Genomic DNA, 115,343 nt, shown 5'->3' on the forward strand with positions numbered 1-115,343 from the left:
TCGATGTCCTAATCATGCGCTTGCGCCGAAAGCTGGAGGCTGATGCGGCCAACCCTCGCCTGGTCAAAACATCCCGTGGCGCAGGCTACTTCTTCAACGCTGACGTAGATGTTAGCTACGGAGGCACGTTGGCCGCGTGACAGTGAGCTATGCTGGAGATTGGGGTGACGAGGCTGATCAAGCCTTCCAACAGTACCAGCCTGATCAATTACGGCGAGAGCTACCGGTCCGGAGATCGCATCAGCGCCTCTGTCGTCAAGAGAGCTGTTCTGCTTGACCCCAGCCATGGAGCTCAACGCCCCGCGTCGGAGCGCTCCCTGCTTCTGAAGGAAGCCACTAGGTCCGCTCGGGCTTGATCGGAGGCTTGGCTGATGGACGTCGTGGTTGCTTCGCTCAGTTGCCGCCCCATGGCGCGGCTTTGCGGATTATCAGTCCTCTGCCTCTTCGCCGGTCTCAACAGCGCTGTGGAATGTTCATTGTTTATGATGACGCCCCCGCTGTTCACGAGGTTGCTCCTGTCAAGTGTACTCGTCAGTCCGTCCTGGGCCTCGCGCTTCTTGCCCAAGTGCCGTTCAAACGGCGCTGGCGCGACTTGTTGAGCTCGAGAGATGGGTCCCTGCTCTCCTGCGTGGCCATGAGCTTGTGCCGCGGTCTGCGCAGCGGCGTCCCCAATGGCACGAGCCTCCATGCCGACTGCGTCTTCCGGACGAGCAGCAAGGGCAATTTCGCGCCCGAGTGCGAACTTCCGGACATGAGTTAGTGCACTGATTTCAGCGGTTTTCATATAGCGCTTGGCATCTTCATCCAGCGACCGCTCTTGAAGCCGATCCGCAATCCCCGGCTTTTTGTTTTCAACCAGGCATTGACTGAAACGTCTAAGAGCAGACCCATAGACCTCAACGGTACGGGGTTTCGGCCCGGTCGGCGCTGCCTCGTACGCTTTGATGAGAGCCGCTGTGTACTCTCTGATGAGCACGGCGTCGGCAGGGTGGGGATTCAGGGCAGGGCGGCCCACCACTGGCGCTCCGCCCGCCCACGTCTTGAGACGACCCAGTGACCCAGCCACGGCCGAGGGGCCGCCACCCCAGATCTCGTACTCCTTGCGATCCCGATCCAGCGACGAATCGTGAAGCCGATCCGCAATCCCCGGCTTGTTATTTTCAACGAGCCAATGACCAAAGCCGAAAAGAATATCTACATGGCGCTTGACCGTGATCTCCCCGACCTTACCGGCATAGAGTGCTGACCTCAGCCCTTCGACAAGGGTCGCATCGTTGGAATAAAGAGGACCCTTGTCGGGACCGGAGACCACTTTTGGGCGATCTGGCTGCACCGCCGCCGGCACAGAACGAGCATGGTCACGCAACTCGGACGGTGCGGGGGGATTCAGATCAACCACTGACGAATCCGGCGCATGATGATGGCGCGCCGTTGAGTGACCCGGCTGCAGCACCGAGGCACCCAGCATCGACCCACTGCCTCCGGCGTACGGCGCCGCGGCGTGTTCTTGTCCGCTCCCTTGCATCATGGGCTGCGCTTCCCATGGCAATGCACCCACTTGATGGGTGGGGGCCTGCATCAGCACGCGAGCGCCTGAATTGCCGATCTCGCTCAGCTGCGGCTCAGTGGCAACGTCCTGCAGACGACTGTTCGGGGTCCTTTGCCTCTTCGCTGGTCTCAACTCCGCTGTATCATGCTCACGGTTGATGAGGACCTCCTCGCTTGGTAGCTGGTTGCTCCTGTCCTGTGCTGCGATCCGCTCGTCCGGCGCGCGCTGGTCGCCGTCGCGCCAGCTCAGGGGACGAAAGGACCCTGCGGGATCCGAGGCTTGGTGATGGGGCCCAGTTGGCACGAAAGACGATGCCAGTACAGCGTCGTCTTCATTAGCTTTCCCAGGGGGAAGATACTCTGGCCAACTGTATTCCTCCTGCGGCCCGCTGTGCTGCGCAGCGGCGTCCCCCTTGCTCTCAAGACTTTGAAATTTAAATGGGTCCCCGGGAGCAACGTCTGGCGCTGACTGGCCGAGCCGCTTGATCTGCTGGTGAAACGTCCCAACGGGGCTTTCCTTAACCGCGTCTCGGGCCTGTCGGTCCATGAGTTCAAAGTTCGTGAGATTATTTGCCGTTCCGAATGTATCGTCACCCCTGAGGCGGGTTTGTAGTGCCTGCCGATTGACGACGAGGTTGTTGAGGTTCAGGTCATCTGGCTGCGATTGCAATCGCCCAACCAGCGCCCGCGTGCCGTCCACCACGTAGACTCCGCAATCCACCACGTTGCTCTGCTGGGCGATGCGGGATACGCCCACGCGGGTCTCCAGGCTGGCGCCCAGATTTTCTGCGAGCTCTTTTGCAAGCGGGTCATGCCATCCGTTGTAGGAGTCATAATGATAGGCAACCGGCCGTTCCCGGTCGCTGCGATCAACGAACAGCAGCGACCAATGTTTGCCGCGCTCCTCACGAGTCGTACCGGCATCGCTCACTGGCACGAACAGGAAGTCGGCTGTGTCGTTGCCGTTCTTATGGACGATGCGCTGGAATGCGCTTAGCATGACGCTCTTGGAGCCCAAGCGCAGATGATAATTGGCTACGAGGGGATCCACGAACCGCGTCCGGGCGGCGAGATCTGGATTGTTCCCCTGCAACTCCTGCTCCAGGAGTTGGTAATCCCTCTGGATATGTTCGTCGCCTAGCCATTCCAATGCGCCGAGCACCCGCCCGTCTTTAGCTTTCCCAGGGGGCCTCTCTGGCCGACCCAATGCCTCCTGCGGCCCGCTGCGCTGCGCAGCGGCGTCCCCAATGGCACGAGCCTCCATGCCGACTGCGTCTTCCGGACGAGCAGCAAGGGCAATTTCGCGCCCGGGTGCGAACTTCCGGAGATGAGCTAGTGCACTGATCCTCCGGTTACCACCGGAGTTCACATAGCGCTTGGCATCTTCATCCAGCGACCCCTCGTGAAGCCGATCCGCAATCCCCGGCTTTTTGTTTTCATGCAGGTATTCACTGAAACGTATAAGAGTAGATCCATAGACCTGAATGGTACCGCGATTCGGCCCGGTCGCAGGCGCTTCTTTGTACTCTTTGATGAGAGCCGCTGTGTAATCTCTGATGAGCGCGGCGTCGGCAGGGTAGGGATTCCGGACAGGGCGGTCGACCACTGGCGCTCCGCCCGCCAACGTCTTGAGACGACCCAGTGCTCTAGCCACGATCGAGGGGCCACCCCTGCTCTCGTACTCCGAGGGGCCACCCCTGCTCTCGTACTCCTTGCGATCCTGATCCAGCGACGATTCGTCAAGCCGAGCAGCAAATCCCGGCCTGTTATTGTCAAAGAGCCAACGACCAAAGCCGAGAAGAGAATTTACATGGCGCTTGACCGTGCTCTCCTTGACCTTACCCGCGTAAGCTGACCTCAGCCCTTCGACAACGGTCGCATCGTTGGAATAGAGGGGACCCTTGTCGCGACCGGAGACCCCTATTGGAGGATCTGGCTGCACCGCCGCCGGCACAGAACGAGCATGGTCACGCAACTCGGACGGTGCGGGGGGATTCAGATCAACCACTGACGAATCCGGCGCATGATGATGGCGCGCCGTTGAGTGACCCGGCTGCAGCACCGAGGCACCCAGCATCGACCCACTGCCTCCGGCGTACGGCGCCGCGGCGTGTTCTTGTCCGCTCCCTTGCATCATGGGCTGCGCTTCCCATGGCAATGCACCCACTTGATGGGTGGGGGCCTGCATCAGCACGCGAGCGCCTGAATTGCCGATCTCGCTCAGCTGCGGCTCAGTGGCAACGTCCTGCAGACGACTGTTCGGGGTCCTTTGCCTCTTCGCTGGTCTCAACTCCGCTGTATCATGCTCACGGTTGATGAGGACCTCCTCGCTTGGTAGCTGGTTGCTCCTGTCCTGTGCTGCGATCCGCTCGTCCGGCGCGCGCTGGTCGCCGTCGCGCCAGATCAGGGGACGAAAGGACCCTGCGGGATCCGAGGCTTGGTGATGGGGCCCAGTTGGCACGAAAGGCAATGGCAGAACAGCGTCGTCTTCATTAGCTTTCCCAGGGAGCTCGCGCCCGAGTTCGGACTTCCGGAGATGAGCTAGTGCACTGATCCCACCGGAGTTGTTATAGCGCTTGGCATCTTCATCCAGCGACCCCTCGTGAAGCCGAGCCGCAATCCCCGGCTTTTTGTTTTCAACCAGGTATTCACTGAAACGTCTAGGAGCAGATCCATAGGTCTGAATGGTAGCGGGATTCGGCCCGGTCGGCGCTGCCTTGTACTCTTTGATGGGAGCCGCTGTGTAATCTCTGATGAGCGCGGCGTCGGCAGGGTCGGGATTATTCAGGACAGCGGCGCGGTCCAGCACTGGCGCTCCGCCCGCCCACGTCTTGAGATGACCCACTGCTCTAGCCACGTCCGAGGAGCCACTCTTGCTCTCGTACTCCTTGAGATCCGGATCCAGCGACTCCTCGTGAAGCCGAGCAGCAAATCCCGGCCTGTTATTATCAAAGAGCCAACGACCAAAGCCGAGAAGAGAATTTACATGGCGCTTGACCGTGCTCTCCAATGCTGACCTCAGCCCTTCGACAATGGTCGCATCGTTGGAATAGAGAGGACCCTTGTCGCGACCGGAGACCCCTATTGGAGGATCTGGCTGCACCGCCGGCGGCACAGAACGAGCAGGGTCACGCAACTCGGACGGTGCGGGGGGATTCAGATCAACCACTGACGAATCCGGCGCATCATGATGGCGCGCCGTTGAGTGACCCGGCTGCAGCACCGAGGCACCTAGCCTCGACCCACTGTCTCCGGCGTAGGGCGCCGCGGCGTGTTCTTGTCCGCTCCCTTGCACCATGAGTTGCGCCTCCCATGGCGATGTATCCACTTGAGGGCCGGGATCATGCACTGGTTCGTCCATTTGCTTTTGCAACCGAGCCCACCTTTCGGCCACCGCGGCCTCGCCAACCGCGGAGGGCGTCTCCTCAGCCCTGGCGAACGCTGGCCCGGCAGGCGCCGCCGGCACAGAACGAGCATGGTCACGCAACTCGAACGGTGCGGGGGGATTCAGATCAACCACTGACGAATCGCGCGCCGTTGAGTGACCCGGCTGCAGCACCGAGGCACCCAGCATCGACCCACTGCCTCCGGCGTAGGGCGCCGCGGCGTGTTCTTGTCCGCTCCCTTGCGTCATGAGTTGCGCCTCCCATGGCGATCGTAGAAGGTCCGCGTGCGGAATCGAGTCGAAATATCCCGACAAATCAGCGTCGACCTTCTGCTTTTGCAACCGAGCCCACCTTTCGGCCACCGCGGCCTCGCCAACCGCGGAGGACGTCTCCTCAGCCCTGGCGAACGCTGGCCCGGCAGGCGCCGGCGGCACAGAACGAGCAGGGTCACGCAACTCGGACGGTGAGGGGGGATTCAGATCAACCACTGACGAATCCGGCGCATGATGATGGCGCGCCGTTGAGTGATCCGGCTGCAGCACCGAGGCCCCCAGCATCGACCCACTGCCTCCGGCGTAGGGCGCCGCGGCGTGTTCTTGTCCGCTCCCTTGCACCATGAGTTGCGCCTCCCATGGCGATGTATCCACTTGAGGGCCGGGATCATGCACTGGTTCGTCCATTTGCTTTTGCAACCGAGCCCACCTTTCGGCCACCGCGGCCTCGCCAACCGCGGAGGGCGTCTCCTCAGCCCTGGCGAACGCTGGCCCGGCAGGCGCCGCCGGCACAGAACGAGCATGGTCACGCAACTCGAACGGTGCGGGGGGATTCAGATCAACCACTGACGAATCGCGCGCCGTTGAGTGACCCGGCTGCAGCACCGAGGCACCCAGCATCGACCCACTGCCTCCGGTATGCGGTGCCAGGTGCTCGTCCCCCAGCATCATGGGCTGCGCCTCCCATGCCAATGCACCCACTTGATGGGTGGGGGCCTGCATCAGCACGCGAGCGCCTGAATTGCCGATCTCGCTCAGCTGCTTAGCTTTCCCAGGGGGCTTCTCTGGCCGACCCAATGCCTTCTGCGGCCCGCTGTGCTGCGCAGCGGCGTCCCCAATGGCACGAGCCTCCATGCCGACTGCGTCTTCCGGACGAGCAGCAAGGGCAATTTCGCGCCCGAGTGCGGCGTACGGCGGGAACTTCCGGAGATGAGCTAGTGCACTGATCCACCGGTTACCACTGGAGTCCAAATAACGCCTGGCATCTTCATCCAGCGACCCCTCGTAAAGCCGAGCCGCAATCCCCGGCCTGTTGTTTTCATGCAGGTATTGACTGAAACGTCTAAGAGTAGCCGCATAGTCCTGAGTGGTTTTGGGATTCGGCCCGGTCGCAGGCGCTCCCTTGTACTCTTTGATGAGAGCCGCTTTGTACTCTTTGATGAGCACGGCGTCGGCAGGGTCGGGATTCAGGGCAGCGCGGCCCACCATTGGCGCTCCGCCCGCCGACTCTTTGAGACGACCCAGTGCTCTAGCCACGTTCGAGGAGCCACTCTCGCGCTGGTACTCCTTGAGATCCTGATCCAGCAACGGATCGTCAAGCCGAGTAGCAAATCCCGGCTTGTTATTATCAAAGAGCCAACGACCAAAGCCGAGAAGAGAATTTACATGGTCCGTGACCGTGCGCTCCCCGACCTTACCGGCATAGAGTGCTGACCGCAGCCCTTCGACAACGGTCGCATCGTTGGAATAAAGAGGACGCTTGTCGCGACCGGAGACCACTACTGGAGGATCTGGCTGCACCGCCGCCGGCATAGAACGAGCATGGTCACGCAACTCGAACGGTGCGGGGGGATTCAGATCAACCACTGACGAATCCGGCGCATGATGATGGCGTGTTTCCCCGGGAACAACGTCCCGTACGAACACCGAGTCTGGGTTGCCTTGGTCCGGCGCGACTGGAGCCAGGGCTCTGTCGTGCAACGCTCGCGCTGACTGGCCGAGCCGCTTGATCCGCTGGTGAAACGTCCCAACGGGGCTTTCCTTAACCGCGTCTCGCGCCTGTCGGTCCATGAGTTCAAAGTTCGTGAGATAATTTGCCGTTCCAGATGTATCGTCACCCATGAGTCGGGTTTGTAGTGCCTGCCGATTGACGACGAGGTTGTTGAGGTTCAGGTCTGGCAGGTCTGGCTGCCATCTTTGCAATCGCCCAACCAGCGCCCGCGTGCCGTCCACCACGTAGACTCCGCAATCCCACTCGTTGCTCTGCTGGGCGATGCGGGGTAAGTCCACGCGGGTCTCCAGGCTGGCGCCCAGCCTTTCTGCGAGGTGTTTTGCAAGCTTGTCATGCCATCCGCTGACGGAGTCATAATGATAGGCAACCGGCCGTTCCCGGTCGCTGCGATCAACGAACAGCAGCGACCAATGTTTGCCGCGCTCCGCAAGAGTCTTACCGCCATCGCTCACTGGCACGAACAGGAAGTCGGCTGTGTCGTTACCGTTCTGATTATGGACGATGCGCTGGAATGCGCTTAGCTTGTCGCTCTCGGAGCCCAAGCGCAGATGATAATTGGCTACGAGGGGATCCACGAACCGCGTCCGGGCGGCGAGTTCTGGATTGTTCCCCTGCAACTCCTGCTCCAGGAGCTGGTAATCCCTGTGGATATGTTCGTCGCCTAGCAATTGCAATGCGCCGAGCACCCGCCCGCTGGGGTCGCCGAAAACACCAAAAAACCCTTCGACCGCGGGGGACATCCCCTCAGGAAAGAGCTCTGGCGAGGCGGAATTCCCCGCCCGCAAGCTGGGAGGAGCGAATTCCGGTGGCCTCAGTGGCACCTCCTCGCTTGGTAGCAGGTTGCTCCTGTCCTGTGCAGCGATCCGCTCGTCCGGCGCGCGCTGGTCGCCGTCGCGCCAGATCAGGGGACGAAAGGACTCTGCGGGATCCGAGGCTTGGTGATGGTGCCCAGTTGGTACGAAAGACGATGGCAGAACAGCGGCGTCTTCATTAGCTTCCCCAGGGAGCTTCTCTGGCCGACCCAATGCCTTCTGCGGCCCGCTGTGCTGCGCAGCGGCGTCCCCAATGGCACGAGCCTCCATGCCGAGTGCGTCTTCCGGACGAGCAGCAAGGGCAATTTCGCGCCCGAGTGCGGCGGACGGCAGGAACTTCCGGAGTTGAGCTAGTGCAATGATCCTCCGGTCACCACTGGAGGCCTTATAGCGCTTGGCATCTTCATCCAGCGACTCCTCGTGAAGCCGAGCCGCAATCCCCGGCTTGTTGTTTTCAACCAGGTATTCACTGAAACGTCTAAGAGTAGCTCCATAGTCGTGAATGGTTTGGCGATTCGGCCCGGTCGCAGGCGCTCCCTTGTACTCTTTGATGAGAGCCGCTTTGTACTCTTTGATGAGCACGGCGTCGGCAGGGTCGGGATTCAGGACAGCGCGGCCCACCATTGGCACTCCGCCCGCCGACTCTCTGAGACGACGCAGTGCCACAGCCACAGTCGAGGAGCCACCACTGCTCTCGTACTCCTTGAGATCTTCATCCAGCGACTCCTCGTGAAGCCGAGCAGCAAATCCCGGCTTGTTATTTTTAAAGAGCCAACGACCAAAGCCGTAAAGAGAATTTACATGGCGCTTGACCGTTTCCTCCTTGGCCTTACCCGCGTAGAGTGACCTCAGCCCTTCGACAACGGTCGCATCGTTGGAATAAAGAGGACGCTTGCAGCCGCGACCGTCGGAGACCACTACTGGAGGATCTGGCTGCACCGCCGCCGGCACGGGGGAACGAGCATGGTCACGCAACTCGAACGGTGCGGAAGGATTCAGATCACCCACTGACGAATCCGGCGCATGATGATGGCGCGCCGTTGAGTGACCCGGCTGCAGCACCGAGGCACCTAGCATCGACCCACTGCCTCCGGCGTACGGCGCCGCGGCGTGTTCTTGTCCGCTCCCTTGCATCATGGGCTGCGCTTCCCATGGGGCCGCGCCTTCGATGAGGCTCAGGTCTCCGTGAGACGGATGAGGATGGAACGGGTCTGGCAGAGCCGGAACGCCGGGGGCGGGAATTTGGGCAGCGGCTTGGCGCGCCTCGCCCGAGCGCTGCTCAAAGCCCTCTTGCCCGGCCTGTGCCGCTTGCTCTTGAGATGCCGGGGGCTGCACCTGCCGCCAACCTGTTACATTGGATAGGTCAAATTTGTGCCGGTTCACGTTAGCCTCACGTCCACAGATCAGCTGAGCAACCTACTCGGGCATACTTACGAGAAGCTGACGAGGTCCGCGGTCCCGGAGCGGGTAGGCCTAATTTTCTGCGCGCCGATTGCGCTGGCGCGACGTAGCCCGGCCTTTTGCCAGCTCGGCAGCTACGGCTCGCAAAGAGCGTCGTAAGGCTTGCGGAGCCGCCCCTCAGCTCCCGTCGAGGAGCAATCCACAATTCACATATTTGGAGATGGCTCGCTGGTTTACCGGTCTGCGAGCCCTGCAAGCCCATGCTTCAGATGCCGCCCGTGCAGAGGTATTTCATTTCGAGGTAGTCCTCGAGGCAATGGCGGGAACCCTCCCGCCCGATGCCGGACTGCTTCACTCGGCCGAAAGGCGCGGCTTCCGACGACATGCGTCCCGTGTTCATACCACTATGCCATATTCCAAGGCCTCGGCGACACGCCAAACACGCTTCCGTTTGAGGCACAAATGTGGGGGAAGGCCGTAGATCGTGTCGTTGGCCTCATGCACGACCTATCCGCATCGTCGAAGCAATCACAGGCGCCAGCCGCCCGAATGTCTCTTTCTTGCGCGATGGTCATCTCGCTGGAGACCGGACCGATAGTTCGACGTGCCATTCGCGCGATGCGTTTGCCCCCGCATCGATTCTGCGGCCTTTCGCGACGGCATGGGATTCGATTTTGGCCAGAGCCTGCCTGTCGATCAGCGCACCGATCGCCACTCCGGAGCAAAGCCCTCGCCAACGATAAGTGGCGGACTTTCTCCACGAACTCTCGACAAACACCTTCGTGAACGCCTGACTGGACGGGGGTAGCCATGCCGAACAGGTCGCATAACCACGCCATCGTTCGGCGACTGCAGCCGCGAAGCGTCTCGAACACATCGGCTCGATGCGGTTGCGTCCAGAATGCATCAGCGAGCGGCGGGAGTCTTCGCTATATTCGCCCCCGACATCCCGAAGTCCACCAGCTTGCCTGCCAAAAAGGGGTGTTGCATGAATAAACCCGCTTTCGTCGCCGTCAGCCGCGTGCCCAGGAAGGACGACAGTCTCCATAGCAAGAATGCGAGATGATCATCGTATTCAGCGGCAGCGTGCCGGCGAAATTGGGTGTTCGGCAAGCCAAATAGCGCGATGCAGAAGGATGGTGAGGATTTCGCGTCCGCCACTGCGATGCATAGAGCCACCCTTCGCAACCGACCAGCGCAACAAAGCTCGTTATGCGGCGCGTAGGTTCGTAGACGCTTATCCAGTATCGAGATAACAAGGCCGCTGCGCAGGAACGAACTCTGAGAGCGCACCCTGCGAGAGGTTGCGCTTGCTGACGCGGCTGTGGAAGAAGCAGGGGCTCGCGCCGAAGCGCATGATCACCGACTAGCTTCGCTCGTATGGAGCGGCAAAGCGACAGATGATGCCGGACGTCGAGCACCGGTCGCACAAGGGGTTGAACAACAGAGCGGAGAATTCCCATGTGCCGCCGCGAAAACGGGAGCGGATGATGCAGGGGTCCGATCGCCGGGAGGCCTGCAACGCTTCGTCTCGACCTTGTCAGCCCTCCGCAACCTCTTCGTCCCCCGCCCCAAACGTTCTGCTCTCGCCATACATGTTCATCGCTTGCAAGCCATCGCCGAATGGAAGGCCGTGACTGGAACGCCCGCAACAATGGATTGCTAACGGCGAACTCATGCTGGTCGGCAAGGCGATACTGGCTGGAGCATCAACTCGGCCGACGAGAGTGGCCACACCATCCTAGACAGGATCGGCCGATATGCCCGGCATCGCCGCTCTGCAAAAAGCACAGCGGGCATCCAGACGTTGCCGGGTTGACTATGGGTGTCCGAACCGCGAAAAGAGGCCGCTCTTTATGAGTGGCGTGCGCTGGCAGTCTAACCCCAAGCCCCCCGCCCGGGCTGCCGGCGCGCTTCTAGGAACATCGAGGTAGATGACGAGACTCCGAACTACATTTCCAAAGCTATCGGTGGATTCACATTTCAAGCCCAATCGATTTCCTACAGCCAGGCGCGAACGTTCGATTGGAACATTCAGAATTCACATCAAGGTGCACCGCTATTGCGTCCCGAACAGGTTCGGCTGCTCGATGACGACTACGAGATTGTTCTCATCAAAGGTCTGCCACCATTAAAATTGAGGAAGGTGCGATATTTTTCGGATCGCATTCTGAAACGCATCTTTGAAAGCCAGACAGGCGCCCTCCCGGAGCCGGCGCCCTTGACGGGAGCAGAGGAGGCGCTCTCCGCAGAATCTCAACTCGATGACCCGCTGTGTGAATTGGCGCAGGACTTTGACGATACAGTTTGATGTGAGGCTAGTATGAACCCGCGAAATAGTAATCCATCCCGTGTAACAGCTTTGTCGCAGGTGCAGGACGCCGGCTTGGAAGACGGGCAAGCGGTCCAGGCCCGGCGAGTGGGCTTTGAGCAGCACGTGTCCGAGGCGCTCCGGCCGCTGTTCGATGGTCGAGCTGACGAGCCGCCTACCGGTCCAGAGGAGCTTCTGCGACTGGAAAAGGGGTTTCGCGAGGTGCTTCAGCGAGGGCAGGATCATCAAGCCGCCTCGTCTTTTTTCAGCGATCCAAGAATGCCCGCTGGACGGGATGACCCCAAGGGAAGCGTGTCGGACGCTTTCGCAGCAGCCGGCTCTAGGCACGCCGTAGTTGAGGCCGCCGCCCCGCCAGTGTTAGCTGCCAGCCAACAGCAGATCCGGCCCTCGCCAGTTGCGTTTGACCGGCCGGTATCATCCTCGGCTGCTGCAGGCGTGCGCTTGTATGCCCCTTCGATGATCTCTCGGAAGACCAGTTCCGAAAACTGCGATCAGTTGCCCGCCTTGTGCTGCCGCCTCGCCGTCGAGGTCGAAACGCCCGCGAATCAATGGAAGGTCAGCGGGCCATGGGGGCAGAGTGCAACGGTGTCTACACCGCCTGTTTGAGGGGAGAGGTACACTTGGCTTTCCTGTTCCAGCAGCATCCGGCCGCACACCGACGCGATGGGGAGCTAGAATTCAACTCGGACCTTCGCAAGGCACGCACCGCGGCTCAAACGCCGTTCGTTTGGGAAAAATGGCTCAGTACCGACAAAGCTTCTGTAATGGCCCTAGTGGCCTCGGTTGCGCTCTTGGTCGCGATACAGTGGCAAGACCCCCAGATCAACGAGGCGGTCCTAAGCGAACTGCGGACGATTCAGATCAACTACGCATTGCTCCAGCGAGACGTCGCCCGCGCCGACATGGTATTGGACTTCCGTTCCGTTGCTTCTACCGGGCAAGCATTAAAAAGGAACCTTCAAAACTACCAACGCCTTGTTGAGATTTCGCCCAATGAGAGCTCCGGGGTGCACTCCAGGTTGGTTGCACAGCTCAAAAAGTCCCTCGAAAACACAGAAGCTGCCATCTCGAACTCGGCCGCGCAAAATGAGCTTCTGCAAAGCTCTCTCGTACGCTTTGCTCGCTCGGCTAATCGCCTTTGGGGGGGAGTGTCGAACAGGCCTGAATTTTCCAATCTGATCCTTCAATTTTCGGCCAGACCGGGATTCAGCCTCGCATTACAAATCGATCAGTCTCTCCGCCGACTTCCTCCTAGCCAGGACCAAGTCACGGAGGATGTTGCCCGCGAGGGCCGCGCTATCCTGTCCTCAATGTTGAGGTTGGACCGCGCTGTCAATCGGATCCCATCCTTCGACACGTTCGCCAAGGCTGCCGAATTGGAGCGAGAACATCTGAAAGCCTACAGCTTCGCCAGCGCGCAAGCGCAGCGTACACGGCTTTTCTTTGGCTTGGTGTCCATATGCCTCTGCTTGTTTGCGACCATTCGAGCCTCCACGCTGCATGTGCGGACGAACCGGTTGGAAAGGCGGTTAGAGCTTGAAGCGGCGATGAGTGAGATCGAAGCTTGTTTCATCGACAGTCAAGCAACGAAGGCTTCGCGGCGCTTCTCCACCGAAGCGGCGCTTAGACTCATTCAATGCGTTTTCGATGCGGATCAATGCGCGCTTGCTCTGGTGGATCCGAGTATCAGCAGGAATACCGAGTACTTTGTCGCGAACAAGCGCATGCGCGTCTGGAACGCCACGCTAATCCATGAAGTCGTCTCACTTGTACACCCGGAACAGCCAGTGTTTCGCGTCGTTCCGGCGTCGGAAGTGGTTCGGACTGCCGTAGGCACTACCGGTGTTTGTCAAATTGTTGGTTGCCGGGCCTCCGATCAGCAGGCTGCGGTTTGTATCCTTGTTTTTGAAGGAGATCGCTCACCACCCTCCACAGACGACCTCCTGGTTCTGGCGAGCGCTACTGTGCGTTTAGGCAACCATCTTGAAATGCAACGTGTACACACGGAACGTAACCTTTTTGAGAGTCGATGGGAGCATGCGGAAAGGCTGACGGCTGTCGGCACAATCGCAAGCGGCGTTACACATGAATTCAATAATGTTCTAGGAGCAATAGTCGGCTACGCAGAGATGGCTAAAGGTCTTGTGCGTCGCCCCTCGAGAATTCGGGGCCACATCGGCCAAATTATCTTGGCCAGCAACCGAGCCAAACTGATTATTGATCAAATTTTGTCACTAAGCCGAAATCGGAAGCGCGTGACGATGCCTTTCGACGTCTCGGAGAGTGTAATGGATCTCGCGCCATTGCTGCGGGTTACACTTCGTGCGGATGTTCAGTTGAACTTCAAGATCAACGAGTGGCAAACGGTGATCGAGGGCAGCCCGACCGAGATACAGCAGATCCTTATGAATCTATGCAAGAACGCGTCGGAGGCTCTCTTGAATGAGGGCCGTGTCGAGATTAGCGTTTCTCGCGCTCACGTCTGTCAAACGAAGCCCGTGGCTAAGGGCACCTTGAAACCGGGAGATTACGTTCTCCTCTCCATCAGCGACGATGGCCAAGGAATCGCAAGTTCGGTGCTTCCGCATATCTTTGAGCCCTTTTTTACCACGCGCTCTCGCGTCGGCGGGACCGGACTGGGTCTTGCTGCAGTGGACCGCCATGTGAGCGCGCTCGCAGGATGCCTTGACGTCACCTCGGCTGTTGGCCGAGGTACACGCTTCGATCTCTACTTACCGGCCTGCGCTGAGGAGCAGGTCAGAGCTGATAGCGCTTTCGGCCCATGCGATGGATCACTTGGCAACGGAGAAATCATTGCAGTCGTTGACGCCGATCCAGCAGCGTTGGAGATCTACAAGGATAAGATCGCCGCGCTGGGTTATAAGCCGGTCGGCTTCGCGACCTTCGAGAGTCTTTGCGACTGGATCGAGAGCGGGAAGGCAGCCGACCTCCTAATTTTCGATAAAGCGACTTTCCTCGGGCCAGGACAGCCCGAAGCCGTACGTACCACCCTGATGACGGTGCCCATCATCGTCGTTGGTGGAAGCGACCCCATGCCGATCACATCTGGTAATCAGACCTTCGTCCTTTGGCTAGCCAAACCGGTCTCGTCCAGGACGATGGAGCATGCAATTCGTAGGATGATAATGGCATGATGCCGCCGACGCGCTCAGGATGCCGAGCTACCGAGGCAGTCGGAGGCGGAGCCGGCTGGGATCCAGCAAATACAAGAGCGTCGGACGATCTCTGCGCACCCGGCTCATGGCGAGTTCCCCTCGAACACTGTCGTGGCTCCGCCCAAGGAAGGGCTCCCCGACCACGGCAAACCTGCCGCCGTGCTCGTGACCGTCAAGGACAAGTCGCCGCGCGATGGGGTCTGCGGGCCTCCATCCTTGACAAGTCACTGCGCGCTGGCGGCGACAGGCAACGGGTAATATAAGGTCGGGACGAGGAGATGGTCGCCAATCGGTCACGCAAGATGGTTGACGAAATGACTCGAGAGCAAAGCTTGACAATCATCGCCCCATTCACGCCAGACTTCTCCTGTGCGTTCATCATCGGCTACGGCTCCTCGCTGCCCCGACAAGGCTATCGCCGCCCGGCCGGGCAAGCGATATCCAAGGTTCCGACGTGTTCCTTTCATGCTAGATTGACCTAGGCCCCGGCAGGGCGGGAGCATGAGGCTGGGTTCTCGGTCGCGGATCTGTGAGGCAAGCACGGGGTAAGCGACGGCTCGACCCACCATTGGGAAGGCCGGCTTCGGCACGGAGGTGCGGCCTCGGCGTTGAGAGGCATCGGATCGGGTGTAGCAGGACTTTCGAACTAACTGCCGACAACACACTGGATAGGCTGTTCTCGTCGTTCGGTCCAGTTCACCAACGCCTATGTCGACATTTTACGGCGCTTCACTACTAACCGGGCACCGCACGATGGCAGCTCGTTCTCTCCGGCAAAAGATACCCCCTGTGTTAGCTTCCGTGTGTCTGCTTGCCCTCACCTGCGGGATACGTAAGGCCATCTCTAAAAGCATCGAATGCGGCAGCAACAGCGCGAATCCCAAAGCGATGCTCCCGCCGTACGCGGACAAGACCGTTTTCGAAGTCCACTATTCCGTCCTTGGCCAGCATCGCCAAACGCTCATCTGAACCGCGAAGACGGATCGGATCAGATCCGTGGGCGACACAGATTGCCGGCACGTCAGCCTCGAAATCGCACATTAATCGCTCGATAATTGCGGCTCGCACGCGGTCGTCGTCTGTGAGGCGATGGCCCTTCGATGTAGCCAGTCGGCCAGCTGCGATGTGCTGGATGTAGGAATCCCGTGTAACTTCGTTTTGAACGTATCCCTGGCCGGTGCGGCCGATAGCCGACGCGCCGAAACCGATCAGGGTTCTGCAGGTGTCAGCCGAGTAGCCCAACGAGTTACGTCGCAGGCGACCTGTTTCCTGTGCCAGCGCGAGCTCGTCGTGCGGAAAGGCGAAATGGTCGAGCCCGATCTGTCGGTAGCCGGCGGCAATCAGCCTCACGGCGACAGCCGCATACTGTTCAGCGCGGGCAGCGCTGTCGGGAAGAAATTCCGCCTCGATGAGGCGCTGGTTCTTTATTTGGGATGGGATATGCGAGTAGCCGAACAAGGCAAGCCGGTCGGGGCGCATGGCGACCGCTGCCCTCGCCGTCTCGACCCACGACACCACCGTTTGACGCGGCAGGCGTCCCATGGTGATAACAAACCACCTTGCCGCTGAGCTCGCCTGTGTCTTTGCGTTATGCCAGTCCGTTCCGCTTAGATGTCTTGGCTGTTCCCGCCGAGACCTCACGCGCACCGTTTTATTCCCACCATCCCTCCCCGTCAGCTCCGCCTGGGAAATTCTGCCAGCTTGCCGGATCCGACGAGATAATGCAGCGCTGGGACGGACTTTGCTCGCCAGCTAGCGACCGTGGTGATCTCTGCCAAAAGGACGAGGCCATGAACGCGATCGGCGCAAACGGTGGCGGTTTGTATAAGCCTTGGGGTGGGAACTGGGCCTTCTATGCTGAGCGCCACATACAAGCTCAACGAGACAACTTCGTTCTACCTTCGGCTCTCCCGGTGACCAGCTCTCAGTAGCGTCGCGGCAAACGTTGCCTATGGGCTTCTTTCCGATTTCACAGCTACGGCGACTCCAAACTCAGCAGTCGGCAAGATGGAAGCTTCCAACGGGAACTGCCCAATGCGAACAAGAAGAGCAGTGTCGGCAGTAATCCTGCGCCTCGAACGCTCATCCTAACGCCGTGAAGCGTTGAGCTCCGAGGTTGAGCAGACCAAGCCCGCAACACGCTCCAAGAGAACGGCGCATAGAAGCCATACGAGATTGCAGCCTAGCCTTCGGGGCCGGACGTTGTTTCATATCAGACCGGTGGGGATGAAGCCTGCCATCCAGCACCCGGTCAGTTTCAGGTCAAACTTGAACTCCCAGTCGGGTCAGAACGCGATCAACTGGCAGTCCGACGCACTTAAAAATGACAAATGGATCGCCTGCTTTTGGGCCATCCATGGGGAATTCGGGCGCGAGAGAACAAGCTCACACAGCATAAGCGAAGCTCCAGGCGAATCTTGCGCTGGCCGAGGCAGAACCATGTCTAAAGCTGCCTGTTTTCCACCTCGAACCTGTCTGAGTCCGGCCGATCGTCATAGATCGGCCAAAGCATCGGCCAGATGGCTCCCCCAATTACGGTTTGTGCGTAGTTGTCAGTACGATAGGCCTGCCGAACATCGGCCATGATCATCATCGGCAGCATCGATTTGTGTCCAAGCCTGGCGACGTCGGCTGTTTTGGGCAAAAGCCTGCACTCGCGTACCGCAGCCAACCTCGCCCATCTCGTGCGCATCATGAACACCTACTACAGCAACCTGATCGAAGGCCACGATGCGCGCCCGCGCGACATCGAACGGGCGCTGGTCGGAATTTCGATCGAGACGAGAACCGCCGCAATCTACAGCTCGAGGCGGCCGCGCACGTTCGCGTGCAAGCCGAGATCGACCGCCTGGCTGCCGATGGGCAGTTGCCGGAACCGGCATCGGTAGGTTTTCTTCGATGGCTGCATGCGGAATTCTACCGCGATGCGGAATCGCCCATGCTGACCATCAAGGTTCCGGCCGTGAGTTCGTCATGGCGCCAGGTGAGTGGCGATCGAAGCCAGAGCATGACGTCGCCATCGGCCGGCATGAACCGCCTTCGAGCGATCGCGTCAACGATTTCATGCAATACTTTGCCATGCGTTATCGCTTCGATAAGCTGGGCAAGGCCGGACGCATCCTGACCATTCCTGCCGCGCATCACCGCTTCAACTACATTCACCCGTTTCCGGACGGCAACGGACGCGTCAGCCGATTGATGAGCCACGCCATGGCCCTCAGGCCGGGATCGCCGCGCACGGGCTGTGGTCGATCTCACGAGGCTTGGCACGTGGCGTGAAAAGCCGAACGGATTACAAGAGCATGATGGATCATGCCGATATGCCCCGCCAGGGTGATCTCGACGGACGTGGCAACCTCTCCGAACGCGCACTCGGCGATTTTACCTTATGGTTCCTGCAGGTGTGTATCGATCAGGTGAGCTTCATGACCGGACTGTTCGATCTCGACACGTTGGCCAAGCGGCTGTATCGGCATGTGGAGCGCAGTGGTCTGAAGCCCGAAGCCGGCCGCCTCGTGGAGGAAGCGCTCACGCGCGGTGAGTTTGACCGCGGCGAGGCATCCCGTATTAGCGGACTACCCGAACGTACGGCGCGTCGAGTGTTCAATGACGTAATCGCGCTCGGACTATTGGCGTCGGAAACGCCAAAGGGCCCAGTGTCCCTACGCTTTCCGGCGGACGCTCTGGACGCGCTGTTTCCGGAAGCTTTTTCCGGAAACGTAAGAGCATAGGGCGCTCACGATCTTAGGTCACTTCTCCTCGGAACCGGAAAGATTTTCCACCGGATCACCGGCGGGTTCGTCATTCCGCGTTCTGAGACACGGGAAAAGCCGGCGCACTAGAGCCGAGGCCGCCGATGCAGACATATTTGGTATCGAGGTAATCCTCGATGCCCTGATGTCCGCCTTCCTTGCCGAGGCCGGATTCCTTGACGCCGCCAAACGGTGCCTCCGGCGTGGTGATGAGGCCTTCATTGACCCCGACCATGCCGTATTTCAGTCCTTCCATCACGCGGAAGGCGCGGCCGAGATCACCGGTGTAGAAATAGCAGGCGAGGCCGAACTCAGTGTCGTTGGCGAGCGCGATGGCTTCCTTTTCGGTCTCGAACCTGAACACCGGGGCGATCGGGCCAAAAATCTCTTCCTTCATGAAGCGCATCTTGGGTGTCGCGTTGGCAATGACGGTCGGCTGGAAGAACGAGCCGCCGAGCGCATGGCGTTTGCCGCCGGCGACAACCTTGCCACCCTTGGACGTCGCATCGGCAATCAGCTCTTCGACCTTCTCGACCGCCTTCTCGTCGATCAGCGGCCCCTGCTGCACGCCGTCCTCGAGCCCGGAGCCGACCTTCAGCCCGTTGCTGGCGGCAGCGAGCTTCTCGACGAATTTGTCATAGACGCCAGATTGAACCAGGAAGCGGTTGGTGCAAACGCAGGTCTGACCGGAATTGCGATACTTGGCGGTGATCGCGCCGGCGACGGCACGCTCGAGATCGGCGTCGTCGAAGACGATGAACGGCGCGTTGCCGCCGAGTTCCATCGACACCTTCTTGACGGTGACGGACGACTTCTGAATGAGAAGCTTGCCGACTTCGGTCGATCCGGTGAAGGTGATCTTCGACACCAGCGGATTTGCGCAGATCTCGTCGCCGATCTCGCCGGCGGCGCCGGTCAGGATGTTGACGACGCCCTTGGGAAAGCCGACTTCCTCGGCAAGCGCCCCCCAGGCAAGGCCGGAATACGGCGTCTGCGAGGCCGGCTTGACGACCGCGGTGCAACCGGCGGCAAGTGCGGGACCGAGCTTGCGGGCCAGCATCGAGGACGGGAAATTCCACGGTGTGATCGCGGCGATGACGCCGACCGGCTCCTTGGTCACTAGGATGCGGCGATCCGCCCAGGGTGACGGCACCACGTCGCCATAGGTGCGGCGGCCTTCCTCGGCGAACCAGAGGATATAGGCCGCGGCCGAGCCGATCTCGCCCTTCGATTCGAACAGCGACTTGCCCTGCTCGATGGTGAGCAGTTCGGCCAGCACGTCCTGATTGTCCATCATCGCGTCATGCAGCTTGCGCAGCAGCTTCGAGCGCTCGAGCGCGGTCGTCTTGCGCCAGGTCTTGAAAGCTTCCGCGGCGGCTTCGATGGCGCGGCGGGTTTCGGCTTTGCCCGACTTCGGCACGGTGCCGATCTTGAGGCCGGTGGCCGGGTTGTTGACGTCGACCGTCAGTCCGCTGTCGGCCTGCACCCACTCGCCGTTGATGAGATTGGCCTGGCGCATGAAATGGCTGGTTTTCTGAAGCATGGTCTGGCCTCCGTTCGGATAAGACAATCAGGATCCTGTATGCTGGCTGCGGCTCGCGCTTGCCCAAGCGCCTTTCGCGCGGCCGGCCCCTCCAGCGACGTCTCGCCGCCTCGCCGGGCGGGTTCATGCCGACTGGTCAGTCCGCGCATGGGCCGCCGCGGTATCATCAAGAGCCGCGCGAATGCCATCAACCATGTAATCGATCTCTTTAGGGGCGATGACGTAGGGCGGGCAGATTGCCAGCACGTCGCCCATGTTGCGGATCATGACTCCGTGCTCGCGGCACCGCCGCTCGACATCGGTGCCAATTCGCAGCTCCGGCGCAAAGGCGCGACGGGTGGCGCGATCCTCGACGATCTGGATCCCCGCTATAAAACCGCGGCCGCGGACCTCGCCGACCAGTGTATGGTCGTTGAGCGCGTCCGCGAGCGCTGCATGCAGATAATCGCCGAGACGGCGCGCCTGGCTCACGAGATCGATCTCGCGGTAGATCCTGATCGCCTCGGCGGCGACGGCGGCTGTCACCGGATGGCCGGAATAGGTGAAACCGTGGCCGAACACGCCGACCTTGTGGGCCTCGTCGGCGACGCACTGGTAGACCTTGTCGGAGATAATGACGCCGCCAATGGGCAGATGACCGGATGAAAGCCCCTTGGCGACCGACAGCATGTCCGGTTCCATGCCAAAAGTCTGGCTGCCGAACCAATTTCCGGTGCGTCCGAAACCGCAGACCACCTCGTCGGACAGCATCAGGATGTCGTATTTGCGCAGCACCGCCTGAACCTTTGGAAAATAATTCTCCGGCGGCACCAGCACGCCGCCGGCGCCCATGATCGGCTCGGCGATCATCGCGGCGATCGTCTCTGGCCCCTCCGCCAGGATCAGGGCCTCGAGTTCCTGGGCCAGGCGCGTGGCGTAGTCATGCTCCGCCTCGCCCGGCAGACCGTCGAGATAGTAGAACGGCCGCGCGGCGAATATGACGGGAAGCGGCGGCAGGTTGAAGGACTTGTGCATGTGCGGCAGCCCACTCAGCGCCGCGCCCATGATCGTACTGCCGTGGAAGGCGCCAAACCTGCTGATGATCTTGCGTTTCTCCGGACGCCCCCGCGCGGCCTGGTAATACCAGGCGAGCTTGATCATCGTGTCATTGGCTTCCGAACCGGAGCCGACCAGAAAGACGCGCGCGTGGTCGAACGGCGCCAACGCGGTAAGCTGCTCGACGAGTTCGACGGTGGGCTCGTTCGAGCGGTGGTTGAAGGTGTGGTAGACGGCGAGCTTGCGCATCTGGCGGTCAGCAGCGACAGCCAGCCGGCTGTCGCTGAAGCCAAGCGAGGCGCACCAGAGTCCGCCCATGCCCTCGATATAGCGGTTGCCCGCGTCATCCGTGACGGTCGCGCCTTCGCCGGCGACGATCGTCAACGGACCATGATCCTCATGCAGGCGTGGATCGGTTTGGGAATGAAAGTGCCTGGCCATGTCCAGCACGCGCGATTCGTTGTTCATCAAAATTCTCCTTGCGACCAGATAGGCGGTTGCTTCGGTGAGGAATATCTTATAACTTATAAGTTGTCGAGAAAAAATGACCCCGAGAGTGACGCCCAATGGCCAACCCACCCACTCCTTCAAACAACGCCCTGCCACCCGACGCGGAGCGGATCGCCCTGTTGCGCGACAGGGCAGAGTTCGTACGCCTCGAGACGCTGCGCCTCATCCAGATCGCCAAGGTTGGCCATTATTCGTCGGTGTTCTCCTGCGCGGAGATATTCGCCACGCTTTACTATGACGCGATGCGGCTCAGGCGCGGCGAGCCGCAATGGCCGGATCGCGACCGCTTCCTGATGGGCAAGGGACACGCCGCGGTCGGCCTTTACCCGCTGCTGGTCGACTGGGGCTTCTTCTCCAAGGACGTTCTCGATGGCTACACCCGGCTCGGCAATCCGCTCGGCGATCATCCCGACATGCGCAAGGTGCCCGGCGTCGACTTCAGCTCCGGGTCGATCGGTCATGCCTTGTCCGGCGGTCTCGGTATGGTGCTCGGCGCCCGTGCGGCAGACCGGCGCTTCGACGTCTATGTCCTGCTCGGCGACGGCGAGATGCAGGAGGGCCAGGTCTGGGAAGCGGCGCTATCTGCCGCCCACCATAAGGCCGGCAATCTGATCGCCATCGTCGACCGCAACGGATACCAGCTCGACGGTCAGGTCGACGACATCATCGGCATCGAGCCGTTGGCCGACAAATGGGCGGCGTTCGGCTGGCAGGTGCACGAGGTCGACGGTCATGACGTCGTCGCGCTCGCGACGCTGCTGCGACAGTTGAAGGCCGAGGCTGATCGCACCCGGCCCGTCTGCATCATTGCCAAGACCTCCAAAGGCAAGGGCGTTGGCTACATGGAAACCGAACCCGGCTGGCATCTGGGCTATCTCGCGCCATCGGACGAGGCCCTGGCCGCCGAAGAGATCAAGCGCGGAGGCAAAACACAATGAACGGCCCGATCGATACCAACTCCTGGCAGTACCGCCAGATCAACGCGCGCGCGCCTGGCCTGAGTTACCTGGCCAATGCGCTCATCGATCTGGTCGAAGAGGGTTATCCGGTCATGGTTGGTACGGCCGACCTGCAATATTCCAACGGGCTGGTGCGGTTCGCGCAGCGCTTTCCAGAACGCTTCACGCAATTTGGCATTTCCGAGCAGAACATGGTTTCGGCTGCTGCCGGCATGGCCAGCACCGGCGCCATGCCGTTCGTCGCTACATTCGCTTCTTTCCTCGCACTGCTGTGCTGCGAACAGATCAGAACCGACGTCGCCTATTCGGCTCTGCCGGTACGGCTGATCGGTCATCATGCCGGTATTTCACTCGGCTTCTACGGCACCTCCCACCATGCGACGGAGGATCTTGCCATCATGCGAAGCATCGCCGACCTCACGGTCGTCGCGCCGGCCGACGGCCCGCAACTGGCGGCGGCGGTCAAGGCGTCTGTCAATCATGCGCAGCCAATCTATTTCCGCATTGGCCGCGGCCAGGACCCTGTGGTCTATGAAGACGGCGTCGACTTCCAGTTCGGCAAGGCGATCGTTCACGGCGAAGGATCTGACCTGACCATCATCGCCTGCGGCTCGATGGTCCATCCCTCACGCGAGGCTTACCGCGCGCTGCGCGCGGCGGGCAAATCCGTCGGTCTGATCGACATGCATACGGTGAAGCCACTGGATACCAAGGCTGTGCTCTCGGCCGCGGCCCACTCCCGCTTTATCCTGACGGTCGAGGAACACAATATCCTCGGCGGTCTGGGCGGCGCGGTGGCGGAAATCCTGGCTGAGGCGGGCAGCCCGGCGCGGTTGATACGCCATGGCATCCGCGACGAATACAGCCTGATTGCGCCGCCGACACATCTCTACAAGCACTACCGGCTGGACGCGGCAGGGATCGAGGCCACCGTCCGCGAAGCCCTCGGCTGAGCGGCGGACAACCATAGCCATGCACTGACATTGTGATGATCGATCAGAATAACACCGCCCGACTCATTGAGCGCGCCAGCGCGGTGATGCCCGGCGGATTGCTCAGCCCGAGCCGCAGGCTCGGCGCACCGCATGTCTTTGCCCGGGCGCAGGGTGCGTTTCTCTACGACGTCGAGGGACACCAGTACACCGACTTCCATTGCGGCTTCGGCGCCAATGTGCTTGGCCACTGTCATCCGGCGGTGCGTGAACGCATCGCTGCGGTCTCCCAGGACATCGATCTTGTCGGTGCGGGAACGATGCGGCTGGAGATCGAGGTGGCGGAGGCGCTGGTCGACTGCATCCCTTGCGCGGATCTCGTCGCCTTCTGCAATTCGGGATCGGAGGCGACCTATCACGCCCTGCGCCTTGCCCGCGCCGCAAGCGGTCGCAAGCGCATCATCAAGTTCCAAGGCGGCTATCACGGCTGGCATGACTATGTCGCCATGAACGTGCAGTCGCACGCGCAGGCGATCGGCAAGTACGACCCCATCAGTGCTGGCATCCTCGATGATGCCGCCCGTCACACCATCGTGCTGCCTTACAACGATGCCCAGGCCGTCGAGAATTATCTCAAGGCCAATCCGGGCGAGGTCGCGGCGATCATCATCGAGCCAATTGCTCACAATATGGGGTCGGTGATGGCGACGGATGTTTTCCTGCGCGATCTGCGTCGCCTGACCAGCGAACATGGCGTCGTACTGATCTTCGACGAGGTCATCACCGGCTTTCGCCACGCGCTTGGCGGCTATCAGTCGATCGCCGACGTCACGCCTGATCTGGCGACCTTCGGCAAGGCGGCCTCGTCAGGCTATCCCGTCGGCCTGGTGGCCGGTCGGCGCGATCTCATGGAGCTCGTCGGCCGGACCGGGGAAGGATCCGTGTTCATGGGCGGTACTTTCAACGGCACGCCGTCGACGCTCGCCGCCATGCAGGCGACGATCGACGAGCTGTCGAAACCAGGCTTCTACGACCGCCTGTTTGCCCTCGGCGCTTTCATGCGCACGCAGCTGGATGGAATTATCGATCGCCTCGGCCTGCCCGCGCAGAGCGCCGGGTTTGGCTCGGTCTGGCTGATCTATTTCCTCAGCGGTCCTTACCGCGACTACGAGGACTTGCTGCGCAACGACGATGTCTTCGATCTCGCATTCCGCAAGGAGATGGTGGCGAACCGGCTGATCGGTCAGCCGCTTCCGCTCAAGCGTCTCTACCTGTCAGGGAGCCATGACCGGGCGACGGTTGAGAAGTCACTGGATGTTATCGAGACAATCCTGCGCAAGCTCTCCGCTGGGAAACCCGCCAGCTCCTAGCCATGTTTCGCAACGGACTTATAGGATATAAGAGCGTCTCGCACTATCCGTTGCCGATTCGGTGCGGCCAAGATTGCAGCGGTGGACCATGAGCACGATGCAGCCAATCGAGCAAGGCAGTCTGTCGGCGAGAACTTATATCTCGCTGCGCGAAGCCCTGATCGCCGGCAATTTCCGGCCCGGCGAAAGACTGTTGATGCAGGATCTGGCGCAACGGCTGGGCACCAGCGTCACGCCTGTGCGCGAGGCCTGTTTCAGGCTCGTCAGCGAGCAGGCGCTGGAACTGCGGTCAGGGCGGTTCATCACCGTTCCAGAGCTGACCCGGTCGCGTTACTGGCAGGTCCGGCTCATTCGCATCGCGCTCGAGGGACTAGCGGCCGAACTCGCTGTCGAGCATGTTTCGGAGAAGGACATTGCAAAACTGGTCGAGATCCATCGGGATTTCGTGGCCGGCGAAACGTCCGGCGATGCTGACCGCGCCCGTCGCGCCAATCGTGAATTCCACTTCGGCGTCTACCGCCTGTCCAAGATGGACATGCTGATCGCGCAGATCGAAAGCCTTTGGGTATCCATGGGCCCGATCCTCAACGTGTATTATTTGCAGGCCGAGAACGACTATATCGGCGCGGAGGAGCACGAAACGCTGATCGAAGCGTTCCGGACCCGCAACAAGAAGGTGGCGCGTAAGGCGATCGAACGCGACATCGTGCGCGGTGGCATGAACCTGTTGCGGTATTTCGACGAGCAGGACGCGGCCGCCAAGCGGGCGTGATCGAAGCCGCCGGTCATATGCCGGCGACCTCTCTTCGCACTGGCTCAGGCCGCCCTGAGGCGCGCGGTGGCATCCTGGTCGACGACCCAGACGCCCTGCTCGACATCCAGCACCAGGGCCACGTTGTAGGATTGGCGAGCCGCTTCGCTCGTCAGCCAGCCGCGGTCAACGCTGGCCGCGACACGGCGGACATCGCGCTTGGTCGGGTCGCCGTAGCCACCGCCGCCACAGGCAACGAACTCGATGCGCTCGCCGGCGCGACACGCCTCCTCATGGAAGGCCGGCAATTCCACCAGCTTGCCGTCCGTGCCGCGCTTGGCACTATGACTGGCCTTGGCGTCACCGCCGCCGAGCACGCCACGCGGCGGAAAGGTTGTGCCATCGGCCGAGTAGACCAGTGTCATCTCGTGGTCGACGGGATAGAAGACACCGCCCACCGCGGGAGCGCCCTCGAACTCGCCAATGCCTTGCGTATCCGCCACCACGCCGCGCGATTCAATGATGATGGGATACATGGATTCGTCCACCTCCACGGAATCCAGCGCGATCAGGCCGCCATTCGCTGGACCGCAATATGTCAACCAGCCATCATAGCCGTGACGCGCGCCGCCGCCGGCGTAGCCAATGAAGACCTGATTGACGTAGGGCTGCCCATCCTTGAACGGATCCTTGCCTGAAATCACGCCGATCCCCGCTGGCAGGTGCGAGCCGCTCTCGGCCTGGCCATAAGGTTCTCCCATCGTCGAGAACACGCAATTGCCGGCGATGATCAAGCGGTCGTTGACATTGGTGGTCGCCACCGAGGTGCCTACGGGGTAGCGGGGTTTGCCGACCACGCTTCCCTCCCGCATCAACACCTTTATCCGGCTCTTGGCGCCCTCGTTGTGCGGGATGCCGTCGTCGAGATTGTTGAAGACGCCAATGCGGCACGAGCCCGTGCAGGTGTTTTCCGAAAGGTTGAGACCACCAGGGACGTTATCCATGTTGTCACGCACGTCGACCGTGATCTCGCCGGCTTCAGGGTCGACATCGATGGTGATCCTGACCGGGATGCCCTCCTCCGCCACGCCGGGGACCGGGTCATGGCGGACTTCGTAGGAGAACTTGCCCTTCGGCAATTTGGCGATTTCGGCCATGGCGCGGCGCGCACCGTAGTCGAACCAGTCCTCGACGAAATCCAGCAGCGTGTCGCGGCCGTATTTTTCAAGCAGTTCCAACAGACGGCGTCGACCGGTCCTGCAGGCGCCGATCTGGGCGCGCACGTCGCCCAGCCAGATGTCTGGAACACGGTTGCGCATCATGCCGATGCGCAGGATGTCCTGCTTCTCCCTGTGCTGTTCGACCACGCGCACGCAGGGAAAGTGGATGCCTTCCTCATAAACGTTCTTGGCGAATGGCAGATAGGTCGAAGGCGTCGGCGCGCCAGTATCGGCGTGATGGGAAAGCGCCACGGCCCAAAACAGCGGCTTGCCATCGAAAAAGATCGGCATCGCCATGATCAGGTCGGCATGATGGGTGCCGCCCGTGTATGGGCAGTTGTTGAGGAAGATGTCGCCGTCGGCGATATCCTCGAACAACTCCGTTATCGGACGGGTCGCCAGATCCATCGACATGACGTGGATCGGCAGCGCGTCCTCGGTGGAAACGAGGCGGTGATCATAGGTCAGGATCGCACAGCTCAGGTCGCGGGCGTTCTTGATCACCGCCGAGCGGCTGGCCCGCATCACGACCAGCGTCATTTCCCGCACGACGGCCTCGAACCGGCTTTTGAGAACCGACATCAGGAACGGATCGACGCGGCGCGTTGGCGTCTCCAGGCGAATGACAGGTGAATTCATTTTATGATGCCTTGCTCGGGAAGGTTGGTGTCAATCGACGGTCACGACGATGTTGCCTTGTGGGTCGACGCGCCCGCGATGTCCGTCCTTGAGGAAGGCGGTGAACGTCGTCGCCTCCACCAGGCATGGCCCATCAAGCGCCGCCCCCGCGCCCAGCTGGTCCATGTCGTAAACAGGCAGAGAGCTCGTCCGCCGGGTTTCATGCAAATAAGCTGACCGATGGGCCTTGGCGACCGGCGCCGTTGCCTGGTCGGCCAGCCTGAAGTCCTTCCAGGCATCCTGATTGGCCCGCTTGCCCACCGCGCGCAGCTTCCAGTTGGTGAATTCGACGACGTCGCGGTCGGATCTGATCGAATAGATGCGTTCGTGCATCTGATGAAACGCTTCGACGAGAATTGGCAGTTTCGCCGCGTCGAGACGCGCCTCATCGGCCTCGAAATGGACCTCGATCTCCCAGGACTGGTACTCGTAGCGACCAAGAAAGGAGAACTCGAAACGCCGCAGCTCGGGCTCAACGCCGGCCTGTTCGAGGAATGCCTCGCCCGACACCTTCAACCGCGCCAGGATGTTGGAGACGCCAGCGGCGTCGAAGCGCCGGGTCGAGGTCAGGAAAACCGCGCTTTCCTCGCGCGTGATATCAGAGATCAACCCGCCGAACGCGCTCAACCCAGCCATGAAGCGCGGGATCATGTAGCGTTTCAAGCCCAATATGTCGGCCATCTCGGCGATGTGGATGGCGGTCGCGCCGCCGCCGCAGACAAAGAAACTGTCGCGTGGGTTTATGCCCTCGCGAATGGTGATTTCCTCGATGGCCCCGACCATGTTGTGGTTGCTGGTGGTCTGGATGGCGTAAGCCGCGTCGAGCAGCGGGATGCCGAGCCGCGTCGCGATGCTCGCGACCGCTTTCTCGGCCAGTTCGCGGCTGATCTTGATCCGGCCGCCTAGAAAATAATCGGGGTCAATGATGCCGAGCACGACATTGGCATCGGTGACCGTCGGCGCGGTGCCGCCCGCTCCGTAGCATGCCGGCCCCGGCCGCGCGCCAGCGCTTTGCGGACCGACCCGCAGCAGGCCGCCGTCGTCTACCCAGGCAATCGACCCGCCGCCGGCGCCGACCGATCTCACATCCACCTTCGCGATCCCCAGCGAATCGTCGTGGATCATGCTGTCCGGGGTGACGATGATCTGGTGGTCGCGCAAAGCCGAGACGTCGAATGTGGTGCCGCCCATGTCGCCGACGATGACATTGGCTTCGTCGCTCAGCGCCAGCGCGGCCATCGGCGCCAGCGTCGGCCCCGACATGACGCTGTAGATTGGCCGCCGCAGCATCTCGGCGGGAGGCATCATTCCACCGACGCAGTTGGCCAGCAGCAGCTCGCCCTGGAAACCAGCCTGCGACAGTGCTTGCCGCAAGTCCTCGATATAGGTGCGCACGATCGGATTGATCGACGCGTCGATAGCGGCCGCGATGATGCGCTTATACTCGCGCGACATCGGATTGACTTCATGGCTAAGCGTCACCGGGATCTCCGGCCATGCCTGCGCGATGATTTCGCGCACCGTCGTTTCATGGATGGGATTGACGACCGACCAAAGCAGACCGACCGCTATCGCTTCGACCCCATAGCGCCGGAAGTCGGCTATCGCCGCCTCGACATCGGATCTCGACAGAGGCGTGAGCTCCCGCCCGCGCGCATCGACGCGGCCCCGCGCCGTCTTCGTCAGGTGGCGCGGGACATAGGGCTCGGGATAGTCGAGCCGCCACTGGAAGGCGCCCTTGCGCGGCCCCTCGCGCAGGACGAGGATGTCCTGATGTCCTTCGTTGAGGATCAATCCGACCTTGACGGTCTTGCGCTCGACCAGCGCGTTGGTCGAGACGGTCGAGCCGTGTACGATCAAGTCGATCTTGGTCATGAACGTCGCGGGATCGAGCCCGTATCCGGCCGCCGCCACGTGCAGCACGTCGATGAATCCCTTCTCGAATTCGCCGGGCGTGGTGGGCGATTTGAAGATCGAGATTTTCCCACCGGGCTCGGAAATCAGGCAATCGGTGAAGGTTCCGCCGATGTCGATGCAGACTTGATAAGCCATTTAAGGTCCGAAGCTGTTAGCGTTTCTTGTAATCGCGGCCCAGTATCAGGCTGGCCAGAATGATGAGGCCCAAAAGAACCTGCTGCAGATACCCGTCGACCTGCATGAGGTTCATGGCGTTGGAAATGACCGTGATGAACAGGGCACCCAGCAGAGCCGCGGTGACGCCTCCTTCGCCGCCGGTCAGGCGCACGCCACCGACCACCGCCGCCGCTATCGATTCCAGGGTCAGGTTGCCGCCAAGATTGGGCTCGCCCGATCCGGTGCGCGCGGTGAGCAGCATGGCGCCAATCGCGGCCAGCAGCGAGCAGACCACGTAGTCGATCGCAACGACGCGTCCGGTTCGAACGCCCGCCGCCGTCGCCGCGCGCGGGTTGGCGCCGATGAGATACAGGCCGCGGCCGAACACGGTGAAGCGCAAGATCAGGAACAACAGTGCGAAACACAGTGCGGCGAACACGATGGGCACCGGAATGCCGATCAGCCGTCCCTCCGCCAAGGCGTCCGTGAAGGCCTCGGGAACGCCCGGCACGGGAAAGCCGCCGCTGACGGTTGAAGCCAGTGCCATGACAATGTTGGCCATGCCGAGCGTCGTCACCAACGGGTTGATGCCGATACCGGCGATGAGGAAGCCGTTCAGCCCGCCGATCAGCAGCCCGACGCCGAGGCCGGCGGCGATTCCCCACAGGATCGGCATATCGCCGGTTCCGGTCATCACCATCGCCGATATGACGCTGACGAGCGAGACGGTGAAACCAAGCGACAGGTCGAAGCCGCGCGTCAGCAGCACCATGGTCTGCGCCATGGCAAACAGTGCGAGATAACTCGTCTGGATCGCGATGTTCCAGAGATTGCCGCTTGAAACGATGCGCGGGTCGAGCAGACCGAGACCCAGCAGGGCCAGGAATACGAGCCCCGGCAGCTTGGCCTGCGACGCGAACTGGCGGATGTCCGGGCGAGCGCGGTCAAGAACAACCGGAGCCGCCATGTCTGGACGATCAGACATTGGCCCGCCTCCCCTGAACAATTCGGTCGAAAGCCAGTGCGCCGATGAGCACCGAACCCAGCACCAGCGTCTGGAATTTGCTGTCGATCTGCGTGAGGTTCATCGCATTGGCGATGATCGCCAGGCACAGCGCGGCCATGGCGACGTTCTCGGCGCGGCCTGAGCCGCCGCGCAATGAAACGCCGCCGATCACCGCCGCTGCGATCGTCTCCAGTCCGAGCGTCCCGCCGATCGTCGACTGGCCAGAACCGATACGGGCGGTGATCAGCACGCCGGTGAGTGCGGCCAGGAGACCGGAGAGCACATAGGCGGTAATCAACACACGGTGTGTGCGCACTCCCGACAGTCGGGCGGCGCCGACGTTGCCGCCGACGGCGTAGAAGTGGCGCCCGAGCGCGGTCCGACGCTGCAGAATGATGGCGATGGCGATCACCACGATCGCCAGCAGCAAGACCGGCGGCAGGCCAAGCACCTGCCCTCGCCCGATGGCATAGACGAAGGCGTCGGAAACGCCATAGATCGGGATACCCTGCGTGTAATAGAGCGTAAGTCCCGCGACGATCGACAACGATGCCAATGTCACCATGAAAGGTGATAGGGAAAGCCGCGCCACCAGCGTGCCGTTTACCAGGCCAACACAGGCGCCGCTGGCCAAGGCCAGCGCTACCGGCACCAGCAGCTGGAGCCCATGCGCGTCGGGCATCGCGGCCATCGCCGCGGCCGTGACCACGGACGCCAAGGCCATGGTGGCGCCGACCGACAGATCAAAACCGCCGGTGGTCATGACGATCATCTGGCCGATCGCCGGAACCGCCAGGAAGGAGAAATTGCGCAGGACGTTGAGGATGTTCAGGCGGTTCAGAAAACGCGGTTCGATGATCGCCGCCGCCGCCGCAACCGCGACCAGAAGCAGGATGACGATCCCGCCTGTTTCCAGAAAACGGCGCCGCAGCGTGTCAGGGCTCATGCCGCCTCCGTGGCGCCGGTTTCGGCGTCGAAATAGTGACGCAGCACAGTCGCCTCGGTGATGCCGTCGCCCTTGAGTTCGGCGACTATGCGCCCTTCACGCATGACATAGACGCGCTTGGCCAGGTGAACGAGCTCCGGCAGTTCGGACGATGACAGCAGAATGGCCGCGCCATTCTCCACCAGGCTTTTCATAAGCCTGTAGACCTCGCTTTTGGCGCCGACGTCGATGCCAACCGTCGGTTCATCGAAAATATGGACCGAGACCGGGCGCATCAGACCGCGCGCCAGCACGAGTTTCTGCTGGTTTCCTCCCGAAAACGACGACGCCGCGCGTTCCGGCGCCATCGGTCGCAGCCCCAGGGTCTTTAACGGCGCGGCTATCGCCCGGCGCTCTCGCCACGACTTGAGCAGTCCGCCCTGGGACAGTCTCGGATCGTCCAGGGCGGCCATGGTCACATTCTCGCGGCCCGGGCGGGTGAGGGCCAGTCCTTCAGCGCCGCGATCAGCCGGATAGTAACAAAGTCCGGCACGCAACATGCTGTGCGGCACTGGCGCTCGAACCACCGCGCCATGGAGCTCGATCTCACCGGACGTCACCCGCTCCAAGCCGAACACGGCCCGGCAAAGTTCGCTGCGGCCGCAGCCAACCAAGCCTGCCAGGCCGACGATTTCGCCAGCTCTGACCACGATGGAGGCATCGGATAGGGTGCCGGAGACACTGATCCCCCTGGTCGCCAGCACGATTTCGGCGGGGCGCTGGCTGATTGACGGATAAAGTCGTTCGACCGGCTGGCCGACCATCATCTCAATGAGCGCAGCATCGGATGCCGCGGCGATGGCCACTGTGTCGATCTTGCGCCCTCCTCGCAGCACCGTGACACGGTCCGCGAGCCGACGGATCTCCGCCATGCGGTGCGACACATAGATGACGCCGACGCCGCGGGCCTTGAGGCCCGCGATGGCGGCGAACAGTTTTTCCGCTTCACCGTCGGTGAGCGACGCGGTCGGTTCGTCGAGGATGAGTATCTTGGCATCCGAAAGCATGCCTTTGGCAATCTCGACCATCTGCTTTTGCGCCCGGGTCAGCGTTTCGATCTTGCTGTCCAGCTCGACGTGAAAGCCAATGTCGCGGAAGCGTTCTTCCGCGCGGGCACGCATCGCGCGCCGATTCAGGAAAAGCCTTCCTTTGATCTCGCGTCCAAGAAACAGGTTCTCCTCGACCGTGAGGTCGGGGACGAGACTGAATTCCTGGAATACCGCCGCGACGCCGGCATCGCGGGATTTCTGTGGGGTCAGCGCGGAAATGGTTTGGCCGTCGATACGGCAAGAGCCTTCGGTCCAGCCGTAGGTTCCCGCTATCAGATTGATGAGCGTCGACTTGCCAGCGCCGTTTTCGCCGAGAAGGGCATGGACCTCGCCGCTCAACAGCGAGAAATCAACGCCGTCAAGCGCCACCACACCCCCGAAACGCTTCGTCATACCCGTAAGTTCAAGCATCTTTTGACACCACCGAGATCGAAGCAGAAAGGGCGGCAGGCCAAGGCCGAGGTCTGCCGCCCATCGAAGATGGGACTATTGTACCGAAAATTCAGGCTTCCACCCATCGGGCGCGAAAATCTGCGTCGGGTCGATCTTGTCGACGTTATCCTTGGTCACGATACCCGGCGCCACCAGCAGAACCTTCTCATAGTCCTTCTTTTCCAAGGCGCGCACCGCGAGGTCGACGCTGATGCGGCCCATCATGACCGGATACTCGGCGGCAAAGCCAAGCACCTTGCCTTCCTTGACCAGCTTCAGCATCGTCTGGTTCTCGTAGGACGACATGATCACGACATCGTCGCGGCCGGCGTCGGCGACGGCACTGACGGCCGCTTCCGCCGCCGCGGCCCCGCCCCAGATGACATTGAGATCCGGATAGGTCTGCAACGCGTCCTCGACGAGGCGTAGGCTCTGTGGAACGCCGGGCTCCCCATAGAGCTCGGCCGCGAGCTTGATGTTGCCGGTTTTGGTGCTGTCGCGGAAGCCCGCCATATAGCTCTCAGCCCAGCCCGATCCCTGCGGACCCGGCAGGCCGATCGCGGTCGTCTTTTTGTCGCCGAGATACTTCTTGAGGTACTCACCCTCCTGAAAACCCTTCTGGTAGGTATCGGGAGTAATGCGCGCGGTGATCGGAGTTTCCAGAATGGGATTGGCGACGGCGATCTGGACAAGGCCTTTGGCGTCGCCCTCCTTCAGCTTGGCCGCCAGACCGGCTTCCGAGATGGCGGCGACGAGGATACCCTGGGCACCGGATGCGACGCAATCGTCGTATTGCGACAGCTGCTTGGGCAGCGCGTCATAGCCGCCAGCCTGCAGGACCGTCACTTTGACACCCAGGCGCTTTGCTTCCTCAACGATACCGTAGTCGACCGAGACCCAGTAGCTGTCCTTGAGGTGCGGAAACAAGACGCACAGGTTCCAGGGCTTCTCGGCCTTTTCCAGCGGCACATAGTCGAGTGCCTCGACTTTTTTCAGATCGCCGCCCTTGGCCGCGTTGATCTTGAAGGGCCACCAATCCTTGGCCTGGGCGGCGTTGGGCAGGACGGCCACGCTGGTGACGAAAGCCGCCGCGAGCATGGATCGGAAAGCGTGATTCTTGGTCATGTGATTCCCCATTTTCGTGTGTTCCCGGGTCCGGAGCCGGCGATTTCGCCGGCTCCGCGGTCTGCCTTGGGAGCAGAGGCTTGCTGGCGGATCGTAGTACCGTCTAGGCGAGTTCGCCTTCAGGGCCATCCGCGCCGTTGTTCATTCACAGTGCTACCGTACTACTTATAAGTTATAAGTCAACAGGGTTTTCATTAGCCGGTGCTCAGCCGGGAAGGTGTCTTCAATCGCGGTTTCGCTGCCTCGACCGGGATCACAATCCATTTGACGAAAGACGAGGTCGGAGACAGCAGCCATGCAACTGGCCTCGGCGATGTGGGCTTCCTCGCGACCGACCGGGGTCGTGTCCCATCAGGTGGTGTAGCTCGGCGGTTATGAAGCCGCTTGCGAGCGCGCCGTTAGTAGCGCTGTAGCGAGCGAGCGGCTATGCGGTGGTCATCGGCGCTTTCCGGTAGGGTTTGGTTGTTGACGCCAACCCATTTCGGAAGGACTACCGATGACCGACGACATGATGAACCTGCGCGCGCTCGTGGAGAAGACACCCGACGCCGATCTGTTGCGTGAGATGATCGGCTTTGCCGCCGAGCGTCTGATGGAGATGGAGGTGGGCGCCGCGACGGGTGCTGCCTATGGCGAGAAGAGCCCACTTCGGACGGCCCAGCGCAACGGCTACCGCGACCGGGACTGGGAGACTCGCGCCGGCACGGTCGAGCTGCGCATCCCGAAGCTGAGGAAGGGCTCCTACTTCCCGGGCTTCCTCGAACCGAGACGCATGGCCGAGAAGGCGCTGACCGCGGTGATCCAGGAAGCCTATATCCAGGGCATCTCGACACGCTCGGTCGACGACCTGGTCAAGGCGATGGGCATGAGCGGCATCTCCAAGAGCCAGGTCTCTCGGCTGTGCGAGGAGATCGACGGCAAGGTAAAGGCCTTCCTCGACCGGACGATCGAAGGCGACTGGCCATACCTGTGGATCGATGCGACCTACCTGAAGGTGCGCCGTGGCGGCCGCATCGTCTGCGTCGCCGTCATCATCGCCGTCGGCGTCAATGCGGACGGCCGGCGCGAGGTTCTGGGCATGGAGGTCGGCACGTCTGAGGCCGAGCCGATCTGGACGGAGTTCCTGCGCAAGCTGACCCGCCGTGGCCTGCGCGGCGTCAAGCTCGTCGTCTCCGATGCCCATGAAGGCATCAAGGCGGCCGTCACCAAGGTGCTGTGCGCGACATGGCAGAGGTGCCGCGTCCACTTCATGAGGAACGTGCTGGCCCATGCCGGCAAGAGCGGGCGCCGCGTCGTCTCCGCTTTCATCGCCACCGCCTTCGCCCAGGAAACGCCCGGGGCCGCAAGCACGCAATGGCGCGCCGTCGCCGACCAGATCCGGCCGAAGGTGCCGAAGCTGGCGACAATCATGGACGACGCCGAGCCCGACGTGCTTGCCTACATGACTTTCCCCAAGGAGCACCGCGCCAAGCTGCACTCGACCAACCCGATCGAGCGCCTCAACGGCGAGATCAAGCGGCGCACCGAGGTCGTCGGCATCTTCCCAAATGATGGCGCCATCGTCCGCCTGGTTGGCGCTATCCTGCTCGAACAGAACGACGAATGGGCCGTGCAGCGCGCCAGATACATGACGCTGGAAACCATCAGCCAAATGAGCGATGATCCTCTGATCAGCCTGCCAGCCGTGGCACGCTGATCAGCCCGGCCCCATGCCGGAGAGCGCGGCGACCAAGCCGTCAGCTACACCACGCTACGGGACACGATCCCGACCGGTATGCGGCTTGTCGATCGAGTTGCCTGACATCAAGCGCCGGCGAATAAGTCAAAGCGATCAGCGTGGCCTTCGAATACAGAGCCATTGGTCAGCAGCCGCACTTCGCTATCGACCAAATCGTCATAGGGTCTTTAGGGAGGAGATGTGCCCAGTGCATTCGTGCTGCAACAGCCGCGCTGAACCGCACGGCAGCGTGCCATAACACGCTGCGGTCGGATGATTGTTGAAATGACGGTTCCCCGCGCACGACCGTGCCGCTTTCCAACTTCTCTCGTCTGGCGCTTGCCAGCCTGAGTTCTTCCTAGAGGTCGGCGCCCGGATTGCGGGTGTTGTCTTGCGACTTCATTCTCCCGGCAGCCGGGCAAAGGCCCGCAACGTGGAGGCTTCTAAATGGAACGCGGGTTCCCGATGCTTAGTGGGTGGTGCTGCTTGAGCAGGGGCAGGGCAGCACAGCCTCCGCCGGCAAGCCGTCGCGGCCGGTTCCCTTGATAGCGTGCCGGCGCAGTCCCGCGTCACCAGGCTCGCAAATCGCGATGCACGTCCAGCCATTGCGACATGGTTTTGCCAGCTGAGAGGCCGATCCCGTGTGCGGCGAACAGTCGAAACACTGATTGGTCGGTGTGCGTTCTTGGCGTATTGTGCAGCACTTCTGGCATTACTGGCCTTGCGGGATGACGAGTCGGTCATGCGACAGTATGGATGTCCCTATCGGAATAGCCGGTCCGCCTTATCGGTCGTCACACCCGCATATCGCTCCGCTTCTAGGGAACACCCCATCACGCGAGGAAAGACATGGCCACATGCGCAGTATCGCCAATCTAGCCGTTGGGCCGACGGCCCGGCGCTTGGGCCAGTCCACCGGCTTTAACCTGCGTCACAACTTGATCCACTGATCCTAGGTGACGACAACGTTGTTCGTCATGATTTGATGGGGCGGGGATTGGCCCAAAAGCGAGCCCCCCAAACTGTGCGGTTGCCAAATACGCAATGGAGTGAATTGGAATGATCATCGTAACAGGCGCCACGCACGGGATTGGGCGGGCCTGCGTGGAGAAACTTGCGTCTGCCGGTTCCAGAGTGGTGGCGACCGGCCGAGATGCAGAAGCGGGCGCGGCGCTCGAACGCGCCAATCACGGTGTCACGTTCGTTGCCGGTGACATCATCCGTGAAGACGATTGCCGCCGTGTCGTCGACCGTGCGCTTGAACTTGGCAACGGCCGGCTCGCGGGGCTCGTGAACAATGCCGGCATGTCGAAGCGCATTGCCTTCGCCACCGCCACCCAGGACGATTGGGATGAGGTCCTTGCGGTTAATGCACGCAGCGTCTTTTTCTTCATCCGTCATGCGCTGGACGGCTTGCGGCTCGGGAGGGGTTCAGTCGTCAACATGGCCAGCATCGCCGGAAAGACGGGCGAAGAAGGGCTCGCTGCCTACTGCGCCTCAAAGGCCGCGGTCATCGGGCTGACCCAGGCACTCGCGCTGGAGTTCGGCGAGGAGATCCGCTTCAACGCTGTCTGCCCCGGCCAGATCGAAACACGCATGATGGGCAACATCATAAGCGATGCACTGCGCAAGAAGCAGCTCGAACTGCGGATCCCTGCCAACCGCTTCGGTGCCCCTGAAGAGATCGCTGATGTGGTCGCTTGGTTACTTTCGAATCAATCGAGCTATGTCAACGGCACGGTGGTGACTGTAGACGGCGGGGAAACAGCCGGCCTGCGCACACCGCGCGTCGCGCAGATCGATGGTGCTTAGGGCAATTCGGCTCAGCCGGAGCCGCGCTCGTCGAAATAGCGCAGAAGACCATGTGAGCCTCGCTGGATGTCGTTCTCGATCGCCTCGCGGGCCCTCTTCCTGTCGCCAGCCCTCAAGGCCTCGATGAGATGGTCATGTTCTTCCGCGCCGGTGTACCCGCGCGGAATTTCCCGATCGTAAACGTTAAGGATTGGACCCATCGAGGCCCACATGCTTTCGATCTGTCCGATCAGCATCGGCATACGCGACAGGCGGTAGACGCCGAAGTGGAAAGCGCGATTGGAGGATCGCGCTTCCTTGATATTACCGGCCTTATTGCTCTCTACAAATGAGGCGCGGAAGGTCTCAAGCTGTTCGAGATCGGGGGGGGCAAAATGGTCGGCAGCGTGTTCTGCCGCAAGCCCTTCAAGTGCCACGCGGATCAGCTTGATCTGAATGTAGCGGGCGCGGCTGAGGTCTGGCACCGCGGCGAACCTGCCGGAGCGCAACTCGAGCGCCTGCTCGCTGACGAGCCGCAGACAGGCTTCGCGCACCGGCGTAATGCTGGTTCCGAGCTGCTCGGCAAGATCCTGCATAAGGAGACGGTCGCCCGGCGCGAAATTGCCGATGATCAAGCCATCCCGCACCTTGCTGTAAATCCGCGCGGACAGGCTGCCCATCTCCTCGGGCTGCATCTTCATAGGGCCCATGGGACTCCCCTCGTCTCTGCTGCAGCTCTACGGAAATGTCGATTGACGCGTTTCACTACGTTTATAAGTTATAATCGCTGCCTATATTTTGTTATTCAGCGGCAGACAAGTACGTGCACGTTAATTGTCTGCAGCAAACATGTCCGTTTTCATAATTATTTGTGAAATTTTGTTTCATATAAAAACAAGGAGACCCTTCTTTTCCGATTCTGACAATGGAATGTGACGACAGAAAAAGGCGCGATCTCATCTGCGTGGCATGAGATGGTGTGCGAGAGATGATGACATCTGAAGGAGCCGGGAAGCTTACATGTCAATTTCCAGTCTGATGGGCAGAAAATTCCGATTCTGAGGCGACTCCGAACCGGCTGGACCGACGATGACGTCGGCACCGTCGAGATGATCCGGCAGGCCAGCAAGTCCAAAAGCTGCGTATGGCGTTGGCAGAGCGTTTCGCCGCCGAAGGGCTTCAAGGGCTCTTGCGCGACAAGACGCGGCCCTCGCGCATTGCGGCTCTCGGGCCCGAAAGCCCGCCGAGCGCAGCTCTGACAAGGCCGCGACAGGAATCGAACGACGACTGGCCAGAATTATGAAATCCCTTGCGACACTATGCAATTTCAGACATTTCAGTAACAAATAGATTTAACATTCTCTTCACTTGCACTTTGGGGCGCGTTACCCGAATTAGCTGGAGCGCCCGAAACCCCCGCAAGATCAAGCGCGTAGTCGAAATCCAATCTTGCTGGTGCTTGTCGAGGGATGCGACGCGATGGGCCGGCGCAGGTGCGCTGTGAAGCAGCACTGAGCGCGCCGAAGAACGGCTTCCCAACAGGAGATTGATTTGGATTATGTGCAGTATTTCGCCGGAAGAATCGAGCAACTCAAAGGCCGTGGCGGGTATCGTGAATTTGCCGATCTGGAGCGTCAGTCTGGCAACTTCCCAAAGGCCTGGCTCAATAGGCCCGACGGCCGAAAAGAGATAACCATTTGGTGCACTAATGATTATCTCGGTATGGGGCAGCACCCCAAAGTGCTATCGGCAATGAAGCGCGCCATCGATGCCAACGGCGCAGGATCCGGAGGATCCCGCAACATTGGTGGCACCAACCATTATCACGTGTTGCTCGAGCGGGAGCTTGCAGGTTTCCACAATAAGGAAGCAGGATTGATTTTTGTTTCCGGCTTCAGCTCAAACGATTCATCATTGAGTACATTGGCATCTTTGATGCCGGACACAATTATTTTTTCTGACGAGCACAACCACGCTTCAATTATTAGTGGATGCCGCAACAGCCGGGCCGAAAAGCGCGTCTTCCGGCATAACGACGTTGCGCATTTGCGGGAGCTTCTGCGCAGTGTAAATCCTGCAAGACCCAAGATCATTGTTTTTGAATCGGTATATTCAATGGACGGTGACATTTCACCGATCAAAGATATCTGTGACATGGCGGACGAATTTGGCGCAATGACGTTTCTGGATGAAGTTCATGCATCGGGAATGTACGGTCCGAAAGGCGCCGGCATTGCCGCGGAACTTGGCATCATGGATCGTCCAACCATCATCGAAGGGACGCTAGGTAAGGCGTTCGGCTCGATGGGGGGTTATGTGACCGGACCTGCCTCCATTGTTGACAGCATACGAAGCTTCTCGATCGGTTTCATTTTCACCACGGCGCTTGCGCCAGCGCTGGCGGCTGGTGCGCTGGCAGCGCTGCGCCATCTTCGCGATTCAGATTCAGAACGAATTGATCTGCACCGGAAAACGAAACTTTTAGTCGGATTGCTGAAAGAGGCGGGCATCCCCGTCATGCCGACCCGAAGCCACATCATTCCTGTGCTTATTGGTGATCCATTCCGTTGCAAGGAAGCGTCCCGCCAGCTTCTAGATCAGCATGGAATATACGTTCAGCCAATTCTGGCGCCGAGTGTTCCGGTGGGAACCGAGCGGTTCAGGGTGACGGTTACGCCTGCCCATAGTACGACAGATATTCGGACGTTCGTCGATGCGCTCAGGCAGGTTCTGCTGCGGGACAATCTTGGCAAGGCTGCCTAATGTAAATGCTGGGGACGACAGGGCGCGCAGCCTCAGACCTGATTATATCAGCCGGGCTCGCCGAGGTGGAAGCGGCGGTCAGCGATCCGGTTCTGACGCCCGATCGCATCTTCGAATGTCATCGGAAAGCAGTTCCGTAACCCGCAATGACAGCTTTCGCGATCTTAAATGATGTGACTCCATGATTGAATGGGGCCGTTTGACGACTCGCTGCTTACACATCGGGCCGGTTCCAGATTCAGGGCTCACCATGAGCCGGTATGACCAGAGCGCATGTTCTTGTGCTGCGAGTTTGATGTGGCTTGGCGTGCCCTACCCGAGGGGTAGGTCACGCCCAGGCCCACGGGATCACACACCAACCCCAGCTAACCTGGTTTGAACGGAGCAAGCCTCCGACGCCGCCCTAATCAACAACGCTGCAACAGATCCTTCAAATCAATTTACAAGATTTTTACAACCGTCAGTCGTTGACAATGGTACGGCACCGCGAGTCTGAGGTCCGGCACGGCCATAAAAGTGACGCCGGTACCCTCGGACCGCCGCCAGCACGCAACATCGGGATTAACAGCAATGGTAAGAAGAAGAGCGCTCATATTGGTCGAAGGCCATAGGGGTACTGGTCAGCTATACGTCCAAGCGGCTCAGTGTCTTGGTCTTCATCCAATTACTCTGACGGCTGATCCACCTCGGTACGACTATCTTTCGGCGGAAAACGTTGAGGCAATCCGTGTCGACACTGGCAATCTCGAAGCGTTGGTCCGCGAATGTTCGCGGCTGCGTGCTACCCACGACATTGCTGGCATTACTGGCTTTGCCGGGGACCATGAATCGATCTATGCGACAGTTGGCAAGCTTTGCCGGCATTTCGATCTACCGGGGCCGAACCCTGAATCGATTGAACGAAGCTGCGACAAATTCAAGCAACGCCAACTCCTCGCGCAGGCCGGCGTTCCAATACCGGCTTATCGGTTGGCAACGAATGCGGCGGAGGTAGAAAGCTCGGCTGCAGAGATCGGCCTGCCCGTGATTCTTAAGCCGGCAGTAGGCAGCGGCAGCATCGGTGTCCGATTGTGCCGCAGCCTCGAAGACGTAGCCGAACATACGACCTATCTATTGGGCGGAAAACACATATGGCGGTCTACACCGAAAATACTCGTCGAAGAATTCGCACAGGGCCCGTTCTATAGCATTAATGTTATGGGGAATGAGGTCGTTGCGATTTGCGCCAATGACTTTGGTCCCCTCCCCCATTTCGTCATACGTGAGGTGACGTATCCGGCCCTGCTAACCGATCAGGAGCGTGAGCGCATCGCCGATGTTTCGCTGAGCTGTTTGCGGGCTCTCGGCCTTGGCTGGGGGCCAACTAACATTGAACTCCGGTGCACGAAACGCGGTCCAGTTGTCATTGAAGTCAATCCGCGTCTTAGTGGCGCGCCCGACCCTCAACTGGTCCAGTTAGCTTACGGTGTCGACCTCGTCACCGAGCACATCAAGCTTGTCATTGGCGAGGAATGGGATCTGCGCAAAAAGCATTCGCATACTGCGGCCGCGCGATTCCTGCTTCCTGATCAAGATGGCACCCTGGACTGGATTGGTGGCGACACTCAGGCAGCTGCTATATCAGGTGTGGCCGAGGTCAAATTGAATGTTGAACCCAAGACACCGATCGTCAGGAAGGGGGATTTCCGAGACTGGATTGGACATGTCATTGCCACTTCGCCCAGCCGTGCTGAAACCGAGGGCGCCCTTCAGCGAGCCGTCGACTTGATCGATTGGTCGATCACCCCTTTTCCGGCGACAATAGGAGGTGATCGAGAGCACGATGTTTGTGGGGCGTTCGGGCGGCCCACCAGTTCTGTTCCGATCAGGCATTGACGGCTTAAGATCCTTGAAACGCAGCAGTTCCGTCTACGTCAATGTCACATCAAGTTTGACGAGGCAAATGCAGCTTTGGCCACACCTGCCCTATCTCCCGCGGAACTTCTCCGCGACCCGTGGCGAGGCCGTCGGCCCAATTTGGGCCCAATTTGATTGCCGCCCACCGCCGCCGCAGGACGAACATGCGCTTGACAAGACAACCCCGGCCCGTTCAACTTGAGGCATTCACCAGGGGAGTCCCGGCAAGGGGCTGAGATACTGCTGGCTTTCGCGGCGCAGTGACCCGTTGAACCTGATCCAGTTCATACTGGCGTAGGGACGGTGCAAGCGCTTTGCGGGAGTTTACGCCCGAGGTCCTGTTTCGGCAGGTCGACAGAAGCGTCTTTTCATCCTTCCGGCACAGAACTGGGTCTCCAATGCATGAGCAAAGGAGCCTCAAGATGAATGCCCTTACCCCCGCCGTGTCGACGGGACCGCTGCCCGCCTCGCGGAAGATCCACAAGCCCGGCACCATCCACTCGCAGATCAAAGTGCCGATGCGCGAAATCTCCGTCCATCCGACAGCCGGCGAGCCGCCCGTCACCGTCTACGATCCGTCGGGCCCCTATACCGATCCGGCTGTCGAAACCAGCATCGAAAAAGGCCTGGCCCGGCTTCGCCACGAATGGATCTTGGCCCGCGGCGATGTAGAGGACTGTGACGGCCGCCATGTCCGGCCGGAGGACAACGGATTCGCGGCGGGCGAACGCCTGACGCCGGAATTTCCCATTCGCCACCGACCGTTCAGGGCCAAAGCAGGCAAGGCGGTGACGCAGCTTGCCTATGCGCGCGCCGGCATCATCACACCCGAAATGGAGTTCGTTGCCATTCGCGAGAACCTTGGTCGCGAGATCCTGCACGGCAAGCTTGAGCGCGACGGCGAGGCTTTCGGCGCGACGCTGCCCGATTTCGTCACGCCCGAATTCGTGCGTGACGAGGTGGCGCGCGGACGGGCGATCATTCCCGCCAACATCAACCACCCCGAGAGCGAGCCGATGATCATCGGCCGCAATTTCCTGGTCAAGATCAACGCCAATATCGGCAACTCCGCCGTCACATCGTCGATGGCTGAAGAGGTCGAAAAGATGGTGTGGGCGATCCGCTGGGGCGCCGATACGGTGATGGACCTGTCGACCGGCCGCAACATCCACAACATCCGCGACTGGATCGTGCGCAACGCGCCGGTGCCGATCGGCACGGTGCCGCTCTACCAGGCGCTCGAAAAGGTCGCTGGCATTGCCGAGGATCTGACCTGGGAGGTGTACCGCGACACGCTGATCGAACAGGCCGAGCAAGGCGTTGACTATTTCACCATCCACGCCGGCGTGCGGCTGCATTACATCCCGCTGACCGTTGACCGGGTCACGGGTATCGTCTCGCGTGGCGGCTCGATCATGGCCAAATGGTGCCTGCACCATCACCGGGAAAGCTTCCTCTACGAGCACTTCGCCGAGATCTGCGACATCGCCAGAGCCTACGACGTCTCCTTCTCGCTCGGCGACGGCCTTCGTCCGGGCTCGATCGCCGATGCCAACGACGCGGCGCAGTTCGCCGAACTGGAAACGCTCGGCGAGTTGACGCAGATCGCCTGGGCAAAGGATTGCCAGGTGATGATCGAGGGCCCTGGCCATGTGCCGATGCACAAGATCAAGCAGAACATGGACAAGCAGCTCGCTGTCTGCGGCGAGGCGCCGTTCTATACGCTTGGCCCGCTGACGACCGACATCGCGCCGGGCTACGACCACATCACCTCAGGCATCGGCGCCGCGATGATCGGCTGGTTCGGCACCGCCATGCTCTGCTACGTCACGCCCAAGGAGCATCTCGGCCTTCCCGATCGCAACGATGTCAAGATCGGCGTGATCACCTACAAGATCGCCGCCCACGCCGCCGACCTGGCGAAGGGGCATCCGGCGGCAAAACTCAGGGACGATGCGCTTTCCCGCGCGCGCTTCGAGTTCCGCTGGGAGGACCAGTTCAACCTGTCGCTCGATCCCGAAACGGCGCGGTCTTTCCACGACCAGACCTTGCCCAAGGAGGCGCACAAGGTGGCGCATTTCTGCTCGATGTGCGGACCGAAATTCTGCTCCATGCGCATCTCTCACGACATCCGCGCCGAGGCACAGAAAGAGGGCATGGCGGCGATGGCGGCGAAATACCGCGAGGGCGGCGATCTCTACCTGCCGGCGGACGAGACCGGCGCACCGCTCATACCTCAGCCACGTGAGCCATCATGAAGGTCTTGAAGGTCTTGGTCAAAGGGGCGGGCGTTGCTGGCCTCACCGCCGCCTTCGAGTTCGCCGCACGCGGCGCGGCGGTTACCGTTGCCGAGACAAGGCCTGCCCTTGGCGGCAATGCGTCATGGTTCGCCGGTGGCATGTTGGCGCCGTGGTGCGAGTGTGAAAGCGCCGAGCAGCCGGTGCTGGATCTCGGACGCGACGCCGCCGCCTGGTGGGACGCCGCAACGCCCGGCTTGGTAGCACGACGGGGAACGCTGGTCTTGGCCGCGCCGCGCGATGCGGGCGAGCTCGACCGGTTCGCCAGCCGCACGACGGGCTATCGGCGCGTCGAGGAAGATGAAATTGCCTTGCTGGAGCCCGACTTAGCCGGCCGCTTCCGCCGCGGATTGCTCTTCCCCGCTGAGGGCCATCTTGATCCGCGCCAGGCGATGGCAGCACTTCATGACAAGCTCGCGGCCACGGGTGTTGAATTCCACTTCGGCGCCGACGCCCAGCATGTTTTTGGTTTCGATCGTCAGATCGATTGCACGGGAATGGCAGCGCAAAATGACAGGTTGCGTGGCGTTCGCGGCGAAATGCTCATCCTGCGTACCCCTGATATCTCGCTGTCGCGCCCCATCAGGCTGCTGCATCCGCGCTTTCCACTGTACGCAGTGCCGCGCACCGACCACCGTTTCATGATTGGTGCGACGATGATTGAAAGCCAGTCCGTCGGACCGGTTACGGCGCGTTCGATGATGGAACTGCTGGGTACCGCCTATGCCCTCCACCCGGCCTTTGGCGAGGCCGAGATCGTTGAAACCGGTGTCGGCGTCCGCCCAGCCTTTCCCGACAATTTGCCGCGCGTCGAAACCAAGGGTGAAATCATCGCGATCAACGGGCTCTATCGTCACGGTTTTCTCCTGGCTCCCGCCATCGCGCGCCAGGCTGCCGACCTGGTTTTCACTCAAGACAGAACCAAGGAGCTTGCTCATGAAACTGATGGTCAACGGCGAAGCGCATGAGGTTGCCGCCACAACGCTGGAGGCGCTGCTTGCCGCGCTCGACTATGAGGGCGATTGGCTGGCGACGGCCGTCAACAATGACCTCGTGCACAAAGCCAACCGAGCGGAATTCCAGTTGAACGACGGCGACCGGATTGAAATCCTCTCGCCCATGCAGGGCGGCTAGGCCATGATCGAGCTTTATGGAGCCGAGCTTCCGTCGCGCCTGCTTCTTGGCACGGCTCAATATCCTTCGCCTGCCATCCTTGCCTATGCAGTCAGGGCTTCGGGCACGGCGGTGGTGACCGTCTCGTTGCGCCGTGAAATGGCAGGCGGCAGGGCTGGCGAAGAATTCTGGTCGTTGATCCGCTCGCTTGGTGTCAGAATCCTGCCCAACACTGCTGGCTGCCACTCCGTCAAGGAAGCGGTCACGACCGCACAAATGGCGCGCGAAGTCTTCGGTACGAACTGGGTCAAGCTCGAAGTGATCGGCAACCATGACACGCTGCAGCCGGATGTTTTCGGTCTGGTCGAAGCCGCCCGCATCCTGTGCGAGGACGGTTTTGCTGTATTCCCCTATACCACCGACGACCTTGTCGTTGCCGAGCGGCTGCTTGCGGCGGGCTGCAAGGTCTTGATGCCGTGGTGCGCGCCGATCGGTTCCGCTCTCGGACCGATCAACATCACGGCGCTGCGCTCGATGCGCGGACATTTCCATGATGTTCCGCTGATCGTGGATGCGGGGCTCGGACGGCCGTCGCACGCGGCGACCGTCATGGAGCTCGGCTTTGACGCCGTACTCCTGAACACCGCGGTTGCCAAGGCGGCCGATCCGGTCGGCATGGCGCGTGCGTTCGGCAAGGCGGTCGAGGCCGGTCGTGAAGCTTTCAGCTCGGGAATGCTCGAACCGCGTGACGTCGCCGTGCCGTCGACGCCGACAATTGGCAGGGCAGTTTTTTCATGAAGCTCGATCCGTTCTACCTGATCCTCGACAGCGCCGCCTGGATCGAACGGCTGGTGCCGCTTGGCGTCAAGCTGGTTCAGTTGCGCATCAAGGATAGGGACGAGGCCACGCTGCGGACGGAAATCCGCCGCGCGAACGGCGTCTGCGCGGTCCAAGGCTGCCAACTGATCGTCAACGACTATTGGCGCACGGCAATCGAGGAAGGCTGCGACTTCGTCCATCTCGGCCAAGAGGATTTGGCTGCGGCCGACCTGCTGGCGATTAAGTACGCCGGATTGAAGCTCGGGCTTTCCACGCACGATCATCTAGAACTGGAAACGGCCATCGCTGCCGAGCCCGACTATATCGCGCTCGGCCCCATCTATCCCACCGTCCTGAAGCAGATGAAATGGGCGCCGCAAGGGCTCGCCCGGATCAGCGCGTGGAAGCATCGGGTGGCGCCGATCCCATTGGTCGCCATCGGCGGCCTCAACCCCGACCGGCTCGATGGTGTCTTCGCGGCTGGTGCGGACAGCGCGGCGGTGGTCACCGACATCACGTTGAATGCCGATCCCGAAGCGCGCACGCGAGAATGGATCGAAAAGACAAAGCCATGGCGCTGAGGCGAGAACCGCATGTGCTCGTGGTCGGCGGATCAGACTCCAGCGGTGGGGCTGGAATTGCACGCGATATCGAGACGCTCTCTTCCATTGGCGTGCGCTCCTGCCTGGCCGTCACCGCGCTGACGGTGCAGACGCACGAAGCCGTGATGAAAATCCATCCTTCGCAGCCCGATCTTGTGGCCGATCAAATGCGCGCCGCGCTGCAGGCCAACAAGGTGGCGGCAATCAAGATCGGCATGCTTGCAACGGCCGAGATCGTCGTAGCCGTCGCGGCTGTGCTGCGCGAAAATCCGCAGGTGCCGGCAGTGCTCGACCCGGTGCTGGCGTCGACGTCAGGCCGGACGCTCCTAGAGGCCGGCGCCATCGCCGCCCTGAAAGGCGATCTGATGCCATTTTGCCGTCTGGTCACCCCCAATCTCTTCGAGCTGGCACTCCTTGTTGGCTCGGAGCGGGCAGTGGATGAGGACGGCGTAGTGTGGCAAGGCCAGGAATTGCTGGCAGCCGGCGCGCGGGCTCTGCTGATCAAGGGCGGCCATGCATCGGGACCGCAATCAACCGATATTCTGTTGCGCCCCGATCACGAATCAGTCCGCTTTGACACGCCGCGTCTTGCCGCATCGATGCGCGGGACGGGCTGCATGCTGGCCAGCTCGATTGCGGCACATCTGGCGAAGGCGCAATCAATCGAGTACGCCGTGCGCCAGGGCAAGCTCTTTGTGTTAGAAAAGCTTCGGAAAACCCCAGCCGAATAGCCGTAGAGCCGGCTCAAGCGTTCAGCGGCTGACGCTGAAATGGAAGCCGTAGCCCTCCTGCCCTTTTTTCCCAGGGCGTGACGGATGAGGCCGCTTTGCAGATCGGAATTCAGCAGCGCCGAGACAAGCTGCCCTGCCAGGCCGGGAAAGTAACGGGACTCTTCCTGCGGCGAAGCGCACTGCCGGTCAGGCATGGGGATGCACCCGTACCTCCTGGCGAGTGTGAGGCCGCAGGAGGGAGGCATTTCAGCGCGGCGGGGGCCGCCGGATCTGGCCCTGCAGTGCTGGAGCAAAGCAAAGGCCGGTTTGATCCCGACCGGACGATTCCGGGGATTTCTACGAGGCTGCTCGCGACGCCGGCATTGAGTTCTACCAGCTCCTGAGCGGCATGCGCGACCAAACCCGGCTGAGTGTCACCGCAGGGATGTTCCACGAGTGGGACAAACAGCTGCGGGACTGGCTGGTCCGCGAAATACGACACTGGCATCGAGGGGATACGGCAGCTGCGAAGGTCTGGTCAGCGGATTTCGCCAAGATTGCAGGCCTCCTGGAAAGTTTCGGGTGGAAAGTCCGAAGCACGGACTACTTCAAGACGCTCGATGCGTGCCGGTTGGTGGTCAACGTCTACAAGCACGGCGCCGGAAAATGAGCTATGACGGATTTTGGGTGACGGGGTTGATCAAGCGGCGCTTTGCGGCTTCCTTTGATGACCTCGATCCCGTCCTGGAACCTGGCACCTGCGAGCAGGCGGCATTTTCCACTCTTTCTCGGATCGGTTCAAGATCAGATAGAGCAGTTTTGTGGCGGCATCGTCGCTCGGGAAGTGGCACCTGGCCCTGATTGCCCGCCTGAGCTTCGAGTTCAGCGCCTCGATGGCATTCCTCGTGTAGACGATCCTGCGCACCGCTTCGGGGAAGGCGAAGAACGGGATCACCTCGCTCCATGCGCGCCGCCAGCTCTGCCCGATAGCGGGGTAACGCTGGCCCAGGAGCCGGCTTCGAACGCGGTCAGCGCCTGTTCGGCGGCGTCGGCGCTTGGTGCGCGGTAGATTGTCAAACGGCTTCCAAAACTGACCCCCGAATGGAGTGCGCCCCTCGGGCCGGACAGGATGAACAAGCAGAATTGACTTGGAAGCCGGGCTTTCGAAGGATGGAAGCCCATGGTGACTTATCGCACGCACAGCATCGAGTTCAAACGTCAGGTAGCACAGGAGTTCCTGTCCGGCGAGACGCTGCATGGTCTCGCCAAGCGGCACGAACTGCCGCGTAACCTGATCCGCATCTGGGTTCAGAAATACGAGGCTGGCTCCTTCGACGAAGACGTGGCGGCGGCCGACACGATGCAGACCTATGAGGCGCGGATCGCAGCGCTGGAGCGGCTGGTAGGCCGGCAAGCCTTGGAAATTGAGTTTCTAAAGGGGGCTCTGAAAAGCGCACCACGTCCGAGAAGCGGGACTACATCCGTGATCACCGGCCCGGCGATGTCTCCATCGCTGAAGGATGCCGGCTGATGGGGATCGCGCGATCAACCTACTACGATCAGCCCGAAACCGCCGTGGATGACACAGCGCTCGTCGAGACGATGGGTGAGATCTCCGACAGCTTCGAAGCTTACGGCTATCGCCGCATGCAGGCGGCGCTGCGGCAGCGCGGCATCGTCGTCAACCACAAGAAGGTCAGACGGTTGATGCGCGAGCACGATCTGCAGCCCAGGATCAGGCGGCGCTTCATCGCCACTACGGACAGCGATCACGAGTTGCCGATCTTCCCGAACTTGGCGAAGAACGTGACACCCGACGGCCCGAACCAGCTCTGGGTGAGCGACATAACATACGTGACGATTGCGGTGGGCTTCGTCTACGTCGCGGTCATTTTGGATGCCTGGTCACGCAAGGTCGTTGGTTACGCCATCGGTCGGTCGATCGACGCGCGCTTGACCGTTGCAGCATTGAAGGCGGCAATCGAACGACGAAAACCCCCGCCGGGCTGCGTCCATCACTCGGACCGAGGCTCGCAATATGCCGCACTCCTCTACCGCAACGTTCTCGCCGAGCACGATCTTATTGGATCGATGGGCCGGCGCGGCAATCCCTACGATAATGCGAAAGCGGAAAGCTTCATGAAGACGATGAAGGTCGAAGCCGTCTATCCGATGGCCTACGAAACCTTCGCCGACGTCGCTGAGGACCTTCCCCGCTTCATTGATGAGGTTTACAACACCCGCCGATTGCACTCAGCGCTCGGCTATCTCAGCCCGCAACAGTTCGAGGACCAACACGCCCGGCAGATGGTCAAAACTGCGGCTTGACCTTGTCCGGCCCGAGGGGCGCACTCCAGATCGGCGTCCAATTTTGGCTCTGACGCACTTTTGGTGATGATTGAACCTAGCCAGCGCCGATGACGCGCGCCTGAAGCAGGTCGAGCTTTCCTCGGCCATACATTTGGCGTTTCACGAGCTTGAGCTTGGTGATCTGGCCCTCGGTCTGACCGTTGGACCATGGCAAGGTTATCGCCGCGCTGACGGCCGATCGATCTTTGAGAACGCCATTGGCGAACGAGGCGACCAGACTTGATCTGGCCCGCTCCAGCCAAGGTTCGAGATCGGCGAGAGTCTTCTTGCGGATCATGGCCTGGAAGCCTGCAACGATTTCCCGGGCCTCCACCAATAAAGGCACGCCGCCCTCGATCGCCGCCACCGTGACGGTTTCGGACTTAGAGAGGCTGTCGCGACCGATGGTCATTAGCCGCGCAATGGTTCGGGCCGAGGGTGCACGGCGCAGGGCGTCGCCATTCACTTGATCTGAATGCCGGCGACGCGTGGCCCACTCGGTGACGACACGCAAGCAACCACGGAATCCCTGGTTCTTGAGGCGCCGCCAGAGTGCTGTTGCATTGCGCTCCCCAGCCGTCCACTGGGCGTCGAGCCAAGGAAGATAAAGCTCCAGCGAGCTTTCTCGGACTCGAAAGACGTCAGATCGCTGGCCTCGCAGAACCTTGCGGACTACGCCGCGGCTATGGCCGGTGCGGCGAACAATCTCCTTAATCGTAGTCCCGTCCTTGGCCATGCCGAGGATGCGGCATTGGTGTCTTCCCGACGAAGGTATCCTTCATATTGAATCCGCTCGGCGGCGGTTAGCAGTTCTGGATCAATAGTGGCGGCACCAAGCGCGGCGCGGATCGACCGCATGGATTTGCGAACTGCGTCGAGGAAGGCGCGGCTGGCGTTCTCCATTAAGTGCCAGCGGTCGGCCACCTGGATCGCCCCAGGCAGCGCTTTGGCGGCCGCAAGAGCGTAGCCACCGCCGCGATCGCGGGCGACGATGTCGATCTGGGGTTGGTCTGTGAGCCAGGCCTGGGCCGTCGCCGGCTCACGGTCAGGCAGCAGGGCGATGGTCTTGCGCCGCTCAAGGTCGCAGATGATCGTCCCATAGCGTTGATTTCGTCGCCACGCCCAATCGTCGATCCCGATCACGCTCGGCGGGACAAAGCGCGGACTACCGCGCCGCCGCACGATGCGCAGCAACGTGTCGTTGCTCACCGGCAGCATCAACCTCTTGGCGAAGCTGGCTGCGGGCCTGCCGCCCAGCGCAAGCCCAAGGTGATGGACGATTTGGTCGAGCCGGGCGGTTCGCCGAGCCCACGGCGCCAGAACATCCCCGTCGAAACGCTCAGCGAAGATCCGCCGGCTGCACAACACGGCGCCGCAGTGGAACCGCCGAGCCACAACGACGATCCGAACAGGCTTGCCCGCCATAGGCAGGTCCGCAAGGCGCCGCTGATACCGACTGTGGATCCGCTGGGACCTCGTTCCGCAGCCCGGACAGAGGCTCGCCGTACTCGTAGGACGGACCGTGATCAACATCACCTCATCGTCAACGGCGGTGTCGTCCACCACAAAGCCGCGAGGGACGAGGGTCGAAGGCCGCAATGTATAGCCCATGCCATTGATTCCTTGCGTGAAACCAACGCCAGCCGGCACCCCATTTTCATCAAAAGTGAGTCAGAGCCAAAATTGGACACGATGATGTAATTGCTGCCGTCGCTCCTTTGAACGAAGACTCGGCGGACGGCAAAAGCCGCCGACCAGTGAGATCAAGGAGGCCGCAGTGAAGCAATATGTCGGATTGGATGTGTCGCAGCGAGAGACCAGCGTTTGCGTCGTCGATGATGCTGGAAGGTGTGTCTTCCAAGGGAAAGTGAAGTCCGATCCGGGAGCACTGACCGAGTTGCTCCGCAAACGCGCACCGCACGCCGAGCGCATCGGATTCGAGACCGGCGCAATGTCCAGCTGGCTCTGGCATGAGCTTAAACGGGTCGGATTACCGGTCGTCTGTATTGATGCTCGGCATGCGAAGGCGGCACTTTCAGTTCGAATGAACAAAAGTGATGAGAACGATGCCCGCGGCCTGGCCGAGTTGGTTCGCGTCGGCTGGTATCGGGAGGTCAGGGTTAAAAGCACAGAGAGCCAGGCAACCCGATCCCTCCTGGTGGCGCGATCGCGACTTGTCGCCATCCGCCGCGATCTCGAGAACCAAGTCCGGTCAATGCTGAAAGAGTACGGGCTGCAGTTCAGTCGCTCAATCGGTGCGCAGTTTCGGCGAAAGGTCGTGGAGCTGGTTGTCGACGGGCATCAGCTTCGATCCGTGATCGAGCCGCTTCTGACCGTCCATGAACAGGCCTGCACGGAACAGGAAAAGCTGGACCGGCAGGTACGACGCCTTGCTCGTGAGGATGACACCACGCGCCGGCTTATGACGGTTCCTGGCGTCGGCGTCGTGACGGCGTTGACCTACCGCCACACGATCGATGATCCTTCGCGCTTTTCCTCGGCCAGTGACGTCGGCGCCTACCTTGGTCTGACACCGCGGCGAAAACAATCTGGGGAAACAGATATCAACGGCCGCGTATCTCATTGGGGAGATCGCCTCTTGCGAACCTATCTCTACGAGGCGGCAAGCGTACTCATGCATCGAACGAAGAAATGGTCTTCGTTGAAGGCGTGGGGCCTTCGTCTGTCAAAGCGGATCGGTATGAAAAAGGCGAAAGTGGCGGTTGCTCGCAAGATCGCGGTTCTGCTCCACTGCCTCTGGGTTGACGGCACCAGCTTTGAGTGGGGCGGCGAAAAGATAGCCTGACAGATCCGCGCTCGATCCCAATCGCGGGCCCGTTTCCGAAACCCGTGATGTCCCCGCCGGGACGGAGGTTGTGGTGACCTCGTTGAATCGGCTGACGTCGACTTCGAACTTCGTTGCACACGTTGAGGCGCCCAACCCGAACATCATCATGAGGCATTCGACCTCGAAAAGGACCATGACCCCGGCGATGACAGAGCAAAACTCGGATTGACAACCACCCGCAATTAAAGGGCCGATTCACACATTTCACGCATGTCAGGCCAGCCAAACGCTTCGTGGCATGGGACTCATTCTCCTCTCCTTCTACCAGATAAAATCCAAGGATAGATCGAACATAGAAGGCATTCTTGCCACCGTCATCGGGAAGGGCTATCCGCTCAAACAGACCGAAGATGACATGTGAGAGGTAAAGAAGGACTTGCGGGAGCACGTCATAGATCAGCTCGTACAAATCGTCGTCGGTGTGGCGTTTGAAGATAAAATTGAAGTTTTCGGGCGTGGTCTCAAGCTCAATTCGCTGCACAGCGACGAGATGCACTGCGTGCTGGAACAGCTTCTGAAAGCCTGATGGGTTCGCTTGTGTGAAGAGTGCCCGATCAATAAACTCGGAATCGAGAACCTCAGCCACCTCAGTCATAGCTAGTGCGCTCGACAGAATTTCAACTCATTTTCCTTTCAATATACTTGATGTAATTCCTCTGGGACTGTTTGTTGTGAAGGCATGGTAGAAACCGTTCTCGTCGCCAAGCATCCACGAGAGATAAAGAAGATTATCGGTAAGCGGCTTTCGTAGCAGGTTGAGTGCCACTATTATCTTTCGCTTTTCAAGGCATCGAAGCGACTCGTAGATATGATGCAGGCAATCAGACACCATCGCGATTGTGATCTGATTTAACACGGCTTTTCGCGCTTCGGCCTCATATCCGCCCGCTCGCATCGCTGCGATAGCGTCGGCTTTAGCTGCGTGTTTCTTGAATGCTTTCGCTTCCGCTTTGTTGCGGAACTTGAAGCTTACCACATGTGCCTCCGCGCCTTCATACTCCACCATGAGGCGGGCACTCTCGTCATGAAGGAAGAAGCAATACTCGTGGGCCAATCGCAAGTCGTTTGGTATCCAACAGAGACGGTTGCGGGGAATGAGGTGGACGCTGTTCGGCATTGGCGAATCCTAACAAGCGATTGGTTTCCACCTTTTCGTGGCGCGGGTCTGGATCGTCGGTGAGAAATGGGTCCGGACGTGGCCGAAGATGCTTTCCAATCGAGTTTCATTCCATATGATCCCGCACACAAAAATCAAGGCCCGCTGGCACGCGATCCTCGAATTGCTATCCGAAACCAGTCGAATTGAGATCATGCGCGCGCTATATGGCAACGGAGCGGCATGTGGGCCGGGACTAAACAATTGAGCACGATGGACCAGGTGCCGGCGGAACCAGCGAAGGAGGAGGAAAGCGGCTCCAGTCCGGTCGGGCGCGGGGGTGCCGGAACCTATATTGAGGGCGAACTGGGCGCCTATTATCTCCTTCAAATGCTGGCCGGCAGCGAAGCGCGCGGACTGCCGGACGCCCGGATCGAACGGGTGCAGTTCCAGGGGGTCGACGAAGGTTACGCACTGGACGATCTGATCGTTCATGGGGCATCGGGTAAAGGCGACTCGCTGCTTGAGATCCAGTCGAAGCGCACGATCAGTTTTGCGCCGAAGGACAGCGTTTTCCAGAGCGTCTGCGGCCAGATCGCGCGGAGCGCTCCCGAAAGCCAGCCGGCCGACCGCCATCTATTCGCAGTCGCAACCCAGCGCACCAGCTTTGCAATTTCCGGTCCTTATCAGGACGTGCTCGAATGGGCGCGCACGGCAAAGACGGGGGCACAGTTCTTCGCGCGGCTAGCCCTCAAGGGCGTCGGCAGCGATGCAATGCGCGGCTTCGCGCAGACCTTTCGCATCAATCTTGTCGCCCAAGGCGTGGCGGACGACGCCGAAGGCGTTTGGAACGTTATCCGGCGATTTCTAATCCTGGAGTTCGACTTCGAGTCCGGCGCCCCGCAGGCCCGGACGCATGCGCTCACGGTCGCGGGGCAGGTGCTCGCGCCTGAGGACGCGTCGCGCGCCAAGGCGCTTTGGAGCAATCTCATCGAATTGGTCATCCTGACCGGCAAGACCGGAGGTTCAATCACCCGCGATGAACTGCCCGCAGCGCTGGCGGCGCGTGGTTTCCGCCTGGCTGGCGCACGCAACTATACCTTGGCGCGCGCCCGGCTGGCGGAAATGTCCCGCTTCGCGCTGATGGACATCGGCACGTCGGTCGGCGGCATAAATCTGCCGCGCCTGAGCGCGCTGGCGGCATTCGAAGCGGCCCGTGACAAGCACCGCTTCATCGAGATCACGGGCAAACCTGGTGCCGGCAAATCCTATGTGCTGCGCCATCTTGCCGAGCGGCAAGGACGGGAGGCGCATGTCATTGTCCTTGATCCGATCGGAACGCCCGATGGCGGCTGGGCGGCGCTCGCGCAACGGCTCGACGTCCCAGGAACTGCCAAGGATTTCCTCGGCGACCTTGCCGCCGGCGGCGGCGGAACCCTTTTCATCGACGGGCTCGAAATGTTCGCCTCGGAGGAGCGGCGCCGCACTGTCAATGACGTCCTTCGCGAGATCGCCGGGATAGACGGTTTCTCGGTCGTAGTGTCTACCCGGCCCACTCTCGGTGTCGAGGGGAGTAACTGGCTCGCCGAAGACGCGCTCGCTGTGCTGGGCGCGCCACATCTGGTGTTCGTGGGCGAACTCGACGACGAGGAGGTTGCGGCTCTGAGCGCGGCCGCACCGGAACTAAGCGCGCTCCTCTCACGGGGCCATCCAGCCGCCAGCATTGCCCGCAATCTCTATCGCCTGACCCAGTTGCTCAAGGTGCCGAGCACAGTTGAGATTCGCACCGAGGCGGCACTCGCCGACCATTGGTGGCAAAGCGCGGACGGCGCGAAGCCGGAGCTCGTGCGCGCAGGCCAACGCCTTCTCGCCGAGCTTGCTGCGGCAACGCTTGCCGGCCTCGATACGATCGAGGCGTCCATCGATTCACCGGCCCGTGACTATTTGCTACGCAGCCTTACGTTGAGCGAACCGAAGCGCGACCGCCTCGGCTTCTATCATGACGTGCTACGCGACTGGGCGATCGGCGCACGCTTGCACGAAGACTTGGCGCTCCTTGCCGGTCTGGACCTCACGGTTCCGCCCTCGCCGCGCTTGGCGCGAGGTATCGAGTTCGCGGGCCGGTTCGCGCTCGAAAAGGAGCAAGACGGCTCGGCCTGGCAGGCTCTCCTGGCCGCACTGTCGCCTCCAGGCGCGCACGGTGCGTGGCGGCGCCAGGCGCTCATGGCGATCGTTAGATCCGAGCTTTCCCCGGAGCTTCTGAACCGCTGCAGCGCGGCGTTGCTTGCTCAGGGCGGCGCCCTGCTGATCGAGCTTTGCACGGCGATCACCGCAGTGGAGACGGTCTCGGCCGCCGAGCTATTTTCGCGAGCCGCCGCAAAGGGCGCCAAGCTTCCGGCCATGCCGCCAAGTTCGTTGCGAGCGGCAGCGACCCCATCGGCACCGACCGTGCTGATGTGGTGCTTCGCTCATGCCGCCGAGATACAGATCCAGGCGATCGGGGTCGTCGTCAAACTCATCGAGATTCAGTTCTTCCTCGCGCTGAGTGTCTCCGAATACGGGCAGGCAGCGGCTAAGATGCTGTTCAAATGGCTGATGCAGCTCGACTTGTACATGACCCAGATCAGTATCCCATCTCCATCAGATGCCGTGGAACTTGAAGGGCAAGCACGCCAGCGGATGATCGAGGATCTTCGCACCATGGCGCTATTGCTGGCGGCGAACGCGCCGGACGAGGCAAGAGCCTATCTCACGGCGGTGGCGGCCGAAAACGATCGCTACAAGGTCAAGGAGATCCGGCCATTCAGCCGAACGCTGGCGAGCGTCGCGCCCGCTGAGCTTGCCGCGCTCGTCGAGGCCAGCCTGATCGAACCGCCGCGCCGCGGCAAATCGAGACGCGATTCCATGGACCGCGCGCTGAGTTTCGCCGATACCGACTATATGCCGCCCTCGCCGGCACAGCCACCTTTCCTCGATCTGCTCGATGTGGCGCCGGACATCGGGCTGGCGCTCATTCGAAAGCTCGTCGAGGCGGCCGTGGCCTTCCATGCCGACGGGAAGACAAGGGAAACGAACGGCTACACGGTCGTCGTCGACGGCAAGCCGCGCTTCTTTCCCTGGGTTCAGACCTATTTCTGGGCCCGCGATCAAGCACAGGAATATTCCGCGGCCTCGGGACTCATGGCGCTTGAAGCATGGTCGCAAGAGCGGCTCGACAAGGGCGAAGACGTTCGGGCCGTTCTCAGCGATATCCTCGGGCCGGAGGGCAGCTGTGCGGCTTATCTTCTGATCGCGATTGATGCACTCGTATCCCATTGGCCTGGCACGAGGGACGCGCTCGTCCCTTTCATGGCCAACCCGGATTTGCTCGCCAACGATCGCGCGCGGGCCACCCATGAGGCGTTCGGACATATGATGTTGAGACAGAAGGAGCCGAACGGCCGGGTGAAGCTGGCCGATCTCGCGAAGCGTCCATCGCGCCGGTTGATGCTCGAACAACTCGTTCCGTACTATCTGGCCGATGACGATGCTGGACGCGGCCTTCGTGCATTGCTTGGGAGGGCTGTCGACGAGATCGGACCCTATGCCGATCATGCCAGCTTTGGAGACGCCGCGTTCATGGGGGCCTATGCCCTCAACATGCTCGACCAGGCCAATTGGGTCGAGGTCGATGGCGGACGCGGATACCAGTCCCCGCCATCTGAAGCCGAACATCTGGCGAAGCTCGAAGAGAGCCGGCTGAAGCTCGTCCATTCGAGCACGGTCGAAGCGAAGGTTCACCTGGCGACGAATGATCCCGCCAAGGGTTCGGCGGAGGTCGCGCGCGAGGCGGTGGACTATGCCGCCGGCGATCTGCCCGACGACAGCGACACCGACCATCTCAAGTCGCGATCGACACGTCTGATCGCGACGGCCATGCTAGTCGCACGCGATGGTGATGATACCCTTCTGGACCAGAATGAAGGGTGGGTCCGGGCTGTCATTGCCAAGGCGCTCGAAGAAGAGAAAGATCCCTATGGCTCCAGAGAGATGCTGCAGTTCAACCGGCCTGGGATGGGAATCTGCGCGCTGATCCACCTCTGGCATCGGCGCAGGCTCCCAGCAGATCGCAATCTTCTTATGAAAGCAGCTGCCCGCTGCGATCGCGCCGCCGTGCCAGCCTTCATCGCCGCGCTGGTGCGCATCAATGAGACTGATCCGCGACTTCTCAAATCGACCATCCGGATCGCTTTCGCGTGCCGCCGCTGGCGTTGGCAACCTTATGATGAGGATCCAGCGGACCGCGAAATTTATGATGTCGAGAAGACGCGCCTTGATCGAGACGCGGTCGCAGCGGAGATCGCCTGGCTCGACGGCGGACCCGAACCGTCTTGGCCTGTCCTTCCGGAAGAGAAGCCGTCTTTGCGAAACAGGCCGCGGGTGAGGGTCTCCGCCAACCCAGCGCACAAGCTTGAATGCAATGAGGATGGTGTCGAGCCGCAGTCGAAGAAGGCGTCGATCCACGTCGACACACAGGGCATCGCTGAATGGCTGGGCCTCCTGAACGCCGAGGGGAGTGCGACGCCGGATTGGTACGATGAGGTGATCGACGCTTATGCACCTTGGTCTGCACGCGCGAATGCCCATGGCTATCCGGCGGACGCGGAGTTGAACCGGGCGCCGGACGGTTGGAATCGCCAATTCTATATCCTGGTCGCATCTGCGCTGCTGGATGCGGATCATGACCGTTTCGAGCAGCTTCTGCTGCCTCTTCTTGAGCTTCCCGACCGGTCGTTCTGCGATGTTGCCGACACGCTCATCCACGCCGCCGACGTCTGCTATTTTAACGACAGGAGCCGCCATGCCGATCGCGCACGCCAGCTTCGCGGTCGCCTGGTTACGCGCACGAAGGCACTTGTACGCTGGTCATGGGACAACCGGCCTGGAGATTTACGGATCGATCACAACACAGGGCCGGTTATCGCGAAGTTGCTAATGAATCTCTACAACCCATTCGCCGGCACCCAGAGCTATCTGGTCCCAGCAGTATTCGATCGGGTAGATCCAATTCTCGACACGCTACGACCTCTGCTGCCCGGTGGCCCGACTGCGTTCGTTGCGCTTTGCACGATGAACAGCCTGTCGGTCGCACCCACGGCGCGGCACCTGGATTTCCTCCTGTTCGCGGTCGAGACATGGCTCCATGCCACACGAGACGACCCTTCGATGTGGCACTCCCTCGGCATCGGACGAAAGGTTGCGGAATGGTTTGAGATGGTGGCGGTGGCAGATCCATCTCTGCTCGGCCGCGATCATCCAGAACGGGCACGGATCGACGTCACGCTCGGCCGACTAGTCAGCCTGGGAGTGTCGAAGGCGCATGAAATTGAAATACGGATCGAAACCGAACAGGCAACCACTGGCGTCAGACGGTGAGGATTGCTTTTTTGGGATGTATCCCCGTTGAACATGTAGCAGCCGAAGCGCCATTTCCGCGCCCATAGCCTAATCCGAATCAAAAGAGGTTGAACGATGCGCCGGCTATTCGGCTGCTTGCGTCTGCGCCCTCGCGGTTGCGGCAATCCTAGGTGTAGCTATTGTCCTCCTTGGTGGCCTTGAACACACCGAGCTTAAAGGCTTGCTCCCCGGTGCTTCTCATGCGGAACTTGGTCGACCGCTTCGAGCCAAAAGCGTCCAAGTAGTCAATTTGCCCGTAGACGTAGAGCGCCAGTTCTTCTTTTTTCATGGCAGTGATCTCCCACGCTTCCAAAGCGCGGTGTGTCGGCATTGAAAGTGTAATAGCGCTGGGCGGCAAAACCAGTTGGTTGGGATGGCCGGCGGAGTCAAAGGGTTCCAAGTCCCCGACCAACGGATACTCGCGAAGTTTGATGAGCGTCCACTGGGACATTTTAGAAGCCGGGGTCGCGCCGAAATTCTTGACGTGGGCTACGGCGGTGATCTGTTCGGCCTCGAACCCGGTTGGGGCCGTGACACCCTCCAAGCAGACATAAGCACGCAACTGCGCTCTCGTGGTTCGAATACTGGTGATAGCCGTCCAAACGCTGATAATCAAAGCGATCACGGCAATGAGCGTGCTAGCGGCCCCGATGATGATTTGGGCCCATGCCGGTACTTCCTGCCTTTCAGCGGTTGCAGCTCCTCTCTCGGCAGCATTGGCAGCGCGTACCTGGGCGTCCAGATCGGCAGCATCGTGCTGATCGGCCTTTTCTTCGCGTTCAGTTGCGTGGGAGGACTGTCCTGGGGTCTCCACAATGGTCACCGGCAGCCCCGTCTTGGCAATGCCGCTGCTTCCGTCATTGGATTGCTGGGCCTGTTGCTTTGCTACGGATGGGCCTTCACCGGTCACTCCTTGGGTTTCTTGCGCGCTTGCGTGAGTGGTTAGCACTATGAACAGTGCCAAGATTGGAGCCTTCATGGCGATCTCTCTGCTAGTCGGATGCGTTGCCTGTCTTGCTGCGCTCAATGTGCACCTGGGGCGGGTCCGCCGCCATCGCCGGGCGTGAGGAGATATTGATGTCCACGAAGCGTTCCATGCTTCCGACGACAATGTCGTATTTGATGCGACCGTGCGCACTTGGGCCTCCCCGAAATGCCGATTGTCCCAAATCGCGGTACGCGTTTGAGCGAGGGACCAAAAGAGACCGGCAAGAGCCGCGATGCTTACGAACAGGCCGGCTAGGGTGGTTATGAAAGTCCACCGAGCCCAAGTGGCCATTTCCTGTTGCAAGGAAAGGTCATACTCGCCGCGTTGTGACTCGCGGGAGGCCTCTACTATTTCCTGTACGCATTCAAGAACGCGGGCTGGCTCGACTTTGACGCATTCATGTTCTATGCGCTGCTTGGTGTCGGCAATATATTGCTGGGAGTTCTGATCGGCACGCTGGGAGTAATTGGTGTCTAGCGATCCAATTGACCAGCCCATGGCAAAAATCAGGCAGCAAAGGACAGCGAAACATATCGCTGTCACTACCCCAAAGAGCGGACCCCTGTTGCTGTCGAACATTGAGTTAGAAACGTTGCCCGATTTCCCCTTGCCGCAACTATCACGTACAATGAGTGTTACCGCAATAACGGAGCCGACCAAGGATGCCGTTCGCGGCCTCAAGGGGCAGTTTATCACTCTGCCTTTCGAAACCTGTCACACCGGTGTCGGGCCCCAATAGAGACATTCCACATCTTTACACGCAGCGTCGGCCCCTGGCGCACCGAGGGCGGGGCTACGCTGTTTGCGGCTTCGCCCCGCCCGCCACTCGCACCAACCCTCGCTACGTCCACCCGCCCATCTGCTCTTCATGCCGTTCCGCATCGAACGCCTGCTTCCCCTTCGCATGCCATAGGTTGCGCACTTGCTCGCCTTCACCCGCGGACGCCGAGCCCGGTCAGGACCGTGAGCGCAGTCCGGGAAGAGAAAATGGCGGAGCGCAGACCGGAGATGGCGGCCCTACGCCTGGAAGAAAAACTCCCGCCACCGGAGTGTCGCGCCACACGGATGTTCCGGCGGACCCGGAAGCGGCATTGCGCAGCGCTCGCACCAAGGCGCTCGTGCGTCACGCCCGTGCACTCGACGCGATCCTGAGCACTGGAAATGCGGACGGACAGGGCAGTCCCGAGCAGATGCGCGAATTGAGGGATGCCCGTAGCGCTTTCGAGAAGGTGCGGCCGTATTCGATAGCCTGCCAAGCAGAGGTCGAGGCCACAACTGCGGTTTTAAAGCTTCAGGACAAACTCCCCCACATACAGGCGCGCTCGCTTCTTGGCATCGTCGCCAAGCTCGAAATTATCGCTGGTGCAGATCGCGATATCGACGATCCGACAGACTTTCCCTGGCCGCATATTGCTTCGATCCTTGACGACTTGAAGAAAATCGTCGGGAGCCTACCGCGTGGACGGCCTGAGCGATCCGTCGTTCAGGCGGACTGCAGGCAATATCAAGCGATCGCGGCCAACCTGGTCGGTCTGGGAAAACCGGGCCGCCACCTTCATTTGGGGTTTTCCGTGCACCCCTCCCGCGTCATTCAATCTCCAAATGAATGCCAAGTCATGTCAACTTCGGCCCATTCTTCTGATGCCTAGGGGGAATGGTACGTGGCTGCCATTTGGTCTTGAATAGTTCGTCTACCTTGCGGGAATTTTCGGCTAGATTAGCATCCTCATGCCACTTCTCCACCAGCGGGAGGGCCGCATCGATAGGCGCTGATGTGCTGATATCGTCCACGATGACGTACCATCGATCGCGCTTCGAATCATACTTGTGTTTTTGACCGATTGCCTCAGCGGCCAGCCATATTTTGTCGTTCAGATTCTGGCAAACCAAATAGGTAAGGTCACCCGTTTCTGTTAAAATCGAGAACGATTTCATCTCCTTGCCCGCCGCAACTTCTTCTCGGATTGCCAGCACGGTCTTAGATAAGTCCGTCAGTGAGCCATAGGAAAAATCGTAGAGATCGATGACTACCGATATCAGTTCGGGAGGTGCCGTCTTCAGGCTCTTGAACAATTCGGAGATAACCGGAATGTCCAACCGCTCAAGGATGCTAACTGGTCGAACCGTCTTCACCCCTACATCCTGCGGCATCATGAAATCCTCGACGATTTCGGCAAAATCCTTCTCAAGATTCATGAAGTCATATTCAGGATCCATCGCCAGCTTGTATTTCAAATGATAGCCGAGAAAATTGTATTCACTATCCGAATGCACCTTATCGAACACGTCCGAGCGGCACTTCAGGTAGTAAAGAAACTCGATGGGCGTCGGCAGCATGCGCGCCACACAATCGAGAACGCCGAGGTCCCAAATGACAGGCGCGATCCTGTCGCTTCGCTTCAGCATAATGTTTGAAAGAAACGTCGCGGCAGGAAAAGCGTCGCTCAGTATGACGGCCGGGAACGTCCGCACTGTTGGCGGGAACGTCAGTGTTTTGCCCTCTTTCGTTTTGCATTCCGCTCCTGCCTGGATCAGCTCGGCAAACTCGTAGGCTTGACGGTATGGGGCTTGAATGGCGCCTTCGAAGTCTTTCGTCAAAGCCTCTTCGTCACCGGCTCTTGCCAATAGCGTCACACGCTTGGATTTCGCTTGCACGACGATTACGAACTCGCCGAAAACTATAAGCGCGTCGGCTTCACCGGCTGTCTTCTTTTTGCTTGGTTGGATCGTGACGTTCTCATAGACGTTCGCCGCGCCGAACACCGATCGAAAGAGGTCAGCTGCTGCTTTCTCCAGAAAGGCGCCCCGATGCTTGGCTGCTTTATCGACATATGTCTTATCGGTGATCATCCAATAAGTCGGACTTTCGTAGACGCTCTCAGCTAGCCTATATGCGTTTGGTGCATAGAAATGCTCCCCAATGTCGATCAGCGGCGCAAGATTGGCCTGGTTCGCGACAAACGCGGACGTGAAGTTCGCATTGGCGTTTGTGGCAGGCGTTGCGAATTTGCCGATAAAGGCGTTCGCTTTCCTAGCGCCGAATTTCTTGATCAATTCGGCCTTGGCGATCAAGAGGCTGTCCGTTAGGTCTGCCTTGGTCGGAATAGCTCCGTCCTCTTTCATCGCGTTGATCGCCGACATCTGGCGCGATGTATATTCCATGATGAACCGCGCGATTTCGACCATTGGACGCGCTGAAAGTCCGGCATTGCGGATCAGCCATTCAAAATCACCGCGATACCGGTCTCGGGAAAAACGCTCTAGCTGATGGAGAAAGAAGCTGTCGGCACCATAATAGATGGCTTCCCGAGCCGCGGCACCGAGTGTCCTCTCGACCTTTGCAAGATCGCCGAAATCCGGCATCGAATCCAGTGTGAGCCGGTCGTGGAATTCCCTGAGAAGTCTGTCAGCTTTGTCTGCAAAATCGCTCTCAGGATTGACGATGGAGTAAGTGCAATCAGACGCGGACTGAACCATCAGCCCGAGCAAGAGCATGAACTCATTGCTGTTTAGCTTTGTGGTAGACCAGCGCTTTTCTGGATCGTCGGCGACCTTACCTTCTCGCAAATCGATAGCAACGATCCAATCGCGATACATGATGGCAGAAATATCATGCAAGGCACCGGCGCTCTGCGCAAGAACACGCAAGTCGTGGAATATTTCTTCGAGAGAACGCGCCTCAGGTCGCCCTGGGTGTTCCAATTCCATGTTTGTCATGTCGCGCTAATTCTTATGTCGGGTAGAGCTATTGGGCCAAAGAACGACTCTCTCGCTCACCACTTAACATCTAGGTCGTCGTCGTAGAGCATGCTTGGCAACATACCCATCATCACATGGTCGGGCAGGATGCGGGTAGCCCGTTTCTTATGGACTTCGAATCCGGGATATGCATCCCCAATGACCTGCTTGAAGAACGCCTGCGTGCGAGGCTTCAGGCATTCCGTAATTTCCCACAGAAATGCATGAACGGCTTCGTAATCGGACACGACCTCTTCGGGTCGATGAATCGCTTCGAGATGCTCGAAGAACCGTTCGACATGGTTTCCAGGCGTATTGAAGAGCGGGCGTCTGCCATCGAAATAAACCACCTCGATCTGCTCTCGGATAGGGTCGACATTGCCGTGCAATGCGAAATTTCTCTTATCGATGACTCGCATGAAATGCCCATAGGCGTTGGTGCTTTTGTCGATATCGCGTGCAAAGCCATCGCAATGCTGGCTGAGCAGCGCGAGGCGGTCGGGAATCTTGGCCCGGATGAAGGCCTGATAGGCCTCAGGGGCATTTCGGATTTCATCGCGGGTGAACATGAGGATCACCATATTGATGAAGGCCTCGGCCATAACCGGCATCAGAAGGTGAAGCTTTAGACAGTTGCCGAAGAGATCGTTCGCACGTGTGGATACTCCTTGCATGGCTTTTTCTAAGGTTTTCAGCCGCGATGCTTGCGATCTTTTTGGAAAAGCCGTCTTTGCCGGGGCATCGATAATAGCTGCGTGCAAGTCGGCGCACAGGCCCGCGATACTGACAAACTTGTTCTGGAAGACAACGAATTTTTCCAGGCTCTGTAGTACGGCAGATTTCTGCGGACCAATCCTCGCATAGTCCGTTCTGATACCGACAATTAGGTCCCGCCACTGCTGGTGCGTTAGCGCTTCGCCGACCATGATATGAATCTCGCGCGACATGCCCAAGATATACACGTCGGTCTCGCCGGCCTTGAGGCTGTAGTCCCAGTGTATCCAGTTATCGCTGTCATCCTTGCGCAGGAAGTTTTGAAAACCGTTCGGTTCGCCAAAGCGAGCTTTCAGATAACAGTAGATGTCCACCGGCCTAAGCCGTGACCTGACCGCGAGAATGGCGCCACCTTTCTTCTTCTTAGGTTTCCTGTCGCGCGTAACCCATTCCACCACTTCCTGCCGGGTAGCTGCCCGCCATTCACCGATGTTGAGGCAAGCAGGCTCTTTGACAGCCTGCCTCTTCTTTCGCTGATGGGATTTACGCGCGATCGTCACGAATATTCAGCGTGTAACGTGTGTGTCGGAGTTCACCGGTTTTTGCTAGCGCACCCTTGGCGACTAAGTCCTGTAAGTCCCTAGTTGCCGTCGCGCGCGATGTCTGAGTGATAGCGATGTAGTTTTCCGCGCTGAGGCCACCTTTGAAGCCGTCGACACCTTCCCGGAACATTCGGGCGACGACTTTTTCCTGGCGCTCGTTGAACTGACCCCGATGGTGCTCGTAAAACTTGGCCTTGGCGACGGAGAACTCGACGCGGGCGAGCGTTACGCGCTGCGCTTCGAGGATCGTGGCGGCGAAGTAGAGCAGCCAGCCGGTAATCGCATTGCTCTTGTTACTGGCTTCCAAGCTGTCGTAGTAGGCCTTACGATGACGTTCGATCGTATAGGCCAGTGCGATCAGGCTAGGCTCGCCAAGATTTTGCGCCAGCGCCTTTTCGCAAAGGGCACGTCCTATGCGGCCGTTACCGTCTTCGAACGGGTGGATGCTTTCAAAATAGAGGTGCGCGATGCCGGCGCGCGTCAGTGCGGGAAGCGGCGTCTTGCCTTTGGGGGCGGTGTCATCGAACCAGATCGTGAAGGCATCCATTTCGGCCTTCACGCGCGATGAGGGCGGCGCTTCGAAATGCACTTTGGGCTTGTCCAGCCGATTGGAGACGATCTGCATCGCATCGGCATGCTGGCGATAACTGCCGATAGTCTCGATGCGCCGTTCACCCGACATCACCATCTTGTGCCAGGCGTAGAGGGTGCGATGCGAAAGCGGCTCTGCAAAATGCAGGTACACGTCGGCCATCATTTCGGAGACGCCTCGCTCCGCTGGAGGGATGCGCCTGTTTTCATCTCCAAGCCCAAGTTGCTGCCGTAAGGACGATTGCAGGCTCTCGCGGTTGAGGTATTCCCCTTCGATGGCAGATGTTTTCAAGGCCTCTTCGCTGATAAGCTCGATGCGGATCTGATCGCGGTCCTCGGAATCGACGTGACGAAAGACGCCGAGGAACTCGCCAGATCGCAATAGGAACTCGCTTTCCAGCGAGTTCAATGCCATCTTGTCGTAGGTAAAATGCGGCCAGTCGACCTGCTCCCAATTCCATGCCATGAGCTATAGAACGCCTTTCTATAACTCATGATAGCGAAAAAGATGAGCTATAGCAATCTTATCTATACCTCAGCCCGCGCGAAATAAACGCGACAGCAGCCAGGCCGCCACTCTGACCCATGGCCCAAACGCCTAATCCCCAGGCTGAACCGGCCGCAAACACTGGTAAGTTGGCGGGGAACGGGCGATGACTTCACAGTGATCGGTCTTAAGGGTACCCCGAACAGACGTCCGACTGCTTCCGTGGTGCTTCCGCGACGTGTTTCCCGCCCTCTTCTCGCAGAAAAGAGGCCTTGCTAACCACCTGTTTTCACAGTATAAAAGTGGCGCACCCGACAGGATTCGAACCTGTGACCTCTGCCTTCGGAGAGTTTAGGCCGCTTCCGCTTGCCGCGCGTCCAGATTTACGCGGCTTGTGGCGCACCACGACGTCAACCTTGTAGTCGAGCCGATCGAGGCAGCGCACCAAGCGGTCTATCGAAAACTTACCGGTTCGCCCGGTGACGATCGCCGAGTTCAGCTTCAGATCGTTCTGAAAAGCCAAACATGGTTCGTCGAGGTAACCCTTGAGGGAAGGATCCTTGTCGGGTTCCCTGTTTTTCGACAAAATCGCCCTGCAGAATTTATATTGCGATTTGGCGGCATCGCACTGCTGGGTGTCCGCCTTATAGCAAGCGTGGACCAAAACGGCTCCCACGTAATCATGCTCGACGTTGTTGGAAGACAGGTGGGTCTGAATGTCTTGGAGAATGGCAACTCCATGGGACATCCCATCTGCTCCGGAGTAGGTCATTACGAGTTGACCGGGTCGTTCAAAGCCGCTTACCGAGCCGCTCCCTGCAACGTTCTCGTAGGTGCCAGACAAATCCGGGGCCGACGTGAATGTCACCTTGAAGGGGTGCCCCAGGCCGACGGGGGTGACATCCGTAAAGTCGGGACCGTAGTACACCGAGAGATACCACTCGCCCTCTGTAAGAGCGTTGGGGGCTTGCCCGAGCCCAAGGCGCTGCATGCTCTTGTCGATGACAGTCCGAACGACGTTGGACGTGCCCTGCTGGATGCCTTCGCCGAAGCCGGTCCAGATGAAGGCGCCTACGGCCAACACAGCCACACCCAGCAGGCCGAACCTCGCACCTGTTGACTTCGTTTCACGCCCGGGCTCGATTTCCGGCTGGTCCTGCATCCGCCCCTCGCAACGCTCGTCGGGAACAACTTGGGACCCGATTATGGGCCCCAAGGGATCGGTCAGCAGGCTTCCAGATGAACTTTCTTCATGTGCATTTCTCCTCGACTCAAGGGCACTTGCCGAGCGGAGCCGAACACACGCAGTATGGAGATGATAACCCGATTGCGGCTTTCAAGTGTCCTCGCATCCCCCGAGGGCGCCACCTGATCTCTCGGGCAACCTTGTTCGGCGCCGCAGTTATTGAGGCGGCCGGCTTGGAAGCAGTTCCTTATGGCCCTCATGCATAAACCAGAGCACCCGTTTGAGATGACTGCGAAGGGCCTTACGGGCGCGGATGGGCTCTTTGACCGGATCGATCCCCAGTACATCCAGCGCCATCTCCTCTTCGCTGGCACTGTCGGCGCAAGCGTCCATGAGCTTCAAATAGAGCTCGAAATGCTTGTCATCATATGCGGTTAGGCTTTCCGACCAGGGGACTTCCGTTGCAATGGTTGGATCAGGCGTTGGGCGCGATCTGCTTTTCATCCATGTCTCGCTTTGGCGATGAACCAGGCCCCCGTTCCAATTCAGAATATCTCCATCTAGCGCATTTTCAACAGTTCTCGGCCTTCTTCGGACAGTGCCCAATCGTTGCATATGGTCGTGGGTTCCAAATTGGCGCGCGGCTGCTCGCGACCAATACATCCTCAACTTGGCGAGGCGATGTAACGCCCGGCGGAACCAGAATGGCGCGGCTATTGAGCATCGCCGATTGGACCGAACCTCTTATTTTAGCTTCGCGGTAATCTTGTCTGGATGCTTGCAAGCGTCCATCATGCCGCCGTACATGCTTAAGGATCTCGCCCATCACCGTACGAGCAGCAAACATTTCCAAACTCGATCTTGTAACTTGAGGCTTTGCGTTACTGCATAGCTGCATTGCACAATATGTGTTTGCGCATTGCGCAAATTTTAACGATTAAGCTTACAGCTGATGCACGCGATGGTTTCCTCCCATTCCATCGTACCAGCTGTTCCCCTCTGAAGGTTTTGACTTTAACCTAAAGGGCCTCGGTTTTCCGATGGCCCTTTTTTTGGCGGTCGCCACGTCGTCAATTGCAACGCGGCGCGATCGCCGGTTCAGCCATCAGACTTTGGAACCATTTCTGCCCGGCCAATCCCTCCCGACAAAAGTCTGATCTTCACCAGCCTTCTACGGGCAAGCGTTCGCGCCAGGAGTTCAAAGCCGCGTCCGTAACATTCGACAATGAAAGCCAATGTCATCAGGTCGAGCAGAAACTCGTCAATCGCATGTGTGAGCGCATCAGACTTTTGTCCGAACTGAAGGAGCAGGGCGCGGGCGTCTTCGATCGCGGCGTGGCAATCGTCTGCGTCAAGCAGGGAATTGATCCTGTCAAAGATCTGCAAGCGTCCTCACTTTTCGGAAGCCACACTCAGCATCGAACGCCGCTGATGAGTGAGTTTCCAACAAAAGAACAGGGTAACGTTTCGCGAAAAATCGCTCGGCAGCGCGTCGAACGAGCATGATGCCTCAAATGACATGTGAATTCCGGCTCAGCAACATGTCGCCGAAGGCGAGTGAGCCGGCCCATTTCTGCGTCTCGGCCGCCAGACCACTGGTCAGGAGGAACTGTGGCCACATCGCCGGAGACAAATGGGTCCATCTATTCTTCCAGCCGCCACGGTTCAGCCTAGATTACATGGGAAGCGACAATAACGGAAAGCAAAGGATCGCAAAATGAGTAGGGTGGCTGGATCAAACGAAGATTTGGCTGCACCAACGACCTTTGGGCCACTTCTGCAGCCCACCTTTCGCTCGATCTGGCTCGCCACGCAGGTTTCAAGCCTCGGCTGGTTGATGCAGACTGTCGCCATCAGCTGGCTGATGGCAACGATCTCGACTTCCGATCTGATGGTTGCGTTGGTTCAGGCTTCATCGAACCTGCCCGCCTTCGTCTTGTCTGTCTTCGCCGGGGCTCTCGCTGACAATTTCAGCCGGCGCCGGGTCATGTTCGCCGGTCGGTGCCTTATGGTGACTGCCTCCGCGATGCTGACCGCATCGGTGGCGCTGGGCTTTGTCAGTCCGTGGATGATCCTCGGCTTCAGCTTCTTGATCGCAAGCGGCGGTGCTCTCAATGATCCGGCCTGGCAAGCGTCGGTTGGCGATATTGTGGATCGACGAGATGTTCCCGCTGCCGTCACCCTGCTTTCTGTTGGATTCAATACCGTCCGGACTGTGGGCCCGGCGCTCGGCGGCATTGTAGTTGCCTCGTTTGGCCTTATGGCGGCATTCGCGGTGACCACGCTCACCTATTTCGTACCCTTGGCCACTATTTGGCGCTGCAAGTGGAAGGTTCGTTCTTCCCCTCTTCCACGCGAGTCGATGAGGACGGCGATCTATGACGGGCTGCGCTTCACGGCGATGTCATCGGAAATCAAGGCCGCGATCGCGCGCGGAACCCTCTTTGGCTTGGCGAGCATCGCCATACTCGCGCTGCTGCCGGTGGTTGTCCGCGATCAACTGGGAGGAGGCCCGCTCGCCTATGGCGCGCTCATGGCCGGCTTCGGGACCGGAGCCGTCTTCGCTGGCCTCTCCAACAGCCTGTTCAGACGGAGCTTGTCGCAGGAGCGGCTGATGAGGCTCTCCTGCGTCGCCTGCGCGGCGTGCTCACTTTCCCTGGCACTGACAACTTCGATCGGGGTGGCGGCAATTGCACTCGCTTTGGGCGGCGCGGGTTGGGTCACCGCCTGGTCAGGGGTCGGTGTGAGCGTGCAGCTGGCAAGCCCGCGCTGGGTCGTGGGGCGCACCATCTCGATCTACTATGCTTTGATAGATGGTGGCATCGCGCTCGGCAGCTGGGTGTGGGGCACGGTGGCCGAAAACCATTCGCTGGCCCTGGCGCTGGAGGGTTCCGCTGCCTCCCTGATGTTCGTCGCTGCAGCCGGCGTTCTGTTTCCTCTTCGCGAGCGCCGCGACTCCGAGCCCGATCCTCTGGAGGAATTCGATGCCCCGGCTGTCGCTCTCAATCTGAAGCCGAGAAGCGGCCCGATCGTGGTCAAGATCGAATATCTGATAGCCGAGAGAAATCTCGAGGCTTTCCTCGACCTCATGCGGCAGCGGCGTCATGTACACAGCCGGGTCGGTGCTCGGAATTGGACGCTCCAGCGGAACTTGCAGAAGCCTATGCATTGGACGGAAACGTTCCGCACGCCGACCTGGACGGACTACCTTCGCCTCAATCATCGTCTGACGGAAGTGGACAAGGAACTGGACGAGCGTGTCTTCCAGTTGCACGCGGGAGAGGAAGCGCCTCAGATGACACTTTCCATCGAGCGACCGACAAGCTCGGCCCGCAAGCCCGAGCACTCAGCTTTTCGCCATCCCCGTCATTGAAGCCCGGCCGGCACAGAAAACGCGATTCTTGTCTATCGCGCTCAAACCGGTGCGGGAGACGGACAATCCACCAAAATTCGATGATGGGTGGCAGAGAAGAACCCCAGGCTGAGAGTGCGACCGATCGGTCCCCACGGTGAAGCGGAGCCTGGGGCTACAGCGGCACGCGACTATTGCCGCGTGTCACCTCTTGAATTTAAAGTCTTCCTCAGTCCGCCTCGCTGATCCGGGCCAACGCTATCTTGAGGTTGGCATTTTGTCCCGCCAGCTCGCTGAGACGATCACGTTCGGCGGCGACCACATCCGGACTGGCGTTGGCAACGATGCACCCGCGCGGAGCGTGCTGTTGCTGGAAGCAGGAAGGCATGATCGGCCAAAGCCGGGAGAGGTGCTGCCGGCAGTAGCGAATGGGCTGCTGCGTCAGCTTGGTGTCTGGACGCCGTTCGCCGAGGCCGGCTTCGTTGAAAATCGTGCGCTTGTTTCGGTGTGGGCCAATGAAGTTCCCAGCGAGCGGCACGGCATGTTTTCCGCTCAAGGTGCCGGCTGGCAGCTCGACCGGACGCGATTCGACCGGCTGATGGTGCAGGCGGCCAAGGCGGCAGGTGTGGACACGCGGTTTGGCTCGGCCGTGGGTTCGGCAGTGCGCGACGATCAAGGCTGGCTGCTCAAGCTGGCCGATGAAGCTATCGTTGCCGCGCGCCGTGGTTGGGCGACCGGTCCAGTTGGAGGCTGGCCCGATGTTTCGGCGCCAAGCTCACCATGCACGGACATCTTGCCGCCTACACACGCTTTTTCGACCGCGCACCGGGCGATTGCAGCATGGTCGTCGAGGCGCGTCCCGAAGGCTGGTGGTACAGCGCCGACTTGCGCGTGCCTCACCGATCCGGATCTGGGCAGCGAACTGCGCAAAGCCGGACATTGGTACCGCGCTTTAGCCGCAACGCAGTCCATCGCGCCGCTCGTGCCGCCCAACGCAATCGAGACCGCCAGCATGATCAAGGCGGCGGGAACCGCAACGATCGATCCCGCCGCCGGTGACCGCTGGGTCGCGGCGGGCGACTGCCTGTTCTGTGCCGATCCACTGTCATCACGCGGGATCGTGCATGCACTCCGCTCAGGGATCCTGGCGGCCTACGCGGCATCGGACATGCTGGACGGGCGTGGCGATTCGCCTGCGCCCGCTATGCAAAATCGCCACACGCGGCTTTGCCGATTAGCTCCCGGCGCTGGCTGCCCACTATGCAGCCGCCGCGCGATGGGACACGCCTTTCTCGCAGCGGCGGCGCAGCCATGTCTTCCACGCGTCTAGCATCGAAGGAGGGAGGTCAGAGGTGGTCTCGGGACGGGGTGCTCGGCACTTATGAACGACCGAGCGCCAGCGAGTGGTCGTCGGCGGGCTCGATGGCGGCATCAGGTCAGGGAACTCGACCTCCATGATCATCTCCGATTTAATTCAAATTTGTCTGTATATATTGACGATTGCACTACCTTCACCTCGTAGACGGCAATGCGGGCGGGTAGAGAGGGTTCTATGATATGACAAGCGATTTTTCCGCCGCCCGAGTGCATTTAGATCGAGCGTATGACTACCTTTGTGGGGATGACCCGATGAGTCAAAGGGGCCGCGAAGCCTTGGACCTGCTAATTGAGGCGGTTGCCGTCGAAGAGTTCAAGCAGCCACGCCAAAGCGCTGAGGTGCTAAGGTTTCCGATCGGGCGCCGCTGCTGAGGTAATCTCCACGGCCGCCATGTGGCCTCGCGGGTGAGGCGCTCACGGCAGGGACTCGCCGCCCCGTGAGGGGCGGGAACGAACGCATTGACAAACGGAAAGCCCACTTGCCAGACCAGCGCCCGGCCGGCGTGGCAAGTAGGCCGGCGGTTCCAAGCGGAGACATTGATGCCGGACTATGTCGTGCTTTGCATCGCATTAAGCTGCTGCGGGATATACGTAACGCCATCCCTAAACACATCGAATGCGGCAGCGACAGCGCGAATCCCAAAGCGATGCTCCCGCCGTACGCGGACAAAGCCGTTTTCGAAGTCCACTATCCCGTCCTTGGCCAGCATGGCCAAGCGCTCAGCCGAATCGCGAAGACGGATCGGATCAGATCCGTGGGCGACACAGATTGCCGGCACGTCAGCCTCGAAATCGCACATTAATCGCTCGATAATTGCGGCTCGCACGCGGTCGTCGTCTGTGAGGCGATGGCCCTTCGATGTCGCCAGTCGGCCAGCTGCGATGTGCTGGATGTAGGAATCCCGTGTAACTTCGTTTTGAACGTATCCCTGGCCGATGCGGCCGATAGCCGACGCGCCGAAACCGATCAGGGTTCTGCAGGTATCGGCCGAGTAGCCCAACGAGTTACGTCGCAGGCGACCTGTTTCCTGTGCCAGCGCGAGCTCGTCGTCCGGCAAGGCGAAATGGTCGAGCCCGATCTGTCGGTAGCCGGCGGCAATCAGCGTCACGGCGACAGCCGCATACTGTTCAGCGCGGGCAGCGCTGTCGGGAAGAAATTCCGCCTCGATGAGGCGCTGATTCTTTACTTGGGATGGGATGTGCGAGTAGCCGAACAAGGCAAGCCGGTCGGGGCGCATGGCGACCGCCGCCCTCACTGTTTCGACGCACGACTCCACCGTTTGACGCGGCAGGCCGTAGATGAGGTCGAAGTTGATGCGGCTTACTCCATGCCGGCGCAGCACTTCCACGGCAGCCGACGTCTGGGCCTCGCTCTGGATTCGGTTGATCGCTTTTTGAACAATGGGATCGAAGCTCTGTACGCCCAGGCTCGCGCGGTTCACGCCGGCCGCTCCCAAGCCTTCCGCCATCTCGGGCGTGAGTGTTCGTGGATCGATCTCGATGGCGACCGTAGCTGTTTTCGAGATGGCGAAGCGGCATCGCAGGAACTCCATCAGAGCGAGGAACTCGGCTGGTCCGATGAGAGACGGCGTTCCGCCGCCGAAATGTATGTCGCTCACGGGCAACGTCTTCGGCACTCGCTCCGAAACCAGACGGATCTCGTCTCGCAGCGCCGCCAGATAGTTGAGGATGGGCGCATCACGGCGGGTGATGGTGGTTGGGAAGCCGCAATACCAGCAGGCTGATCGGCAGAACGGAACGTGCAGGTAGAGTGACACCGGATCATCAGCCGGCAGGTTCCTGAGCCATTCCTCATAAGCCTCGGCGCCGACCGCCCCAGAGAACTCCGACACAGCCGGATAGATAGTGTACCAAGGCAGCCGGGCCTCTCGAAATTTCGTGGTCTGCAACGGTCACCGTCCCATGCTGATAACATCCAACCTTACCGCTGCGCTCGCCTGCGTCTTTGCGCTATGTCAGTCCGTTCCGCTTTGGGCTCGAAATTTTTTAGCAATGGGCGCCGTTCAGTCTTGGCTGGACAGCGATGGTCTGAGCGCACTCGGTCAGCGACTGACGATGGTGTTCCCGCCGAAACCCTCACGCGCACCGTTTTGTTCGACGTCCCTTCCCTTCATCTGCGCGTGGGAGACTCTTCTGAGCGCAGATGCCGCATCCGATGAGACAATACGGTGTTGGGTCCAGACTTTGCACGCCAGCTAGCGCCGCCCATAATGATCTCTGCCGTCTCGATGAGCTCGTTGTGTGAATTGCTGGCAAGAAGCATTAGCTGTGGCGCGCCGCTTCAGCACGAAAACCTGCTCCGCGCGACCGTCAGGTCCGCCGCAATGCCAAGGCTGGCGCCTACCGACTCAGTGGTGCAAGGCTGCGGCGCGTGGTTATCGACCATCAGCTCGCCAAAGTGACGGCGTCGTACCGAGCGGTGGCCGCCGCATGATGCCTCAACGGCGGGGCTCACAGCAAACAATGCCGTCGCCATTAAGCCAAACTGTCGCGAAGCGAACAGACGAACCGTAGCCGAAACGTTTGCCGTTCGTGCTTGGGTGGATCCGCACGGCAAAAAGAACGGAAGCGCGAACCAAGGTCCGCCCGCACATTTGAGCTTCAAGCCGCAGCTGGGTCGTCAGGGTGGCACGTCATTTGCAGTAGTACCCTTTGTGAGGCCCGCCGCGGAGGTGAAAAGGGTAATTATACAAAAATGTTGTATGATCGTCTGGAGTGATAAATGCTTAATAAATGTGACAGCAAGTCTCAACCACATTCTAAATTCTCATAAGGTGGCAGGTGCAGCAACACTCCTAGAATTAAGCTTGATTCGCTATCAATCGTTTGCTTGGCAAAAATCATTTATCGGTCTCGATTCCTTTTACTATTTAGACGGAGATCAACAATGACCATTGGGAGCCTCCTCCTCGGCTCAACTGCGGCACTGATCGCCGCTTCCGACGCTCGCGCCGTGATCATCGTCCCCGAGCCTGATCCGACTGAGTACCTCAAGATCTGCGACGTCTACGGCTCCAGCTACGTCTATATTTCAGGCACCGAGACCTGCCTGCGCATCGGCGGCTATCTTAGCTACTACGTGGGCTTGGGCGATGTCGGATTGTTTGACCACGCAAGAACCTCAGATGTGAGGACTGGTGAGGATCAGGGTACATGGCAAAACAACACGCGCTTCAAACTGAAAGCTTGGACCGGCCAGGAGACCGAACTCGGCACGTTGAAGACCTACACCGAAACCCGCGTGAATTTCGGTAACCGCCACACTTCGGTTTCGGACAGTTCTCGGTCCTATGCCTTCAACGGAGACAGCATCTTGACTTTCGCCTGGATTCAGCTTGGTGGCCTCCGAGTTGGTAAGGACTGGTCGGCCTTCGACATGTTTATTGGCGGCGCGGGTGACGTACTCAACCAGACGCCGGTTCCGTACGGCGCTTTGGATACCAATGTGGTCCAGTACTACTTCGACGCCGCGAACGGCTTTTCGGCCGTGGTTTCGCTCGAAGAAGGCTCAGGCGTGGTGGGCACAATCGACAACTACGCTCCGCACATAGTCGGCGGCTTGAAATACACACATGGCTGGGGAGCGATCACCGGCGTTGCTGGTTATGATAGCAACTACGAATCGGTGGCCGCTAAGGTCCGTGTCGACATCAATGTCACCGACGAACTGTTGCTGTTCGGAATGTTCGGCTACGGTTCCAATGGCAAGCTCAACGACGACTCCATCAACGCGATCGACGCTCATGGTCGCGGCTTCTATAAGATTTGGGGCGGGAACTGGGCTTTCTGGGCTGGCGCCGCTTACGAGCTCAACGAGACAACTTCGTTCAACCTTCAGCTCTCGGGTGATCAGCTCAAGAACTATGGTGTCGCTGCGAACGTCGCCTATGCGATTCTTCCAGATTTCACAGTTACGGCTGAACTCGACTATGACCGCTACGGAGGCTCCGCCGTCGGAAAGGTGAAAGCTTCCGAAGTGAACTGGACCAATGCCAACAAGAAGAGCAGTGTCGGCGGTATCCTGCGTTTCGAACGCTCATTCTAATGCGATGAAGCGTTGAGCTCCGAGGTCCAGTTGATGCGCGGACATTTCCCCTACATTCCGTTGATTGTGGATGCACGGCTCGGACGGCCGTCGTACGCGGCGACCGTCATGGAGCTCAGTTTGACGCCGTGCTCCTGAACACGGCGGTCCCGAGGGGCGGCCGATCCGGTCGGCATGGCGCGTGCGTTCGGCAAGGGCGGTCGATGCCATTCGTGAAGCTAGCACTGGAATGCTCGAACCGCGCTACTCACCGAAGGTCGGCAGGGCTGTCTTCTCATGAAGCTCGATCCCTTCTATCTGAATTTCGACGTGCCGGCTGGGTTGACCGGCTGGCGCCGCTCGGCGTGCGTCTGCTGCAGCTCCGGATAAAGGATATGGACGAGAAAGGACTGCAGACGGAAATCCGCCGCGCGAACGACGCCTGCGCGGTCCATGGCTGCCAAGTGAGCGTCAACGACAATTGGCGCACGGCAATCGAGGAAGGCTGCGACTTCGTCCATCTTGGTCAAAAGGATTTGGCTGCCGCCGATGCTGACGATTAAATACGCCGGATTGAAGCTCGGTCTTTCGATCCACGATCACACCGAACTGGAAACGGCGCCAATGGCCGAGCCGGAGTATGTGGCGCTCGGCCCAGTCTATCCAACTAGCCTCAAGAAGATGAATGGGCGTCGCAAGGGCTCGAGCGGATCAGCGAGTGGAAGCACCAGGTCGCGCCGATCCCATTGGTCTCCATCGGCGGCCTCAACCTGACCGGCTCGAAGGCGTTTTTCGAGGCTGGCGCGGAAAGCGCAGCCGTGGTCACCGACTTTGCGCTGAACGACGCCCCAGAAGCGCGCACGCGAGAATGCATCGAAAGACAGAACAATGGCGCTGGGGCGAGAACCGCATCTGCTCGTTGTTGTCGGGTCAGATTCCCGCGGTGGGGCTGGAATTGCCCGCGAGATCGAGACGATCGCTTGCCTTGACGTGCGCACCTGCCTTTGCTGTCAGCGCGCTGACGGTGCAAACCCAGGAAGACGCCTTGGAATCCAAGTTACGCAACCCGGTCTGGTGACGGGTCAAATGCGCGTTGCGCTTCAAGCTAACAGAGTGGCCGGCACCAAGGTTGGCATGCTCGCAACGGCTGAGATCATCGTCGCTGCGGTTGCAGGCTGTGCTGCGCGAATATCGGGCGCATATCGACAGTCCAGATCCGGTGCTGGCTTCCACGTCAGGCCGAGCGCTTCTTGAAGCAAGCGCCATCCCGCATCATGAAGTAGCATCTGATGCCGCTTTGCCGTGTCGACACCCAATGTCATTGAACTGGCGCTTCTTGCCGGCTCAGAGCTAGCGGCCAATGAGGTCGGCGCGCTTCAAGAAGGACCACAAGCTACCCCGTCTGCTGGACTACTCCTCCACCATTCGAGACACGGATGGTTCCTATCCAGACAATTGATTTTATCAATCTGCGACAATACCGCATAGCGGCGCCGGCGGAATGATCATCCGTAGCAAGACGAGCTGCTTTCGGCTGCCTGCACGACGCGCACCGCGACCGAGTACAAGCCGGCTCGTCTGCAGCCATGTTCGGATCGGCCGCATCGGTGCGCCGAATGAGATTGCCGGCGGAACGCTCTATTCGTGCAGCTGTGACGGCAGTCATCTCACCGGAGCCATCCTGCCGATGGATGGCCGGCAGTCGGTGCAGCATGGGCTGACACTGTTCACGGAATGAAGCCGCTCGCGCTTCGGACGGTTGAAATGGAGGACATTAGCTTGGAACCGATCAGTCTCGACGAGCTTCTGGCCAGCGTCGGCAAGGAAGTCGGCGTGTCGCCGTGGCGGGTGGTCTCGCAGCGGATGATCGACCAGTTCGCCGAGTCCACCGATGACCACCAGTTCATCCACTGCGATGCGGAGCGCGCCAAGCGCGAGACGCCGTTCGGCGGCACCATCGCACATGGCTTCCTGTCGCTTTCGCTTTTGTCGGCGATGACTTTCGAGACCATGCGGCCGCTCGAAAACTGCAAGATGGGTGTCAACTATGGCTTCGAATCGCTGCGCTTCCTGGCGCCGGTGAAAACCGGATCGCGCATCCGCACCCGTTTCGTACTGGCCGACGTCAAGGTCAGGCCGTCGGGCTGGGTGCAGACGGCGCTAGGCGTGACGATTGAGATCGAGGGCTCGAAAAAGCCGGCGCTGACCGCGCGCTGGTTGACGCTGACGCTGATCAAACGCCAGCCGGAGGCGGCCTGAATTGTCAACGAGCGTCAGCAGAGACGATCTTCACGTGCCGGGGCGATGTAGGCGACCAGTGCGCACCGATCGGCAACGCGGCCACGGGGGTCGGCTAGATAGAGTGGCAGGAATGCCTAATCGGGGCTCCGTCTCGGAAGGGGCGTCGATGTATCGGAAGCGCTTCGGCTTTCGGCGCTGCATTCCTTCTTCACGAAGTCCATGGAGAATTCCCGACCACGGGGTTGAAAGATCGGCTTGTGATCGGAGTGGGCAGATCCTCCCCGACTGAATCTGCCAATAGGGTGTTATCGAGTTAATCGGGTCGAACTTGAGGTCGCGGGTGTCGCTGATCGGCTGCTCGTCGAGCTCGAGAGCTGCCAGCTAAAGGCAGAACACGGCGATGCCAAGAGCCTCCGCAGTTGATGTGGACGCCCAGAGCTGGGAGTACAGACCGACGAGTTCCCGGCGGGCGAACTTGCCATTGGTAGCGCGCCAGACCAGTCGCGAGAAAGCCTCGATGAGAAGGCCCCGAGCCGCGCGCGGCATCGACTACAGTGGCGTTTGGCGAGAGGCCTTCGAAGCCGAGATCGAGTGTAAGATGGACGAGCTCGACACGCATATCGCGCAGTCCCTGCGATCGCGCCTTGTCCGCGGCGCTCGTGCGAGCGAACTGTTGGTAGATCGAGCTGACTAGATGAACCGGGATGGCATTAAAGCGGAACTGGAAGAGACGCCCTGGCCGAACTAAGCAAGATCAATCCAGCCATCGCTAAAGGTAGGCGAACACGAGACGTTCGGACTCCGTGCCGCTGAAATCCTCAAATTGAATCGGCCGGACCGTTGGAGCTATCATCACCCGCTTGGCTTCCAGAGCTGCGGAGCGGGTTGATTATCTGAACGTCCTCGAAGTCCTTTTCATTGTCGGTCACTACGACACACTCGTTGGCTTCGGCTACAGCGGCAATGATTGTGTCTAGGGCGCTCCGCGAACGGCCTCTGGCTTTGCCGTTGGCCATCAGCCGCGCCCACACGAGGCCAGCTTTCTCGTCGAACGATAGCACGCGGCCAGCGAACAGCGCTTGCGGGCCTTCGGAGCCCTCGAACCAAGTTTCAAGGCTGCTGCGGATTTTCCCCTTCGGCTTCTCTAGGATGCCTCGGCGAATTTCGGCGACAGTAAGCGAAGCAATGAAGAGGTCTTCGTCCTTCTGCGCGCCCATCCAGGCCAGCAACGAGCCCGAAGGCTCCGGCTTTATGACGTTGCTGATGATATTGGTATGAAGAAGGTAGCGCGTCACAGGTCGATCTTGCGCCCCTCTTCGCGCGGCCGGCTGAGGTCGAGATTGGAGCCAACCAGAGGCGAGCGACGCAACGCGGCGAGAATGCTGCCCGCTTTCGGTGGCTCACCCGCCACGGCTTGCTGTATGGTCCGACGGAGCTGTCGGGCATCCGGCCCGCTCTCCGTTAATTTTCGGGCAAGAGTTCGCAGTAGATCGCGGTCTGCGTCGAACGCCTGGATCTCGAACCGCGCGATGCCGCGCTCAGCCAGGCGAGAGCGATAATTCTCGATGGCTCTCTTCTGTGCAGTGTTGCCCACAGCGTGCCTCCGTTCTCTATCCGGATATATAGCCATGGCTTCTTCGGAGCACAAGGTGCCCTGTCATCGGCCAGCACTGGCTCCTGCGCGACGCGCGTTATTGATCACAAAGAATTTACATCTTGTCGAAGCACTGTGACTTGGCATCATTGTCGCGAAACGGAGTATTTCGCGTCAGGACAGGAACGCGATCATAGCGCGACCGAAGCGTGCAACAGCCGAAAAGCTTCGTGTGGTCGCCGGCGCGGCCCGCGAATGGGCTGTGCCTGCGTCGCCGAAGCCCGATCGACGCTTCGTCAATCTGGTCCGGCTGCTGGCGCGACAGGCCGCACGGGATTTCGTTCAAGCCGAAACGGATAGCCAGACCGCGTCCCGGAGTAAGGGGCCGCCTCATGAAGGTCGCGCTTGGCGCTCGCTACTCAACTGACAATCACCGAGACGCCTCGATCGAGGATCAGTTGCGGCTCTGCTGCTTGCGTGCTGAAAAGCAAGGCTGGACAGTCCTCGACAGCAATACCCACCGCGCGATCTGCGGCGCGTCGCTGTTGTGTCCCGGCCTTCAGGAGCTGATCAGCGATGCGATGCAGGGCAAATTCCTGATCGTGCTCGCAGAGGCGATGGATCGCCTGACCATGACCGCTGCAAACCGGGAGCAGGCCAGGCTGGGCAAACGTTGCAACAGATCCTTCAAGGAAATTCATAGACTCTTAGCAACTTCGGCTCGCTGTGAATGGTAGGCTTATTGCAACGTCTGAGGTCAGTGGTTCCAAACCGTGGCCCCGCTTATCTTCGACTGGCCGAACTGCTTGCAATTTCGGCTAAAGGCAAGAAGAGCGCCGATTTGTTTGTTCGACACAGGATATCGACGGTCGTCACGGCCACCGAGATTTGTCCGGTCGTTGGACAACCTTCGAAATCTGCAACTTCTGTGGAGAACGCGAAATGAGAAATTCGGTAGGACTTGGTCCTGAGCCATGATGACACTGGTTAGTCGCCTACGCATGGCAGCGCATCCTGACCGCCTTCGAATCCTGGGCCTTTGTGCGCATGCGGACCTAACTGTCTGCGAGCTAGCGGAGATTCTGGGCGTGTGTCGAGAGCGGGTTGCGCGACACGTCCGGCTGCTCGCCAGAGCCGACTTTCTTTGCTGCAACGAACAGCCTCCGTGGCGCTCGTACCATCTCAACGCAGGATCCAACGACGGCGGGCTGGTTCAATTATTGGTCGATCTCCTGCCCCATCGCGACGGCTATCATAAACAGGACCTGCAGCGGCTCGAAGCGGTACGAGACACGCGGCCGAAAGGGACCGCGTGCTTGATCGTGAAATAGGTCAATCTAATTGGAGCGCGAAGCTACCATGGACAACTCCGCCGACGGCGCGATCGCACAGCCCGACACCCACGGGCGGTCTTCCTTGGCCGCGGTTGATTGCCGCGTTCACGAGCTGCTTCTGAGACAGGAGCGGCAGGAGCGGACGACCCTCAAGCTCATCGCCTCAGAGAACTTTGCGTCCTCGGCCGTGCTGGAAGCGAACGGCTCGATTTTCACGAACAAGTACGCCGAGGGGTACCCCGGTGCGCGCTACTACGCTGGAAACGAGATCGTTGATGAGCTTGAGAATCTAGCCATTGAGCGCCTGAAAACACTATTTGGCAGCGAGCATGCCAACGTCCAGCCTTATTCCGGCTCGCCGGCCAACCAGGCTGTCTATCGTGCGCTTTTGAGTCCCGGTGACAAAGTCATGGGCTTGCCCCTTCCGGAAGGGGGCCATCTGACCCATGGTTGGGCCATCAACTTTTCCGGAACTGACTATCAACGCGTGCCCTATGGACTAGATGAAAAGACACAGCAGATTGACTATGACCGCTTGCGCGAGACAGCCAAGCGGGAACGGCCGCGGCTCATTTGGGTCGGCGGAACCGCTTACCCGCGTGTCTTTGACTACGCGGCAATGGCAGAAATTGCCCTGGAAGCGAACTCCTATCTCGTAGCCGACATTGCGCACATCAGCGGCCTGATTGCCGCGGGAGCGCACCCGAATCCCGTGGCCCATTGCGACGTGGTCAGCAGCACGTCCCACAAGTCGATCCGCGGTCCCCGCGGTGGCTTCATTTTGTCAAGGAACGAAGATCGCTATCAGGCCCTGTATCATACAAAGAGCAAATACAATCTCGCCAGACGAATAGACCGGGCGGTCTTCCCTCACCTGCAAGGCGGGCCCCACATGAATGCCATCGCTGCGCTAGCGGTTGCCTTGCACGAAGCCGCGAACCCGTCCTTCCGAAGCTACGGCCAACAGACGGTCAAGAATGCCAAGGCTCTGGCACATGCACTGCTTGAGCGAGGTTATGACCTGGTGACCGGGGGGACGGACAATCACATGCTGATCCTTGATCTTCGCGATCGGCCACTATCGGGCAAGGCCTATGCCGAGCGACTAGCAAAGGCAGGAATCATCACAAACTTTAATATGGTGCCTGGCGACCCGCGGGATCCGGCGGTCACAAGCGGAATTCGCCTGGGGGCGCCAGCAGTGACGTCAATGGGCATGCGCGATGTGGAAATGGAGCAAATTGCTGGCTTCATTGACTCCGTCCTCCAGCGGCCAGACGACGAAGATCTCCATGCCTGCGTGCGAAGAGACGTTGCCGACTTGTGCGCTGCGTTTGAGGTCCCGGGCATCTCCGACAAGTAAGGTGGGCCAAGCAAAATGCCCATACCACATCCAACACCCGAAGCGAGGTATTCATGGCTAGGCAGTTCGTGTTCTCTTCCGAATCGGTTGGCGCCGGGCACCCGGATAAGTTGGCCGACAACATCTCGGATGCCATCCTCGATGCCATCCTCCGCACAGATCCCAAGGCGCGCGTCGCCTGTGAAGCGTTGGTAAAATCAGGGATAGTCGTTCTGGCTGGCGAGATTACCAGCGATGCCCAGGTGGATTATAGCAAAGTTGCGCGTGATACGATTCTCGACATTGGGTACGACGACGAGGCCGTCGGCTTTGACGGCCGGCGTTGCTCCGTCGTTCATGCCCTCACCGAGCAGTCGCCCGACATCAGCCAAGGCGTTGACGAGGGAAGAGGGCAAGACCTCCAGCAGGGAGCGGGAGATCAGGGCCTCATGTTCGGCTACGCATGCCGCGAAACCGATACCCTGATGCCTTTGCCGATCCAGCTCGCTCATCGCTTGACGAAACGGCAGGCGTATGTCCGGAAGGCACAACAGCTTGGCTGGTTGCGTCCTGACATGAAATCCCAAGTCTCAGTGCGCTATGAGGGGTTGCGCCCGGTCGCCCTGGATACCATCGTCGTGTCGACGCAACATGACGAGCAGGTCTCGCAAGAGACTGTCCGCGAGGGCGTCATTGAGGAAATCATAAAGCCTGTCCTGCCGACCCACCTGGAGACGGAAGGCATCAGAATTCTGGTCAACCCGACGGGGCGGTTCGTAGTCGGCGGGCCGCGCGGCGACTGCGGTCTCACTGGACGCAAGATCATCGTCGATTCCTATGGCGGGATGGGTCGTCATGGCGGCGGCGCCTTCTCGGGCAAGGACCCGTCCAAGGTTGACCGCTCAGCTGCCTATGCGGCCCGCTATGTCGCAAAGAACATCGTCGCCAGCGGACTTGCGGACGTGTGCGAGGTGCAGCTTGCTTACGCAATCGGCGTGGCCAGTCCGGTTTCCGTCATGGTCAACACGTTCGGGACAGCCAGGGTTGAGGAAAGCAGGATCGAGCGCCTCATTCTTGAGTTGTTCGATCTCAGACCGAAAGGCATTATCAAGATGCTTGATCTCTTACGACCTATATACCGCAATACAGCGACCTATGGCCATTTTGGCCGTGAAGAGCCTGATTTCACCTGGGAGAAGACAGACAGGGCGGACGAATTGCGTCGCGAGGCAGGACTCGCCGCCCCGTGAGAGCCGCCGGCGAACGGATTGGCAAAGCGGAAAGCCCATTTCCACCGGGCAGACCCGCGCCTGGCCGCGTGGCGAGAAGCCGGCTCGGGTTTTTTGGCGGAGACATTGATGCCGGATTATGACGTGCTTTGCATCGGCAATGCCATTGTCGACATCATCGCCCAGTGCGACGAGGGATTCCTGGAGACCAACGGCATCATCAAGGGCGCGATGAACCTCATCGACACAAAGCGCGCCGAACTGCTCTACAGCCGCATGGGGCCGGCGATCGAGGCCTCCGGCGGCAGTGCCGGCAACACGGCGGCAGGTGTTGCCTCCTTCGGCGGCCGCGCCGCTTTCTTCGGCAAGGTCTCGAACGATACGCTGGGCGAAATCTACGCTCACGACATCCATGCCCAGGGCGTCGCCTTCGACACCAGGCCGCTCAAGGGCGAGCCGCCGACGGCGCGCTCGATGATCTTCGTCACCCCCGATGGCGAGCGTTCGATGAACACCTATCTCGGCGCCTGCGTAGAGCTCGGACCGGAGGATGTCGAGGCCGACAAGGCATCTGGCGCCAAGGTCACCTATTTCGAAGGCTATCTGTGGGATCCGCCGCGCGCCAAGGAAGCAATCCGGCAGACAGCCAAGCTGGCGCATGCGGCGGGCCGCGAAGTCTCAATGACCCTGTCGGATTCGTTCTGCGTCGACCGCTACCGCGACGAATTCCTCGACCTCATGCGCTCGGGCACGGTCGACATCGTCTTTGCCAACAGCCACGAGATCAAGTCGCTCTACCAGACATCGTCGTTCGACGAGGCGCTGGCGCAGATCCGCAAGGACTGCCGGATCGCCGCTGTGACCCGTTCGGAAAAGGGCTCGGTTATCGTGCGCGGCGACGAGACCGTGATCATCAAGGCGACCGCCATCAAGGAGCTGGTCGACACGACGGGAGCCGGCGATCTCTACGCCGCCGGTTTCCTGCATGGCTACACGCAGGGCCGCGACCTCAAGACCTGCGGCGATCTTGGCTCGCTGGCGGCCGGCCAGGTGATCCAGCAGATCGGCCCAAGGCCAAGGCAGAATTTGCGCCGCGAGGCGGAACGGGCTGGGTTGCTGTAGATGCGCGGGCAACTAACCAGCTGCCCTACTGACGCGATCATCGCAGTGGCCGAACTGCGTCAAAGCTCGCTGATAGCGACAGCCATTCGCTTCGGAGAACTGACCGATGCTGCTGCCGTGGAGCTAGCTGGAGAGCGGTGCAAGGCGGGCTTGCCTTGACGGCATTCATCGTCATCCAGATCGCCACCGGCATTTTCCAGAAGCTCAGCTTGGGGAAGGCCAGTAAGGTTCCGGAGGTGACGGAGAACTCGCGGCGTCCGTCGGAGCACTTGATTTGCGATCACGTCCCACGATGCCGAATGCGGGCAGACTGGTTCGCCATTGGTCTGGACCAGCGGAATTGGCAGCAGGGCTTCATCTTCGTCAATCTCGACGAGGCGCCGGATGTGAACCCCGGAATTCGCGGATATTAGGAAGTGTTCGCCTAGCTGGTATTTCACACATCCGAACCTAGGCATCGCGGTCTGGCTTCCACGATTTTGGGATCGTCGAGGCAACGAGGAAGGGATTGCGACAAAAACGATCCCTGACGGGCGGAAAGGGACTATCCCGCCCTCTCCGATCTCCGTGTCAAAACTCTTCGGCAGACGCAGAATCGCATCACGGGCCGGGCAGCCTTGGCGGCAGCGACATAGTTTCAGTTCATTTCAACAGGTGTTCGCATTTACTGGGTGTATCTCTTATCCGAACAATCGACAATTACCGCAAGCACGGTCCGCTCGATCGCGTTGCCAGCTATTTTCGCGATAAGCAGGTTCTTGAGGGCGCCGAAGCCGAAACGCGACAATCGGTCGCCATTTGCTCTGACGCTCGTCAGATTCTCGTCAGCAGGGGGTGTGCCAATCTGGGAATGCCAGTTGCTCCATCTGGGGAAATATTCAACGGAGGCATGAAATGGACGCATTGAACAACGCCAACTCGCCGCGCCGGAACCTCACATGGCAAACTGGGGCTGTTCGCGAACTAATCGCTTTTGAATAACCCCTGAGAGACTTGCCACAGGAGCGAGAACAACAAGCCGAAGTTGGCCCGTCCCGTCCTGTTGTCTCAGCCGCAGACCAGCGCTTCAACACGGCGGCCCAGCAGCCACATAGGAGTCTTATCGCAATTTCCAATCGCGGTGCGACTGTCAATTCTGATCAGCCCAAGACAGGCGGGCTTTCGGCGGCCCTGGAGTGCGTTGTGGAGCGTTCCGGCGCGGTCTGGGTAGGTTTTTCCGAACATCTGGGCGACGGCAATAAGCACCAGGTGCCACTCGTGCAGCGTGGCAAAGGTCAAATCGGGTGGCTCGATGGGCCGGCAGCGGAATATCCTCGGTACTATCAAGGTTTTGCAAATTCAATATTGTGGCCGGCGCTCCACTCGCTGCCGGACCGAATCTCAGGCTCGGAAGAGGATTATAAAAGTTATCGCGACGTCAATGCCTTCATGGCGCGCGCGGTGTCCGAATTGGGAGATAACGCAGTCTACTGGGTTCATGACTATCATTTCCTGCCGCTCGGCGCTGATTTGCACAGACTCGGCATTGACGGCCGATCGGCCATTTCCTGCATACGCCATGGCCCAAGTCTGACATGATGGAGCGCGTGCCCAATTCTGGCGAGCTAATGAAATGTATGCTCGAGTATGATCTGCTCGGTTTCCAGACCGACCGTGATGTGAGCAATTTCCTCGCCTGTGTCCAATCTCATTTGGGGCTGGAGAGCAAGGACGAGGTCGTTTTCTCGGACCGTGGCCAAACGCAATGCCAAAAGTTTCCTATAGGTATCCATCCGAAGCAATTCGAACGGTGTGCCGCAGATTCGCTTGAGGCGCAGAAAGCCTACATTTCGCAGTTGAAACTTGGCGGAGCAAAGCTAGTTATCGGCGTCGATCGGCTCGACTACACCAAGGGCATTGACAATCGGATTAAAGCTTTCGATCTGCTGGCAGTCGAGCCGCAACGTGTCTCGCTCTTGCAAATCGCAACTCCCTCACGTGGCGACATCCAAGCGTACAGCGAATATCGGCGCGACGTCGAAAGACTCGTCAATCAAGTCAACAACCGGCATGGCACGGACGAGTGGATGCCGATTATCTATGAGAACAGGTCGTTCACCCAAGCTGAGATAGCGGGTCTTTACAGAGCCGCGCGTGTTTGCGTTGTGACGCCGTTGCGCGATGGCATGAATCTTGTGGCGAAAGAATACATTGCTGCACAAGATCCGAGCGACCCTGGCGTTCTGGTGTTATCGAAGTTTGCCGGCGCGGCCGAAGACTTCGGCGAGGACGCCCTGCTGGTAAATCCGAGGCTCTCCGACGAGATAGCTACCGCGATCTCAAGAGCGGCCAGCATGCCGCGCGAAGAACGCATCCAACGCTGGCGGAGGATGATGGACAAACTTGAAGCGTATACGATCCACCATTGGTCAGCGGACTTCGTTCGGCAACTGGACAGCAGCCGGGTTACGGTCCCTGCGGATCACTTCCACTATGTTGGCTTGGGCTGGATCAGCGAGGCCCAAATGCCTTCGTATCGGACCGAGCCAGAATTGCACACGCGCTGACGCGTGCACTGGATAAAAACTGGGTCCTGCCGATCGTATGATGCAGAATATGAAGCACGCGAGCTTTGCCTCCATTTGCGCATCCCTCAATGCCGAGCGCTTGGAGAGAGAGATACTTATCCTGACCGCCTGAATGCGGCTTAAGCGGCTTATCGGGACCACAGTCGGGCTTTGCATCAGACCCTTGAGCCAGGCTCCGTCAGTGTGGTCTCTTGCCGCCGAGCGGAGTCATCACGATTGCCTAGTCACCCGTGATGACGACTGGCGTGCCAATTCCCCTCGGACCACGGTTTGGCGCTCACTCCGAGAAAACCGCTTCTACCACGCACGCACGGCTTGCGGCCGCATCGTTAAACATCGCCACCAATGCGATCTTCTGCATTCTAATGACGTTGTCACGCGCTTGAAGTCTTGTCCGAAATCCTTCATCGGCGACCTGCGAGGGATGTCGCAGCCCGACAGGGATCCATTAGTTGGACAATGGTGGCAGCGGAGCAGCGCCGCCAATGGGCGACTGAATATTTCACAATGTTAGACAAGCGTAAAAGCGAAATCACATAACGACATAAACATTTCGTTATGCGTCATTGACAAAAGAGCGGACTGCTGTGATTGTCTGCGTGTCGTGGTTCTCGCGTGCGGCGCTGCCGCAGCGGAGCTAAGAGGGAAGCCGGTGCAATGCCGGCGCTGCCCCCGCAACTGTTAGCGGCGAGCCAACCCCACTCATGTCACTGAGGCGAATACCCTCAGGAAGACGGGTAGAGGCTATGACCCCGCGAGCCAGGAGACCTGCCACGGCGAATTACGTCCACGGGCGGGGTGTCTCGGTGGCCGCTGCAAGCCGGCGTTCGTGCCGGCCTGCTAGCGCCTTCCTTGTCATCGGCGCCCCAACCATCGGGGTATGACATGACTGACTCTCAGGAAATTCCTGTAGCAACGCTCGGCGTGCCGCGCTTCGGTCGTCGGCGAGAACTGAAATTCGCGCTTGAAAGCTACTGGTCCGGAACATCGTCCGCTGGCGACCTTCTCACGACGTCGAAGGCGCTCCGTGCCGCTAGCTGGGAAGAGCAGCGCGATCGCGGCGTGTCGAAAATCCCGTCGAACGACTTCTCGCTTTACGACCATGTGCTCGACACCGCAGCCATGGTCGGGGCCGTTCCATCCCGTTACGGCTGGAATAGCGGCGAGGTCCCACTTGACATCTACTTCGCAATGGCGCGCGGCAACCAGGGTCAGACGGAGGATTGTGGACACGCTGGTCACCAGGAGGAGGCTCATGGACCTGGTGTAACCGCGATGGAAATGACCAAGTGGTTTGACACCAACTACCACTACATTGTGCCGGAACTCGATGATGGTCAGACGTTCGCCCTCTCGTCATCGAAGCCGGTCGATTACTTCCTCGAGGCTAAAGCTCTCGGCATTCACACACGCCCAGTCATCCTTGGACCCATCACCTTCCTCAAGCTGGCGAAATCGCCTGCCGAGGGGTTCGGTCCCATCGCGCTCCTACCGCGGCTGCTGCCCGTTTACGAGCAAGTCCTGCAGAAGCTGAAGCTGTCGGGAGCCGACTGGGTGCAGATCGATGAGCCAGCGCTTGTCCTCGATCTGAACCCGAACGAACGAGCTGCGTTCGAATTCGCCTATGGCCAGCTGTCGAAAGCCGCGCCCGAGCTGAAGATCATGCTGGCTACGTATTTCGGGTCGCTGGGAGACAATCTCGAAACCGCGGTTTCTCTGCCCCTGGCCGGGCTGCATATTGATCTCGTGCGCGCTCCCGAGCAGCTGGAAACGGTGGGTCGGCTCGCTCCGAAGGATCTGGTGCTCTCGCTTGGCTTGATCGATGGCCGAAACGTCTGGCGTGCGAACCTGCCCGCCATTCTCGACCGCATCAAACCGATCGTCGCCGGGTGGCCCTTGGACCGCGTCGAGATCGCGCCTTCTTGCTCGATGCTGCATGTGCCGATTGATCTGCGCATGGAGACGGAACTCGACGCCGACATCAGGTCGTGGCTCGCCTTCGCGGCCCAGAAGACCGACGAGCTGGTCTTGCTGGCCCGGGCCCTGTCCCAAGGCAGGGATGCGGTGGCAGGCGCGTTGAAAGCGTCTGCCGAGGCTGCCGCCACGCGCGTGACATCCACGAGGATCCATGACCCGCTTGTTCAGGGGCGGATCGCTAGCATTGAGGACAGCGCGAAGCGACGAGAGAGCGCTTTTGGCGAGCGCTCCAGAGTCCAAGCCGGCTCACTCGGGCTGCCGCCGTTCCCGACGACGACCATCGGGTCCTTCCCGCAGACGCCGCAGGTACGCAAGGCGCGGGCCGCTCATGCGAAGGGCCAGCTGAGCTATGTCGACTATGAGACGTTCCTGAAGAAGGAGATCGAGGCTGCAATTCGCTGGCAGGAAGAGATCGGGCTGGACGTGCTGGTGCACGGTGAGTTCGAGCGAAACGACATGGTACAGCATTTCGGCGAGCAGTTGTCCGGCTTCGCGCTCACCCAGCATGCGTGGGTACAAAGCTATGGGTCGCGCTACGTGCGTCCCCCCATCATTTTCGGCGACGTATCGAGGCGCAATCCGATGACAGTGCGCTGGTGGCAATTCGCCCAGTCGCTTACGGAAAAGCCCGCGAAGGGAATGCTCACAGGCCCAGTCACCATTCTCAACTGGTCTTTTGTTCGCGACGACGTACCCCGCTCCGAAGCCTGCCGCCAGATCGCGCTCGCCATCCGCGACGAAGTGATGGATCTCGAAAGATCCGGCGCAAGGATGGTCCAGATCGATGAGGCCGCGTTTCGCGAAGGATTGCCACTGCGCCAATCTGACTGGAAAGTCTATCTCGACTGGGCTGTCGAATGTTTCCGGATCGCTTCAACGGGTGTAAAGGACGCGACTCAAATTCATACCCACATGTGCTATTCGGAGTTCAACGAGATCATTCACGCGATTGCTGGAATGGATGCGGATGTCATTTCGATTGAGACGTCGCGCTCGAAGATGGAACTGTTGGACGCCTTCACGAGCTCCAAATATCCGAACGAAATCGGTCCCGGCGTCTATGATATTCACTCACCACGCGTCCCGGAAGTCGGCGAGATTTCGGACTTAGTCATGCTTGCCCGCGAGCGACTGTCCGACGGCCAACTGTGGATAAACCCGGACTGTGGCCTCAAAACGCGCAAATGGGAGGAGGTCCGCCCTGCCCTCATGAACATGGTCGCTGCAGCACGCGCGCTCCGGCAGAAAGTGCAGGCGTAAGGCTTCTCTTCCTCACCGTGTGGGGAGTTGCCGGTGGCGGATGTCGGCCGGGAATATGCCAAACCGATCACACTCTTGAAAATAAGCCACACGGCGAAAATGTGCGATTTTCCTTCGGCACGTGTCCTCATCCTGCAGAAATATAAATGTGACACCACGCTATAGTATTGGTCCTTGGGAACATACAGGCCCGCGCCTCGAACAAATCGTACACACGTCGTTTCTCAAAGTAGACTGCTTGGCATGTCCGCTCAGGCGGCGACAATATATGATGCTGCGCGTCTGTCCGCTTCCCCAGTTGATTTGCGCAGACAACGGGCGAGGTTGCAGGTTTCGGGTATTGCTAGCGTGGCCCGCCAATTCGGAGATGGACGTGGCAATTCGTGTGGCCCAAGTAAAAGCCGCAATCATTTTCGATTGCGACGTCCGCAGCCAGTTGGCCCTTATTTTCCTGAGATCTGCGTTACAGGCCGGGGCGTTGTCGCCGTTTCGGAGGGTAAGATGGGATAGGTGACCTCGGGTGCCTCTCCGGTCAGCGAGTTGAGGAAGGCAACAAGCAGATCAACTTCTTCGTCCGCCAGTACTACGCCAAGCTGGGTGGTCCCCATAATAGCGACGGCCTGTTTCAGATCCCAAACCTTGCCCGAATGAAAGTATGGCGCGGTGAGTGCAACGTTGCGCAGCGGCGCCACGCGGAAAACATAGTAGTCATCGGCTGCATTGGTGACCGCAAATCGGCCCTTGTCTTTGTCCGGCAGGACCTCGGCGCTGGGCTGTTCCACGAGGCCGAATGGGAAATAGGCTTGCCCACCAACGTTGATGCCGGCATGGCAGGACGAGCAGCCTTTGTCCATGAAAAGCGCCAGGCCCTGTTTCTGTTCGGAAGTCATGGCAAGCTCATCACCATTCAGGAAGCTGTCGAACGGGGCCGGTGTGACCAGTGTCGCCTCGAAGGCTTCGATCGCCTTGGCGAAGTTGTCGAAGGTGACCCGATCGGCTTCAGCCGGAAAAGCTGCATCGAACCACTCGACATATTGCGGCATGGACTTGAGCGTGGCGATGACTTGGTCCGGTGTATTGGCCATTTCGATGCCGGCTTGGACCGGTCCCTTCGCCTGAGCCTTCAGGTCTGCGGCACGACCATCCCAGAACTGAGCGATGTTGAAGACAGCGTTCAGTACAGTCGGCGCGTTGCGCTGTCCCTTCTGCCAACCATGGCCGATCGAGGTTTCGTGATTGTCGTCGCCGCCGGTGGCCAGGTTGTGGCACGAGTTGCACGACAAGACGCCTGACGCCGAGACGCGTGGATCGAAGAACAGTGCCTTGCCGAGAGCGATCTTTTCCGGGGTGACCGGGTTGTTGGCGACTGTCGGCGTGGTGGATGGCAAAGCCCTGAAGGTGGCCAATGCCGTATCTCTGAGGTCGGTGGGGATCGAATCCGCAGCAAAGGCGGTGGGTGCCAGCAAGGTGACAGCCATCGTTCTGAATAGGATTTTCATAAATGGTCTTCCTGCGTCGTGCACGCAGCCACTATGCGATCTGCGGCTCATGAACGCCCTGAGCTAGATCAGTTGAGGGAGAGGATCGGGGTCTGGCACCTGTTTTCGCGGCTGAGCTGGGACCCTCTTGGAAGTGATCGCTCTTCTCGATTGGACTTCAGGGAGGAGGAGTATCCCTGCTCGGCAACCGTTTGTATGCATCAAAGCACGCCCTGAGGGCGGCTTCGTAGATTCGGTCACTGCGATCTTCCCGCCATCGTTGAGAAAGTCGATAGCATCCGCAAGAATGGCAATCTCTTGCAAGATGTGCGCTGCACGCCTTGCGAAAAGGTGACCTTCTGAAACCTCAGGGTTCATTCGTTCCTCCTGACCGGCTGATTGCGTGAATCGACGTTGTCGACACCCGCCGGCTGCACATTGTGATGTCACCAGCGATGGCGGTTTCAATACCTAAGCAGCGACGGTCTATGCGACAGTATGGACGTCCTATCGGAATAGCCGGTCCGCCTTGTCGATCGTCACACCGGCATATAGCTCCGCTTCTACGAACATCCCATCACGCGAGGAAAGACATGGCCAATACGCGCAGTATCGCCAATCTAGCCCTTGTGCCGGCGCGGCGCTTGAGCAGGTCCACCGGCTGTAACTGCCTCACACCTCGATCCACAGATCCTAGGCGATGACCACCTTGTCGTCATCATTTGACGGACGCGGGGCATTGGCCCATAAGCGAGCCACCGCAAACTGTGCGGTTGCCAATGCGTAATGATGTGAATTGGAATGATCTTCGGTTTGCGAAACACGCACGTCCGACGCAGCTTGCGTTGACAGAGGCGGTTTTACGCGCAATAGCACTTCCGCCGGCCTATTTTTGTGGAGTTCAATTGTGGTTCGGCCAAGGGAGCTGGGCGCCGGACCGGCCCCGTGTAAACCTCATCAAAGAGAGAGAGACCCTGCATGGAAGAATTCTTACCGCGCATCGCCACTGGTGCCGGCATCGGCCCGGCTCTCGCAGAGAAGGGCGTTGGGTTAATGCTGGGTTTCCTGCAAAGCCACGCGGCCGACGGTCCCGTTGCGCGCATGATCGATGCCATTCCGGGAGCTTCGGAATTAGTAGCGAAGTATCATGGCGACGACCCAGAGGGTGGCGGCCTTATGGGGCTTGGCCAGCAATTGATGAGTGAGGGTCTCAGCATGGCAAAGATCGCCGGCCTCGCCAACGAGACGATCGCCTGCGCCAAGGAACATGCCGGCGACGAACTCGTGGACGAGGTCCTCAATTCCGTTCCTGGCCTTCCCCAGTTCGTCTGATCAGCGGCAGCCGGGGGCGCATGACCTCGTGCGCCCGTGCCGGCCCGTCTGCGCAGCAGGCATTCTCCGCCGAGCGTTCCGTACCGATCTCGCCAGACCACCGACCGCCGGGCACGCGAAGCGAGCGTTGGAGTACTTCATTCGTCTATTCCAAAATCGACCTCAGGCGAATCGATGTGTATAATTTCCGGCGGTAAGGGTTTATCCTGAACGCTTTCGATGAAGCTCGCGAGATAAGCAAACGTATTGTATTTCTCGAGGACCAACCGCTTCGCCTCTCTTATTGCGCCGCGACGTTCCTTCCAGAGGTCCGAGTCGATGATTTCTTGAATTTTTGGGATTACGTTCTTGTCCTCTGGGTCAATCAGAACCATAGAGTCCGAAGGGAAGAACCTCGTGATTGCAGGGCTGCCGTAATAGATCGGCATTGTTTCAGCAACGAAGCAGTCCATAAGCTTCTCTGTAAAATAGTAATCAGCACGAGTATTCTCGAACGCTATACTGTAACGGTAAGGTGCGAGTGCGTTCCATTTATCTCCAATCAGCCGAAAACCTCGGCCGAACAGGTCAAAATCGAGCTCCTTTCTCAGCCGTTCCAGAAACGCCAGCCGATATCGATGTCCTTTAAGCAGGGCGATGTCACTGGTAATCCATGAGAGCCGAAGCGGCTTATCCACGACTTCGCTGACCAGAAGTTGGTCATATGTCTTGTTTACAGACCAAGACCGAGTGATAGGTGGAGACAAAACGAATCGGCGCGCTGCATTCTGCCGAGCAGCCAGCTCTGCGTCACACGTCAGGACGATAGTATTTTTCCCCTGCCCTTCATGAAACGCGCGATGAGCTTTCGTCGGCGGTTCGCCGATTGCAAAAATTGTCCTGTTTGGGCTCGCCTCGATATCAACAGGGAGCCCGAAAAGAGAAGCAGAGTTAAAGACGATATGCCAATCGGGCACGAAGGATGTCGTGCGAACAAAAGCGACATTGTTCCAGATTCCACTGCCCTTTGGAGTGAGATGGTGGATTGCATCATCCAAAACGCCCCAAGAATCTAGACATGTAGCTACAATGGGCGCCGGGCGTTCCGTCAACAATTTGGCCGACAAAGAAGTTTCACTCCCTTCACTCGTGAAGGTACTCAATCGCCATTCCGGATTGCGGTAACATTGGGCAGCATAAACCTTCCGGGACCCGCTGTCGAGGCAATTGTCGCTTTGCACTTGACCAGGTTCTTCCTCGCTTTGTGTGGTGATCAGGCCGGCTGAGTGGCAGCATGCGTGCCCTAATGAGTTCGCAGCCCGCTCTGCCCAATGGTACGTTTAATCGTCTTCAGGCGGTTGATCAGCCCTTCCGCCTGGCCGTTGCTCCACGGTAGTCCAATGGCATCGCGAAGGGCATCAGCGTCACGGCGTAGGACCCGACCGAAACGCGTGATGGCGACGGACCCGGAGTTGACGCCACGTCGATCGAAGTGTCGAGCTCGCCCAATTCACAGGCCCCGCAAAATGCCGCGGAAGCGCATGGCAAGCCTGCGCATAGTGACAAACTCATGTGATCCCTGCTTCAGGACGTCGACCTTTGTGGCCTGGTTGATCATCAGCACATCCCGAGGCTTCGTGCAGAGGGCCGGGGCGACTACCGGCGAGATCACACGGCCGGTCGCGGGATTCGTATGGGACAGCGTCGCTGGCTGGTTGACGCGTATGATTGAAGCAGGCGACGCACTGTCCTTGCCCGGCCTCTCGGCGCGGCGCCAACTTGCGAGAAGCCGCTCCAGATTCGAGAAGCTGCCCGTGTCGCCGCGCTGTTAAACGTGGAACAGGTGTCGTCCGCAGCGATTGCCATCTCTCGAGGACCGGCAAAGAAACGCCTCGAAATACATTGATGTCCTTGGTTACCAGCGGCGGTTCCCAGCCCCTTGGAAGAGCGGCTCACCGGGCGATGAACTTACATTTGGCCATTGCCAACGAACGTCCATCGTCCCTGACGCCCACCAGCAAGCGATCACGATCCCTCGATTCACAGTCCAAAGAAGTAATACCGAGACAAAAATACCGCGCTTAGGCCCGAGACTACTAGCAAATTCGACGCAAAGTTACAGCCGGGACGCGTCACGCACCTCGGCAGCGTCGCCAACAACGAGTGGCTCAGCGTCACGACGGGAAATATGGCGCATCAATGTCGCTTCTGGACGAGCATTGGCAATAACGCTGTCGAGACATTGTTGCTTTCAGCGGCAACCGGCCCTATGAAGCGACGCTTCGCTGACTATGTTTCACCGCCTGGAGAGTTTCATGACAGAAGAAGCCGGAAAAAACGTCGACACCCTCATTGAGCTTGCCGCCGATGTCGTGTCGGCCTATGTCTCCAACAATCCGATCCCGGTGGGGGATCTCCCTGCCCTCATCGGCCAAGTGCATGCGGCTCTGAGAGCGACGGCCGGAGGTGTCTCTGCGCAAGAGCCGGTTGCCCTTACGCCTGCAGTCCCGATCAGGAAATCGGTGACACCGGACTACATCATCTCCCTTGAGGACGGGAAGAAATTCAAATCACTAAAGCGCCATCTGTCGACCCACTATGGGCTGACGCCGGATGGATATCGGGCCAAATGGGGCCTGCCCGCGGATTATCCCATGGTCGCGCCGAACTACGCCGCGGCGCGCTCGTCATTGGCCAAGACGATGGGGCTCGGCCGCAAACCGAAGGCGCCGGAAGCGCCGGAGCCTGCGCCGACGAAGCGAACCCGCAAGAAGGTCGCGGCTTGATTTCGGCAATCGAGATTCGTTCTGGAGCGTTGCAGCCATCGGCTTAATCTGCGCGTCATATAAAAAGGCGGGGACAACCCCGCCTTCCTTTCAAACAACCTTGTTTCATGAGGAATTCGCGACGCCTGCAGCAATCTGCTGCCCTCAGTTTTTGCTCGGTCCCATCGAGCGGCCGTGAGGACTTATGTGCTTACTCTTGCCAGGACGCAGGAGAAAATTTCAACCAGCTTTGCTGAGGCTGCCAGCGGAGGACTTGCCCGTGCGGCGATCCTGCTCGATCTCATAGTTGATCTTCTGGCCGTCAGCGAGGGCCGAGAGGCCCGCGCGTTCGACAGCGGAAATGTGGACGAAAACATCCGGACCGCCATTGTCGGGCTGGATAAATCCAAACCCCTTGGTGCTGTTGAACCACTTTACCGTTCCAGTCGGCATATACTTGTTCCTTCTTTTACAATGCAACGTGGGCAGGCCATTAGGCCTGTCCGAGTCATAGCCGAGAGTTGGGCGCAGCAAAAAGCGAAAAATTGTTAAGCCCCGATCAGCTGGCGCACTCCATTGTGGGCGTAGCCGCCAGCAAGCACTGTCCTACACTACCGCTCGAGCGTGGCCGGAAGCGCCCAATTTCTTCCAACGCTCCTCAGCGCCACGTCGATGGCTCGTGTTTGGAGGCACGGGACGTAAGGCCGACCGCTGCTCGTGCCGCAGGTCAAAGGCCGGGTAGTTCACGGAACTGCCTTCGAGCATAACGGCTTGGCAAGCGCATGAAGGAGTTTCGATTTGGATTGTTTCAAGAGGGTCGAGGGGTTGATCGATGCGACCAGCGTGGAAGCGATCGATAGCGCGCGCGTTTTGCTGGACCAGTTCAAGGGCAAGTCAGAAACAATCGCCCAAGCGATTGACGACTTCCTGCTTGATTTCATGACCTTGCTGTTTGTGGTAGAAGCCACCCGCGAGCAGTTCCACAATCCGGCGAGGCGGTTAGCGCGCATCAGATTGAGCAAGGTCAGGCTGTTACTCACGCGATGCTCTTGACCTAAGCGACCACTCCGCCAGGCATGCATTTGCAGCCGAGCGCACCAGGCGGTATTTTACGCACATGAAATCAATCGCGACTGCTAATTCTCCTGTTTGGTGCCCAGGGACAACGGCAAGCGCGCACAGCTTCGGTGCTGCTGTCCTGCAGCGACAAATGTTGCCTGCATGCCCCCACGGCGAGCGCTGGAGCGACAACATCTCAATTCTGTCCGTCAGTGCAGCGGCCTTCGAAGCGCATCGTGTACCCCTCCCCGGCAGCGCGCCTCATCGTCTTCCGAAGGAAGACGATACTCTCAGCCATGCTCGCGTCGCCTTCAGCCCTGTTCGATGGCCCATAATGTCGGATGCGCAACATGTCAGACCCGACTTGTCTTCATGCCTCGAATGGCTTTCTGATCTGGCACGGTGCATGCATGGTCGTCCGCAGACGTCGCGGACCAAGGAAAATGCGTCCAATGACCACCTCGCCAAGAACACCGCCGCAGGTCTCCTGGGTCCATCCGAAGATGAGGCTCGAGTGAGGCCTGGCCGCATGTTGGTCTGGCTCGGCGCTGCCCGCCGATCCTCCCCACGGGGAGGCGAAGACGCAACGCGTTCATCAAAATGAGGAACAAATCACTTTGCCTCGAACCTTGCCTTTCCAACCGGAGCCATCGATCGCTCCCCCTGGCTGCGCACGGCGTTCACTGCCACCGCCCTGGCCCTGGTGACGACCGCTCCGGCTCTGGCCGCCACCGACGGCGGCAAGATCGCGGATTTCCTGCTCGACTATGGCATGGAAGGATCGACATCCGCGATTACCGCGCGCCAGTCGTCACTCACATGGTACAAGGTCAGCAGCGCCGACGAGCCACCCGGCAAATCCGGACTTGCCCATTTCCTTGAGCGTCTGATCTTCAAGGCGACCACCAACCGCGCCGGCAGCGAGTTCGACCGAGCCGTCTCAGGCAGCGGCGGCTACAATAACGCCCCCAACGCTATGACTAGCTTTGGGCGACATGATTGGCTTCGAGGCCGATCGCATGTTCAACCTCATCCTCAACGACGATATCAAGACCGAGCGAAACGTGATTCTGGAGGAGCGCCGTTGGCGCAGAGAGACGAACCCGCAGGTCTGCTGGACGAGGAGGTCAACGCGACGTTGCGGCCGATCAGCCCTACCGCATTCCGGTCAACGGCTGGATGCAGGAGATGGACAAGCTGAACGGCACCGACGCATTCACGATCTACAACAAATGCTGCCGACCCGAACAACGCCGTGCTGGTGGTGGCCGGCGACGCAGAGCCTGAGACGGTGAAGGCGCTGGCCGCGAAGACCTATGGCAAGGTTGCGCGCGGGCCGGTCCTGCCCCCGCGCACCTGACCGGCCGAGCCCGACTAGTAGAACCGCGAGGCATCTTCTAGCGATTTCAGGGTATTCTCCTTTCCACTTGGGTACCGTGGTCTGCTAGCTGTCTGGCCGAGGCCCTATAAGGAACTTGGCATCCGGAATAGACACCGCACTTGCCATATACCCCTGCTGCGTTTGAGGAGGAATCCGGTATTGCCCCTGTGCCTGCCGATGACCCGTCACCTGAGATCCCCTGACCTGTTTCGATCCATTGATCGCCTGCCGACACTTGGCACGCGGATTAGCGAGCGGACATTCGAGGTTCTCAACCCGTCGACCGGCGAAGTGCTGGCAGAACTACCCGACATGGGTGTCGAAGAGACATGCGCTGCGATCGACAAGGCCTATGTCGCGCAGCCTGGATGGGCAGGGTTTACCGCCCGTGAGCGCAGCGACGTTCTATGGCGATGGTATCAGTTGATCATCGACCACGCCGACGATCTCGCTGCAATTCTCACCGCGGAGATGGGCAAGCCGCTTGCAGAGGCCAAATCGGAGCTATCGCATGCTGCGGCGTATCTGCAATGGTACGCCGAGGAGGCAAATCGCGTCTATGGCGAGACGATCTCCGCACCATCGATGGACCGCCGAATGTTGGTGATCAAGCAGCCCATCGGGGTCGTCGGCACGATAACGCCATGGAATTTCCCAGCCTCGATGGTGGCGCGCAAAATCTCGCCAGCCTTGGCAGCGGGCTGCACGATCGTCCTCAAGCCCGCTGAACAGACGCCGCTCGTGGCTGGAGCAATGTTCGCCCTCGCCCATCAGGCAGGCTTCCCCGAAGGCGTCGTCAACCTGATCTATGCGTCCGAAGGTGACGCGGTCGGCCGCGAACTTTGCACAAATCCCAAGGTCCGCAAGATCAGCTTCACCGGGTCTACGGAGATCGGGCGCCTACTCATGCGCCAGTGCTCGGACCAGATCAAAAAAGTCAGCCTAGAGCTCGGCGGCAATGCACCTTTCATCGTGTTCGATGATGCGGATGTCGATGCCGCAGTTGACGGTGCGATCCAGGCGAAGTACCGCAATGCCGGCCAGACCTGCGTTTCAGCGAACCGCCTTTACGTCCAGTCGGGCGTTCACGACGAGTTCGTCGAGAAATTCGTGGAACGGGCTCGCCAACTTCAAGTTGGTGACGGTTTCGCGCCCGGAGTGGACATCGGACCCCTCATCGACAAGCAGGCTTTGGCCAAGATTGAATCCCATATTGCCGATGCCGTAACTAAAGGCGGCGCAATTCGATGCGGGGGCAAACGCCTCGGCACGAATGGCACGTTTTTCCAACCAACGGTCCTGACCGGTGTCACCAGCGAGATGACCGTCGCGCGAGAAGAGACATTCGGGCCGCTCGCACCGATTATTCGCTTCAAAGATGCGGATCAGGTCGTGCGTGATGCCAATGAAACGATCTACGGCCTCGCGGCCTATTTTTATGCCTCGAACCTGAAGCGTGCCTGGCGTGTCGCCGAGGCCTTGGAATATGGAATGGTCGGGGTAAATACCGGCCGGATGTCTTCGGAAGCGGCGCCGTTCGGTGGGATAAAACAGTCCGGCATCGGTCGTGAGGGATCCCGCCATGGCCTCGAGGACTACCTCGAAATGAAATACCTCTGCATGGGCGGCATCTGAAGCATCGGCTTGCAGGGTTCACAGACGGGTTACCTAGCGAGCGATCTCCAAACATGTGAATTGTAGAATCGCTCCTCGATTGGAACTGAGGGGCGGTCCGCACCCGAGCAAACACGCAACCCTGATGAGCCCCCTAAAATAGCTGGATGTATCTCTCGACGAGACAAGCGTCTGCATTTTCGGCGAAGACGGCGCGCATGCGACGGAGGATACGCTTGCGATTTGGCGGCCCTCGCCGACTATCCTCAGGCGACGGGCTGTCGTTGCGCGGTCTGGTTGGAAGCTTGTGCACCCAAGCCATCGTCAACGCTGATTGAGCAATATCCGGCTTCAGGGGCAGAATTTGGACCTGCTACATTCCGATATCAGTAGCTCAGCTGTTCTTCGGCTGACTGCCGCGCCGGTACACGCTCGGACAGAATCGAAGGAACCATCACATTCGCATCCACATTGGTGATCGGCGCACGGTCCAGGGCGCGCCAGGTTGACCAAGCGGGTCGAACCGAATGACAGCCTTGACCGGCTGGAGGACGGAAATCCCGATGCCGAAGAGGTTGGTTCGGCACGAACAGCAAGGGCTGGGAAGCGATCGGCCGAGCGGTCCTTGAAGGGGCGGGCCAGGGTTGTTTGACGACGCGTTGGTTCAGGTCAGCTAATCTAGTCTCTGCCATTCAGAGCGGCTTCCCTCACCAGTGACAGCGAGTCAAGATATTTGGCATCGTCGGCTTTGATTGCCGCGCAGATCTGGTCGAGATGGGGACAGCTCACTGGTGCACCTTTGGGCTCATAGTGTTTCCTCGTCATCGAGATGAGGATTGCCGGATTTGGCGTAGAACACCAACACGGGTCCGAGATCAAAGCGCGTCCCGGGCGCAAGGCGCTGGACGGACCGGGGCCATGTTTCGGTTGAGGCGCCATCGATGCCTCGCGCCAGCGTTCTGGCGAAGCGGGGCATCAGCGGAGCGAGTGTCGGTGCCAGGATCGCAGCGGCCGTCGTCTGAAGGGCTAGCGAAGTCCGATTGCGGGCGGGATAGAAACGTCGCGCCGCCGCAAAGTCTCGCGCCCCGCGGTAGATCACGCAATCGCGCACGAATTCGCAGACCTGAGTGGCCGCGCGCCGAACCGAGAAGCCTTCGTCCGAATAGGCGCGCTCCATCGCAGCGCGATAGATCTCTATGCGAGCAAAGAAGGCGCGGTCGACCGGGCTCCAGTCGCCTGCATCGGGTACACGGCCGGCAAAATCCTGCTTGATTTCCTGGTTCAACGCCTCAAGCCAGTTCAGCCAGATGCTTTGGAACACCTCGTTCTCGGTGCGGCGCAGCGCGTCCAGCGTGAAATCCGTCCGCTCACCTTCCGGGCGTGTCAGGCCCAAATGAAGGCGCACGACGTCGACTGTGTTTGGGCTCAGAACCTCCTTGCCCCAGACCGCATGGCGGCAGCTGGTTGAGAACTTCTTGCCGTCGAGCAGGTAGAACTCGTTGACGTGATAGCGGATGCGTGGCTTCCAGTGGGTGAAGACCTCGGCGTAAAGAGCGGGGTAGAGTAGCGCGTGGTAGAACGAATTGTCGAAGCCGAAGAAATGGACAATCTGCCAGTCGTTGCCGGGCATCTCCGCCTTCCAGTCGCGACCCATCGAGCGGCCGAGCGCCTGGATGTTGTACAGAAAACCGAAGGCCATCTCCGGCCAGACCCAGATTACTTGCCCCGGGAACCCTTCCGCCGGCAGGCCCCAGTCCGAGGGGTGGGTAATGGGCACTGAAAATTTCCCGCGTCGGCGTACGCGTGCGAAGAGATCCAAGATTCGTAGCGGGGCCCCAGACGCCCTTAGATGCCGGTCGACGTTGTCGAAGCATCGATCCAGCGCAAGTTCAGCGCGGCGGACGGAGCCGACCAGCGGCGCCTCGGCAGACTGCCGTGATTGGACTGCACGCAGGTCGTGGCAAAGGTTTGGGGCGCCGCAGTCCTCGCAGATGTTGCCACCCGCGGACCCGCCGCAATCGGGGCAGAGGCCGCTAACATGCGGTTCGTAAAGATAACGGCCTGTCACGGCATCGAAAAGCGCAGGGCTCTGGCGTAGATCTATCGCCGTGCTGCTCAGAAGACTGCGGAAACAGGCGGCTTGAAACTCGCCATAACCGTCATCGCCCATTGTGGCTTGGAAGCTGTGGACCTCACAATCGAGAAGTGCAAGCGTGGCGCGAATCTCGTCGGCGTAGTAGCGCGCCACATTTGCAGGCGTCGATTGATCGGCATCGGCGCGTGTCGCGACGTAGCTCTGGTAATCGTCGCTTCCGGTCAGGTGATAGGCCTCGACTCCTTTCATGCGCAGGAAACGAGTATAGACGTCAGCGCCGAAATAGGGGCCAGAAAGATGCCCCAGATGCAGATCGCCATTTGGCGTTGGCGGCGTGGAGAAGACGAAGATTGGCCCGCGTGGAGCCGTGGTCTTCGCAGCGGCATCAAGGGCGGCCTCGCCGTCTCGCCAGTAGACATCAACGAAATCTAGGTCTTTGTTTCCGTCATTGCGCAGCACATGCGCTTCAAAAGGGTGGAACAGAACGACATCGCCCGCCTCGACCGAGATTTCCCCCCGGTCGGTGGTGACCTTGCCCGCACCAGACAGGACCACGAAGGCCTCGATTTCGTCATGCCGATGGGGCTCGGATGTGACGCCGGGCCCAACCTTTCCGAATGAAAACCCCGTGCGAGCGCTGCCCGTTCCAAGCGTGGCCGTGTCGATACCAAACGCCCGCGACAGTTCCGTTCGAGAAAACGTGTATTTGCGCATGACAACCAACCTAAGCTGTTGAAGCAGTGGGACCTTCGGCTGCCAACGCAACAGCCTCCCGTGCAATTCGTGGAGAGAAACGGCAGCCCGACCCGTTGGCGGCCCGGCCAGGATAGTGCAGCTCTGGACCGGGAAGCGGGCAACCAAGGGGGGCACTAGTCGGGCTGTAGGCGCACAGAAGACCGCCTGCGCCCACCTCCGCAATTTGCCAAAGCGTCGTAACTGGCTGCGGTCGATGCTCCGCGAGCCCGCAAATCAGACGTCCATACCGTCCGCGCATTTTTGAGCGGTCGATCAGTTTCGTGTGCATGCCTCCGCCTGGCTGCGTGAGCTCAATCGCGATAGAAGATGCCATTTGGGGGCTTGAGATTGTCGAGATCGGCGACTTTGCCCTCGGGCGGGTTAAGGGCGCGCTTAAGCACGTTATATTCAGCGCGGGTCGGCCCGCCGGTTGAAGCACGCTGGAACACCAAGTAGAGTGTCCGCCGAGAACGATTGCTTTTGTTCGGTCGTGAGTAGTGCGGTGCGTAATCGTCGAAGATGAAGATGTCGCCAGACTTCCATACTACGGGTTCCCAGGAGAACTTTTCGGCAACTTGAGGGTCGATCACCCCACCGGCATCCATGGGAAACACCCCCTTCTTGTGGTTGCCGGGGCTGAAAAAAAGCCCGGCGTTTTCCTCGTCGGAGTCGTCGATGCCTATGGCAACCACCGCATGGACCATCCGATCCGGGAGTTTGTGTGGAATGTGATAAATGTCCTGATGCGGGAGATAGCCGCCGCTGTCGGGGTAGTGGAAAATCAGCAACTCCTTGAGCCTGCGCGAAGCTTCGCCAAGCAATTCCTCGACCGCTGACTTTATGCGCTGATCTTCTAAGAGCAAACGACGCAATGGATCATGGAAGTCGAGAAAATTCTCCATCTTGGAGGTGATCTTTCGATTATCCGTCGTCTTCTCGAACCACATGAGCCATTTATCATCGCTGACGGCCCAGCGTGATATATCTTCGACAAAGGTAGAGATATCTTCCTGAGCCGCTGGATCGAAGAACCTTTCGAGCCTGACGTATCCGTCCTTCTGCCACTTTTCTCTTTGTGCATCAGTCAACATGCGAAAAGCCTCCTGTTGGAAAGACTGGTTTGGTTGGACATGCCAATTAGGGCGGTCGGGCGCTGATCAAGTTGCGGGTCCACGGAGACGGACTCACGTGATGAGGGAGGCGATGCTAAGTGCGTTCCGCTCCGGCGGATATTGTCCGCAGAAGCTCGGCGCGAGACCGCCTATGTCAGGCTCAGCCGGGTCTAGGGGTTCCGTAAACTGGGCCGGATCAATCGCTTCACCCGGTTCAACCACGACACGCATCGCCAAAGGCCGGCACCATCCGCTACCTGCCGACCCAGCCATGGCCGCCAAGACCACGGCGGTCTTTCGAGTGAGCGACTTGGTACGGCCTTGGCAACCGTAGGGGAAATGCACGCCCCCAGAGTGATGCGATGCGCCGCTTGGTCGAAGGGCTTGGTCGGTCACGATGATATCGGAGAAGCCTCCGGGGTTCGCCGCAGCGCAGGCGGGCATCATTCCTAGGATGCCACCGCCGATGATCAAAAGCATACGAGTCATATTCCACTGCCCATTTCTTCGGCTGCGTGGTCGGGCCAGCTCTCGATCGAGGTATGAGTGATGAAGCCAGGATGCTCGGGGTTCGCGCATGGCGCGCGCCCAAGTAGGCTATCGAGGATGCGACGCGCGCGCCAGGCCAGCAAGCTTAGGTTCGGATCGGCCAGGCCGCGCTGCCCGAGGCTCGCATTTTGTACGAAGATGCGTCTGTCACACGGTCCGTCCCAGCTCACCGAAAAATCCTCGCGAATAGCTAATTCATTGTCGATCTGCTCCAAGCGGCCCATGATCGGTTCCAACAAGCTTGGGACCGCGTTCTCGTAACCGGTGGCCAGGATGACGATGTCAGCCGTGACTTCTTCGACCTCGTCCATGCCATGCTGCAGGGTCAGCCTGTGACCCGGTCCGGTGTTGATGCAGTGCGAGACGGTGCAGCCCGGCCGCAGTGTGATGTCGCATCGGTTTGGCTCGAAAAATGCATGGCGGTACAGCGCCTGATAGATCGCGCGCAACGTGCTTTCCGAAATGCCGTCCGAAGCAAGCACGAAACGCCGCAGGAGCAGCTTACGCTGCGACTCGCTCATCGCCGCGAAGCGATCCGAAAAGCAGGGCATGAACAACTCGTTTGTGAAGGGGCTGTTGTCCAGAGGCAGATAGTTTTCGCGCCGCGAGACCCAAGTGATCGAGGCAGGCCGCCGTTCGTTCGGCAGGCCGACAAGATGCAACATCACCTCGGCTCCCGACTGGCCTCCGCCGACCACGCAGACATGCTTTCTCCGCACCTCAGGGTGGATGTGCAGTAAAACCGATGAGTGGAACAGGTTGCGTCCAATCCAGCCCTGAAATTGAGGCGGAATTTGCGCCTGCTTGCCAATGCCGACCACAACGTTTCTGGCGCCGAGAACCGCCTTATCGGTCCGCACCTGAAACTCGCCGTCAAAGCGGATTTCGCGCACTGTCTCGCCGCCGCGCACAAGTGGGTTCCTGTGGAAGACCCAGTTCAGGTATTGTTCGAACTCCACTCTGAGCACGGCTTCGAACTGTGCGTTCAGGAAGTGATACAGACGCCCGTTCTCGTGCAGGAAGTTTACGAAAGTGTAGGCTGATCGCGGATTCACTAGAGTGACCAGGTCCTTGAAGTGGCTGACCTGGAGCTCCGAGGAATCGAATGCGATGCCTGGATGCCAGCGGAAGTCGACCTGCCGATCCAGGAACACTGCCCCTTTCCCAACTTGCTCGTGTATCTGACACGCAAGGCTCAAATTGGACGGGCCAGCACCGATCCCAACGCAAGATGACTCCACCTGCTTCCTCCTATAGCGTCTTCCCACTAGGCGGCTTGTTCGGGCGAATATCGGCCATCGCCATTAGCCTCCGCTCACGGACTTCGAGCCCCAGTCCCGACCGGGCTTGCGAGAATTTGTCCTGCGCGCTCGGGTCTTCGCATGTAGACCCGCGCATTCCAGCGCGGTGACATTCGACGGGTCATGCCGGCGACGTGGGGCAACGACGTTTGTCCTTTCCGCCCGTCTGGATGCCCCCCTCGCCGTCACGCCAGGAGCTTTCCAGGCCCACTAAGGTGTTTGGAGCCGGCGCAATCGCCTGTCTCGACCATGACGCACCGGCCTTTCGGCGGCTTGATGGCAGGCGAGAGCGCGGTTTCCACTGCGGCGACGGCATTTTCGGTGCGCATGATCATGACCACGTCTCGCTGATGCGTTCGCAGAGTCCCATGCATGAGCCGTGCCAGAGAAGGAAAATCTTATTAAACAATGGGTTGGCGGATTTACGATCCTGTCGGAAATCCGACATGGGGGGACGCCTCACGGCGGCGCCCGATTTGCACGTCGGTATCGCCTTTTTCCGAATAGCTAATCGGGCACCTCCTGCCCCAGAATACTTCTCTTATGGAGACCAGCACGAAGTCTTCATGAACGATAGTGCAGAACTGGTGTTTCTGCCGGACAGGTCGCGATGTGCCTTCGCCCATCGAGGTCGGCAGTTGCACGAGCTGCCAGAGGCTCGATCCCGACATCCTCGGAGGCCGCGATCATGAAGAGTGACGCAATCTCATGTCCGCCGAGACGCGTCATGGGGAAGCAATTCTCTACGTTGGTGTCGGATCGATGCTCTTGATGAGATGGTTGCGAATTGGCGCATGCCCAGGCCTGAGCGCATCAATGATTGCGCGATCTGGGACCTTCACCAACTGGATTGTCGAATCTCCGTAAAGAGTAAGCGGTCAGCCGATAACGTCAGGCCTAAAGTTCCAAGGCATGAGCATTTCGATTTCGGATGCCGGCCAGCCTTGAGCGATGCGGGTCAAGGTCTGCGAGAGCCAGTCGAGCGGATCGACGCTGTTCATTTTGCAGGTTTGCAGCAAGGTGGCTACCGTCGCCCAGGTTCGTCCACCGCCGTGGCTGCCGGCGAATAGACTATTCTTTCGCCTGATCGTCTGGGGCCTGATTGCACGCTCGACGATATTGGAGTCGATCTCGATGCGACCGTCCATCAGAAAGCGTTCCAGCGCCTCCCGCCGGGTGAGCGCGTAGCGGATCGCCTCAGCGGTCTTGGATTTTCCGGAGACCTTGCCCAGTTCCGCTTCCCATAGATCGAAGAGGCTCGCGACAATGGCCACGGACTTTTCCTGACGGAGCGCGGCGCGGCTTCCGGCATCCTTGCCGCGAACCTCGTCCTCGACCTTCCACAATTCGGTCATGGCGATGATCGTTACCGTCGCGGCCTGTGAGACCCCGCTGATGTGCAGGTCGTAGAATTTGCGCCGCAGGTGAGCCCAGCACCCGGCGAGCCGGATTGATTCATTGCTGCCGGCCCGTGCCTTGACCAGGTTGGTATAGGCCGAGTAGCCATCCACTTGCAGGATACCGCTGAACCCGGCGAGGTGGCGCGCCACGCAATCTGCGCCTCTGCTGTCCTCAAAACGATAGGCAACCATTGGCGGACTGGTTCCGCCATAGGGTCGATCATCCCGTGCGTAGGCCCATAGCCAGGCTTTCGTGGTTTTCCCGGAACCGGGGGCAAGGGTGGGCAAGGTCGTCTCGTCGGCGAAGACCCTTTCGCCCTCCTTCACACGCTCGAGGATGTAATCGGCGAGCATCTGCAACTCGAAGCCCAGATGCCCCATCCACTGCGCCATCAGCGACCGGCTGATCTCGACACCGTCGCGCAGATAGATCGTCTCCTGCCGGTAAAGCGGAAGGCCGTCGGCGTATTTCGACACGGCGATGTAGGCGAGCAGCCGCTCCGTCGGCAGGCCGCTTTCAACGATGTGCGCCGACGCCAGAGCCTGGACCACGCCGTCACGGCCCCGGAAAGCGTATTTGGGACGGCGCGTGACGATGACCCGGAACTTCGGCGGCACGACGTCCAGCCGCTCGGATCGGTCCTCGCCGATCAGAACCTTTTCCAGCCCCTCGCAGTCGCCAGGGATTTCCGGCTCGATAACTTCCTCGATGCGTTCGAGGTGGGCAGCAAACCCTTGCGCGGACGCGGGGCGCGCTTCGGCTTGTTTCCGACCGCGCGGTCGAGTTCGCTCCGGATTTCAGAAAGGCCGGTCTCGACCTCTTCGAAGGCAAAGGAGGCCTGCTCGTCGTCGATGGCCAGGCGTAGCCGCTCGGAACGCGTGCCATGTTGCGTGCGCTGTAAAACTTTCAGGATCGACGTGAGATTGGCGATCCGCTCGTTGGCGCTCCTCTCGACGGCCTTCAGCCGGGCGACCTCCGCCTCGGATGCTGCGATCCGAGCTTCGGCGACTGCGATCCGGGCCTGACTCGCAGCCTGCTCGCGAGCCATGGAAAGGATCATCGCCTTCAGCGCATCAACGTCGTCGGGAAGGGCAAGACCCGGTAGAACCATGGCAAGCAACAGAGCACAAAAACAGCCGCTTTCCCAACCGTTCCAGCCGCATGATTCATCTTGCCGCAGGCCGGTTTCAGCCCGTCGATAACGGCCGCCTGACCCTGGCCGGACGGATCTTTTTCCAGTCTAACCCGGCCAGAAGCGCCATCAGCTGGGCGTGGTCGAGACGCATGCGCGCGGCCGATATCGCAGACCAGCAGAAGCTGTGATCTTCCAGAGTCTTCGAATAAAGACAAACCCCGCTGCCGTCCCACCACACGATGCGAACCCGGTCCGCACGCTTCGAGCGGAACACGTGAAGCGCCCCCGAGAACGGGTCCAGGCCGCCATCCCTGACCAGCGCCATCAAAGATGCCGCGCCCTTGCGGAAGTCGACAGGCTGGCACGACACGTAAACCACCACACCGGAAGCGATCATGCCTTGCGAACCGCGCGGATGATTCTCGCCAGGCGATCGGGATCAACATCGCCGCCGGCGCGCACTACGGCATCGCCAATGACGATTTCCACCATGTCGCTGCCCATTGCTTCAAAGCGCGTGAACTTCGCCGGCTTGCTCGCTCCCTCGTCAGTGGCGCAACCATGCCCGACGAAAGCGCCTTGCGGCGCCATGCATAGAGCTGCGAGGGGTCCAGCCCCTCGGAACGCGCAACTGCCGACACATTACCCCCTGGCGAGAAGGCTTCGGCGACAAGCCGTGCCTTCTCTTCGTCCGACCGATGGCGCGGCTTGCGTCGGGACGGCACAGGCTCCGCCGTCAAAATCTCGAATGTTCGATGATGGCTCATACTGTCGCTCACAGGATTCTCCGCATGATTCATGCTGAAAATGAGCGATCAACCGCCTGCACGCTACGTGGGGATGCCTACGCGCTTACCGTAAAGATTGCCGGAAGGGAATTGCATTATGACCACTCTGCCGGTTCCAAAAGCACGTGCGCCATTCGGTCCCTGCGACTCAATCCAGGCGGAGGTATGAGTCCGCAAAGCAGTCTTTTGCGGGCCGGCCGGTGGGTCAGGATGGAGCCATCGTAAACGCAGTTATTCGATGATCGCCGCCGCGGAGTCCTCAGGTTGTGCCGCGCCCGACACCGGCGACGTAGTGGTCGTCGATCGCCCCGTCGCCGATGTCGGTCGGAAGCTCGGCCAGTTTCGCGGTGAGCTTCACTGCTTATTCCGCAGTGCCCATCGAGCTCGCACAGGAGGTTCTATCAGGTGGTCACGGCTGCACTCGTTGTCAGGTCTTCGACAAAGTCGGACATGAGACACACCGCAATCCAGAGCCACGCCATTGTTTTAAAATGATTTTCTCGTTTGGCACGACACGTGCAGGCTATCCGCAAACCCGCTGCGGCAAGGACTGAGGGGAAATCATGAGCAAGCTCGCCGAACATGCGCTCGCAGCCGCGAAAACTGGGCCTTTCCGAGCTGACAGGACGTCGCGGCTGTTTTCCAGTCGACATCATTCTTCACGTTATCCGGACATGACCATATTCGATTTCCGCCCAACGCTGAATGCCCCAGACGATGATCCCTATCTTTGGCTCGAAGATGTAGAAGGAGAACGGACACTTGCCTGGGCCGCCAGCCAGCGGGCCAGGACCCTGGGGCACTTCGGTGGAACACAGTTCGATCGCGACCGCGACGCCCTGACAGCGATCTCGACCGTCCCTGAGAAGGTTCCCGTGATCAGCGCCGCGGTCAGTGCCTCGACAACTTCTGACAAGATGCCGGAATTCCGCGCGCACTGTGGCGCCGGGACCACGCTTGCCGCTATCCGCCGATCCTGCTCTCCACCACGAAGCGGGCGTGCGTTCACCCGGGCCACGCGCGTAAGACGGCCGCAAAGCTGCAGGCCTTTGGTTATCCCGCCTACTTCTAAGTGAGTACAGGTCGGTGATTGCGAGCACGGCGCAAATGATGCGTGCGCGGTCCCACGCAAACTGCGCATGAGCGCCGCGGCAATCCCAAGTAATTCGAGCAGGACTTTTCGTAGTTCAGTCCACATTTCTGAAGAGCAAGGAGAAAGTATCATGGCGAGAAACCAAATGCGCGCCGCGCGGGGAGTAACAGCGGCCGTTGTCCTCATCGTGATGGGACAGCAGGCAGTCGCGGCGGACCTTGCGCAAGCGGCGAGCGTCCCGCAGGCAGGAGCCTCGGTCACGGAAGCGCCAAGCCCTTGGCAGATCCGCCTGCGTGCGTTGGGGGTCGTCACTCAGGATTCGGGCTACGTCAATGCAGTGCCCGGCTCCGATCTTTCTTATTCAAACACGGTGACGCCGGAACTCGATATCTCCTATTTCTTCACGGACAACATCGCCACGGAGCTCATACTCGGCACCACCTACGCCAACATCGACGGCCAAGGAACGATCGGCGGGCTTGGTAAGATCGGCAAGGTTTGGCTGCTGCCGCCTACGCTCACATTGCAGTATCATTTTACCGATCTCGGCGCTTTCAAGCCCTACGTCGGGGCCGGCGTGAACTACACGATATTCTATAACCAGGATGCCGGCAGCGCCAATTCTCTCAAGGTTAAGAACACGTTCGGCACCGCGCTGCAGGTCGGATTCGACTACATGGTGGATCAGCATTGGGGCGTCAACTTCGATGTGAAGAAGCTTTTCCTCAAGCCAGACTTCGACGTCACGGTCGACGGCGCGAAGCTGACGGGGAAGGCTGCGCTCGATCCATGGTTGATAGGCGCAGGCGTCACCTACCGTTTCTGATACCAAGGCGACGCGGCTTGCTGACAGCCGATCTGAAATCAAGGGCGCCTCGTGCGCCCTTATACCCCTCGAAGGCCGTGACGCTCAGGACAGGTGAGATTGGAGAGACGTGTCTTCACTTCCAGTGCAGCAACACTCAGCGGCAGCACCAACAAGCTCGATCCGATTGGGTTCGGCTCGCCGGTTGATAGTGAAGATTGGCTCAGCACTGATCGGCGATCCAGAAACCGGAGAAATACGCGGTTCTTGGCTTGAAACACTACTACAGGATGTCGTCCGATTTTTCGCACGCGGGCAGCAGGTGATCATCGTCACATCTGGTGCTGTCGCGGTCGGCTCAAGTCACTTCAACCATCTGGACAGATCTCTGCGAGTTGAGGAGAAACAAACGGCCGGCGCTATCGATCAGGTTCAACTCATGCGTGCCTATGACAGAGTTTAAAACGCCATAGTTTTGGTGTTGGGCAAATACTATTGACCCGCGAAGATATAGATGATCAGCATCGCCGCCGCAATGCGGTTTCAACCCTTCAACGACTTCTCAAAGTTGGCGCCGTACCCATTATCAACGAGAACGACACGACCGGAACGGCGGTCGCACGCACTCGGACATGCCGGCGCCGGGCCAAATCCAGATGCATGGAAGGTTGCTTGTGTCGCGACTTTTACGAGCAAGATTGACTGACGGCAGCGCCCGATCCAAGTATCTGCGGCTGCGGGTGGCGCGCATGTTTCAGGGGCTTCGGTTCAAAGTCGTCGTCGCACATCAACGGTCGGCCCACACCTTGAAATCGAGTCATTCCTCGGATGCAACTCCAGTCCGCGGTGAGTTGAGTTTTCCGCGGCGCACACCGAGTTCGCACAGGGAACCGACAGGCGGTCACGGTAGGACTCGGTGTCGGATCTTCGACGATGTCGGATGATTTGAGGACCTCTCCCTTGGTCTCGTGACATTCCGCATCGAGCGACCCGAGGTGAATAGTCCCCTTGGTGGGCAAGGTGTCCAGCGCTCGGCGCGTCCATTCCTGGCGGTCGGGGGTGAACATCTCGAAACGCGGATCGAGGTTAACGAGGTAGGGGAAAATGAGCTTCCCGTTATTCCAGAAGAATGACTGCAGGGAGCGCCTGTCGCCTGGTTCAAAGAGGATGGCAAAACTGCGCTCGCCGGCGATAAAGGAGGAAAGCGAGATGCCGATCAGCGCGTCCGCGGGGTGGGGCACCAACCGGGAAATCGTTTAGAACAACCGATCAGAGCGCTGGGTATCATGTCCGACATCGTCGATGATCTCACAATGAGAGCAACTGTAGGGCCGCCAAGGCGCCAGATGGCGCACAACCACCGGATTATATGGCGCCGATTTCCGCGGACCAGTCGAGCTGCCAAGTCGAGGAATGACTCGAGTTCAAGTTGTGGGGGGCCGGCCGTTGATGCGCGACGAAGACTTTGAACCGAAGCCCCGCAAAATGCGCGTCACCCGCGGCCGGAAATACCTCGATCGCTGCCGTCAGCCAATCTTGCTTGTGGTTGGGAAAGTCGCGGCAAGGGAACCTTCCATGGCACCGGGATCGGGCGCGGTGCCGGCGTCTGCAGCGAGCTTGCGTCGCGTGACCGCTTCGCCGCCTTCCAGCCGCGCCTCGTCATCAAGTCCCGTGTCGTCAAGCTGGATGGAAAGGGACTTCAGTTGGCGCGCGCTCATCTGCGCCATATCCAGCGCGCTGGCATTCGATAGCAAGCCCAGGGGAACTTTATGATCCGAGGATGGCACGACCAGCGACCGCCATCAGTTCAGCTTCATCTTTTCGGCCGAGGGACGGTGACCGATACCGGGATCTGGGCGTTTCGAGCGGAGGCCGGTCGCGACAGCCTCGTCCGCCCGGGCAAGGAAATGTTCGAGCAAGTGGAGTGTGTGTCTGAGCAGCGCAAGGCGCTGACGACGCGCATAGTTTGCAAAAGCTGACGCCTCACGAGCGCGCGACGAGGATCCGCCGGACGGAACCGGCTGTGAAAGGGCAGACCGCTATATTTTATATGCGGCTCGGGTAATCAGGCTTGATGCACGGCTAGCCAAGTCAATACCCAGTCGGCGGTGGTATTAAAGCGGATGTCATAGGATTCGCCCGCAGGTAATTCCCTGCAAAGGGTTTGTGTTAGGTGCAGCCGCAAGCATCCGTTCGCAGGGGGCGTCCGTAGTTCAGCACAGTCGAACCCAAAAAAGCGCCGCACCACCGGGTAGAGTCCTTTGAAAAGTGTCTCCTTTGCCGAAAAGAGCAGCGTTGCCAGCCGATCTGGAGGGAGCGCCGTCTGTCGTGCAATCAAGGCACGTTCACGCTGGTTAGCCGTCATGCTCAGGATCGATTCCAGCGCGTGGCCGCTGGCTATTGCCTCGATGTCGACACCGGCTTGCCAGCCTGGATCGCCTTTGGCGAAACAGGCGCAATGCCCCCGCGCATGGGTGATTGAACCAACTGAGCCATTTGGCCAGACTGGGGCGCGGTCGGGACCGATGGGAATCTCAGTAGTAAGTTGGCCCAGCGCCTGCAACGCCGCGTCCGCCATCGCGCGACCGGCTAGAAATTCGGCACGGCGTAACGGTAGTGCCGTGCACAAGCTGGGAGGGAAGGCCAAGGCGAGCTTATGAAACAGATCTTCCGTGTAGCACTCGAAATCCAACCGGCCATGCACAAGAACCGCATCGACGTATCCCGTGTCGTGGAAGGTCACGTCTTTAAGAAATCCAAGCGAACGGGCAGAAAGAGCAATAAGGTGCCTGACGGCTGAGGCGCGCATGCTGGAGGCCGCGCTCACCGACACAGGGCCCAGCCTAGACCCCATAGCCGTAGACAAACGCAAGGTTCTCCTTCGGCTCGGGAAAGCTCAGTTTTCGCGGTGGCGACCGCATGTTTGGCGAGCGTGATCATGGATGATTTCTCCTCAGTCTGTGCCGCAGCGCGTTTGGGGATAGCCCGAGCATGGGTCGTGCCAACTAGGGCCTTTCAGAACAGTGCGATCATTCCGATGGTACTGTTTTCGGCTCAGGACCCGATCACGCCGCGGAAGCTTCTCCTAGAGCCTCAATGCCGCGGCGCCTCTCGGCGCTCCAGTAATCCTGAAGGGCAACCCGGACAATTTCGACGCATCCGGGCTGGTGGTGACGCGCCACGAGGCAGTCTCGACCGATGGTGAGATGATCCCCTATACGCAGGTCGGTCCGGCGAACGGGAACGGGGATGCCCCGGTTCACCTCACCGCCTACGGGGGGTACGGCAAGTCGGTCCCGCCCCGCCAGGCGCTGTCTGCACTCTTGGCCCGATGTTAAGCTATCATCTGGCGTCGACATCTTTCAGATGTGTTTGCAACTGCGCGTATTTCTTGAGCATAAGCGCGAACAGCTCCCGCCGCCAATCCGGCAGCGTCCCATCTGCTAAGATACGCTCGAG

The 115,343-nt window shown here is 59.9% G+C and carries 82 protein-coding genes, 14 pseudogenes and 2 riboswitches (1 of these 98 running past the window's edge); of the genes and pseudogenes, 55 read left to right on the forward strand and 41 right to left on the reverse strand.

The features are described from left to right. On the forward strand, positions 1-140 hold a 140-nt coding region (locus NKI99_RS22340; RefSeq protein WP_352546282.1), incomplete at its 5' end, for a winged helix-turn-helix domain-containing protein. 152 nt (positions 141-292) lie between these two features. On the opposite strand, the gene NKI99_RS22345 is transcribed toward NKI99_RS22340, so the two are convergent. Then, on the reverse strand, positions 293-9,133 hold the full coding sequence (locus tag NKI99_RS22345) for a Ulp1 family isopeptidase (RefSeq protein ID WP_352611986.1): 8,841 nt from the start codon (positions 9,131-9,133) through the stop codon (positions 293-295). Between the two features lie 283 nt (positions 9,134-9,416). Continuing rightward, positions 9,417-9,951 (reverse strand): annotated as a pseudogene (locus tag NKI99_RS33875) (aldehyde dehydrogenase family protein); the annotation flags it as partial. A 507-nt stretch (positions 9,952-10,458) separates the two neighbouring features. Between NKI99_RS33875 and NKI99_RS22355 the strand changes: the two are divergent. The 3 genes and pseudogenes from NKI99_RS22355 to NKI99_RS22365 form a co-directional block, all read left to right on the forward strand. After that, positions 10,459-10,817 (forward strand): annotated as a pseudogene (locus tag NKI99_RS22355) (DDE-type integrase/transposase/recombinase); the annotation flags it as partial. A gap of 267 nt (positions 10,818-11,084) precedes the next feature. After that, positions 11,085-11,462, forward strand: a pseudogene (locus tag NKI99_RS22360) (type IV secretory system conjugative DNA transfer family protein); the annotation flags it as partial. Positions 11,463-12,103: 641 nt separating this feature from the next. Next, positions 12,104-14,638, forward strand: a complete 2,535-nt coding sequence (locus tag NKI99_RS22365; RefSeq protein WP_352611987.1) for a two-component system VirA-like sensor kinase — start codon at positions 12,104-12,106, stop codon at positions 14,636-14,638. A gap of 813 nt (positions 14,639-15,451) precedes the next feature. Here NKI99_RS22365 and NKI99_RS22370 read toward each other — a convergent pair. Beyond that, positions 15,452-16,192, reverse strand: a pseudogene (locus NKI99_RS22370) (oxygen-independent coproporphyrinogen III oxidase); the annotation flags it as partial. 1,049 nt (positions 16,193-17,241) lie between these two features. Here NKI99_RS22370 and NKI99_RS22375 point away from each other — a divergent pair. Genes NKI99_RS22375 through NKI99_RS22385 form a run of 3 tightly spaced genes read left to right on the forward strand, consistent with a single transcriptional unit; the run spans position 17,242 to position 18,390 of the window. Further along, positions 17,242-17,547, forward strand: coding sequence for a hypothetical protein (locus NKI99_RS22375; protein ID WP_352611988.1), 306 nt, complete (start codon positions 17,242-17,244; stop codon positions 17,545-17,547). Positions 17,548-17,557: 10 nt separating this feature from the next. After that, the gene (locus tag NKI99_RS22380) at positions 17,558-17,938 is read left to right on the forward strand and encodes a Fic family protein (protein ID WP_352611989.1); all 381 of its coding nucleotides are present in this window, start codon (positions 17,558-17,560) and stop codon (positions 17,936-17,938) included. A 23-nt stretch (positions 17,939-17,961) separates the two neighbouring features. Then, the gene (locus NKI99_RS22385) at positions 17,962-18,390 is read left to right on the forward strand and encodes a Fic family protein (RefSeq protein ID WP_352487246.1); all 429 of its coding nucleotides are present in this window, start codon (positions 17,962-17,964) and stop codon (positions 18,388-18,390) included. A 70-nt stretch (positions 18,391-18,460) separates the two neighbouring features. Here the strand turns inward: NKI99_RS22385 and NKI99_RS22390 are convergent, their stop codons facing one another. Together NKI99_RS22390 and NKI99_RS22395 are read right to left on the reverse strand one after the other, a co-directional pair. Then, complete coding sequence (locus tag NKI99_RS22390; protein WP_352487245.1) at positions 18,461-19,954, reverse strand: NAD-dependent succinate-semialdehyde dehydrogenase; 1,494 nt, start codon at positions 19,952-19,954, stop codon at positions 18,461-18,463. Positions 19,955-20,077: 123 nt separating this feature from the next. Continuing rightward, the gene (locus NKI99_RS22395; RefSeq protein WP_352611990.1) at positions 20,078-21,457 is read right to left on the reverse strand and encodes an aminotransferase; all 1,380 of its coding nucleotides are present in this window, start codon (positions 21,455-21,457) and stop codon (positions 20,078-20,080) included. A 161-nt stretch (positions 21,458-21,618) separates the two neighbouring features. Between NKI99_RS22395 and NKI99_RS22400 the strand changes: the two genes are divergently transcribed. The 4 genes from NKI99_RS22400 (at position 21,619) to NKI99_RS22415 (ending at position 25,532) form a co-directional block, all read left to right on the forward strand. After that, positions 21,619-22,437, forward strand: a complete 819-nt coding sequence (locus NKI99_RS22400; RefSeq protein ID WP_352611991.1) for a transketolase — start codon at positions 21,619-21,621, stop codon at positions 22,435-22,437. After that, complete coding sequence (locus tag NKI99_RS22405; RefSeq protein WP_352611992.1) at positions 22,434-23,411, forward strand: transketolase family protein; 978 nt, start codon at positions 22,434-22,436, stop codon at positions 23,409-23,411. Before NKI99_RS22400 ends, NKI99_RS22405 begins: the two co-directional genes overlap by 4 nt. Before the next feature lie 35 nt (positions 23,412-23,446). Further along, complete coding sequence (locus tag NKI99_RS22410; RefSeq protein WP_352611993.1) at positions 23,447-24,760, forward strand: aspartate aminotransferase family protein; 1,314 nt, start codon at positions 23,447-23,449, stop codon at positions 24,758-24,760. An 88-nt stretch (positions 24,761-24,848) separates the two neighbouring features. Continuing rightward, positions 24,849-25,532 carry a GntR family transcriptional regulator gene (locus NKI99_RS22415; RefSeq protein WP_023737066.1) on the forward strand — a complete coding sequence of 228 codons (684 nt, stop codon included), beginning with the start codon at positions 24,849-24,851 and terminating at the stop codon, positions 25,530-25,532. Between the two features lie 44 nt (positions 25,533-25,576). Here NKI99_RS22415 and NKI99_RS22420 read toward each other — a convergent pair whose 3' ends face one another. From NKI99_RS22420 to torT, 6 genes are all read right to left on the reverse strand, one after another. Continuing rightward, positions 25,577-27,370: a hydantoinase B/oxoprolinase family protein gene (locus NKI99_RS22420; RefSeq protein ID WP_352611994.1), complete on the reverse strand. Its 1,794-nt coding sequence runs from the start codon at positions 27,368-27,370 to the stop codon at positions 25,577-25,579. Between the two features lie 30 nt (positions 27,371-27,400). Further along, complete coding sequence (locus NKI99_RS22425; RefSeq protein WP_352611995.1) at positions 27,401-29,461, reverse strand: hydantoinase/oxoprolinase family protein; 2,061 nt, start codon at positions 29,459-29,461, stop codon at positions 27,401-27,403. Between the two features lie 16 nt (positions 29,462-29,477). After that, the gene (locus NKI99_RS22430) at positions 29,478-30,467 is read right to left on the reverse strand and encodes an ABC transporter permease (RefSeq protein ID WP_352611996.1); all 990 of its coding nucleotides are present in this window, start codon (positions 30,465-30,467) and stop codon (positions 29,478-29,480) included. Next, positions 30,460-31,434, reverse strand: a complete 975-nt coding sequence (locus NKI99_RS22435; RefSeq protein WP_352611997.1) for an ABC transporter permease — start codon at positions 31,432-31,434, stop codon at positions 30,460-30,462. Before NKI99_RS22435 ends, NKI99_RS22430 begins: the two co-directional genes overlap by 8 nt. Then, positions 31,431-32,915: a sugar ABC transporter ATP-binding protein gene (locus tag NKI99_RS22440; RefSeq protein WP_352611998.1), complete on the reverse strand. Its 1,485-nt coding sequence runs from the start codon at positions 32,913-32,915 to the stop codon at positions 31,431-31,433. The genes NKI99_RS22435 and NKI99_RS22440 overlap by 4 nt, the downstream gene beginning before the upstream one ends. Positions 32,916-33,008: 93 nt before the next feature. After that, positions 33,009-34,079: a TMAO reductase system periplasmic protein TorT gene (torT, locus tag NKI99_RS22445; RefSeq protein WP_352611999.1), complete on the reverse strand. Its 1,071-nt coding sequence runs from the start codon at positions 34,077-34,079 to the stop codon at positions 33,009-33,011. Positions 34,080-34,575: 496 nt separating this feature from the next. Between torT and NKI99_RS22450 the strand changes: the two genes are divergently transcribed. Continuing rightward, positions 34,576-35,775: an IS256 family transposase gene (locus tag NKI99_RS22450; RefSeq protein ID WP_352612000.1), complete on the forward strand. Its 1,200-nt coding sequence runs from the start codon at positions 34,576-34,578 to the stop codon at positions 35,773-35,775. 268 nt (positions 35,776-36,043) lie between these two features. Here NKI99_RS22450 and NKI99_RS33880 read toward each other — a convergent pair. Beyond that, positions 36,044-36,490, reverse strand: a pseudogene (locus tag NKI99_RS33880) (ISNCY family transposase); the annotation flags it as partial. Positions 36,491-36,855: 365 nt separating this feature from the next. On the opposite strand from NKI99_RS33880, the gene NKI99_RS22455 reads away from it, so the two are divergent. Continuing rightward, on the forward strand, positions 36,856-37,608 hold the full coding sequence (locus NKI99_RS22455; RefSeq protein WP_286461381.1) for an SDR family NAD(P)-dependent oxidoreductase: 753 nt from the start codon (positions 36,856-36,858) through the stop codon (positions 37,606-37,608). An 11-nt stretch (positions 37,609-37,619) separates the two neighbouring features. Here the strand turns inward: NKI99_RS22455 and NKI99_RS22460 are convergent, their stop codons facing one another. Then, a complete protein-coding gene (locus NKI99_RS22460) occupies positions 37,620-38,288 on the reverse strand; it encodes a GntR family transcriptional regulator (RefSeq protein WP_352612001.1) in 669 nt (222 codons plus the stop codon). 387 nt (positions 38,289-38,675) lie between these two features. Between NKI99_RS22460 and NKI99_RS22465 the strand changes: the two are divergent. From NKI99_RS22465 to NKI99_RS22510, 10 genes and pseudogenes are all read left to right on the forward strand, one after another. Then, positions 38,676-38,824 (forward strand): annotated as a pseudogene (locus NKI99_RS22465) (IS630 family transposase); the annotation flags it as partial. A gap of 314 nt (positions 38,825-39,138) precedes the next feature. After that, complete coding sequence (gene hemA, locus NKI99_RS22470; RefSeq protein ID WP_352612002.1) at positions 39,139-40,350, forward strand: 5-aminolevulinate synthase; 1,212 nt, start codon at positions 39,139-39,141, stop codon at positions 40,348-40,350. A 570-nt stretch (positions 40,351-40,920) separates the two neighbouring features. Continuing rightward, positions 40,921-42,225 (forward strand): ATP-grasp domain-containing protein, encoded by a 1,305-nt coding sequence (locus NKI99_RS22475; RefSeq protein ID WP_023778385.1) that lies wholly within the window; start codon positions 40,921-40,923, stop codon positions 42,223-42,225. 223 nt (positions 42,226-42,448) lie between these two features. Continuing rightward, positions 42,449-42,565: riboswitch (TPP riboswitch) on the forward strand. Between the two features lie 103 nt (positions 42,566-42,668). Further along, positions 42,669-44,504, forward strand: coding sequence for a phosphomethylpyrimidine synthase ThiC (gene thiC, locus NKI99_RS22480; RefSeq protein ID WP_352612003.1), 1,836 nt, complete (start codon positions 42,669-42,671; stop codon positions 44,502-44,504). 5 nt (positions 44,505-44,509) lie between these two features. Further along, entirely contained in the window at positions 44,510-45,511 is a 1,002-nt protein-coding gene (gene thiO / locus NKI99_RS22485; protein ID WP_352612083.1) for a glycine oxidase ThiO, read from the forward strand. After that, positions 45,480-45,677, forward strand: a complete 198-nt coding sequence (gene thiS / locus NKI99_RS22490) for a sulfur carrier protein ThiS (protein WP_031253541.1) — start codon at positions 45,480-45,482, stop codon at positions 45,675-45,677. The genes thiO and thiS overlap by 32 nt, the downstream gene beginning before the upstream one ends. A 3-nt stretch (positions 45,678-45,680) precedes the next feature. Further along, on the forward strand, positions 45,681-46,454 hold the full coding sequence (locus NKI99_RS22495; protein WP_352603744.1) for a thiazole synthase: 774 nt from the start codon (positions 45,681-45,683) through the stop codon (positions 46,452-46,454). Then, positions 46,451-47,056 carry a thiamine phosphate synthase gene (locus NKI99_RS22500; protein WP_352612004.1) on the forward strand — a complete coding sequence of 202 codons (606 nt, stop codon included), beginning with the start codon at positions 46,451-46,453 and terminating at the stop codon, positions 47,054-47,056. The genes NKI99_RS22495 and NKI99_RS22500 overlap by 4 nt, the downstream gene beginning before the upstream one ends. Further along, positions 47,047-47,808, forward strand: coding sequence for a hydroxymethylpyrimidine/phosphomethylpyrimidine kinase (locus NKI99_RS22505; RefSeq protein ID WP_352612005.1), 762 nt, complete (start codon positions 47,047-47,049; stop codon positions 47,806-47,808). The genes NKI99_RS22500 and NKI99_RS22505 overlap by 10 nt, the downstream gene beginning before the upstream one ends. A 388-nt stretch (positions 47,809-48,196) precedes the next feature. Next, complete coding sequence (locus NKI99_RS22510; RefSeq protein ID WP_352612006.1) at positions 48,197-48,457, forward strand: hypothetical protein; 261 nt, start codon at positions 48,197-48,199, stop codon at positions 48,455-48,457. A gap of 30 nt (positions 48,458-48,487) precedes the next feature. Here the strand turns inward: NKI99_RS22510 and NKI99_RS22515 are convergent. Then, positions 48,488-48,858 (reverse strand): annotated as a pseudogene (locus NKI99_RS22515) (transposase); the annotation flags it as partial. 109 nt (positions 48,859-48,967) lie between these two features. On the opposite strand from NKI99_RS22515, the gene NKI99_RS22520 reads away from it, so the two are divergent. Beyond that, positions 48,968-49,318: a transposase gene (locus NKI99_RS22520; protein ID WP_352612007.1), complete on the forward strand. Its 351-nt coding sequence runs from the start codon at positions 48,968-48,970 to the stop codon at positions 49,316-49,318. Beyond that, entirely contained in the window at positions 49,297-50,115 is an 819-nt protein-coding gene (locus tag NKI99_RS22525; protein WP_352612084.1) for an IS3 family transposase, read from the forward strand. The genes NKI99_RS22520 and NKI99_RS22525 overlap by 22 nt, the downstream gene beginning before the upstream one ends. A gap of 76 nt (positions 50,116-50,191) precedes the next feature. On the opposite strand, the pseudogene NKI99_RS22530 reads toward NKI99_RS22525, so the two are convergent. Further along, positions 50,192-51,747, reverse strand: a pseudogene (locus NKI99_RS22530) (ISL3 family transposase). 166 nt (positions 51,748-51,913) lie between these two features. Between NKI99_RS22530 and NKI99_RS22535 the strand changes: the two are divergent. Together NKI99_RS22535 and NKI99_RS22540 are read left to right on the forward strand one after the other, a co-directional pair. After that, a complete protein-coding gene (locus NKI99_RS22535; RefSeq protein ID WP_352612008.1) occupies positions 51,914-52,942 on the forward strand; it encodes an IS110 family RNA-guided transposase in 1,029 nt (342 codons plus the stop codon). 418 nt (positions 52,943-53,360) lie between these two features. After that, positions 53,361-53,510 carry a hypothetical protein gene (locus NKI99_RS22540; protein ID WP_352612009.1) on the forward strand — a complete coding sequence of 50 codons (150 nt, stop codon included), beginning with the start codon at positions 53,361-53,363 and terminating at the stop codon, positions 53,508-53,510. 96 nt (positions 53,511-53,606) lie between these two features. On the opposite strand, the gene NKI99_RS22545 is transcribed toward NKI99_RS22540, so the two are convergent. Continuing rightward, complete coding sequence (locus tag NKI99_RS22545; protein ID WP_352612010.1) at positions 53,607-54,101, reverse strand: hypothetical protein; 495 nt, start codon at positions 54,099-54,101, stop codon at positions 53,607-53,609. A gap of 243 nt (positions 54,102-54,344) precedes the next feature. On the opposite strand from NKI99_RS22545, the gene NKI99_RS22550 reads away from it, so the two are divergent. Further along, a complete protein-coding gene (locus NKI99_RS22550) occupies positions 54,345-59,495 on the forward strand; it encodes a hypothetical protein (protein WP_352612011.1) in 5,151 nt (1,716 codons plus the stop codon). A 148-nt stretch (positions 59,496-59,643) separates the two neighbouring features. On the opposite strand, the gene NKI99_RS22555 is transcribed toward NKI99_RS22550, so the two are convergent. Beyond that, positions 59,644-60,495, reverse strand: coding sequence for a hypothetical protein (locus NKI99_RS22555; protein WP_352612012.1), 852 nt, complete (start codon positions 60,493-60,495; stop codon positions 59,644-59,646). Positions 60,496-61,595: 1,100 nt separating this feature from the next. Between NKI99_RS22555 and NKI99_RS22560 the strand changes: the two genes are divergently transcribed. Continuing rightward, positions 61,596-62,153 (forward strand): hypothetical protein, encoded by a 558-nt coding sequence (locus NKI99_RS22560; protein ID WP_352612013.1) that lies wholly within the window; start codon positions 61,596-61,598, stop codon positions 62,151-62,153. Here the strand turns inward: NKI99_RS22560 and NKI99_RS22565 are convergent. The 5 genes from NKI99_RS22565 to NKI99_RS22585 form a co-directional block, all read right to left on the reverse strand. Next, complete coding sequence (locus NKI99_RS22565; RefSeq protein WP_352612014.1) at positions 62,119-64,221, reverse strand: nuclease-related domain-containing protein; 2,103 nt, start codon at positions 64,219-64,221, stop codon at positions 62,119-62,121. The two genes, NKI99_RS22560 and NKI99_RS22565, sit on opposite strands and share 35 nt — an antisense overlap. Positions 64,222-64,277: 56 nt before the next feature. Continuing rightward, entirely contained in the window at positions 64,278-65,516 is a 1,239-nt protein-coding gene (locus NKI99_RS22570) for a hypothetical protein (protein WP_352612015.1), read from the reverse strand. After that, positions 65,500-66,615 (reverse strand): Fic family protein, encoded by a 1,116-nt coding sequence (locus tag NKI99_RS22575; protein ID WP_352612016.1) that lies wholly within the window; start codon positions 66,613-66,615, stop codon positions 65,500-65,502. The genes NKI99_RS22570 and NKI99_RS22575 overlap by 17 nt, the downstream gene beginning before the upstream one ends. 310 nt (positions 66,616-66,925) lie before the next feature. Continuing rightward, the gene (locus NKI99_RS22580; RefSeq protein WP_352612017.1) at positions 66,926-67,798 is read right to left on the reverse strand and encodes a hypothetical protein; all 873 of its coding nucleotides are present in this window, start codon (positions 67,796-67,798) and stop codon (positions 66,926-66,928) included. A 240-nt stretch (positions 67,799-68,038) separates the two neighbouring features. Further along, positions 68,039-68,326: a hypothetical protein gene (locus NKI99_RS22585; RefSeq protein ID WP_081726247.1), complete on the reverse strand. Its 288-nt coding sequence runs from the start codon at positions 68,324-68,326 to the stop codon at positions 68,039-68,041. A 570-nt stretch (positions 68,327-68,896) separates the two neighbouring features. On the opposite strand from NKI99_RS22585, the gene NKI99_RS22590 reads away from it, so the two are divergent. From NKI99_RS22590 to NKI99_RS22605, 4 genes are all read left to right on the forward strand, one after another. After that, positions 68,897-69,328, forward strand: a complete 432-nt coding sequence (locus tag NKI99_RS22590) for a hypothetical protein (RefSeq protein WP_352612018.1) — start codon at positions 68,897-68,899, stop codon at positions 69,326-69,328. Positions 69,329-69,539: 211 nt separating this feature from the next. Beyond that, complete coding sequence (locus NKI99_RS22595; RefSeq protein WP_352612019.1) at positions 69,540-71,195, forward strand: MFS transporter; 1,656 nt, start codon at positions 69,540-69,542, stop codon at positions 71,193-71,195. A gap of 256 nt (positions 71,196-71,451) precedes the next feature. Beyond that, positions 71,452-72,504 carry an NAD(P)/FAD-dependent oxidoreductase gene (locus tag NKI99_RS22600; protein WP_352612020.1) on the forward strand — a complete coding sequence of 351 codons (1,053 nt, stop codon included), beginning with the start codon at positions 71,452-71,454 and terminating at the stop codon, positions 72,502-72,504. Positions 72,505-72,731: 227 nt separating this feature from the next. Further along, positions 72,732-72,923, forward strand: coding sequence for a hypothetical protein (locus NKI99_RS22605; RefSeq protein WP_023727257.1), 192 nt, complete (start codon positions 72,732-72,734; stop codon positions 72,921-72,923). 176 nt (positions 72,924-73,099) lie between these two features. On the opposite strand, the gene hemN is transcribed toward NKI99_RS22605, so the two are convergent. Further along, positions 73,100-74,461, reverse strand: a complete 1,362-nt coding sequence (hemN, locus tag NKI99_RS22610) for an oxygen-independent coproporphyrinogen III oxidase (RefSeq protein ID WP_023778367.1) — start codon at positions 74,459-74,461, stop codon at positions 73,100-73,102. A 998-nt stretch (positions 74,462-75,459) separates the two neighbouring features. Here hemN and NKI99_RS22615 point away from each other — a divergent pair. From NKI99_RS22615 to NKI99_RS22630, 5 genes and pseudogenes are all read left to right on the forward strand, one after another. Next, positions 75,460-76,617, forward strand: coding sequence for a porin (locus tag NKI99_RS22615; protein ID WP_352612021.1), 1,158 nt, complete (start codon positions 75,460-75,462; stop codon positions 76,615-76,617). An 18-nt stretch (positions 76,618-76,635) separates the two neighbouring features. Next, positions 76,636-76,897 (forward strand): annotated as a pseudogene (locus NKI99_RS33885) (thiazole synthase); the annotation flags it as partial. Then, positions 76,894-77,491: pseudogene (locus NKI99_RS22620) on the forward strand (thiamine phosphate synthase); the annotation flags it as partial. The pseudogenes NKI99_RS33885 and NKI99_RS22620, both read left to right, overlap by 4 nt. Then, positions 77,485-77,850: a bifunctional hydroxymethylpyrimidine kinase/phosphomethylpyrimidine kinase gene (locus NKI99_RS22625; RefSeq protein ID WP_352612022.1), complete on the forward strand. Its 366-nt coding sequence runs from the start codon at positions 77,485-77,487 to the stop codon at positions 77,848-77,850. The pseudogene NKI99_RS22620 and the gene NKI99_RS22625, both read left to right, overlap by 7 nt. A gap of 510 nt (positions 77,851-78,360) precedes the next feature. Continuing rightward, complete coding sequence (locus NKI99_RS22630) at positions 78,361-78,855, forward strand: MaoC family dehydratase (protein ID WP_352612023.1); 495 nt, start codon at positions 78,361-78,363, stop codon at positions 78,853-78,855. An 800-nt stretch (positions 78,856-79,655) separates the two neighbouring features. Here the strand turns inward: NKI99_RS22630 and NKI99_RS22635 are convergent. Together NKI99_RS22635 and NKI99_RS22640 are read right to left on the reverse strand one after the other, a co-directional pair. Next, positions 79,656-80,132 (reverse strand): type II toxin-antitoxin system VapC family toxin, encoded by a 477-nt coding sequence (locus NKI99_RS22635; protein WP_352612024.1) that lies wholly within the window; start codon positions 80,130-80,132, stop codon positions 79,656-79,658. Further along, positions 80,129-80,467 (reverse strand): hypothetical protein, encoded by a 339-nt coding sequence (locus tag NKI99_RS22640; protein WP_352612025.1) that lies wholly within the window; start codon positions 80,465-80,467, stop codon positions 80,129-80,131. The genes NKI99_RS22635 and NKI99_RS22640 overlap by 4 nt, the downstream gene beginning before the upstream one ends. A 356-nt stretch (positions 80,468-80,823) precedes the next feature. On the opposite strand from NKI99_RS22640, the gene NKI99_RS22645 reads away from it, so the two are divergent. The 9 genes from NKI99_RS22645 to metE all read left to right on the forward strand — a co-directional run bounded on the left by NKI99_RS22645 (position 80,824) and on the right by metE (position 91,262). After that, a complete protein-coding gene (locus NKI99_RS22645) occupies positions 80,824-81,168 on the forward strand; it encodes a recombinase family protein (protein ID WP_352612027.1) in 345 nt (114 codons plus the stop codon). Positions 81,169-81,432: 264 nt separating this feature from the next. Beyond that, a complete protein-coding gene (locus NKI99_RS22650; protein ID WP_245260337.1) occupies positions 81,433-81,762 on the forward strand; it encodes an ArsR/SmtB family transcription factor in 330 nt (109 codons plus the stop codon). Between the two features lie 28 nt (positions 81,763-81,790). Then, positions 81,791-83,128, forward strand: coding sequence for a serine hydroxymethyltransferase (gene glyA, locus NKI99_RS22655; RefSeq protein ID WP_352612029.1), 1,338 nt, complete (start codon positions 81,791-81,793; stop codon positions 83,126-83,128). A gap of 53 nt (positions 83,129-83,181) precedes the next feature. Beyond that, a complete protein-coding gene (metK, locus tag NKI99_RS22660; protein WP_352612031.1) occupies positions 83,182-84,357 on the forward strand; it encodes a methionine adenosyltransferase in 1,176 nt (391 codons plus the stop codon). A 108-nt stretch (positions 84,358-84,465) separates the two neighbouring features. Next, positions 84,466-85,458, forward strand: a complete 993-nt coding sequence (locus NKI99_RS22665) for an adenosine kinase (RefSeq protein WP_352612033.1) — start codon at positions 84,466-84,468, stop codon at positions 85,456-85,458. Between the two features lie 155 nt (positions 85,459-85,613). Next, entirely contained in the window at positions 85,614-85,871 is a 258-nt protein-coding gene (locus tag NKI99_RS22670) for a hypothetical protein (protein ID WP_352612034.1), read from the forward strand. Positions 85,872-86,640: 769 nt separating this feature from the next. Next, the gene (locus NKI99_RS22675; protein WP_352612036.1) at positions 86,641-87,036 is read left to right on the forward strand and encodes a trehalose-6-phosphate synthase; all 396 of its coding nucleotides are present in this window, start codon (positions 86,641-86,643) and stop codon (positions 87,034-87,036) included. Next, positions 87,033-88,004 carry an alpha,alpha-trehalose-phosphate synthase (UDP-forming) gene (locus NKI99_RS22680; protein WP_352612038.1) on the forward strand — a complete coding sequence of 324 codons (972 nt, stop codon included), beginning with the start codon at positions 87,033-87,035 and terminating at the stop codon, positions 88,002-88,004. Before NKI99_RS22675 ends, NKI99_RS22680 begins: the two co-directional genes overlap by 4 nt. Positions 88,005-88,613: 609 nt before the next feature. Then, positions 88,614-88,815, forward strand: a riboswitch (cobalamin riboswitch). 95 nt (positions 88,816-88,910) lie between these two features. Beyond that, a complete protein-coding gene (gene metE, locus NKI99_RS22685) occupies positions 88,911-91,262 on the forward strand; it encodes a 5-methyltetrahydropteroyltriglutamate--homocysteine S-methyltransferase (RefSeq protein ID WP_352612039.1) in 2,352 nt (783 codons plus the stop codon). Positions 91,263-91,705: 443 nt separating this feature from the next. On the opposite strand, the gene NKI99_RS22690 is transcribed toward metE, so the two are convergent. Continuing rightward, positions 91,706-92,761 (reverse strand): cytochrome-c peroxidase, encoded by a 1,056-nt coding sequence (locus NKI99_RS22690; RefSeq protein WP_352612041.1) that lies wholly within the window; start codon positions 92,759-92,761, stop codon positions 91,706-91,708. Positions 92,762-93,718: 957 nt separating this feature from the next. Between NKI99_RS22690 and NKI99_RS22695 the strand changes: the two genes are divergently transcribed. After that, on the forward strand, positions 93,719-94,072 hold the full coding sequence (locus NKI99_RS22695) for a hypothetical protein (protein ID WP_352612042.1): 354 nt from the start codon (positions 93,719-93,721) through the stop codon (positions 94,070-94,072). A gap of 137 nt (positions 94,073-94,209) precedes the next feature. Here NKI99_RS22695 and NKI99_RS22700 read toward each other — a convergent pair whose 3' ends face one another. Then, on the reverse strand, positions 94,210-95,214 hold the full coding sequence (locus tag NKI99_RS22700) for a glycosyltransferase family 10 domain-containing protein (RefSeq protein WP_352612044.1): 1,005 nt from the start codon (positions 95,212-95,214) through the stop codon (positions 94,210-94,212). A gap of 124 nt (positions 95,215-95,338) precedes the next feature. Continuing rightward, positions 95,339-95,966: pseudogene (locus tag NKI99_RS22705) on the reverse strand (transposase); the annotation flags it as partial. Positions 95,967-96,366: 400 nt separating this feature from the next. On the opposite strand from NKI99_RS22705, the gene NKI99_RS22710 reads away from it, so the two are divergent. Continuing rightward, a complete protein-coding gene (locus tag NKI99_RS22710) occupies positions 96,367-96,837 on the forward strand; it encodes a Ros/MucR family transcriptional regulator (protein ID WP_023685635.1) in 471 nt (156 codons plus the stop codon). A gap of 219 nt (positions 96,838-97,056) precedes the next feature. Here the strand turns inward: NKI99_RS22710 and NKI99_RS22715 are convergent, their stop codons facing one another. After that, positions 97,057-97,269 (reverse strand): cold-shock protein, encoded by a 213-nt coding sequence (locus tag NKI99_RS22715; protein WP_352612046.1) that lies wholly within the window; start codon positions 97,267-97,269, stop codon positions 97,057-97,059. Positions 97,270-97,614: 345 nt separating this feature from the next. Here NKI99_RS22715 and NKI99_RS22720 point away from each other — a divergent pair, with 345 nt between their 5' ends. From NKI99_RS22720 to NKI99_RS22730, 3 genes are all read left to right on the forward strand, one after another. Continuing rightward, the gene (locus NKI99_RS22720; RefSeq protein WP_023671853.1) at positions 97,615-97,869 is read left to right on the forward strand and encodes a hypothetical protein; all 255 of its coding nucleotides are present in this window, start codon (positions 97,615-97,617) and stop codon (positions 97,867-97,869) included. 778 nt (positions 97,870-98,647) lie between these two features. Continuing rightward, complete coding sequence (locus tag NKI99_RS33890; RefSeq protein WP_502905556.1) at positions 98,648-99,076, forward strand: insulinase family protein; 429 nt, start codon at positions 98,648-98,650, stop codon at positions 99,074-99,076. A 357-nt stretch (positions 99,077-99,433) separates the two neighbouring features. Then, a complete protein-coding gene (locus NKI99_RS22730) occupies positions 99,434-100,891 on the forward strand; it encodes an NAD-dependent succinate-semialdehyde dehydrogenase (protein ID WP_352612086.1) in 1,458 nt (485 codons plus the stop codon). A 784-nt stretch (positions 100,892-101,675) separates the two neighbouring features. Here the strand turns inward: NKI99_RS22730 and NKI99_RS22735 are convergent. From NKI99_RS22735 to NKI99_RS22770, 8 genes and pseudogenes are all read right to left on the reverse strand, one after another. After that, complete coding sequence (locus NKI99_RS22735; protein ID WP_352612048.1) at positions 101,676-103,679, reverse strand: class I tRNA ligase family protein; 2,004 nt, start codon at positions 103,677-103,679, stop codon at positions 101,676-101,678. Between the two features lie 332 nt (positions 103,680-104,011). Beyond that, positions 104,012-104,791: a phytanoyl-CoA dioxygenase family protein gene (locus NKI99_RS22740; protein WP_352612049.1), complete on the reverse strand. Its 780-nt coding sequence runs from the start codon at positions 104,789-104,791 to the stop codon at positions 104,012-104,014. 506 nt (positions 104,792-105,297) lie between these two features. Next, a complete protein-coding gene (locus NKI99_RS22745; RefSeq protein ID WP_352612051.1) occupies positions 105,298-106,629 on the reverse strand; it encodes a lysine N(6)-hydroxylase/L-ornithine N(5)-oxygenase family protein in 1,332 nt (443 codons plus the stop codon). Positions 106,630-106,847: 218 nt separating this feature from the next. After that, positions 106,848-106,997 carry an iron-sulfur cluster assembly accessory protein gene (locus NKI99_RS22750; protein WP_352612053.1) on the reverse strand — a complete coding sequence of 50 codons (150 nt, stop codon included), beginning with the start codon at positions 106,995-106,997 and terminating at the stop codon, positions 106,848-106,850. A 543-nt stretch (positions 106,998-107,540) separates the two neighbouring features. Then, positions 107,541-109,174 (reverse strand): annotated as a pseudogene (gene tnpC / locus NKI99_RS22755) (IS66 family transposase). 76 nt (positions 109,175-109,250) lie between these two features. Then, complete coding sequence (tnpB, locus tag NKI99_RS22760) at positions 109,251-109,595, reverse strand: IS66 family insertion sequence element accessory protein TnpB (RefSeq protein ID WP_023693549.1); 345 nt, start codon at positions 109,593-109,595, stop codon at positions 109,251-109,253. After that, a complete protein-coding gene (locus tag NKI99_RS22765) occupies positions 109,592-109,789 on the reverse strand; it encodes a hypothetical protein (protein ID WP_352612094.1) in 198 nt (65 codons plus the stop codon). The genes tnpB and NKI99_RS22765 overlap by 4 nt, the downstream gene beginning before the upstream one ends. A gap of 14 nt (positions 109,790-109,803) precedes the next feature. Beyond that, positions 109,804-109,998: pseudogene (locus tag NKI99_RS22770) on the reverse strand (transposase); the annotation flags it as partial. Between the two features lie 551 nt (positions 109,999-110,549). Here NKI99_RS22770 and NKI99_RS22775 point away from each other — a divergent pair. From NKI99_RS22775 to NKI99_RS22785, 3 genes are all read left to right on the forward strand, one after another. Next, the gene (locus tag NKI99_RS22775) at positions 110,550-111,062 is read left to right on the forward strand and encodes a hypothetical protein (RefSeq protein WP_352612055.1); all 513 of its coding nucleotides are present in this window, start codon (positions 110,550-110,552) and stop codon (positions 111,060-111,062) included. Positions 111,063-111,224: 162 nt separating this feature from the next. Next, positions 111,225-111,905 carry an OmpW/AlkL family protein gene (locus tag NKI99_RS22780; RefSeq protein ID WP_352612088.1) on the forward strand — a complete coding sequence of 227 codons (681 nt, stop codon included), beginning with the start codon at positions 111,225-111,227 and terminating at the stop codon, positions 111,903-111,905. A gap of 109 nt (positions 111,906-112,014) precedes the next feature. Continuing rightward, the gene (locus tag NKI99_RS22785) at positions 112,015-112,347 is read left to right on the forward strand and encodes an amino acid kinase family protein (RefSeq protein WP_352612057.1); all 333 of its coding nucleotides are present in this window, start codon (positions 112,015-112,017) and stop codon (positions 112,345-112,347) included. 223 nt (positions 112,348-112,570) lie between these two features. On the opposite strand, the gene NKI99_RS22790 is transcribed toward NKI99_RS22785, so the two are convergent. The 4 genes and pseudogenes from NKI99_RS22790 to NKI99_RS22805 form a co-directional block, all read right to left on the reverse strand. Next, on the reverse strand, positions 112,571-113,128 hold the full coding sequence (locus NKI99_RS22790) for a hypothetical protein (protein WP_352612059.1): 558 nt from the start codon (positions 113,126-113,128) through the stop codon (positions 112,571-112,573). Between the two features lie 282 nt (positions 113,129-113,410). Continuing rightward, a complete protein-coding gene (locus tag NKI99_RS22795) occupies positions 113,411-113,602 on the reverse strand; it encodes a hypothetical protein (protein WP_352612061.1) in 192 nt (63 codons plus the stop codon). Positions 113,603-113,949: 347 nt separating this feature from the next. Beyond that, the gene (locus NKI99_RS22800; RefSeq protein ID WP_352612063.1) at positions 113,950-114,693 is read right to left on the reverse strand and encodes a 4'-phosphopantetheinyl transferase family protein; all 744 of its coding nucleotides are present in this window, start codon (positions 114,691-114,693) and stop codon (positions 113,950-113,952) included. Between the two features lie 536 nt (positions 114,694-115,229). Beyond that, positions 115,230-115,343: pseudogene (locus tag NKI99_RS22805) on the reverse strand (IS110 family transposase) (its annotated part continues 151 nt past the right edge of the window); the annotation flags it as partial.

It is taken from the genome of Mesorhizobium sp. M0239, from assembly GCF_040321815.1.
Taxonomy (GTDB): Bacteria; Pseudomonadota; Alphaproteobacteria; order Rhizobiales; family Rhizobiaceae; genus Mesorhizobium.

Bases quoted from the DNA above. Each gene is read 5' to 3' on its own strand.
- NKI99_RS22695 (WP_352612042.1), top strand. From the start codon at position 93,719: ATGGAAGAATTCTTACCGCGCATCGCCACTGGTGCCGGCATCGGCCCG.
- NKI99_RS22690 (WP_352612041.1), bottom strand. From the start codon at position 92,761: ATGAAAATCCTATTCAGAACGATGGCTGTCACCTTGCTGGCACCCACC.
- NKI99_RS22575 (WP_352612016.1), bottom strand. From the start codon at position 66,615: ATGGCATGGAATTGGGAGCAGGTCGACTGGCCGCATTTTACCTACGAC.
- NKI99_RS22640 (WP_352612025.1), bottom strand. From the start codon at position 80,467: ATGGCTATATATCCGGATAGAGAACGGAGGCACGCTGTGGGCAACACT.
- NKI99_RS22740 (WP_352612049.1), bottom strand. From the start codon at position 104,791: ATGTTGACTGATGCACAAAGAGAAAAGTGGCAGAAGGACGGATACGTC.
- NKI99_RS22510 (WP_352612006.1), top strand. From the start codon at position 48,197: ATGCGCGACCAAACCCGGCTGAGTGTCACCGCAGGGATGTTCCACGAG.
- NKI99_RS22455 (WP_286461381.1), top strand. From the start codon at position 36,856: ATGATCATCGTAACAGGCGCCACGCACGGGATTGGGCGGGCCTGCGTG.
- tnpB (WP_023693549.1), bottom strand. From the start codon at position 109,595: ATGATCGCTTCCGGTGTGGTGGTTTACGTGTCGTGCCAGCCTGTCGAC.
- NKI99_RS22440 (WP_352611998.1), bottom strand. From the start codon at position 32,915: ATGACGAAGCGTTTCGGGGGTGTGGTGGCGCTTGACGGCGTTGATTTC.
- NKI99_RS22650 (WP_245260337.1), top strand. From the start codon at position 81,433: ATGGCAGCGCATCCTGACCGCCTTCGAATCCTGGGCCTTTGTGCGCAT.
- NKI99_RS22410 (WP_352611993.1), top strand. From the start codon at position 23,447: ATGATCGATCAGAATAACACCGCCCGACTCATTGAGCGCGCCAGCGCG.
- NKI99_RS22780 (WP_352612088.1), top strand. From the start codon at position 111,225: ATGCGCGCCGCGCGGGGAGTAACAGCGGCCGTTGTCCTCATCGTGATG.
- NKI99_RS22475 (WP_023778385.1), top strand. From the start codon at position 40,921: ATGGTAAGAAGAAGAGCGCTCATATTGGTCGAAGGCCATAGGGGTACT.
- NKI99_RS22680 (WP_352612038.1), top strand. From the start codon at position 87,033: ATGATGGAGCGCGTGCCCAATTCTGGCGAGCTAATGAAATGTATGCTC.
- NKI99_RS22795 (WP_352612061.1), bottom strand. From the start codon at position 113,602: ATGAGCGCGCGCCAACTGAAGTCCCTTTCCATCCAGCTTGACGACACG.
- NKI99_RS22565 (WP_352612014.1), bottom strand. From the start codon at position 64,221: ATGACAAACATGGAATTGGAACACCCAGGGCGACCTGAGGCGCGTTCT.
- NKI99_RS22375 (WP_352611988.1), top strand. From the start codon at position 17,242: ATGATCATCATCGGCAGCATCGATTTGTGTCCAAGCCTGGCGACGTCG.
- NKI99_RS22765 (WP_352612094.1), bottom strand. From the start codon at position 109,789: ATGGCGCCGCAAGGCGCTTTCGTCGGGCATGGTTGCGCCACTGACGAG.
- NKI99_RS22520 (WP_352612007.1), top strand. From the start codon at position 48,968: ATGGTGACTTATCGCACGCACAGCATCGAGTTCAAACGTCAGGTAGCA.
- NKI99_RS22430 (WP_352611996.1), bottom strand. From the start codon at position 30,467: ATGTCTGATCGTCCAGACATGGCGGCTCCGGTTGTTCTTGACCGCGCT.
- NKI99_RS33890 (WP_502905556.1), top strand. From the start codon at position 98,648: ATGGAAGGATCGACATCCGCGATTACCGCGCGCCAGTCGTCACTCACA.
- NKI99_RS22390 (WP_352487245.1), bottom strand. From the start codon at position 19,954: ATGCTTCAGAAAACCAGCCATTTCATGCGCCAGGCCAATCTCATCAAC.
- metK (WP_352612031.1), top strand. From the start codon at position 83,182: ATGGCTAGGCAGTTCGTGTTCTCTTCCGAATCGGTTGGCGCCGGGCAC.
- glyA (WP_352612029.1), top strand. From the start codon at position 81,791: ATGGACAACTCCGCCGACGGCGCGATCGCACAGCCCGACACCCACGGG.
- NKI99_RS22710 (WP_023685635.1), top strand. From the start codon at position 96,367: ATGACAGAAGAAGCCGGAAAAAACGTCGACACCCTCATTGAGCTTGCC.
- thiC (WP_352612003.1), top strand. From the start codon at position 42,669: ATGAATGCCCTTACCCCCGCCGTGTCGACGGGACCGCTGCCCGCCTCG.
- NKI99_RS22595 (WP_352612019.1), top strand. From the start codon at position 69,540: ATGAGTAGGGTGGCTGGATCAAACGAAGATTTGGCTGCACCAACGACC.
- NKI99_RS22750 (WP_352612053.1), bottom strand. From the start codon at position 106,997: ATGATCATGCGCACCGAAAATGCCGTCGCCGCAGTGGAAACCGCGCTC.
- NKI99_RS22415 (WP_023737066.1), top strand. From the start codon at position 24,849: ATGAGCACGATGCAGCCAATCGAGCAAGGCAGTCTGTCGGCGAGAACT.
- NKI99_RS22630 (WP_352612023.1), top strand. From the start codon at position 78,361: ATGGAGGACATTAGCTTGGAACCGATCAGTCTCGACGAGCTTCTGGCC.
- thiS (WP_031253541.1), top strand. From the start codon at position 45,480: ATGAAACTGATGGTCAACGGCGAAGCGCATGAGGTTGCCGCCACAACG.
- NKI99_RS22625 (WP_352612022.1), top strand. From the start codon at position 77,485: ATGGCGCTGGGGCGAGAACCGCATCTGCTCGTTGTTGTCGGGTCAGAT.
- NKI99_RS22580 (WP_352612017.1), bottom strand. From the start codon at position 67,798: ATGCAGGACCAGCCGGAAATCGAGCCCGGGCGTGAAACGAAGTCAACA.
- NKI99_RS22380 (WP_352611989.1), top strand. From the start codon at position 17,558: ATGGCTGCATGCGGAATTCTACCGCGATGCGGAATCGCCCATGCTGAC.
- NKI99_RS22460 (WP_352612001.1), bottom strand. From the start codon at position 38,288: ATGAAGATGCAGCCCGAGGAGATGGGCAGCCTGTCCGCGCGGATTTAC.
- metE (WP_352612039.1), top strand. From the start codon at position 88,911: ATGACTGACTCTCAGGAAATTCCTGTAGCAACGCTCGGCGTGCCGCGC.
- NKI99_RS22425 (WP_352611995.1), bottom strand. From the start codon at position 29,461: ATGGCTTATCAAGTCTGCATCGACATCGGCGGAACCTTCACCGATTGC.
- NKI99_RS22730 (WP_352612086.1), top strand. From the start codon at position 99,434: ATGACCCGTCACCTGAGATCCCCTGACCTGTTTCGATCCATTGATCGC.
- NKI99_RS22555 (WP_352612012.1), bottom strand. From the start codon at position 60,495: ATGAAGGCTCCAATCTTGGCACTGTTCATAGTGCTAACCACTCACGCA.
- NKI99_RS22435 (WP_352611997.1), bottom strand. From the start codon at position 31,434: ATGAGCCCTGACACGCTGCGGCGCCGTTTTCTGGAAACAGGCGGGATC.
- NKI99_RS22800 (WP_352612063.1), bottom strand. From the start codon at position 114,693: ATGCGCGCCTCAGCCGTCAGGCACCTTATTGCTCTTTCTGCCCGTTCG.
- NKI99_RS22775 (WP_352612055.1), top strand. From the start codon at position 110,550: ATGAGCAAGCTCGCCGAACATGCGCTCGCAGCCGCGAAAACTGGGCCT.
- NKI99_RS22495 (WP_352603744.1), top strand. From the start codon at position 45,681: ATGATCGAGCTTTATGGAGCCGAGCTTCCGTCGCGCCTGCTTCTTGGC.
- NKI99_RS22615 (WP_352612021.1), top strand. From the start codon at position 75,460: ATGACCATTGGGAGCCTCCTCCTCGGCTCAACTGCGGCACTGATCGCC.
- NKI99_RS22405 (WP_352611992.1), top strand. From the start codon at position 22,434: ATGAACGGCCCGATCGATACCAACTCCTGGCAGTACCGCCAGATCAAC.
- NKI99_RS22395 (WP_352611990.1), bottom strand. From the start codon at position 21,457: ATGAACAACGAATCGCGCGTGCTGGACATGGCCAGGCACTTTCATTCC.
- NKI99_RS22665 (WP_352612033.1), top strand. From the start codon at position 84,466: ATGCCGGATTATGACGTGCTTTGCATCGGCAATGCCATTGTCGACATC.
- NKI99_RS22420 (WP_352611994.1), bottom strand. From the start codon at position 27,370: ATGAATTCACCTGTCATTCGCCTGGAGACGCCAACGCGCCGCGTCGAT.
- NKI99_RS22735 (WP_352612048.1), bottom strand. From the start codon at position 103,679: ATGCGCAAATACACGTTTTCTCGAACGGAACTGTCGCGGGCGTTTGGT.
- NKI99_RS22500 (WP_352612004.1), top strand. From the start codon at position 46,451: ATGAAGCTCGATCCGTTCTACCTGATCCTCGACAGCGCCGCCTGGATC.
- NKI99_RS22585 (WP_081726247.1), bottom strand. From the start codon at position 68,326: ATGAAAAGCAGATCGCGCCCAACGCCTGATCCAACCATTGCAACGGAA.
- NKI99_RS22645 (WP_352612027.1), top strand. From the start codon at position 80,824: ATGAAGGTCGCGCTTGGCGCTCGCTACTCAACTGACAATCACCGAGAC.
- NKI99_RS22605 (WP_023727257.1), top strand. From the start codon at position 72,732: ATGACAAGCGATTTTTCCGCCGCCCGAGTGCATTTAGATCGAGCGTAT.
- torT (WP_352611999.1), bottom strand. From the start codon at position 34,079: ATGACCAAGAATCACGCTTTCCGATCCATGCTCGCGGCGGCTTTCGTC.
- NKI99_RS22505 (WP_352612005.1), top strand. From the start codon at position 47,047: ATGGCGCTGAGGCGAGAACCGCATGTGCTCGTGGTCGGCGGATCAGAC.
- NKI99_RS22545 (WP_352612010.1), bottom strand. From the start codon at position 54,101: ATGCCGAACAGCGTCCACCTCATTCCCCGCAACCGTCTCTGTTGGATA.
- NKI99_RS22385 (WP_352487246.1), top strand. From the start codon at position 17,962: ATGATGGATCATGCCGATATGCCCCGCCAGGGTGATCTCGACGGACGT.
- NKI99_RS22450 (WP_352612000.1), top strand. From the start codon at position 34,576: ATGACCGACGACATGATGAACCTGCGCGCGCTCGTGGAGAAGACACCC.
- NKI99_RS22715 (WP_352612046.1), bottom strand. From the start codon at position 97,269: ATGCCGACTGGAACGGTAAAGTGGTTCAACAGCACCAAGGGGTTTGGA.